Consider the following 110,978-nt stretch of genomic DNA (forward strand, 5'->3'; position numbering starts at 1 on the left):
GAAGAGGGCGGACTGCTCTCCCAGCGCAAGCAGGGGCGGCATCGCTATTTCGCGCTGGCCGACGGACATGTCGGGGCGATGATCGAGAGCCTGATGAGCTTTTCGGCTAGCCGAGGGCACCTGCGCCACCGCACCGGGCCAAAGGAGCCGGAACTGCGCAAGGCGCGGATCTGTTATGATCACCTCGCCGGAGACTATGGCGTGCGGATGCTGGACAGCCTGGTGGCGCAAGGGGCGATCCGCGCGGAAGACGAGGCACTGACACTGACGCCTGAAGGGGAGAGCCTGCTGCGGGACCGAGGGCTCGACATTGGCTCCCTTCGGGCCAAACGGCGGCCGCTCTGCCGCGCCTGCCTGGACTGGAGCGAGCGGCGCACGCATCTCGCCGGTACGCTCGGGGCGGCGCTGCTCTCGCACTTTCTAGATCGAGGTCATGCGCGGCGGGTGGAAGACAGCCGGATCATCCGGTTTTCGCCGGAAGGCGAGCGGCAGTTTCTGGCACAATTCCCACTGCCCGATTGAGAGGCAGATAGCAGACAACGAGCATCTTGAAAAGAAACCGACCATACGGTATGTTTAGTCATTCTCGTTCCTGGAGCTTCGACCATGTCCCCCGCCCTCACCGCCTATGGCGCGCTTGCCGCCGCGATCGTGCTCGAAGTCATCGGCACCACGCTGCTGCAGAAATCGGCGCAATTCACCAAGCTTTTGCCGACGGCGGGCATGGTCATGTTCTATGTCGCGTCCTTCTACCTCCTGTCCCAGGCGCTGAAGGGCATGCCGCTCGGCATCGCCTATGCGATGTGGGGCGGGCTCGGCATCGTGTTGACGGCGCTGATCAGTGTCTTTTATCTCGAGCAGAGCCTCGACCTCGCAGCCCTTGCCGGCATCGCGCTGATCGTCACAGGCGTGATCGTGATGAACACGCTGTCCAGCACGGCGTCGCACTGATGGCGGGGGCTCCCTCACCCATGGACGGCGCGCTCTCTGCCCATCACCGCAAGAAACAGCCCGAACAGGTGCGCCGGGCACTGCTGGACTGCGCCGCCCAGATTGCGGCGGAAGGCGGGGCAGCGGCCATCACCATCCAGGCGGTGGCCACACGGGCGGGCGTCACCAAGGGCGGGTTGCTGCATCACTTCGACAGCAAACAGGCGCTGCTCGCTGCCGTCTTTGCGGATTTGCTCGACAAAATGGACCAGGAGATCGACCGGACGCTGGCGGATGATCCAGTGGCGCGCGGGCGTTTTACACGAGCCTATGTGCAGGCCTGTTTCTCGGATCGCCTGCTCGGCGAGCACAGCCTCTGGGGCGCGCTTTCGGTGGCCATCGTCTCGGAGCCGGCGCTGCGCTCGCTCTGGTCGGCCTGGCTCGACGACCGCATGGCGCGACATGGCGAGACGGATGGCGATCCGGAGCTTGTCGCCGTCAGGCTCGCCGCCGATGGCGTCTGGCTCGCCGACATGATGGAAAAGGCGGACGGATTGCGGCGTTATCCGCAGGACTTCGAGACGGTGCTGCTGGCGATGGCCGGGGCTTGAGCTGGAGCCTCGGACAACCCGTCCGCCGACAGAGCTGCCATGCATGACATGCGATTGTCCTCGGCTTCCCGATCGTGTAGGGAGCGACCTTCCCTGGACCACATGACGGATGTTTCCATGAGCGGCTTCGACCTCACCCTTTTCGACTGCGACGGCGTGCTCGTCGATTCCGAGATCATCGCCGCCAAGGTCGAGTCCAAGCTCCTGACGGAAGCGGGTTATCCGATCTCGGTCGAGGAAATGGGTGAACGCTTTGCCGGCATGACCTGGAAGAACATCCTGCTGTCGATCGAAAAGGAGGTCGACATTCCCTTGTCGGCAAGCCTGATCGACAAATCGGAACAGCTGCTCGACCAGCGGCTGGCGCGTGAAGTCAAGGCGATCGAGGGCGTGCAGTATGCGCTCTCGCGGATTACCGGCCCGCGCTGCATCTGCTCGAACTCGTCGTCGCAGCGCCTCGACATGATGCTGTCGAAGGTCGGCCTCAAGGAGTTCTTCGCGCCGCATATCTATTCTGCCAAGGATCTCGGCGCCGATCGCGTCAAGCCGAAGCCGGACATCTTCCTGCATGGCGCAGCACAGTTTGGGGTGAGCCCGGGCAAGTGCATCGTGGTCGAGGATTCCGTTCACGGCGTGCATGCCGCCCGCGAAGCCGGAATGCGCGTCGTCGGCTTTACCGGCGCATCGCACACCTATCCCTCGCATGCCGACAAGCTGACCGATGCGGGTGCGGAAACGGTCATCGCGCGTATGCAGGACCTGCCGGGCGTGATCGCCGCCATGGCGGAATGGGAAGGCGTATTCTGAGCGCTGACGGCTTTGCCATCAGGTTTTGATCACGTCCTGATCGTCAGGGCGCCCGGCAGAATTTCTGCGATGAAGGCGCCGGAGATCGGCGCCTCGCCGTCCACGTCGACCGGAAACCGGGCGGGATCGCGGGGCCTCACCTCCACACGTCTTGCCTTGTGAAAACTGAGGAGCGGATGGCCGACATGGCCGGCCTTGTGCAGGCGGCCCAGTAAATTCAGAAGGCCGAGCACCTTCTCCTCGCGCATCACGGCCACCTCGAACATGCCATCGGCGACATTGGCCTCGGGGGTGATGTGCATACCGCCGCCGAACCATGCGCCATTGGCGATCGCGACCAGCGCCAGCCGCCCCTGATGCACCAGCATGCCGTCGACCAGGACTTCGAAATCATACGGTCGGTAGCGCAGGATGGCGAGTGCCGAATGGACGAGGAAGCGCAGCGGGCCGTTCAGAAACCGTCTGCGGCCTGGGGCATTGACGGCATCGACGATCTCGCCGGAAATGCCGACGCTGGTGATATTGGCGAAATGACGCCGCTGCTCGGCACCGGCCGCATCGCGCGAGATCAGCAAACCGGCGTCGATCCGGCGCAGCGGAGCGCCTGCGATGTGCTCGGCAAGGGCTGTCGGATCGGTCGGCAGGTTGAAGTTTCGGATGAAATCGCAGCCCGTGCCGATCGGCAGGAAGGCGAGCGGCATGTCAGGGCGGCTCGACCCCAGCACGCCATCGACGACGTCGCTGATCGTGCCATCACCGCCGGCGACCAGAAGAAGATCATAGGGGCCGGCGGCCAGTTCGCGGGCGAGACGCCGCGCATCTCCGCTGGAGCGGCTCTCATGGATCTCCAGGTCTGGAAAACGGGTGCGGAAGGCGGCAAGCAAAGGCGCCCATTGCTGCTGGCCGGAACGGCCACCCGCAATGGGGTTTCTCAAGACTGCAATTTTCAATCAGGCCTCCCCCCGAGAGCCATTCCTCGCGGATGCCTCCCCCTCTCCGTAGCGGCCCGCGCCCCCGCGAAAGCGGGCAAGGCCGCGCCACCGGTAACAGGCTAGCATTCCCGGATTGAAGAGAGCAAGCAAGCGGGTGGGACGGCGCCGCCGCTTCAACAAGATACGACAGGAGCGATCAGTCCCGCCGTTGACGATGTGTCGATGCGATGTGGCGATCGGTCAGTCGGGGCTGACCGAAGAGCTTTTCGCGCAGCGGTCCATCACGGTACTCCGTCTTGTAGAGGCCGCGCTCCTGCAGGCGCGGGACGACGAGCTCGATGATATCGTCGAAACATTCCGGCACGACCGTGCGGGAGAGGTTGAAGCCGTCGACGCCGGTGTCCTCGACCCAGTCCACCAGCCATTCGACCACCTGGTCGGCCGAAGCGACCAAGGGCTGCTGGCGGCTGCCGAGCACCATCTGCTCGATCAGCTTGCGCTTGGTCCATTGCGGCCCTGCGGCGCGGTCCATGGCCTTGATGTTGGAGGTGATCGCCTGGCTCTTTCCCGTCTCGACGGGTTCGTCCATGTCGAACTTGTCAAAGTCGATGCCCATGGAAGCGGCCGCATGGGTGAGCGCTGCCTCGGAGCTGACGTAACGCTTGTAATCCTCGAACTTGTCCTGTGCCTCCTTCTCGGTGCGGCCGGTGACGATGGTGGCGCCGAGGAAGACCTTGATGTCGTCGCCATGCCGGCCGATCGCTCCTGCCCGGGTCCGGATATCGGTGACGATCTCGCGCACGCCCTCCTTTTTCTGGCCGTTGACGAAGACGCATTCGGCATGGGTGGCGGCAAACTGGCGGCCGCGCGGCGAAGAGCCGGCCTGGTAGAGCACCGGCGTGCGCTGCGGCGAGGGTTCGCAGAGGTGATAGGCCTCCACCTTGTATTGCCGTCCATGATGGTGGACGGGGTGGACGCGTGATGGATCGGCATAGACCTTCGCGGCCTTGTCAGCGACGACGGCGCCATCCTCCCAGCTGCCTTCCCAGAGCTTGTAGACGACTTCCATATATTCGTCGGCGAGATCATAGCGATCATCATGGGCCATCTGACCATCGAGGCCGATGGCACGCGCCGCGCTGTCGAGATAGCCTGTGACGATGTTCCAGCCCATGCGGCCGCCGGTCAGGTGATCCAGCGTCGCCATGCGGCGGGCAAAGAGGAATGGCTGCTCATAGGTGAGGTTGGCAGTGACGCCGAAGCCGAGATGGCGGGTCACCGAAGCCATGGCGGGGACCAGCATCATCGGGTCATTGACCGGCACCTGCACGGCACCGCGCAGGGCCGGCGCCGGGCTGCCGCTCAAGACGTCATAGATGCCGACGACATCGGCCAGGAAGATGCCGTCAAAGAGGCCTGCTTCCAGGCGCTTGGCATAGTCGGTCCAATAGGAGAGGCTGTTGTATTCCATCGACCGGTCGCGCGGATGGGACCAGAGGCCCTGCTGGATATGCCCGATGCAGTTCATGTCGAATGCGTTGAAACGGATCTCGCGTGTCACGTTTTCTTCCCTCAGCCACGGCAAGACAAGCGCGATGGCTTGCCAATGCCTCGTCCCCTATCGTATTCTTTCGTCCACTATAGAAGACGCACACGCAGGTTTTGGCAAGGGTGTAGATGAGCGAGACTGCAAGACGGATCGAAAGCTATGACGAAAGCCGGCAGGCGCGCGCGATTGCCGAGCGCATTCGGGCCGAGCGTGACATCCGGTCGTGGTCGCTGGCCGAGCTTTCAGCCCGCTCTGGCGTTTCCAAGGCGATGATCAGCAAGGTGGAGCGCTGCGAGGCGAGCCCGACGGCCTCCGTGCTCGGCCGGCTGTCCGGAGCCTTTGGCCTGCCGCTTTCGGTGTTGCTTGCCATGGCGGAACGCGAGGGTGACCGCCTTGCCAGGCGGAGCGACCAGCCGGTCTGGGTCGACCCGGAGACGGGCTATTCGCGCCGCACCCTTTCGCCCCCGAACAGCGGGCAACTCGAACTGATCGAAGTGGTCTTGCCGGCGGGTGTGCGCGTCCCCTATCCGGCCTCCGCCTTCAGCTTCCAGCACCAGCAGATCCATGTCCTGGAGGGAGAGCTCGACTTCGTCGAGGGACCACGAAGCCACCAGCTTTCGGCCGGCGACTGCCTGCAGCTCGGCGCGCCTGAAGACTGCGTCTTCGTCAACGGCAGTGACAGGGCGACACGTTATCTGGTGGCATTGACGCGGCGGGGATAGGCGCCGGAAAGCGAACCCGGCGCCCTCTTCCGGAACTTACTTCTTCTTCGGCTGTTCGAAACCGATATAGACGCGGGTCATGCCGGAGACATTGCCGGGGATCGTGACAGCGCGGCTGTAGACGAACTGGACCGGCGTGTTCACGTCGGCGATCGTGACTGGATACTGCTCGAGTTCGTTGGACACTTCCTGGCCGCCATCGACTACGGTGACGCGGACCGGCAGATTGATCGTGCCGGCCTTGCCCTGGGGACCAGAAACGAGGCGCCCCTGGATCAGCGCATTGACGGTGAGCGTCGTGTCGGTCCGGGAGCATGAGCGCGTCGAGTCGGCAAAAGACGCCTGGAAGACGACCTGTTCGGCATCGCCGTCCTTGCCACGGACGTAGGAGCGGTACACGGCTGTGCTGTCAGTCAGCGAAATCTGCGGGCAGAAGCCCTGAACGAAAGCCTGCTGGTCGGTGGCGACCGCTGGCGTGGCGGCGGGCGTTGCCGCTGCCGGATCGGAAGAGGAAAGGCCGAGGCTGCTGCCAAGACCGCCGGCATTGCAACCGGAGAGAACCATCATCAGCGAAACGGCGACAACACCGCGCGACACGTTTACAGACACGAGACTTCACCTTCCGCATGCTCGGCCAAAGGCCGAAAAACAGTCAAACTTGAGGCTTTTCAGCGCCCTCGCGGATGGTCTATACCAGCGGCCACGAGAAAAATCGATTGGGTAGCCGGCAATTTGAGTCAAAATTCGATTGCTCCGCAACAGCCGGACCACAGGCGGCCGTGGCCAAGGCCACAGACGATTGCCGGGCTTGCGAAATCCTGGCCGGCGCACTGGCGCAAACGGGCAAACCTCTTTATCGGAAACGCCATAGGTTTGGCGGCGCTTCGGCTCCGACCATTTGAACTATAGGGATAAGCGACGTGGAATATGTTTCGACCCGCGGCGAGGCCCCGAGCCTCGGCTTTTGTGACGCACTTCTGGCAGGCCTTGCCCGCGACGGTGGACTTTACGTTCCGCGCGAGTGGCCACAGATGTCGAAAAAGGCGATCCGTGGCCTGCGTGGCAAGTCCTATGAGGACGTCGCCTTCGAGGTGCTGCTGCCCTTCACCAATGGCGAGATCGAGCCCCAGACCTTCCGGGCGATGATCGACGAGGCCTATGCGACCTTCAAGCATCCGGCCGTCGCACCGCTCGTGCAGACCGGGCCGAATTCCTTCGTGCTCGAACTTTTCCACGGCACGACGCTCGCCTTCAAGGACGTGGCGATGCAGCTGATCGCCCGGCTGATGGACCATGTTCTGGAACAGCGCGGCGAACGGGCGACCATCGTCGGCGCCACCTCGGGCGACACTGGAGGTGCTGCGATCGATGCCTTTGCCGGCCGCGCGCGGACCGACATCTTCATCCTCTTCCCGCATGGCAAGGTCTCGCCGGTGCAGCAGCGCCAGATGACCTCGTCGACGGACGAAAACGTGCATGCCATCGCGCTCGAAGGCAATTTCGACGACTGCCAGAACCTGGTGAAGGCGATGTTCAACGACGGCGCCTTCCGTGACCGGGTCAGGCTTTCGGGCGTGAATTCGATCAACTGGGCCCGCATCATGGCGCAAGTGGTCTACTACTTCACATCCGCCGTTGCTCTCGGCGCTCCCGATCGCAAGGTGTCCTTCACGGTGCCAACCGGCAATTTCGGCGACATCTTTGCCGGTTACGTCGCCAAGAAGATGGGCCTGCCGATCGACAAGCTGGTCATCGCCACAAACGACAACGACATTCTGGCGCGCACGATGAAGACCGGGCGCTACGAAATGAAGGGCGTTTCGGCAACCACTTCGCCGTCGATGGATATCCAAATTTCCTCCAACTTCGAACGCTTGCTGTTCGAAGCCTATGGCCGCGACGCATCCGCCATCCGCTCGTCGATGGAGGGGCTCAAGCAGTCCGGTGCCTTCGAGATCAAGCCCGAGGCCCTGAAGTTCATCCGCAAGGATTTTCGCGCCGGACGCGCGACGCAGAAGGAAGTGGCAAAGACGATCCGCGCCGTTCTCGACGAGACTGGCTATCTTCTCGACCCGCATACGGCCGTCGGCGTGCATGTCGCCAAGAAATTCGAGAAGCCGCAAAGCCCCATGGTGGTGCTTGCCACCGCGCATCCCGCCAAGTTCCCCGCGGCAGTAAAATCGGCCTCCGGTATTGACCCCGCGCTTCCGGCGTGGCTTGCTGATCTGATGGACAGGGAGGAGCGCTTCGAAGTCCTGCCCGCGGAACTGAAAGCCATCGAAAGCTTTGTCAGTGAACATGCGAGGGCAGTCAGATAGGAAGCGCGGAAAGACGAACCATGAATGTTGAGTGCACCCGGCTTCCTTCGGGTTTGACTGTAGTAACCGAGAATATGCCGCATCTTGAAAGCGTGGCACTCGGCACCTGGATCAAGTCCGGCTCGCGTAACGAGACCGAAGCAGAGCATGGCATTGCGCATCTGCTCGAGCATATGGCGTTCAAGGGCACGAACAAACGTAGCGCCCGCCAGATTGCCGAGGAAATCGAGAATGTCGGCGGCGAAGTGAACGCCGCGACGTCGACCGAGACCACCTCCTATTACGCCCGCGTGTTAAAGGACAATGTCCCGCTCGCGGTCGATATTCTCGCCGACATCCTGACCGACAGCGTCTTCGACGAAGAGGAACTGGAGCGCGAGAAACACGTGATCCTGCAGGAAATCGGGGCTGCCGACGACACGCCGGACGATGTGGTCTTCGACCGCTTTTCCGAACAGGCCTATCGCGGCCAGACCATCGGGCGCAGCATTCTCGGCACTCCGGAGACGGTCAAGTCGTTCTCGAGCGACCAGATCCGCGCCTATCTCTCGCGCAATTACACGACCGACCGCATGTTCGTCGTGGCTGCCGGCCGGGTCGATCACGATGCCTTCGTCAAGCAGGTGGAGCAGCGCTTCGCCTCCCTGCCGACAAAGCCGTCTGCGACCCCGGTCATGGATGTCGCTCACTATACAGGCGGCGAAGCGCGCGAGGAGCGCGACCTGATGGACACACAGGTCCTGCTCGGCTTCGAGGGCAAGGCCTATCACATGCGGGACTTCTACTGCTCGCAGATCCTTGCCAATATCCTGGGCGGCGGCATGTCGTCGCGGCTCTTCCAGGAAGTGCGCGAGATCCGCGGTCTCTGCTACTCGGTCTATGCCTTCCACTGGGGCTTTTCCGACACCGGCATCTTCGGCATCCATGCCGCGACAGGCGGCGAAAACCTGCCGGAACTGGTGCCCGTCATCATCGACGAATTGCGCAAGGTCTCCGACCATATCGACCAGCAGGAGATCGAGCGGTCACGGGCGCAGATCCGCGCGCAGTTGCTGATGGGCCAGGAAAGCCCTGCTGCACGCGCCGGCCAGATCGCCCGCCAGATGATGCTCTATGGTCGGACTATTCCGAACCAGGAAATGATGGAACGGCTTGCCGGCATCACCACCGAACGCCTGACCGATCTCGCCGGACGCCTGTTCTTCGACACCACGCCGACGCTTTCCGCGATCGGCCCCGTCGATCACCTCGTTCCGCTCGACGACATCAGGGGCGCTCTCAACACGCAGCCAGCAGGCGTCCGCAAGGCCGTAGGCTGACTGTCGCGGACGCTGAACTCGACCGGCGGAGACCTCCGCCGGATTTCGCTCGGGGATTGACGATGACGCGCTCGGTCTTTCGGTTTCTGTCCCGGCAGTCGGACATGCCGGAGCTCCACGGCGAACGGCATATGCTTCGTCTGCCGCGGTTCCGCGATTTCGAGCCATGGCACCAGTTGCGGCGGGAAAGCCGCGCCTTCCTGCAGCCCTGGGAACCCACCTGGCGCGCCGATGAACTGACCGAGCGGGCCTTCCGACAGCGCGTGCTGCGTAATGAACAGGAATTTCACTCAGGCCTGGCCGTGCCCTTCTTCCTGTTCGACCGGGAGGAAAACACCTTGCTGGGCGGGCTCACCGTCGGTCTCATCCGCCGGGGTGCCGCACAAAGCTGCATGATCGGCTACTGGATGGGCGAGCGCCATTCGCGGCAAGGCCACATGTTTGCCGCACTTCAGCTGGCTATTCCCTACATCTTCGGGCCGCTCGAGTTGCACCGTATCGAGGCAGCCTGTATTCCGGACAACGTCAACAGCCTGAGGCTACTCGAAAAAACGGGATTTGAGCGGGAAGGTCTTTTGCGCGACTATCTGAAAATCAACGGGGAATGGCGCGATCATCTGCTGTTCTCCCGGATCGGCGCCCCCAAGGCGCGGAACGGCAAGACGTCCTCATGAGCAAAACCGAACCCCTTTCGCGCGCCTCGCTTCGCCTGGCTGCCCTGTGCCTGGCTGCGCTTGCCGCACTGTTCGTCACACTTGGCGCCACCGCGGCGCTTGCGGTTGAACCGGTCAAGATCGCACGGGACGACAATGCGCTGGATCTGACCGCCACCACCGAGATCTATACGAACCAGGGGGAGGCCTTCCAGGTTTCGACCGCCGCTGGTGGCGACGGCATTCGCCGGCGTATCGAAGTGCGGTCGAGCGCACCTGAACACCAGGGCGACTGGGCAGTCTTCGCGCTCGCCAATGTTTCCGAGGAACAGCTGGAGCGCGTGATCGTTGCGCCGCATTTCCGTCTTTCCGGCTCCAGGATGTTCTGGCCGGACCTCGGCTCGCAGCGGATCATGGCGATCACACCATCGGAAGGCTTTGCGCTCGACCGCGTGCCGGGGCCGGATGCCGACGTCTTCCGCATCACGCTCAATCCCGGCACCGTGATCACCTTCGTCGCCGAACTCGCGACGCCCGAACTGCCGCAGATCTATCTGTGGGAGCCCGACGCCTACAAGGACACGGTCAACGCATTCACCCTTTATCGCGGCATCGTGCTCGGCATTGCGGGCCTGCTTGCGGTCTTCCTCACCATTCTCTTCGTCGTCAAGGGCACGTCGATGCTGCCGGCGGCCGCGGCGCTCGCCTGGGCGGTGCTCGCCTATATCTGCGTCGACTTCGGCTTCCTGGAAAAACTGATCACCCTCACCTCCTCCGATATCAGAATATGGCGAGCGGGCGCCGAGGTGGCTCTCGCCTCCTCGCTGGTCATTTTTCTCTTTACCTATCTCAACCTCAATCGCTGGCACGTGCATCTGGGCTACGCCACATTCGCCTGGATGCTGGGTCTCACCGTGCTCTTCGGCGTGGCGATCTTCGACCCCTCGATCGCGGCCGGCATTGCCCGGGTTTCCTTTGCGCTGACAGGCGTTGTCGGCATCGGCCTGATAATCTATCTCGGCTTCAATCGCTATGACCGCGCGGTGCTCCTGGTGCCGACCTGGGTGCTGATCCTCGTCTGGCTGTTCGCCGGCTGGATGACCGTGACCGGCCAGCTCGACAACGACATCATCCAGCCCGCACTCGGTGGCGGCCTCGTGCTGATCGTGCTTCTGATCGGCTTTACGGTCATGCAGCATGCCTTTGCCGGCGGCGCTTATCAGCAGGGCCTGTTCTCCGACCTGGAGCGCCAGTCGCTGGCGCTGACCGGTTCCGGCGACACCGTCTGGGACTGGGACGTGGCGCGCGACCGCGTGGTGACGAGCCCTGATGTCTCGATACGTCTCGGCCTGTCGCCGGGCACCATGCACGGCCCTGCCCGCAACTGGCTGCCGCGCCTGCATCCCGACGATCGCGACCGTTTCCGCGCCACGCTCGACGTGCTCTTAGAACATCGCAAGGGACGGCTCAGCCACGAATTCCGCATCCGCGCAGAAGATGGCCACTTCCACTGGCTGAAGATCCGCGCCCGTCCCGTGCTGGGTTCCAACGGCGAGGTCATCCGCTGTGTCGGCACGATCATCGACGTGACCGAGCAGAAGAACTCGATCGACCGGCTGCTCGTCGATGCCATGCATGACAATCTGACGGGACTTCCGAACCGCGAGGTCTTCCTCGACCGGCTGCAGGCAATCCTGTCGCTCGCCTCGACAACCGACAATGTACGGCCGACCGTGCTTGCCATCGATATAGACCGCTACAAGCAGGTCAACGACGCGCTCGGCATTGCCGCCGGCGACAACATCCTGATCGCGATCACGCGGCGCCTGCGCCGTCTCTTGAAGCCGCAGGATACGCTGGCACGGCTTTCGGGCGACGAATTCGGTCTGATCCTGGTGTCCGAACGCGACCCCGGCAAGATCGCCGACTTCGCGGACGCGGTTTCCAAGGCGATCATGGTGCCGCTCAATTTCGCCAACCGGGAAATCAACCTGACGGCCTCGATCGGCCTCGTCTCCTGGGTAGACCAGCAGGAAAGCTCGGCGAGCTTGCTCGCCGATGCCGAGCTTGCCATGTTCCGGGCGAAACGCGCCGGCGGCAATCGCGTGGAGCCCTTCCGCCCGGCCTTCCGCACTGTGAGCACCGACCGCCTCCAGCTGGAAACGGATCTGCGCCGCGCCATCGAGCGCAAGGAGCTGTCGATGGCCTACCAGCCGATCGTCAAGCTCGCCAATGGGGAAATCGCCGGCTTCGAGGCGCTGATGCGCTGGGACCACCCCAAGCGCGGCACGATTTCGCCGACCGAATTCATTCCGATCGCGGAAATGTCCGACCTCATCGAGCCACTCGGCATGTTCTCGCTGGAACGGGCAGCCACCGACCTGATGGACTGGGAGCGCCACACTGGCGAACTGCCGATCTTCGTCTCGGTCAACCTCTCTTCCGCCCAGCTGATCTCCAGCGAAATCTATAACGACGTGCGCGCTCTTCTCGTGAAAACCCAGTGCGACCCGAAGCGGATCAAGCTGGAGCTGACCGAATCCGTCGTCATGGAGAACCCGGAACAGGCGCGCCTGATGCTGGAGAAGCTGAAGGATACGGGCATCAGCCTGGCGCTCGACGATTTCGGCACCGGCTATTCGTCGCTCGCCTATCTCACCCGCTTCCCCTTCGACACGATCAAGCTCGACAAGGCGCTCGTCTGCGACCAGTCCGACAAGAAGTCGGTCCTCTTGCGCTCCGTCGTCTCGATGGCGCGCGGGCTCGACATGCAGGTGGTGGCCGAGGGCATCCAGACCGACCAGGATGCCGCCGACCTCGCAATGATGGGCTGCGACTTTGGCCAGAGCTATCTCTTCGGCCCGCCGCTTGGATCGGAATCGGTGCTGCGGTTGCTCAAGGAGCGGTTTCCGCTGATGAAGCGGGCGTGAGGCTGCAAAGGCTTACGTGCGCTGGAGAGCGACGTGAAGGCCAAGCCCGACGAGGATTGCGCCCCCTGCCCTTTGCAGATTGCGTTGCAGGGATGAGACCCGCGCCAAACGTTTGGTGACCATGCTCGCCGCCATCACGCAGGCGATGTCGGCGACCGTGAACATCGCGTTGACCGTCGTGCCCAGGATGACGAATTGCAGCCAGACGGGAAAGGCTGCGGCCTGATCGATGAACTGCGGCAGGAAGGCGAGGAAGAAGATCGCCGTCTTCGGATTGAGCACTTCGACCAGCATGCTCTCCACGAAGGCCCGCCGTCCGGTTTTCGGTGCAAGCGTCATCTCTTCACCGCCCCCCTGCGATCGAGCGGCACGGAACATGCGTATACCGAGATAGATGAGATAGGCAGCGCCGGCGAGCTTGACCGCCAGATAGAGCGTGGGCACCAGATGGAAGAGAACCGACAGACCCACTGCCGCGGCCGCCACATGCACATAGCAGCCAAGGTGGATGCCAAGCGTCGCCATCATCCCTGCCCGCCGATCCGCGGCCAGGGTGCGGGCTGCGACGTAGAGCATGGCGGGACCGGGAATGAAGGCAAAGACGGCCGTGGTGACGAAGAAGGCGAAGAGGATCTCGACGGCAGGCATGGGATGGGCCTCACTTTGATCTGAGCATGATGGCCAGACGCATGCGACATTGACCTCTCAGGTGGAAAGATGCAAGCCTTGCAACCGGTGCCAACGACAGCGCATGGGCCAGTTCCGCAGGATTTGCCGGTCCAGATCGTGCAAGACTTCCGACGAATTCAAGCACGACAGAGGGTTCTCATGCATCACCAGAAAGCCTATCACGACCGTCTCGATCGGGTCCTCGACTACATTTACGCCCATCTGGGCGAGGATCTCTCCTTCGACAGTCTAGCGGAAGTCGCCTGCCTATCGTCCTATCATTGGAGCCGGATCTATTCGGCCATGCGCGGAGAGACAGTTGTCGCAACGATCCGGCGGCTGAGGCTCCAGCGTGCGGCGGATCAACTCGCGAATTCCGATGCGGATATCCAGGCCATCACCCGGCGTGCCAGTTACAGTTCCAGTGACAGTTTCGGTCGGGCATTCAAGGAGACCTTCGGGACGAGCCCGGCTGCTTACCGCGAGATGCGGCTCGCATGCCGCGTTCAAGGCCGCAAGCATGGCCAGCGACGGCAGTCGCTTTCCCGTGACGGTGGAAACCTTGCCGGAGCGGCGTTGCGCCGGGATCGATCACACAGGGTCTTACATGAAGATCGACCATGCCATGGGCAAGCTGTTTGCTGAACTTGTCCAGCGCCGCCTCCTACCGGCGGAACCTGCCATGATCGGCGTGTTTTTCGACGATCCCGATCTCGGACCCGAACATGCCTTGCGTTCGCGGGCCTGTTTGCCGATACACGTTTCGGTTGCCATCGATACGCCGCTGGTGGAAACGGTTCTGCGCGGCGGGTGCTAGGCGAAGCTCAGCTACAAGGGCCCCTATGCCGACATGCGGAGTGCCTATCGTTGGCTGCTCGGCGTTTGGTTGCCCGCCTCGGGTTACGAGCCCGATGATGCGCCTATATTCGAAGCTTATCTCAACGACCCGCGTCACGTGCCACAAGCGGAACTGCGCACCGATATTCATCTGCCTCTGAAAGCCGTAGCATGACTGTGCCGCCTGTGCCGGACGAAATTTGCCGCGCACTCTCTCGTCACCCGGAAATTGTGCGGGAGCGTCTCCTCGAGATCCGCCAATTGATCTTCACGGTCGCGGCAGAGATCGGAGATGTCGGCCCTCTGACGGAAACGCTCAAATGGGGCGAGCCCGCTTACCTGACCGAGGTCAGCCGAAGCGGAACCACCATTCGGCTGGGCGCCACCAGAGAGGCGCCCCATGACAGCGCGCTGCTGTTCAGCTGCAAGACAAGCCTCATCGCCATGTTCCGCACCGCATTTCCGGACGAGTTCACGTTCGATGGAAACCGTGCGCTCATAATCCCTGCCAACCGCGCGATGCCTTACACGCCGTTGCTCTTCTGCCTGAATACAGCTCTGACCTATCATCGGCGGAAGGGAACGGGCTCTCGCAGCCAACGGTCGAACAAAATCGAGGAAGCCTAGTTCTCAAGCGTGCCCAGCATCCATCGACAGCATCGCGGGATTGATGCCCATCAGGGCCAACGCGCGATCATATTTGTTGTCAAGGCAGCGGTCGAAGATCAGGCTTTCGGTGGGGGCGCAATGCAGCCAGCCATTCTGGGCGATTTCTTCTTCCAGCTGGCCAGGCCCCCAGCCGGCATAACCGAGCAGCATGGTGGCGTGGCGGGGGCCGCGGCCGTCGGAGATGGCGCGGACGATGTCGAGGGTCGCGGTGAGCGAGATGTCGTCACTGACGGGGATGGAACTGTCGGAGAGGTAATCGTCGGAATGCAGCACGAAGCCGCGGTTCTGCTCCACCGGGCCGCCGCACTGGATGGGGAAATGGCGGGCGTGGTCGGGCAGCATGATGGCGTCGTTGCGGTCGATCAGTTCCAGATGCAGCAAAAGGTCGGCAAAGGTCACCGACTGCGAGCGGTTGATGATGAAGCCCATGGCGCCGGCATCGGAATGGGCGCAGATATAGACGACCGCGCGGGCAAAATTGCCGTCTGCCATGCCGGGCATGGCGATCAGCAGGTTACCATCCAGGAAACCGCGTTCTCTCAGACTGGTTTTCGACGACAATGCCATGCCCGCCTCCTTGGTTTGCCACTTGGGCAATCGGCTTCATGCGTGGTTCAGATGTGGTCTCTCATTCAAGATGGGGCAGAAGCGGATTGCGATCAACCCAAAATGATGACCATGAAGCAAGCGTGACTGGCCAAGGCTGCTGCGATCTTCTAGAGCCGGATGCATGATCTCCAGGACAGATACAGACATGTCTTTTTCCCGCCTGTTCCAAGCGCTCTGCCCTACTCGTCTGACGCCGTTCGCGGCAATCCTCGGCATGCTTTTTATGCTGCCCGCCTTACCGCTGATGGCTGCGAGTAGCGATTGGGCAGTCAACGAAGGCGGGCGGATGCGGCTGATCCTGTTGCCCGAGGGCACCGATGGTCTGCGTCAGGGAGCGCTGGTGATCGAGCCGAGCCCCGGCTGGATCACCTATTGGAAGGAGCCGGGCGATGTCGGCATTCCTCCCGCCATCAAACCCGCTCCCGGCGCTTCCTACACCGTCGACAGCATCGGCTTCCCCGTGCCGAAGGTGCTGATGAGCGGCGACATGATCGATGTCGGATACGATCATGCTGTTACCCTGCCGATCACCCTCAAGAATGCGCCAGACACGGCCGGCGTGACGCTCAACGCTTTCGTCGGCGTTTGCCAGAATATCTGCATTCCGTTCCAGGCCGATCTCACCGTACCGCCGGATACAGGCGGCGTCAGCGATCCGGCGGCGGCAGCGCTCGTTGCTGCAGCGCTTGCACAGATCCCGCCCGGGCCCTCAGAGGAATTTCACATCGTTGACCACAAGCTGAGACACGATGCCAAGGAGCTCGTCGTTCGGGCAGTCCTGCCGGAGGGGTCGACGGCAACCAAGGTCTTCGTCAGCGGTCCGAGCGGCCATGTCTTCGTCAATGCCGAAGTCACTGCCGGGACCAGCGGCGAGACGATCCTGACCATGCCGATCGGCAAGCTGCCGAAGAAATACAAACTGGCCGGCAAGCGCTGGGGCATTCTGATCGTGAGCGCCGATCGCGCGATGGAAACCACGCTTGCCTTCGACTGACCCGATCCTATATTCGCGTCATCGCCGCACGGAGGGGTTCCGCGGGGCGCAACGCGAGCGAGGACGACATTCATGACCATTGCCATCGGCGACAAGCTGCCTCAGGCCACCTTCAAGGAAAAGACCGTGGACGGACCGGTGGAGATCACCACCGAAAACCTGTTCGCCGGCAAGAAGGTCGTCGTCTTCGCCGTCCCCGGCGCCTTCACGCCGACCTGCACACTGAACCACCTGCCCGGCTATCTGGAAAACCGTGACGCTCTGATGGCGCGTGGCGTCGACGACATCGCCGTGATCGCCGTCAACGACTGGCACGTCATGGGCGCCTGGGCGCAGCACTCCGGCGGGATGGGCAAGATCCACTTCCTCGCCGACTGGGATGCCGGTTTCACCAAGGCACTCGGCCTCGATGCGGATCTTTCCGCCGGGGCGCTCGGCGTGCGCTCCAAGCGCTATTCCATGCTGGTCGAAGACGGCGTGGTGAAGAGCCTCAACATCGAAGAAAATCCCGGCCAGGCGACCGTGTCGTCGGCCGCCACGATGATCGAGCAGCTCGGCGCCTGACGGAACTGCCCTTCATTCAGAACAGGAGGCCCGGGAAACCGGGCCTTTGTCGTTTTCAGTGGGCGAGATCGAAGACGAGAATCCCGGCCAGGCCGCCATCCGTGGCGCCGACGATCCTCTCGCCGACCTCCACATGCTTGGGATGTTTGAGATAATAGTCGCGGACCATCTCGTCCTCGAAGGTCACGATGAAGCCGTCATTGTAGCCGCCGCTCAGGCCTTCCGGCGAGACGTTGGGCCCCGACTTCACCTCCAGCATGCCTGGCACCACATCCTTCAAATCGGCAATCGCCGCATAGATTGCCTGCTTCTCGGCCTCCTGAACGGCGGCCTTGAAGCGCAAGAATACGCAGTGCTGGATCATGGATGTCTCCCCGTCGGTTTGGTTTTGACGCGAGCATAGGGGCAACGGGGGAAAGGGCAAGTGGGGGCGGCCCCGCGCCATCCGCCTCCGAGCGGTCATTTCACCAGAAGCGACCGCCCAAAACCCGACGTCTTGAAGGGCTCCATGCCACGGCGGGCGAGCTCGTCGGCGCGTTCGTTTTCCGGATGGCCGGCATGGCCCTTGACCCAGTGCCACTTGACCTTGTGGCGCTGGTTGGCGACATCAAGCGCCTGCCAGAGTTCACCGTTTTTCACAGGCTTGCGGTCGGCGGTCTTCCAGCCGTTCTTCTTCCAGCCGAAGATCCATTTGGAAATGCCGTCCATGACATATTTGCTGTCGGTATAGAGATCGACCTCGCAAGCGTCTTTCAGGGCATTCAACGCCGTGATGGTGGCGAGCAGTTCCATGCGGTTGTTGGTGGTGTCTGCCTCGCCGCCGAAGAGTTCCTTCTCGGTCTCGCCGTAACGCATGACCGCACCCCAGCCGCCGGGACCGGGATTGCCCGAGCAGGCGCCGTCTGTGTAGATTTCGACATGTTTCATGCGATCAGTCCGTATTCGGAGGCATTGGTGACGGCGCGGTGGAAGCGCAGCTTCTTCAGATATTCGAGCGGGTCCTTCTTGACCACCAAGGCGCCTGCCGGCGTCGTCAGCCAGTCATAGAGGCGGGTGAGGAAGAAGCGGAGTGCAGAGCCGCGGCAGAGGATCGGCAGTGCTTCGATCTCGGCGGCCGAGAGCGGGCGCACCGACTGGTAGCCCTCGATCATCGCCTTGCCTTTGGTGATGTTGTAGGCGCCGTCCTTTTCGAAACACCAGGAGTTCAGGCAGATCGAGAGATCGTAGACCAGGAGATCGTTGCAGGCGAAGTAGAAGTCGATCAGGCCGGAGAGCTGATCACCGAGGAAGAAGACGTTGTCCGGGAAGAGGTCGGCATGGATGACGCCTGCGGGCAGATCCTTCGGCCAGTGGATAGCGAGGACATCGAGTTCCGCGCCGATCTCGGCCTCAAGCCCCTCCTCCACTTCGTCGGCCCGGCCCTCGGACTTGGCCCAGAGGATTTGCCAGCCTTCGAGGGAAAGCGCGTTCGGCCGCGTGAGCTCGAAACCCTCGCCGGCGATGTGCATCTTTGCCAGCGCCGCGCCCACTTCGCGGCAATGCTGGGCCTCGGGCTTTCTCAGCCACATGCCTTCGAGGAAGGAAATCAGCGCCGCCGGACGGCCGGAAAGTTCGCCGAGCAGTTCTCCATCCTGGCGCGGCAGGGGCAGCGGACAATTGAGCCCGCGCTCCGACAGGTGATGCATCAGGCCGAGGAAGAAAGGCAGGTCGGATTTCTCGACGCGCTTTTCATAGAGCGTCAGGATCAGCGGGGACTTGGACGTATGGAGCAGGAAGTTGGAATTCTCGACGCCTTCGGCGATGCCCTTGTAGGAGAGCAGTTCTCCAGCGTCATACTGCGCGAGAAAGGCCTTGAGGTCGATTTCGTTGATGTCGGTATAGACTGCCACAGGTTCAGGTTCCGTGCCGCTTCGGGAATGAGAGCAGTCCTATAACGGGTGCGGCGCGCATGCCAGCCCCGCAGCGACACGGGGCACAGGAAATGGGGCGGATGGTGCACGCGCAATGCGCATCATTCAACAACCTACCCCACCGCCTCAGGAATTTTACGCTTCCCTAATTCTATCCCGTTAGCCTTTCCTGTAACGATGATCGGGATGCGCCAGTATGGATCTGCCGGACACTGCCAAGATGGCGCATGATTTTGCCGCGGCGATGAGCCATGCGCTCATAGTCGTCGATGGCAATGGTGCAATCCGCTTTGCCAATCCAGCCTTTTGCGACATGTTCGACTATCGGGAGGACGAGGTTCTCGGCCAGCCGATTACGCTGATCATTCCCGAGCGCATGCGCGGTGCCCATACCGCCGGCATGGCCAATGTGGCGGCCGGGGCCAAGCCCGGTCTGGCCGGAAAGGCCGTCGAAGTATGCGCGCTGAAGCGGGATGGCAGCGAATTTCCGATCGAGATCACGCTCGCGACCTGGACCGACGGTGGCGGCTTCTGGGCCGGCGCCACGATCCGCGACATATCGGAGCGGCGCGAGCGGGACGCCCGGTTGATGCGCCTTGCGTCACACGACACCCTGACAGGCCTGCAGAACCGCCACGAATTCATGACGGTTCTTGGCGACAAGCTCTCCGTGGGCAGACCGTGCACCCTACTGCTCCTCGACCTCGACGGCTTCAAGGACGTCAACGATATGCATGGACATGCCGTCGGCGACAGCCTGCTGCAGGCCGTGGGCGTGCGGCTTCCCTATCTCCTCGGCGAGAAGGCTGCCATCGGCCGCCTCGGTGGTGACGAATTCGGTGTGCTGCTGCCCGACTGCGGCGATCCACGCCTCGCCCAGAAACAGGCAGCACAGATCCTCGATGCCTTCCGCAAGCCCTTCAGCCTTGGTGGCCTGGAACTCGAACTCGGTGCCAGCATCGGGATCGCCATCGCGCCGCTTCATGGCGGCGAGGCGGAGGAGCTGTTAGCCTCTGCCGACTTCGCGCTCTATCGGGCAAAGGCGGCCGGCGGGCGCGCCTATCGCTTCTTCGAGATTTCCATGCGCAACGAGAGCCAGGCGAAGCGCGACATGCGCGACCGCTTGCGCCGCGCCCTGCACCTCGGCGAACTCGAACTCTATTATCAGCCGCAAGTCGAGCTTGCGACCCGCAGCGTGGTGGGCTTCGAGGCTCTCATTCGCTGGAACCATCCGGAGCGCGGCCTCCTGCTGCCCGGCGTGTTCCTGCCTTCGCTGGAGCAGAGTGCGCTCGCATCCGAGATCGGATGGTGGACGATCGACGAGGCATGCCGGATGGCGGCCGAAATCAATGGCAAGGACGGGAGCTATCGCATCGCCGTCAATCTCTTTGCCCAGCAGTTCCGCGCACCGCAACTGTGCGACAGGGTAGCGGAGGCGCTGGAGCGCCATGGCGTGGCCCCGGAATGCCTCGAGCTCGAGGTGACCGAAGAAGTCGCACTGAATGACGAAGAAGCGAGCCTGCAGAGATTGAAGGCCATCCGCGACATCGGCGTCGGCGTCGCCTTCGACGATTTCGGAACCGGATTCGCCTCACTGAGTTCACTGCAGCGCTATCCCCTGACGACGCTGAAGATCGATCGCGGCTTTATCCGCGACATCCGCAAGTGCCCGTCGGACGCAGCCATTACCCGCGCGCTGGTCGCGATGAGCCGTGAAATGGGGTTGCGCACCGTGGCAGAGGGCATCGAGACACCCGAGCAGGAGACCCTGTTGCGGGAGATCGGCTGCCAGGAGGGTCAGGGCTATCTCTTTGGACGACCTATGCGCGAACAGGACGCGATCGCCTCTCTGGCAGCGGCCGAGACGGCGCCCGCGACGAGCAAGGCAAAACGCATCTGACACGGGACGGCACGCTTACGCTCAGCCGTTGACCCAGGCCATGTCCTCGCGTGTCAGTTCGACATCGCGCAGTTCCCGATTAACGAGGAAATGTTCGTTTTCCTCCGCCGTGATCGCCAGTTCCACCTTGGCGTCGAAGCGCTCGCGAAAAGCGTCGATGATCTCGTCGACGATGACCTCGGGCGCGGAAGCGCCGGCGGAAATGCCGAGCGTGCCAATCTCGCCGACACCGTCCCAGTCGATCTCGGAGGCCCGCTGCACCAGCAGAGAGCGGGTGGCCCCTGCCCTCAAGGCCACTTCGACAAGGCGCTTGGAATTGGACGAATTCGGCGCACCGACGACGATGAAGAGATCGCAGCCGGGAGCTGCGTGCTTGACGGCTTCCTGGCGGTTGGTGGTCGCGTAGCAGATGCTGTCGGCCGAGGGCGCCGTCAGGTTCGGGAAGCGCTCCCTGAGCCGGGCAATGACGCCGGCAGTATCATCAACCGAGAGCGTGGTCTGGGTGACGTAGCCGAGATTGTCAGCGTCGAGCGGCTGATAGGCGTCCGCGTCCTCGACCGTCTCGACGAGGGACACGGAGCCTTCGGGAAGCTGCCCCATGGTGCCAATCACTTCCGGATGGCCGGCATGGCCGATCAGGATCACGTGGCGACCGAGGCGCTGGTGGCGCATGGCCTGCTTGTGCACCTTCGAGACCAGCGGGCACGTGGCGTCGAGATAGAAGAGGTTGCGGCTCGCGGCATCCTCCGGCACCGACTTCGGCACGCCATGGGCGGAGAAGACCACAGGCTGCTGGCGATGCTCCGCCGGGATCTCGTCGAGTTCCTCGACGAAGATTGCGCCCTTGGCCTCCAGGCCTTCGACGACATAGCGGTTGTGGACGATCTCGTGGCGCACATAAACCGGGGCCCCGTAGCGCTTGAGCGCCAGAACGACGATCTGGATGGCACGATCGACTCCCGCACAGAAGCCGCGCGGGCCGCAGAGCCTAATCGTCAAAGGAGGGCGGTTCATATGCATGTTCATCGGGTCAGCCAGCAATCAGGACAGCGATAATGGCGAGCGCCGCGGGCAGAGCCTGGATGACGAAGATCTTCCGCGAGGCCGTCGCTCCCCCATATAGGCCCGCGACCAGCACACAGCCAAGGAAAAACAACTGAATTTGTGTGCCGAAGGCGACATCCGGATGCAGCAGGCCCCAGATCAGGCCGGCCGCGAGGAAGCCGTTGTAGAGACCCTGGTTGGCGGCCATGACCTTGGTTGCTGCCGCCTGCTCGGGCTTCATGCCGAAGGCGCGGCGGCCGATGGGCGTGGTCCAGAGAAACATCTCGAGGATCAGAATATAGACGTGTTCGAGGGCGACGAGTGCCACGAGCGTGGAGGCGAGATAGGACATGCAGTTTCCTCGGCACGGCGGTCTCTTCGCCGTCTTCATTTGGCCGTTCTAGCGGAAAATCTTCCGTCGCTCTATCGGGATTTCCGACGGATCAGGCCCGCAAGCACGACCGCCACCAGGGCAAAAGCAAGGCCGTACCAGGTGATGACATATTGCAGATGGTTGTTGGGCAGGTCGATCTGGGTCACGCCGCCTTTGGGCAGGCCGCCTGCGACCGGGGTCGCATCGGCATCGAGGAAGAAGGGCAGGACGCGATCAGCCGGCAGGTCGACGGACGCTGCCATGCGGGCGCGGTCTTTCCAGTAAAAGATGTTCGCCGTCTCATCATTGTCCGGAACCAGCGAGGACGGTTTCTCTGTGAGTTCCGCGCGAGCGAGACCGGTGACCGTCTGCTCACCCTGGACGAAGCTCTCCGGACGGGTCTCCGGCTCCTTGCGGTCATAGGGCACGAAGCCGCGGTTGACGAGGATATAGCGACCGTCAGCGAGCTCCAGCGGCGTGTAGAGGTAGAAACCCGACTGGCCCTGGAAAGTCGCGAGGAAGTGGCGTTCCTTGTCGTTCAGGTACCGGCCAGTGGCTGTGGCATGGCGGTAGTCGACCGCTTCACCTGATGTCAGCAGGCGTTCCAGTTCCGGGATATCGACAGGGGCGGCGGTGCTGCGTTGCTGGATGTCGGCAAGCAGGGCCTCCTTCCAGTGCAGGCGGTTGACCTGCCATGTGCCGAGCGAAATGAGGATGAAAAGGGCGACGGGCACGATGACCAGAGCGGCCCAGAAGCGCCACGTGCGGCGACCCGTCTCGGCCCCCTCGTCGATCCGCGTGTCAGCCACGGTCGATCACTCCCTGGGACGCATTGTGCTTGTATTGAAGCGCGATCAGCAGCGCCTTCAGGAAGCGCATGAGCCAAAGGGTAAGCGCCACGCCGAGGGGTGCGAAAACGAGGATATGGAGCCACATCGAAGGTTGATAAGTCAGTTCCACCCAGACCGCGAACCCGACGACCAGCAGGTCGGCCAAGAGGATGACGAAGATTGCCGGGCCGTCGCCAGCATCCACCCAGGAGAGATCCAGACCGCAGGAATTGCAGCGTGCCTTCGGCTTGGTGAAGCCGTCGAAGAGCTTGCCATTTCCGCAGCGCGGGCAGGATGCCGTGAGTGCCGCCTTGACCGGATCCACAGGCGGAAATTTCGCATTGTCTTCGGTCATCGGCTCTCTCCTGTTTGATGCGGCTCGTCCCCGGCAACCCATAGAGCATGCGAGAGTTCCCTCCCAGTGCTCGATCGTCGCATGGCTGAAAACACAAAGGGCGGCTTTCGCCGCCCTTTGATCAAACCCTGCCCAGATCAATGGGCGAGCGGTGCGCCCCAATCGCCCCAGATGTAGATGGCGAAGAAGAGGAACAGCCAGACGACGTCGACGAAGTGCCAGTACCAGGCGGCAGCTTCGAAGCCGAAATGCTGCTGCGGGGTGAAGTGCCCGGCGAGCGCACGGAACAGGCAGACGATCAGGAAGATCGTGCCGACCAGAACGTGGAAGCCGTGGAAGCCGGTCGCCATGAAGAAGGTCGCGCCATAGATAGAATTCGTGAAGTCGAACGGCGAGACTGCATACTCATAGGCCTGCACGAAGGAGAACAGGGCGCCGAGCAGCACGGTCAACAAGAGACCGTAGACGAGTCCCTTGCGATCATTGTGCAGCATCGCATGGTGGGCCCATGTCACGCAGGTTCCCGACAGCAGCAGGATGACAGTGTTGTAGAGCGGCAGGTGCCAGGGATCGACAACCTCGATGCCCTGCGGCGGCCAGGTGCCACCGGTGAACTCGACGCGGCTTGCCTGGATCGCTTCATTGGCGAAGAGGCTGGCGTCGAAGAAGGCCCAGAACCAGGCGACGAAGAACATCACTTCCGACGCGATGAACATGATCATGCCGTAGCGCAGGTGAAGCGATACTACGCGGGTATGATGGCCCTCGTGAGCCTCCTTGATGGTATCGGCCCACCAGGCGAACATCGTGAAGAGCACGATGGCAAGGCCGATGTAGAAGAGCCACGGGCTGGCAAAGTTCATGCCGAACAGGTTCAGCGAACCGCCATTCAGGTAGCGCATGTAGCCGACGCCACCGAAGGTGAGGACGAAGGCGCCGATCGAGGCCAGGAGCGGCCAGGGGCTCGGATCGATGATGTGGTAGTCGTGGTTCTTCTGGTGCGCTTCGGCCATTTCAGCAATCCCCGAATGTCAATTTCATTACGAGTTCCGGCGAACCGGAGCCCTCTCACAGTTTCGGCTGTCCCTTGTCTTCCCCGACCGACAATGCGGCCACCGGCTCCTGATCAGCGCGCGGGTAGAAAGTGTAGGACAGGGTAATCGTTCCGATGCCCTTTGTCTCCTCCGACTCGACGATGGCGGGGTCGACGAAAAAGACAACAGGCATTTCGAGCGTCTCGCCAGGCTGCAACGTGGTCTCTGTAAAGCAGAAACACTGGACCTTGTTGAAGTAGGCACCGGCTTCCAGGGGGGTGACGTTGAATATCGCCTCGCCTGTGACCGGATGCGGCGAATTGTTCGTCGCGGTATAGGTGATCTGCACGGTTTCACCGATCCTCGGTGTCACCTTCTTGTCGACCGCCTTGAAATCCCAGTTCAGACCGGAGGAAGCATTGGCGTCGAAGGTCACGTTGATCGTGCGGTCGAGCACCACGTCCGACACCTGATCCACCCGTTGGGTGGTGCCGCCGAAACCCGTCACCTGGCAGAAGAGCTGGTAAAGCGGCACGGCCGCATAGGCCATGCCCACCATGGTGCCGACGAAGACGACGCAAGCGCCCGCCACGCCGAGATTTCGACGGTTGGAGGGCTCAGTCCTGTCATTCGATACAGTCACGGTGCTGTGCCTCGTTACCCGATATTGCCGATCTTGATGATGGTTACCACGTAGAAGATCACCACCAAGGCTGCGAGGACCACGCCAAGCGCGATATTGCGGCCACGACGGGACTTCTTCTGCTTGTCGTTGAGTTCGATGGTATCCATCATGCGGCACCTCCGAGGGTCACAGCCAGCGGCGCGACGTAGTAGTCGATCATCAGCGCTGCGAAGATCGCGAAGAGATAGAAGATCGAATAGGCGAAAAGCTTCTTCGCCGGCACCATCTTCTCGTCGCCGTCGGCCATGCGCCAGACGGCGATGGAACAGTGGACGAAATAGGCGCCGAGCAGGCCAGCGACAATCCCGTAACCGAGCGAAGCAAGGCCGGTAAATGTCGGAAGCACACCCGTGACGGCGGTCAGCACGGCATAGACGGCGATCTGGCGCTTGGTCGATGGGATGCCGGCGACATTGGGCATCATGGGAACGCCGACTGAGCCATAGTCCTTCATCTTGAAGAGCGCGAGCGCCCAGAAATGCGCCGGCGTCCAGAGGAAGATGATCATGAACATGATGACGCTGTCGAGGGCGACGCCACCTGTGACACAGGCCCAGCCGACCATGGGCGGGAAGGCGCCGGCCGCACCGCCGATGACGATGTTCTGCGGGGTCGAGCGCTTCAGCCACATCGTGTAGACGACGGCATAGAAGAAGATGGTGAAGGCGAGCAGGCCGGCCGCGAACCAGTTGACCGCGAGACCGAGAATGCCCACCGAAAAGACCGAGAGCACGAGGCCGAAGGCGAGAGCCTCATGCGGCGTAACGCGGCCAGCCGGGACCGGGCGGGTCGCCGTGCGCGTCATGATGGCGTCGATGTCGGCATCGTACCACATGTTGAGCGCGCCCGAGGCGCCAGCGCCGACAGCTATGCAGAGAATTGCGATAAAACCGAGGACCGGGTTGATCTCGCCCGGGGCGAGCAGCAGGCCGGCCAGCGCCGTGAAGACGACAAGCGACATCACACGCGGCTTCAGAAGCGCGAAGAAATCGCGGGGACCGGCTTCGGAGAGGCGCACCTCGCCGTCCAGGCCGAAAACGCCGCTGTTGTCGATGACCGTCATACTGTCGAATTCCGTCTTGCTTGCTGTTTGGTCGGGCGCCGCGATCCCCTGGACCGCGGCGCCCGAACTTGTTCATGTCAGCCTAGGAGCGGCTTACTTGATCTTCGGCAGCTGTTCCCACTGGTGGTATGGCGGCGGCGAAGACAGCTGCCATTCCAGCGTGGTCGCACCTTCACCCCAGGGGTTGTCACCGGCGACGCGCTTCTTGGCGAAGGCTTCGAAGACGCCGTAGAGGAAGACGAGAACCGCGAAGGCCGAGATGTAGGAGCCGATCGACGAGACATAATTCCAGCCGGCATAGGCATCGGGATAGTCGATGTAGCGGCGCGGCATACCGGCAAGGCCGAGGAAATGCTGCGGGAAGAACACCAGGTTGACGCCGATGAACATTACCCAGAAGTGCGTCTGGCCGATGAACTCGCTGTACATGTAGCCCGTCATCTTCGGGAACCAGTAGTACCAGCCGGCGAAGATCGCGAAGACGGCGCCGAGCGACAAGACGTAGTGGAAGTGGGCCACGACGTAATAGGTGTCATGCAGCGAACGGTCGAGGCCGGCATTGGCGAGCTGAACGCCCGTGACGCCACCGACTGTGAACAGGAAGATGAAGCCGATCGCCCAGACCATCGGAGTCTTGAAGGTCAGCGACCCACCCCACATCGTCGCGATCCACGAGAAGATCTTGATGCCGGTCGGCACCGCGATGACCATGGTTGCGAAGAGGAAGTAACGCTGCGCCTGAAGGGACAGGCCGACCGTGTACATGTGGTGTGCCCAGACGACGAAGCCGACGGCGCCGATGCCGACCATGGCATAGGCCATGCCGAGATAGCCGAAGACAGGCTTCTTCGAGAAGGTCGAGATGATGTGGCTGACGATGCCAAAGCCGGGCAGGATCAGGATGTAGACTTCCGGGTGACCGAAGAACCAGAACAGGTGCTGGTAAAGGATCGGGTCACCACCGCCTTCGGGCGAGAAGAAGGTCGTGCCGAAGTTGCGGTCGGTCAGGAGCATGGTGATGCCGCCGGCGAGAACCGGGAGCGACAGCAGCAGAAGGAAGGCTGTGACCAGAACGGCCCAGGCGAAGAGCGGCATCTTGTGCAGCGTCATGCCCGGAGCGCGCATGTTGAGGATCGTGGTGATGAAGTTGATCGCACCGAGGATCGAGGACGCACCGGAAACGTGGAGCGCGAAGATCGCCAGGTCGACGGCAGGGCCAGGCTGACCCGAGGTCGCGAGCGGCGGATAGAGCGTCCAGCCACCACCGACGCCGTAACCACCGGCCGGGCCTTCGACGAACATCGACAGGACGAGCAGCAGGAAGGCCGGGACGATCAGCCAGAAGGAGATGTTGTTGAGGCGCGGGAAAGCCATGTCAGGAGCGCCGATCATGATCGGGATCATCCAGTTGGCAAAACCGCCGATCAGCGCCGGCATGACCATGAAGAAGATCATGATGAGGGCGTGGGCCGTCGTGAAGACGTTGTACATGTGCTTGCCGCCGTCGATGGCAGCATCACCTTCGAAGCCGTAGACCATCGAAGCCAGACCATGGAAGATCTGGATACCAGGGTCCTGGAGCTCCATACGCATGGCAACCGAGAGGGCGCCACCGACGATGCCGGCCATGATCGCGAAGATCAGGTAGAGCGTGCCGATGTCCTTGTGGTTGGTCGACAGGAACCAGCGGGCAAAGAAGCCCGGTTTATGATCGTGATGTGCGTGTTCGTCGTGGGCAACAGAGCCAGCCATTGGCCTCACTCCTCTCAGTTCGTGATGTTTTCAGCTGTCTGGACGGCGGCGGGAGCGCCATCGACAGCAGCCATGAGAGCGCGATTGGCGCCCGACAGATCGGAGGTGGCCGCCTGCAGCCAGGTCGCATACTGCGCATCGGAAACCACACGGATCGCGATCGGCATGTAGGCGTGGTCCTTGCCACAGAGCTCGGAACACTGGCCGTAGTAGAGACCTTCGCGGTCGGCCTGGAACCAGGTTTCGTTCAGGCGGCCCGGAATGGCGTCGATCTTGATGCCGAAGGCGGGCATTGCGAAAGCGTGGATAACGTCGGTCGGGGCGGCAGTGACCAGCAGGCGGACGCTCTTGCCGACGGGGACGACGACTTCGTTGTCCACGGCGAGCAGGCGCGGATAGCGGGCAACATCTTCCTTGCCGGTTGCTGCGCGGTCGGTTTCCTTCAGCATGTAGCTATCGAAAGACACGGCCTGCTCACCCTCGTACTCATAAGACCACAGCCATTGGGTGGCGGTCGCCTTGATGGTGATGTCGGGGTTTTCCGGCATCTTGAGCTGATAGGTCAGCAGGTTGAAGGACGGGATCGCAATTGCGAAGAGAATGAGGACCGGAGCAACCGTCCAGACGATCTCGATCGCCGTGTTGTGGCTCGTCTTCGACGGCACCGGATTGGCAGCGGCGCGGAACTTCACGACCACGAGGATCAGGAGAATCAGGACGAAAATGGTGATCGGAACGATGAACCACAGAGTGTATTGCTCAAACCAGCTGGTAAACTCCATGATGGAGGTTGCTGGTTCCTGCATACCCATCTGCCATGGCTTCGGCTGATCGGCGAAGCCTACAGAAGCGAAAAGCAGACAGGCCAAGGCGGCCAAGGCTGCATAGGTTCTCTTCATCACGGTTTGGTCTCCCACAAGCGCTTGATCCACATCAAACCATAGCGCAAAAATCATGCTAGTGTCGCCGTTTCAAATCACAGATTGGCCGCAATCGCAATACGCCCGCGCGAAAGCCGGTGCGGCATTTTTGCGCTTCATCAAATACATGTAGCCGAGATGCACAGGCTTTCACCAGATGGGGCAGGAACGGGCGCGTGATTGCGCTGCCACGGGAAAAATGCAGTCCCAATTATGCCGCAGTCGGCCTTAAAACAGGGTGCGGGGCTTTCCATTTGCGCACCCCGGCGACAAGAATGTCGGCAATGATTCGTTTTCCAGAGGTTTTCATGGGTCTGCCAAGACTTGCCTGGTCCAGCCTGACCGCGGGCGCCGTGCTGATGGCCGCTCTCGCGACACCGGCACAGAGCCAGCAACCCCAGCAACAGCCGGGCTCGATCCGTTCCAACCACGGCGCGTGGTCTGTCATCTGTGACAAGCCGGCCGGTGCGACCGAAGAACAGTGCGCGCTGATGCAGAACGTCATCGCCGACGACAGGCCGGAGGTCGGCCTGTCGGTCGTGGTACTCAAGACCGCCGACCGTCAGGCGCGCATCCTGCGCATCCTCGCGCCACTCGGCGTGCTCCTGAAGGACGGGATGGAGCTCTTCGTCGACGGCAACAATATCGGGCGGGCCTATTTCACCCGCTGCTTCTCGGAGGGCTGCTACGTCGAGGTCGAGATCGACGAGGAACTGATGAAGATCCTGCGCGCCGGCAAGGCCGCGGTCTTCGCACTGCGCGAGTCCGCCGACCAGGATCGCGTCGGTATTCCGATCGAGCTCGCCGGATTTGGCGAAGGATACGACAAGCTGCCGTGAGCGGCGCAGTCGCTGGATCGTGATGACCTTATAGATAAGGGGCAAGTCCGGCGGGCTTGCCCCTTTTTCGTTGCGCGCCTACATGCAAGAGCCAGCGCCCAAGGAGACATGCATGACCCAGGACCTTCTCTCCCTCTTCGATTGTGACGAAGCCACGCTAACGCGGCGCGTCGCCGATGCACTCGAGGGTGCCGACGATGGAGAGCTCTTCGTCGAGCACGCCCAGGCCGAGTCACTCACCTTCGACAATGGTCGCCTCAAGGGCGGCTCGTTCAATACGGACCAGGGCTTCGGTCTGCGCGCCGTGGCCGACGAGGCCGTGGGTTATGCCCATTCCGGCGAACTGTCGCTTTCCGCCCTCTCCCGCGCGGCGGATGCAGTGGGTGCCGTCACACACGGCTATTCCGGCTCCTATGCCACCGCCCCACAGCGTACCAATGCCAAGCTCTATGGCGACGGCAATCCGATCGGCTCGCCGACCTTCGAGGAGAAGGTCAAGCTCTTGTCCGAAATCGACGCCTATCTGCGTGACAAGGATCCCAAGGTTCGCCAGGTGACGGCGACCGTCGGCGCGAGCTGGCAGGTGGTCGAAATCCTGAGGGCCGATGGCCACCGGGTGCGCGATACCAGGCCGATGACCCGGATCAACATCTCGGTCATCACCGGTGCTGGAGACCGTCAGGAAAGCGGCTCCTTCGGGGTCGGCGGGCGCATGGGTTTCAACGATTTTCTCACTCAGGAAAGCTGGCAGCGCGGCGCCGACGAGGCGCTTCGCCAGGCACTGGTCAATCTCGAAGCTCAGGAGGCCCCGGCCGGCACGATGGACATCGTGCTTGGCAATGGCTGGCCGGGTGTGATGCTGCACGAGGCTGTCGGCCACGGGTTGGAAGGCGACTTCAACCGCAAGAGAACGTCCGCCTTTGCCGGGTTGATGGGCGAAATGGTGGCGGCTCCCGGCGTCACCGTCGTCGATGATGGCACGATCAACGACCGGCGCGGCTCGATCACCATTGACGACGAGGGCACACCTTCGGCCTATAACGTGCTGATCGAGAACGGAAAGCTGGTCGGCTACATGCAGGATCGGCAGAATGCGCGTCTAATGGGCATGAAGGCGACTGGCAATGGCCGTCGCCAGGGCTATGCGCACCAGCCCATGCCGCGCATGACAAATACCTACATGCTTTCGGGCGACAAAAGCCCCGAGGAAATCATCTCGTCGGTGAATAAGGGCATCTATGCTGTCTCCTTTGGCGGCGGACAGGTCGACATCACCTCCGGCAAGTTCGTCTTCGGTTGCACTGAGGCATATCTCATCGAAAACGGAAAGATCGGCGCTCCGGTCAAGGGCGCCATGCTGATCGGCAACGGTCCGGACGCCATGCGCCGGATCTCGATGATTGGCAACGACACCAAGCTCGACACCGGCATCGGCAATTGCGGCAAGGCTGGCCAGTGGGTGCCGGTCGGCGTCGGCCAGCCGCATCTGAGGATGGACCAGATCACGGTGGGTGGCACGAAGGCGTGAGGGAGAGCAGATTAGCTCCGCGAGATTGGCAAAACAGTCTCTAGATGGCAAACTGCAGGCTCTGCTTCCTGAACCACGGAGTATTTCCATCATGGAGCGCCGCCACCTCAACATCGTCCTCGATGATGATCTCGCCACGCATGTCGATCGCAGGGTGCAAGGCGACGGTGCGTTCAGGTCGGCCGATGACTATGTCGGTGAGTTGATCCGTCGCGACATGGAAGACGATGCAGACGCAGCGCAGTTTCTCGACGAGCTGCTCTCGGAAACCCTGATGGATGGCGATCAAGCCTTCCTCGCGGTGAGTGCCGCAGAGGTTCTTCGCCGCAACGCGAAGTGATGACATGAGCGCCGTCCTGTTTCACCCGATAGCTGACGGGGACCAGGACGAAATCTATCGATGGACGGTCGCAAACTGGGGTGAAGGCAAGGCCGCAGCCTACTTAACAGGCCTGCACGTTCATCTGCAGCTGCTTGCTCAATCGCCGGGCCTGTGACGACCTCTTTCGAGCAGGCTCACCGTTCTGATCAAGACGGATGAGCCTATATATGTTTCACGCTATAGAATGCACTACGTGTTCTTCCGCAGGCTCCACGAGGGCCGGTTGGGTGTCTAAAGACTGATCGACGTGCGTCGAGACTTCCCGAGGAAGCTCAGAAGAGAACTAATCCAGATGGCAAGGGATCCCCTGCAGTAAAATGGGTTTGGGCAGAGTGTGACTTGATCAACGGCACGCACTTCGCGGACCGCTAGTAGCCGTATCCGAACACTCACCCCCGAGCCGGCATCAGCACGCAGTCGTAGCGCTGGCGCACCAGCTTGTCGCAGGCGATGCGGGCTTCTTCCTTGGTCTCGAAACCGGTGAAGCGGGCGCGATAGAAGGTCATGCCGTTGCGGGTGACCATCTCCGTGTACGTGTCGAGGCCCTGCAGCGGTGTGCCGACCTTCTGGCGGGCCTGGGACAGGAGGTCCATGGCGGCCTGGGCCGAGGTGGCGGCGGCGATCTGGATCTGCCAATGGTTTTCGGCGGCAACCTGTGGCGTGCTTCCCGTATGCTGCGCATCAACAGGAGCGAAACGGGTGGCCGGGTTGGCGACCAGTTCTGCGGCGGCGGAGTTCGACGGGGCATAGGCCGAGGCGGTGCCCAGGGCCGAGGCACCCGTTGCGCCGGCCATGCCCTGGACGGCTGCCAGTGCCGACTGGCGGGACGCCGGAACAGGAACCTCGTCGCCGAGACGGGCGAGGTCCATCTGCACGCCGGTCGAGCGCGAGACCAGCAATTGCTGGCCGGATGAGGCCTTCTTGATGTTGGCGTCGATCAGCCGCTCCATGATCTTGTCGCGGCTCGCGGCCGTGCGGCCTCCGAGCACGACGCCGACGACGCGGCGGCCATTCAGTTCGACGGCGCTAACGAGGTTGAAGCCCGAAGCATTGGTATAGCCGGTCTTGATGCCGTCCATGCCCTTGTAGCGATACATCAAGTTGTTGTGACCGGTGATCGTCTTGCCGCGGAACTTGAAGCTCTTCGTGGCGAAGAGCTCATAGTCCTTCGGAAAGTCGCGCATCAGGGCGACACCCAGGGTCGACATGTCACGGGCGGTGGTGAACTGCTGCGCATGTGGCAGGCCCGAGGCGTTGAAGAATGTGGTGTTCGTCATGCCGAGCGAGCGGGCCTTGCGTGTCATCAGGGCCGCAAAGCCTTCTTCGCTGCCGCCGATCTTTTCGCCCACCGCGGCTGCCGCGTCATTGGCCGACTTGACGATCATGGCGAGCACGGCTTCGCGCACCGTGATCGTATCTCCTGCCTTGACGAAGAGCTTCGTCGGCGGGCGGGAGGCTGCATGTTTCGAAAAGGGAACCGGGCTGTCCCAGCTGAGCTTGCCGGCCTTGATCGCGTCCAGGACCATGTAGACCGACATCATCTTGGTCAGCGAGGCCGGATGATTGAGCTCATCGGAGTTTTCCGATGCGAGAACTTCACCGGTACGGGCATCGAGGAGAAGCTGAGCGCTGCCGGCATGGGCTGCAGTCGAGAGTGAGAAGATCGCCACGCAAAACGACAACGCGATCAGCAACTTGCTCATGAAAACTCCAATGCGGCCCGGATTTCGATGATGACAGCTGGTTCGATTCGATCGCCCCGACGTCTTGAGCCTGAGCCCCTATGGCAAGAATGGGGCGACAATCAGCCGATCGGAATCAAATGCAACTGTCATTCCACATAACGTCGCTCAATCATGGTGAATGGAGGGTTAATCCACAGGGCGAAAGCTTGCAGTGGCACCGTCAGCGGGAGAGCGAGACCCCACCCGTGCCCTCTTTGGCGAGAGTGTCGGAAGGGTTGACCAATTGGCAGCGCTGCATCGACAGACAGCCGCAGCCGATGCAGCCGTCGAGATCGCTGCGCAGCCTCTCAAGAACGCGGATGCGGGCATCAAGTTTTTCGGCCCATCCGGTCGCGATCCGGCGCCAGTCTTCCGGTGTCGGCGTTCGCCCTGCCGGAAGAGCTGACAAGGCGCCTGCGACCTCCGACAACGGCAACCCCACCTCCTGCGCCGCCCGGATCAAGGCCAGACGCCGCAGCACATCGCGGCCATAGCGGCGCTGGTTTCCGCCAGTCCTGTCGGCAAAGATCAGGCCCTTGCGCTCATAGAAATGGATGGCCGAAACCGCCAATCCGCTGCGGCGGGCGACGTCTCCGACGGTCAGATGCATTTTTTGTTGCGCCATGGCTTTACCTCAACTTCGGTTGAGGTTGTAGCATGGCCGCAAATCGCATTCTATCGCATCCCGCAGAGAGAGTTCTTCCATGACAGATACCGCGACCGACAGCCTTGCCGGCACGCCCACGCCAGCCGCCGCAGACAGTATTCGGGAGGCCGAGCCGGCGGCGGCCGATGCTGGCGGTTGGCTCGATCTGCTTCAGCCCGCCCATCTCGCCACGACCCTGATGCTGAGCATGGGGGTGGCGCTCTTCGCGTTCAACGGCTTCTTCGTCTCGACCGTGTTGCCGAGCGCAATCGCGGAGATCGGCGGCGGCCACCTCATCGCCTGGTCAGTGTCGCTCTATCTGATCGGCTCGATCGTCGCCGGCGTGACGGCTGCCCAGCTGAAGCAGCGTTTCGGCGCGCGCCGGGTGCTGGTCGTGGCGACGGTCCTATTCATCGTCGGTACGGTCGTCGCGGCCCTGGCGACGTCGATGGAACAGGTCTTGCTGGGGCGGGTCGCGCAGGGGCTGGGCGAAGGGGTCGTGGCGGCGATCTGTTATGCACTGATCCCGGCGCTTTTTCCTGCCCGACTGGTGCCCAAGGTCTTCGGGGTAGAAGCGCTGGTCTGGACCTGTGCCTCCTTCGGCGGCCCGTTTGCGGCGGGCTGGCTCGCCGAGAGCTTCTCCTGGCGCATAGCCTTTCTGATCAATGTTCCCTTCGGTCTGCTGTTCATCCTGCTAGCTTTGTTTACCGCAACGACGCGCGAAAAGGTTCTAGAGGGATCGAGGATGCCGGTTTCCCCGCTCTTATTCCTGTCGCTGGGCATGCTTATGGTGCTTTCCTCTGGCATCGTTGGGAATGCCCTGTTGTCGGCAGCGCTGGTATTTGCGGGCCTCGCCCTGCTCGGTTTCAGCGTCATCAGGGACCGCCTGTCCCCATCAAGTCTGATGCCGCACAGCGCCTTCGGGCTATCCTCCACAGTCGGCACGGGCCTCTGGCTGGTGCTGTTGATGCCGGTCGCCCAAGCGACGAGCAGCGTCTATTTCGTCTTCGGCCTGCAGCGCGGCTTCGGCTTCGGACCAATGGCGGCGGGCGGCCTGGGGGCCGTCATGGCGATGAGCTGGAGCCTGGTCGCTGTTCTCGTCGCTCATATCGGGGCAGGATCGGCGCGTCGGCGTTCGATCGAGGCAGGCCCTATCCTGCAATGCGGCGGGATGCTGCTGGTCGCGCTCGGGTTTCATCAGGGTTCGCTCACGCTTCTCATCGTCGGGCAGATCGTCGTGGGTGCTGCCTTCGGTGCGAGCTGGGCCTTTCTCAGCCAGATGCTGATGGAGGCGAGCGAAGCAAAGGAGCGCGACAAGACCTCAGGCCTCATCCCGACCCTGCAATCGGCCGGATTTGCGATCGGAGCCGCGCTTGCCGGACTTGCCGGTAACAGCCTCGGCCTCGCCGAGGCATCGAGCGACGGCAAGACAGGCGTCGCATTCGCCGCCACCTTCTTGATCCCGGTGCTGTGGACGATCCCTGCCATGCTGCTCGCCAGGCGCTCAACCCGGCTTGCCCGCGGGGTTTTGCCGCAATCCCCATAAATTGAGGCGAAGTGTTGAACCTCGCTTAAGGACTGAAAGGTAACCTTCCGGCCATTGTGAAGAATGGTATTTCAGGCAGGGCTATGGCGGGGCGGTTCAGACAGCAGTTGAAAAGGGCGGTGATAAGCGCCGGGCTGGAGGCATCCTTCCTCCTGTCGCGGCTCGGGCTGGCCAGAGGCCTCAAGGGACGCGGCGTGATCTTCACGCTGCATCATGTTCGGCCGGACAAAACCGACGCTTTCCAGCCGAACCGGCATCTGGCCATCACACCCGAATATCTGGATGCGGCGATCCGGACGCTCGCCGCGCGCGGCTATCGTTTCCTGCGGCTGGAAGACGTGCCAGCCGCCCTGGCCGAGCCGGAGGGTGCGACCCCCTTCGCGGTCTTCACCCTCGATGACGGGTTCCGCAACAATCGCGACCATGCCTTGCCGGTCTTCGAACGCCACGGGGTCCCCTTCACCATCTTCGTCTGCAAGGGACTTTCGGAACGCAGCCACAGCATGTGGTGGGAGACGCTGGCGACGCTCATTGCGGCCCGGAGCCGCGTGGCGCTCTGCCTGCCGGCCGGCAGGATCGACATGGATTGCGGCACGACACGCGCCAAGACAGAAGCGTTCGAGGCCGTGGCGCGCTGCCTGATGGCGGGGGACGAGGCCAAGGGCGTGGCACAGCTCGACGCGGCGGCGAATGCAGCCGGCATCAACCCGCATGCGCTGGTCTCCGAAGCCGTGATGGATCGCGACGAACTGACGGCGCTCGCTCGCCATCCGCTAGTCTCCTACGGCGCCCATACGGTGAGCCATCGGGGCCTTGCCGACCTGAACAATGAGGAACTGCTGCACGAATACAACGACAGCGCCGATTACGTGGCCCAGATCACCGGCAACCGGCCGGTGACCTTTGCCTATCCCTACGGCGATGCCCGCAGCGCCACGGTGCGCACGGCGGGTTATGCCGACTGGGCCGGCTTCAAGCTTTCGGTGACGACCCGACCGGGTACGTTGACACCGGCCTCAATGGAAACGCCGCAACTCCTGCCGCGGATCTCCCTCAACGGGCTCTACCAGAAGCGTCGCTATGTGGAGGCGCTCGCCTCCGGCCTGCCGTCACGGCTCGCCGGCGGCTGAGCGCCCTCCCCTATCAGGGATACATCCGGACTTTCGACCAGCCGTCCCCGTCGCGACGAAACTCGATGCGATCATGCAGGCGGAACTTGCGGTCGTGCCAGAATTCGATTGAACTCGGGATGATGCGGAAGCCGGACCAATGCGGCGGGCGCGGGACGTTGCCCAACGCGTATTTTGCCGTGTATTCGGCAACGGCCTTCTCCAACGCGAAACGGCCTTCCAGCGGGCGGGATTGTTTCGAAGCCCAGGCGCCGATCCGGCTGCCGAGCGGGCGTGACTGGTAGTATTCGTCGGCTTCCGCGTCGGAAACCACCTCGACTTCCCCCCTCAGACGGAGCTGACGGCGCAGCGATTTCCAATGAAAACACATTGCCGCCTTTTTCTGGCCGAGAATTTCCTGTCCCTTCTGGCTCTCGAAATTCGTGTAGAACACAAAGCCTCTGACATCGAACCCCTTGAGAAGCACCATACGCACATTCGGTAGACCATCCGCATCCACGGTGGCGAGAGCCACCGCATTGGGATCGTTGATCTCCGAGTCTTCTGCGTCCTTCAGCCATGTCGCGAAGAGGGCGAAGGGCTCGCTCTCTTCCGTGAAGTCACCAGTTGTTAACCCGATATCTGACATATTGTGTAAAATGCTCCCGATATGCATATTGGCCGCCGATGACGAAGCACTGGATCGTAGGCCCCTTGGAAGACATAGCAAAGTCGGTCGAGCGTACAAAGGGTTGGTGCATGCGTAGAAGCTCGATCTTGCTGGTCATCACTGCGACACTTCCGCTCAGCGGCTGCTTCGGCGGCAGCATGGACTTGTTCGGCTCCGACAGCGTCGACAGTTCGATCTCCACGGCGACCGTGACCAAGACCGGTAATCCGACCAGCCACTCCGACGAACTGACGGTGCAGAGTGCAGTGTCGTCCGCCGATCTTTCCAAGACGGAAGGCAAGCCGCTTCCCTGGGCCAATGCGACGACCGGCAGCGCCGGCGTGGTGACGGCGATCCAGGAAGAGAAGGGCAATGGTGTGATCTGCCGAAACTTCTCGACCACCCGCCATTCCTACGAAGGCATCGCCTATTTCTCGGGCAAGACCTGCACGGCGGGAACCGGGAACTGGCAGTTGATGAATTTCGACCGCCAATCGTAAACGCCGGGTCTATTTCGGTCGCATTCGAAATAATTGCTTAAGCTAACCGGAAGAAATAGGCCGCCGCCGCCATGCGCTGTGTAACGTTCAATTAGCAGTTCCCGTGCAACGCTTTCCGAGATTGTAGATCCCGCACCCGCATGAACGCGGCGGGACGGCATAAGAGTTTCGCGGACGGGGCGCCATGAGCGGGTCCTGCTGCATGAGGTGTGTTGGTGTCCTCGATGCGTGATTTCTATTCGATACTCGGCGTAAAGCGCGATGCTGGCGCAGACGAAATCAAGTCGGCCTGGCGCACGAAGGCGAAATCCGTGCATCCGGACCAGAACCGAGACGACCCGCACGCGCACAACCGCTTTGCGGAAATCGGCCGTGCCTATGAAGTGCTGAAGGACCCGGCCAAGCGAAGCCGGTATGACCAACAACGCATGAAGGTCGAAGCCTTGGAACGCGAACAGACAATCATGCAGCAGCGCAATGCGGCCCGGGAGGCCGCTGAAAAGGCCAAGCAGGCAAAGGCCAATGCCGAGCGCGTGCTGGAAGAATTGGCGCGCGCCGAGGCGGAGAAGGCCAAGGCGGATGCGGCCCAGGCGGCCAAGATGAAGGCGGCCCAGCAACAGGCCGCGGACGCAAAAGCCAAGGCTCAGCCACAGGCCAATGCCGGTGTGAAGGACGAGGCGTCAGAGGCAGCTGCGGCTGGCGCGGCGGCGAACGGTACAGACAGAGCGTCAGCCCCGGGTTCGGCCGGCGGCGCAACAGGGCGCTCGACTGCGGGCACGGCCGCAGGTCCAACGGCATCCGTGGGTGGCACGGCATCCGGCCCGGAGGAAGCTGCATCGCGAATCTTCGGCGACAGCCCGGAAGCTGCGGCGGCGGCAGAGAACCTTCGACGCGAGCAGGAAGCAGCGGAGCTTGCAGAAGGCATGCCGCTGAAGCCGGCCGCTTCTCCCCTGCTCGCCCCGATCGAACTGCTGAGCTCACTGGTACGCCGGCTGCGCGGCGCGCCACCTGCCCTGCCGGAGAAGGCACCCGATATATATGCCGAAGTCGTGGTCACGATCGCGGACCTCCTCGAACAGAAATCCGTGTCGCTCATGCTGAACGACGGGCGCGAGGTTCGCGTACCGCTCGAAGGCGTGACGGAAGGCCACGTCGTGCGCCTGAAGAACCAGGGGCTGAAGTTCCAGGGGCTGCAGCGCGGCGATGTTGCGGTGACCATTAAGGTCCTCCGCGCCGAACGGTTCATCGTCGACCAGTTCGACATCCGAACCGTTCTGCCGATCACGCTGGAAAATGCCGTCCTCGGCTGCGAGACGCAGGTCGAAGGACCTGATGGCACGATGGTACCCGTCACCGTTCCCGCCTGGTCCAACTCCGATCAGATGATCCGGATCGAAGATCTGGGTCTGCCCAACGGCGATGGCACCCGCGGCGCCCTCGTCGTGGAATTGCGGGTCATGCTGTGGGAAAAGCCGGACGAGAAGGTGACCGACCTCATGCGCCTGATGCGCGAGGGGCTCTACATCTGAGGCCTCGCGCCGTAGAGACCCGACCCGAGCGCGTCGTCGGCCGGTGTCTCGGCACCTGCAGACAAGGACAGTACGCGCGGCACTGACGAGCAAGGATCGCGGGGCCTGCGGCGGCACTTTAACCTGACATATGAAGGATTTCAGGCACCGGCATGATTTGTCGGGGCACGGATGCATCGATGTCGGACTGCAATCTTGAACGGTGGAACAGCCTATGCCATAGGCTCCACCAACGAAAGTCTCAAAGGGTCCCGATATGGTTCAAGGTTCCGGCCTCATGGCAGGCAAGCGCGGCGTCATCATGGGTGTCGCCAACAATCGCTCCATCGCCTGGGGCATCGCGAAAGCCTGTCGCGACCAGGGTGCCGAGATCGCACTGACCTGGCAGGGGGATGCGCTGAAGAAGCGCGTCGAGCCGCTCGCCAAGGAACTCGACGCTTTCCTCGCCGGCGATTGCGACGTGACCAATCTGGACAGCATCGACGCCGTCTTCAACAATCTCGAAGCCCATTGGGGAAAGATAGATTTCGTCGTTCATGCCATCGCCTTCTCCGACAAGGATGAGTTGACGGGCCGCTACATCGAGACCAGCCGCGACAACTTCGCCCGGACGATGGACATCTCCGTCTATTCGTTCACGGCCGTCGCCGCCCGCGCCGAAAAGATCATGAACGATGGCGGCTCGCTTCTGACGCTCACCTATTACGGCGCCGAAAAGGTCATGCCGCATTACAACGTCATGGGTGTGGCCAAGGCCGCACTCGAGGCTTCGGTTCGCTACCTCGCCGTCGACATGGGCGGGCGTGGCATTCGCGTCAACGCGATTTCGGCCGGCCCGATCAAGACGCTCGCCGCCTCCGGCATCGGCGATTTCCGCTATATCCTGAAGTGGAATGAGTATCACTCGCCGCTGAAGCGTAACGTCACCACGGACGAGGTGGGCCAGTCGGGCATGTATCTCCTGTCGGACCTCTCCACCGGCGTGTCGGGCGAAGTGCACCACGTCGATTGCGGCTATCACACGGTCGGAATGAAGTCGGTGGATGCGCCCGACATCGTACTCGGCAAGGACTGACATCGGAGACTGCGCCGTGCTCATCTACATGATCCGTCACGGCCAGACCGACTGGAACGCCGAAGGCCGGATGCAGGGGCAGAAGGATATCGGCCTCAACGACATCGGCCGCCAACAGGCCACCGAAAACGGGCGCAAGCTCGCCAAGATCCTCGGCGCCCGCGCCGGGGATTTCGATTTTGTGAGCTCGCCGCTCGGGCGCACGCGTGACACGATGGAGCGCGTGCGAGCCGCCATGGGCCTGCAGCCGCAAGCCTATCGCCTCGATGACAGGCTGAAGGAAGTCTCGTTCGGGGATTGGGAGGGCTCGACATTACCAGAACTCGCCCAGATTTCCCCGGAGCGGGTCGCGGAACGTGCTCGGCAGAAATGGGGCTTCATCCCCCCGGGCGAAGACGCAGAAAGCTATGAAATCCTGTCCTGGCGGATCGGCGCCTGGCTGCAATCGGTCGAGGGTCCGACCGTCTGCGTCAGCCATGGCGGGGTTATCAGAACATGCTTCCGCATCATCGGCGACGTGAATGAAGACGAGGCCTGCGAGATGAACATACCGCAGGACCGTATCCTGAAAATCGACAGGGATCAGAAGCAGATCAGCTGGCTCTGAACCCGCCCCGCCAGCGGTGCTTCGCGTTACGGCAGGACTTCCAGATCGTCGACAACGCGCTTGCCGTCCACTTCCGTATAGAAGACGATGACCTTCTGGCCAGGCTCGAGACCCTCGAAGTTGAATTCGGCTGGCACCGCATAAGTCTTGCCGTCATCGAGCACCAGGCTCATGCCATCGATGTTCACATCCTGAATGGTCGCCTCGACATCGGCGCTGCCGGCGAGGACCGTGACCGGCGACAGGAAGCTTGCCGTTGCAAGAAGCAGGGATATCACGACACGCATCTGAACCACCTTCGACCAAATCACTGCTGAAAACCTTTTCAAACTAGCCTCCCGAATGTGGCGGAATTCGCCCGTCATGATGACAATTCAATGGGAATGTGGACCCGAACGGCGGCCGGGATCAAGCCGCCTGAAGAGGTTATCCTTGACCCATTTCGGTTGCATCTACTGGCCGAGGCTCACCTGGCTCAAAGCACAGGCGAGACGAAATACGTGCTTTACCCGAAATCCTAAATTAACCGGCAGCGCATAGACTTAGCCGAGTTGGTGATCAGGGGATACTTACACTTGCGCGACTTGACGAGGAACCCGCGTGCCGAGAGCAGATGGGGCAACGGCATGCTCTGGCTTATCGGAGGCGCCTTGCTCAGTGTCGTGATCGTTTCCACGGGGCTGATGATCGACAGGCAGACGGCGCTTGCCGAGCGCGGTCGCATCGAACACGCGGTGCTCGACCGCCTGCGGCACGTCAAGTCCGAGATCGAGACGCAGATCCTGCGTGATACAAATCTGGCACTGTCCATTGCCGACGATATCGCCGACGACAGCATGATTTCGCCGCCCGAAGTCAACCGGATGATCGCGCGCACGCTGACGGACAATTCACATATCCAGTCCATCCGCTTCGAACCACTGAGCGACCCCGGTCGCATGGCCTTCACGCCGGCGATCAGACAGACCGAGCGGACGTTCGTGATCGATATTCCCGTCCCGCCTCTGCCTTGGCAGGCCCAACAGGGCTGGATTTCCCTGATCGTCGCGATCGACGGCAACCGCTTCTTCGACGATCATAACCTTCTGTCGGACGACGAACTGCCGGAGCATGAAGAACACGACCATACGAAGATCGCGGTGACGCTGCCTTCGGTCACCGGTGGAGACCTCGTCTTCGGCGATTCCTCGATCTTCAACGAAATGCCGGTCGCGATCGCAGTCACCGAAGGAGGCCTCGACTTCCAGATCTTCGGTGTTCCCGCCGACGGCTGGGATGCGGCGATGAACCGGATGCTGCCGAGCCGCCTGCTGGTGCTGGCGGGTGTCGTCGCGATGATGATCTCGGTGCTGCTTGCCGTCTTTCTGCTCAGCGAACGCAATCTGAACATCGCCCGCCTCCGGGCCCGTGAACAGCGCCTGCTCGAACTTTCGGAACGCTTCCAACTGGCGCTCGAAACCTCCAATACCGGCATCTGGGAAATCGACCCCGTCACCCACGCGCTGATCTGGGACAACCGCAGTGCCGGCCTGCACGGCCTGCCCGAAAGCCTTGCCGACGACGAGGACAGGCTCGCAGACTGGTTCGCCTCGCTCCATGCCGAGGATATCGGCAAGGGCGAGCAGCTTTACTTCGACTGCGTCGTCGCCGCCACGGCCGATCGATGGGACATCAGCTACCGGGTCCCACTCTCCGATCAGAGCTTCCGCTACCTGCGTTCCGTCGGCGCCCGCACGATCGACGGCAGCATCACCGGGATCGTCTGCGACGTTACCACCGATACGCTGGTCACACAGTCGCTCAGCCGGGCAAAGGAAAACAGCGACATCAAAAATGCGGAGCTCGAACTCGCACTCGAGGAACTGTCTAGCCGCGAGCACCAGCTGGCCGAGGCCTCGCAGCGGCTGGATCTCGCGCTCGGTTCCTATAATTGCGGCACCTGGGAAGGCGATCCCGTGACCAAGACCGCCATCTGGGATGAGCGCATGCACCAGCTCTATGGCGTGCCCTTCACCGACAATGCAGTCACCGAACATGTCTGGCTTTCCCGGCTTCATCCCGACGAGCGCGGCGAGATCCAGCTGGCCACAAAGCGGGCCGCGACGCTCGACCAGATCATCAACACGACCCAGCGGGTGGTGCTGCAGAACGGCGAGATGCGCTACATTCGCTCCGTCGGACAGCCGCATGTCGGTCGCGACGGCAAGAAGAAGCTCATCGGCATCGCCTTCGACGTGACCGCCGACGCTCTGCTCGCGGAGCAGCTGCGCAGCGCCAAGGCGGAAGCCGACATGCGCAATATCGAGCTGGAGCTTGCCAAGAACCGGATCGAATTCAACGCCCTGCACGATCCCCTCACCTCGCTCGCCAACCGGCGCAAGCTCGATCTCGAGCTCGACATGCTGGGGCGCAGCGGCGATCGGCAGGCCACCAGGTTCGCGATCCTTCATCTCGATCTCGACCGATTCAAGGAAATCAACGACACGCTCGGCCACGCGGCCGGTGACGCGATGCTGGTGCACGCTTCGCGCATCCTGATGAAACATGTGCCGCGGGGCGATCTCGTCGCCCGTATCGGCGGTGACGAATTCGTCGTTCTGGCCCGCCGCCAGACCACCATGGAAGAATTGGCAACCCTTGCCAGCAAGATCATCGAGGAGATGCGCCAGCCTCTCGACTTCGAAGGCTTCGACTGTCGCTGCGGCGTGTCGATCGGCATCGCGCAGGCGCAAGGGCCAGCACCCGATGCGCGCAAGATCCTGATCAATGCCGATATCGCGCTTTACCAGGCCAAGGAGAAGGGTCGGAACTGCTATGAGTTCTTCACGCCCGACCTGCAGGCCAATATCGTCGCCAAGAAGCGCATGGCCGATGACATTCTCGCCGGCTTCGACAGGGACGAGTTCGTCGTGTTCTATCAGCCGCAATTCGAGGCATCCAGCATGCAGCTCTGCGGCGCCGAAGCGCTGATCCGCTGGCGCCATCCGGATCGCGGCATCCTTGCCTCCGGTAACTTCCTCAAGGTTGCCGAAGACCTGAACGTCATGGCCCGCATCGACGAGCTGGTGCTGCAGACTGCGTTGAAGGACCAGATGCGCTGGACGGCGCTCGGCATGCAGGTGCCGCGCATCTCCGTGAACGTCTCGTCGAAGCGACTGCATGACGGCAACCTCATCGACCAGTTGAAGGGCTTGGCGATCAGCCCCGGCTCGATCTGTTTCGAACTGGTGGAATCGATCTTCCTCGACGAGAGCGACACGCTCGCCTCGGACAATATCGAGAAAATCAAATCGCTCGGTATCGACATCGAAATCGACGATTTCGGCACCGGGCATACATCCATCGTCAGCCTGTTGAAGCTGAAACCGAAACGGCTCAAGATCGACCGCCAGCTGGTGTTGCCTGTCACGGTGCAGCCGCAGGAACGCAGCCTGGTGCGCAATATCGTCGAGATCGCCCGCTCTCTTGGAATCGAGACGGTGGCGGAAGGCGTGGAAACGCACGAACATGCCGGTATTCTGCGTCAGCTCGGCTGCGACTATCTGCAAGGCTATGCCTTCGCCAAGCCGCTTTCCTTCGACGATTTCACCCGCTTCGTCGATCACCTACCCCAGCGCAAGGCCTCGTGAGCGGCAGGTCAACGGATCATCGCAGGTCCGGAGACACTGTGTTGTCGCAAAACAGCGGCACGGGACGCAAAAGCGCTTCACAGAAATTGCGGATTTGCTCTATGAGTGACCCCATCCAAGGCAGGGCCAGACGGGAGACGTTCCGGATGGCGAGAATGGAATGGTAACTCAGGAATGTCGCACAACACCTTCGGTCATCTCTTCCGCGTCACCACCTGGGGCGAAAGCCACGGACCGGCGCTCGGCGCGGTCGTCGACGGCTGCCCTCCGGGCGTCCGTTTCGCTCAAGAGGACCTGCAGGCCTTCATGGACAAGCGCAAGCCCGGCCAGTCGCGCTTCGTGACGCAGCGGCGCGAGGACGACATCGTGAAGGTGCTCTCCGGCGTCATGCCGCAGGAAGACGGCACGATGATCACGACGGGCACGCCTGTGTCCCTCCTCATCGAGAACACCGACCAGCGCTCGAAGGATTACGGCGACATCGCCAAGCGTTATCGCCCCGGCCATGCCGATTACACCTATGATCTGAAATACGGGATCCGCGATTATCGCGGCGGCGGCCGCTCGTCCGCCCGCGAAACGGCGGCCCGCGTGGCGGCAGGTGCGCTCGCCCGTCTCGCCATGCCCGGCGTCACCATTCGCGGCGCCCTGGTGCAGATCGGCACGCACAAGATCAACCGCGACAACTGGGATTGGGCACAAGTCGACCAGAACCCGTTCTTCTGCCCGGACGCCGCCATGGTGCCGGTGTTCGAGGACTATCTCGACGGTATTCGCAAGGCCGGCTCCTCCGTAGGTGCCGTGATCGAAGTCGTGGCTGAAGGCGTGCCGGCCGGGATCGGCGCACCCGTCTATGGCAAGCTCGATCAGGAGATCGCCTCGGGCCTAATGTCGATCAATGCCGTCAAGGGCGTCGAGGTCGGCAATGGCTTCCAGGCTGCCGAGATCACCGGCGAGGAGAATGCCGACGAAATGCGGATCGGAGCGGATGGCAAGCCGGTTTTCCTGTCGAACCATGCTGGCGGCGTGCTCGGCGGCATCTCGACCGGCGAGCCGATCGTCGCGCGTTTCGCCATCAAGCCGACCTCGTCAATCCTGACCGAAAAGCGCTCGATCGATGCCGACGGCAACGAGGTGGACGTGCGAACCAAGGGACGTCACGACCCGTGTGTCGGTATTCGCGCAGTGCCCGTCGGCGAGGCGATGCTTGCCTGCATCCTTCTCGATCATATTTTGAGAGACCGTGGCCAGAACGGCCGGACAAGGTGAGGACTAACCCATGAGCTATGACCAGAAGCGTGTCGCGGAAGCAATCCGGGCCTTCGAAGCCGGCGAAATCGTCGTGGTCATGGACGACGACGACCGCGAAAATGAAGGCGACCTGATCGTCGCTGCCGTTCATTGCACGTCTGAGAAGATGGCCTTCATCGTGCGCCACACGTCGGGCATCGTCTGCGCGCCGATGCCGAAGGAAGAGGCCAAGCGCCTCAACCTCTCGGCCATGGTCGCCGAGAACGACAGTGCGCACACGACCGCCTTCACCGTGTCGGTCGATTTCAAGCATGGCACGACGACCGGCATTTCGGCTGACGACCGGACGTTGACGGTGCGCAATCTCGCCAATCCGAATGTCGGCGCCGTCGATTTCGTGCGCCCGGGCCACATCTTCCCGCTGGTCTCGCGTGAAGGCGGCGTGTTGATGCGGTCCGGCCACACGGAAGCGGCTGTCGATCTCTGCAACATGGCGGGCCTGCCGCCGATCGGCGTGATCTCCGAACTGGTCAATGACGACGGCACCGTGATGCGCGGCCCGCAGGTCTCTGCCTTTGCCGAGCAGCACGGCCTGAAACAGGTGTCGGTCGCCGATCTCATCGCCTACCGCCAGCGCAAGGAAACGCTGATCCAGCTCGTTTCCAAATTCGATGTGCAGACGCCTTACGGTCCGGCCAAGGCGCATGCCTATTCGCTGCCTTGGGATCCGATGCAGCATGTGGCACTCGTCTTCGGCGACATCCGGGACGGCGAGGACATTCCCGTGCGCTTGCATCTCGAAGATGTCGGTCGCGACGTCTTCGGCGTGGATCGCCAGATCGACGGCATCATGAAGCGGATTGCGGAAAAGGGCCGTGGCGTCATCGTCTATCTGCGCGAGGGCTCGGTCGGCGTCGGCGTATCGACCACCGCGCGCACCGGCAAACACGACCGGGAAGCGCATCAGGAAGCCCAGGTGCGCGACAGCGAATGGCTGGAAATCGGATTGGGCGCGCAGATTCTGAAGGATCTGGGCGTCACCTCGATCCGCCTCTACTCCTCGCGTGAGCGTCATTATGTCGGGCTCGAAGGATTTGGTATCCAGATCTCGGCGACAGAGATCGTCTGACTAGCTGGACTTTCTTACCGTCGCCTGATCACCCCACCCCGGACCTTCGGTCCGACCCTCCCCCTCAAGGGGAGGGTGGCGTGTAAGGCTGGCTCGAATCTGCACATCGGCGGACCGCGGCCAACCACCTACCCCTTGAGGGTGTGAGGTCGACGCGCTGCGTCGGGTGGGGGTGACCCGGATGCTGCCAAAACCTCAAGACCCGATCGGCCCCTCCACCACGGGCTCCGGCCTGCCCTTCCAGGTGAGCCGCCAGACATCGCCCTGGCGAACGGACTGGACGGCGGCGGGGCGCAGGATGGCGAAGCAGGTTCCACCGACATGGCGGACCGAGGGGTAGATGACGCCGTTCAGCCCTGCGCGTCGGGCTTTTAGGGCAAGCATGTTGCCTTCCGCATATCCGACCGTTTTGTCCGGCGAGAGGGCCGGATGGGCGGGCTTCGACCTCAGGTCGAGAAACTCTCCCGAAACGCTGCAGAACATTTCCGCATAATCCGCCACCGCCTCGTAAACGCCCGTGCGGGCGAGGAAATCGGTCATGTGGAAAGTAATCTCCGCAAGGCAGGTCTCGACCGAGAGTGCCGCATACCAGGCGCCGCGCGTCTCGCCATTGAAGCGGTTGGGCTCGCGGGGCTTGGAATAGGCGAAGCTGGCATTGATGAAATGCGCATGCGGCACGTCGTAGACGAGTTCCCTGGCGGACAGGCCGGATATGCCGGTCGCCTGGGCCTGCATGCGGCTCGACGTGGCCGCCTCGATCTCGGCGAGTTCGGCCAGTTCTCCGGGATCGTCGGCCAGGGAGGCCAGTACCGGCGCGCGCAACCGCGCGGTCGAGACGAGGCGCACCGTCCTAGAATGAGCGACGGTGGAGACCGGAAGATCGGCGATCTCCACTCAAAGGCCTCCGCGCACCGCATCGAGATAGCGGCGCACTTCCAGCATGTGCGGGATGCCGCCTACGATCATGGCGGCGACTGGCGTGCGGCGATCGAAGAGTGGACCCGTATTTTCCAGCATTGGCCAGCGGTCGGCCATGGCGTCGACGAAGAGCAGATGCAGCGCCTTGTAGATGCCTGTCAGCGCCGAAATCCGGGTCATCTGGTCCTGGCTCAGCGTTTTCGTCACGCTCTCCGGCTTCAGCCGCTCCCAGGTGCTGACGGAGACCCCGAGCAGGGCCGCCGCCTGCTGGCTGGTCAGATCCCAGTGGGCAACGATGCGGCGGAAAGCCTTGAGTGCCGTGGCTGACAGCCGCTTGCGGTCGGTTTCATCGGCGAACCCCGGCGAAGGCATGGCCGGAGCCAGGGATCTTTCGGCCGAACTGAGCATAGCACTCTCCATCAAATGACATAGAAAATATATGTCATTTGATGGGCATTACAAGTCTGAAATCAGATCACCCTGCGCGCCATGCCCACCGAGCGGGGGGCAGTTTCGTCGAAGCCGAACTGGGCGTAGAGGCGGTTAGCCGGCACATCCGCGATCAGGCTGACATAGGCTGATTTCGGCAGGGTGGCGATGAAATCGGAGAGCGCCGCCATGATCAGCTTGGCCAATCCCCTGCCCTGATGAGCCGGGAGTATGGCAATGTCGGTGACCTGGAAGAAGCAGCCACCATCGCCGATAATGCGGCCCATGCCGATGGTTTCGTCACCCAGCATCAGGCAAACGCCGAAGATCGAGTTCGGTAGTCCCTTTTCGGCAGCTTCTCGGGAAAAGGGCGTCAGCCCGGACTCGAGACGCAGGCGCATATAGTCGTCGATGGCGGGCACGCGAGGTTCGATGCGGTAGGCGCAGTTGTCGGTCACGTCTCTGGTCTTTCTGTCTATTGTGTTTGTCTTCGGTCAGCCGAGCCAGCCGGACTGGAGGCGGAAGGTCTCCATGCCAGCGAAGCGGGCGACACGCTGGAGTTCGGCCTCCAGTTTTTCCAGCCGACCGGCACTCGGCTTCACGCCTGGCTCCAGCCAGAGGCGGCGCACGTCGAGCACGCCCTCCTTGCGCTCTGCCTTCATGTCGATCCGGCCGATCAGCCGGTCGCCCTCCAGCAGCGGGAAGACATAGTAGCCATATTGCCGCTTGGGCTCGGGCACGAAGACCTCGATGCGGTAGAAGAAGCCGAAGAGGCGTTCGGTGCGGTTGCGGTCGCGGATCAGTGGATCGAAGGGTGAGAGCACGCGGATGCGGGCGGGCGGTTCCGGAGCGTCCAGGAGCGCCGCGACCCTGTCGGCAAAGGCGAAGGAGGCGCGTGGCTTGCCGTCCTCGGTTTCGATCAATACGTCCTGCAACTCGTCGCGATGCGCGATGACCCAGGCCTTGGCCTCGTCCGGTGTGACAATGTCGAAGAAGGCGGCAATCTCGCCCGAAGTGGCGAAGCCGAGCCGGGTGAGCGCCGAGCGGCAGGCCCAGTCGACGAAGGCGTCGTGTTCGACCTCCGGGGCATGATGCTCGGCAGGGATGACCCGCTCGGCGAGGTCATAGACCTTCTGAAAGCCCTCGCGGCGCGCAATCGCCAGCTTGCCGGTGTGCCAGAGGAATTCGAGCGCGGTCTTCGACGGATGCCAGTTCCACCAGCCGCCGGACTTGTGGTCCTCGGCCTTCACATCGCGGGCCATGACCGGGCCATGATCGCGGATGCGGGCATAGGTTTCCTCGAAGGCCTGATCGAACCCTTCCCCCTGCCATCTGGCCCAGTTTTGCCGGATCCGTTCCTCGCGGCGGACGAAGCGGTGTTTCCAATAAGGGAAGAAGGCCGACGGGATGATCGAGGCGTCATGCGTCCAGTGCTCGAAAAGCGAGCGGTCCTTCTCGGCCAGATGGGCGAGATCCCCAGGTCGATACGTCTGATTGCGGGAGAAGAGGATCTGATGGTGAGCACGCTCGACCCACTGGATGCTGTCGACCTGTACGAAACCGAGATCGTGAATCATATCGTACAGCCCCTGCCGCCCCAGCGCCTTCGACGGCGAGCGGGAAAGTCCCTGCCGTTCGAGGAAGATTTTTCGCGCCAGCGTGTTGGGAATGGGAATCGCCATGGAGGGAGGCTAGGACATGTTCGTGGTTTGTTCAATGGCCTAGGATTGGCTGTTTTGGATCGCTCGGACCGCTCCCGGTTCCTGGACCTCACCGTTCTCGTGAAATACACGGCCGTGAAGACATCTGGCACCTCCCCCCTCGTCGGTCTATAGCATCACCAACTGCCCCCCGGAGACCGCCGCCTTGCACATCCGTTTCGACCAGGCCGAATTGCGCTACGGCGACCGTATGGCGCTGCACCCGCTCTCGCTGTCGCTCGCCGAGGCGCGCATCGGCGTGATCGGGCTCAATGGTTCCGGCAAGACGAGTTTCGCGCGGCTGATCGCGGGGCTCGCGAAGCCCTCCTCCGGCACTGTCACGCTGGATGGCCTCGACACCGTGGCGGACGAGAAAGCGGCGCGGGCGAAGACGGGCTTCATCTTCCAGAATCCCGGGCATCAGATCATCCTGCCTGTCATCCGCGAGGATATCGCACTGGGACCGAAGTCTCGGGGGCTGCCCGCGGCAGATGTCGACCGGCTGGTGGAAGACGCCCTTGCCCGCTTCGGTATAAGCGACCTCGCCAGGCGGCGTCCGCATGAGCTGTCCGGCGGCGAATTGCAGCTCGCAGCACTTGCCGCAGTCTCAGTCAACCGGCCCGAGGTGGTGATCTTCGACGAGCCGACGAACCAGCTGGATCTGAAAAATCGCGCCACGGTAAAGGCGGCGATCGGGGGACTAGTCGAACAGGCCATCGTCATCAGCCATGACCTGGAGCTCGTTTCCGACTTTTCCCGGGTCCTGGTCTTCCATGACGGCGCGCTCGTTTTTGATGGTATGGGAGAGCAAGCGATCGCGCGCTACCGGGAGATTGCCGGATGCTGACGAGCCTGCATGTGGAGGGCCGGAGCCTGCTGCATCGCATCCCGGTCAAGCCGAAGCTGCTGGGGCTGATGGTCTTCGGGCTCGCGCTTTATCTGATCGCCCAGCCGCTGGTGCTCACTGCCGCGCTCGTCCTGACAGGCTTCCTCTATCTCTCGACCGGCGTTGGCTTGTGGGAAGGATTGCGGCGCCTGAAGCCCGTGCTCTTCACCATTGCCTTTCTCGCCGCCGTCAACCTTATCCTTCTTTCGCCGGAAGAGACGCTCGTCACAACGCTTCGGCTCGTCGCCATCCTCTTCCTCGCCGCGGCCGTGACGGCCTCCACGACCATTGCGGATTTCATGGCCGCCGTCACCGATTTCGCCTGGCCGCTGGAGCGTCTGGGCCTCATGAAGGCGGCCGATCTCGGGCTGGCGCTCGGACTCGTGCTGCGTTTCGTGCCCGAGATCGCCCAGCGTTACGAAGCGCTGAAGGAGGCGCATGCGGCACGTGGTATTCCGGTCAAGCTTTCTCGCATGCTCGGGCCGCTGATCATTTCGACGCTGAAGGATGCGGATCGGATCGCCGAGGCGATTGACGCGCGGGGAATTCGGGATCAGTAAAAAGCCTTTCAGATTTTGGGGGACCCCTTGATGACGACCAGAGACCTCGTGCTCGCCGCCCTTTTCACCGCCATCATCATCGTGCTCGGCTTCCTGCCGCCCGTTCCGATCCCGCTTCTGCCGGTTCCGATCACCGCGCAGTCGATGGGCGTCATGCTGGCCGGTTGCATCATCGGCGCCAAGCGCGGGGCGCTCGCCTATGCATTGCTCGTCGTTCTCGTCGCCGTCGGCCTGCCGGTGCTGTCGGGTGGTCGCGGCGGCCTCAACGTGCTGATGGGTCCGACCGGCGGTTACATCTTCGGCTGGATCATTGGGACGTTCGTCACCGGCTTGCTCGCCGAGAAGCTGGTCCGCGAAGGTCAGACGGCGACCAAGCAGATGGCCGGCTTCTTCATCGCAAGCGTCGTCGGCGGCATCGGCGTGGTCTATCTCTGCGGCATGCCGTGGCTCTCGGTCGTCGCCGGCACGCCCTTCCCCGCAGTGCTCACAGGCTCGCTCGCCTTCATTCCGGGCGATCTGGTCAAGGCCGCGATCGCAACGCTTGCCGCGCGCGCTGTGCTCGTCGGTTATCCGCTGCTGCCAGCCCGGGCGTAAAGTCTCTGTACATTTTCAGAATCAAGAAAGCCCGCAGCTTGCGCTACGGGCTTTCTCTTTTGCCTGAACTCAAAAATGATCAGGCTTACCGGTCGTCCTCGACATCGTCGACGACGTCCGTCATGGGGCGGTCCGCACCGTCCGCATGTTCGTGATGCCACTCGCCTTCGGCGTCCTGCCAGCTGATTTCAGCGTCGCCATCGGCAAGCTGCTGGGCGCCTGCTGCCTTACGGGCGGCCGCCACCGCTTCGTCGTGCGTCGCATAGGGCTCCGAATATACGTTGCCCAGACGGTACGCATAACCTTCGTCATGCTCCACGACGTGATAGGTCACCTTGACCATGGCTGGCCTCAGTTCCAGCGCCAGCGGCTGTCGCGGGCCGGCGGAGTGGAATTTGCAAGCAGATAACCGACGACACCGCCGACGATGCCGAGCGTGATCAGGCCGGCGGAGGTGGCGGCAGCCGGATGACGGCGAACGACGCCAGCAACCGTGTCTGCGCCTTCGCGGGCATAGTCAGCCACGACATGGGCCGTGCGGGAGGCACCGTTGACGACGTCAGACGCGCGGTTGCGGATGTCATCGCGGTCGTAGCCGGTCACGGAAGAAGCCGCGCGGCCTGCTTCGTCCAGCGCTTCGGAGGCGCGGTTGCGCATGTTGCGGCTGCTGCGGCCTGCTTCGCGGCTGATCATGTCCTTGAGATCATTCATCTGTTCACGAAGTTCACGCAGTTCTGCCTGGAGATTCGAAGACGCCATTGGACGGTTCCTTTCATGTTGTGTCGGTCTTGCGGAACAAACGTGCCCGACCCCGGAAGGTTCCATCGCCGCTGTCGTACGAGATGTCACAGCCGAAACGAAAAACGCCCGGCACCTGAGCGGTACCGGGCGTCACGAACAGGACAGGCCGAAACGGAATTACTTCGTTGCGGCTTCGTACATTTCGAGAACGTAGTCCCAGTTGACCAGGCTGTCGACGAAGGCTTCGAGATACTTCGGACGGGCGTTGCGGTAGTCAATGTAGTAGGAGTGTTCCCAGACGTCGACGCCGAGGATCGGGGACGCACCGTGGATCAGCGGGCTTTCGCCGTTCGGGGTCTTGGAGATTTCGAGCTTGCCGTCCTTGACGGAGAGCCAGGCCCAGCCGGAGCCGAACTGGGTGGTGCCGGCTGCGACGAAATCGGCCTTGAACTTGTCATAGCCGCCAAGGTCGCTGTCGACTGCAGCCTGCAGCTTGCCAGGAAGCTTGTTGCCGCCGCCATCCTTCTTCATCCAGTTCCAGAAGTGGATGTGGTTGTAATGCTGGCCGGCATTGTTGAAGAGGCCGGCATTCTTGCCGTGGGACTGCTTGACGATCTCTTCGAGCGACAGGCCTTCCAGGCCAGAATCCTTCAGGAGATTGTTGCCGTTGGTCACATAGGCCTGGTGGTGCTTGTCGTGGTGAAACTCGAGCGTTTCAGCCGACATGAACGGTGCCAGCGAGTCGTAAGCATACGGGAGGGCGGGCAATTCGAAGGCCATGGTGAGATCTCCTTTTGGCAAATGGATTGCGTTTTGGCAGGTGACGGGAACATAGGTGCGGAACATCACTCAGGCAACCTTCGCTCTTCCAAAATCCGACCTTCAAGAGAAAGAAATGTCTTCCGTTTTTGGACTTGCGCGACTTGGCGTTCCGACCGACGCTCTGCGCCACAGTGCACCCAACCGAGGTTCCCCATGTTCCGTTCCCGACAGTTTCTTACTGCTACCGCGCTCGCCTTGCTCACAGTCTCGTCGTCGGCAATCGCCTCGTCCGGCGATGCCTGGGACGCGTTCGCCAAGGATGTCGCGGCCAAATGTACTGTCCTGGCGGAGGGGCGGATCGAACAGCCGAAGGTGGTGGTCGATCCGTTCGGGACGGAGAGCTATGGCGTCGCCATCCTCACCGGCAAGGCTGTCGGGGCCGATGCGACGGTCAGCTCGATCTGCGTCTATGACAAGAAGAGCCAGGCGGCGGAGATCGGCGGCGAGCTGCCGGCGGACCAAGTGGTCATCAGCATCCCCTAAGGGGGTCAGGCCTCATAGATATCGGGCTCCGGCAGGCCGTCGATCGGGAAACCGAACTCTGCGCGGGCGATCTTGCATTCCTCGTCGCCCGGCATGCAGGTGCGGCAAACATGCGGGCGCACGAGGTAGACGGCGCAACCGACATGTTTGCCAACCTCGCCGGTCAGGGCCGCACAGCGTCCATTCTCGAACTTCATGCCGCTCTCGTCCTTGGCGATCATCGCTTCGGGGATGGCGGCGATCTCCTCGTCGCTTTCCAGCGAAAAGCGGGGCCAGTCGGCGGAATAGGCGCAGCAGGCGCCGCAGGACTGGCAGTCGAAGATCTCGGGTGGTGAGGTTTCCAGCATGGTTTCAGCGCCTCGCGGCGCGGACGCGCATCAGGTTCATGGCGAAGAAAGCGGTGAAGACCAGCATCAAGAGGCCGACGAAGACAGGGCCGGCATCGACCGAGACGAGGTCCATGGTGAGGCCCGTGGTGCCGGAACCGGCCGCACTGCCGATCGCGTAGGCGAGCGCGAAGACCGCGCTGCCCGAGACCAGAAGGCCGCCACGGAAGCGTTCGCCGAGCAGGGTAAGCGCTGCCGTGTAGAGCGAGAAACTCGCGGCCCCGAGGATCGAAATGGTGATCAGAAGGGCCACCTGGGACGTCATGAAGGGGAGCACCAGGAAAGCGATGGCGGCGATCAGCGAACCCGAGACAGCAATGACCGGCCGCGACAATCGGTCGAGCAGCCAGCCGACGAAGGGCTGGGCGAGCGCCGTCGGCAGCGCCACCATGGTCACGACGAAGGCCGCAAAATTCTGGCTGTAGCCTCGCTCGACGAAATAGAGCGGAATCATCGAAATGGCCGCGATGTCTGAGAAGCCGAAGGCAACGACCATCAGGGTGAGAACCGGCGCGAGCTTGACGAAGGTGATGAGACCGCCGGCCTCGGAGGCCTCGGGCTTGGTCTTGGCATAACGGCCGAGCATGACCGAGGCGAAGGCGACGAGCGCGACATAGGCAGCCGTCAGGGCAAAGGCGAAGCCATCCTCGATGCCAAGAAGCGGAATGGCGAGCGGGCCGGCGGCAAAGCCTGCACACATGCCGGCGCTATAGGCCCCCGACACGCGGCCACGCAGGCGGTCCGGACATGCGGTGTTCAGCCAGGCTTCGGAGACCGTGTAGATGATGCTGGTGCAGAACCCTAGCATAAAGCGGGCGACGAACCAGACCCAGAGCTGATCGAAGGCCGAGAAGGTCGCAAGACAGACGGAGACGCCGAGCAACGAGGCGACGATCAGCCTGTCGCCGCGCATCCTTTGCGTCAACATCCCGATCATCAGCGTCGAGGAGGCAAGTCCGAGCGCGAAGACAGACGCGTTCAATCCGGCCATGCTGGAGGAAACGCCGCGGCCTTCGAGGATCAGCGCAATCAGCGGATAGGTGAGCCCCTGCCCCACCGCAAAGGCCGTGACGCCAAGGATGACGACCGCGATCGCTGCCCAATCAGGCGCGATGTCAGCTGCGATATCCGTGGTGTGTGCCATGTGCATGGAGCCTCCAGAACCCGTTTCAGGGTCTGCTGATGAGGCCCCGGTCTAGCGGGGCGTTTGGGGGAAGTCCAGAGACGGGCAGGCGAGAGTGTTCAACCTCAACCCGCCGCAATCACACCGGGCACGTCCTGACCAAGCGCTGCAAACACCGTCTTCAAGATGCCGGCGGCGTCGAGGCCGGCCTTGGCATACATGGTCTCTGGCTTGGCCTGGTCCATCCAGTAATCGGGCAGCACGAGGGAGCGGACCTTGAGGCCGTTGTCGAGCAGGCCCTCGTTGACGAGGAAATGCATGACATGGCTGCCGAAGCCGCCGACGGCGCCCTCCTCGACCGTGACGACCACCGCATGGTGGCGGGCGAGCTGGCGGATCAGGTCGTGGTCGAGCGGCTTGGCGAAACGGGCATCGGCGACGGTGGTCGAGAGGCCGGCGGCGTCAAGGTCTTCGGCGGCGAGCAGACAGTCAGCCAGGCGCGTACCGAAGGACAAGAGCGCCACCTTGGAGCCCTGCTTGACGATGCGGCCCTTGCCGATTTCTAGGATCTCGCCGCGTTCGGGCATGGGCACGCCGACGCCCTCGCCGCGCGGAAAGCGGAAGGAGATCGGACCTTCGTCGTAAGCAGCTGCCGTGCGGACCATGTGCTTCAGCTCCGCCTCGTCGGCCGCGGCCATGACCACAAAGCCAGGCAGTGCCGCGAGGAAACCGGTATCGAAGGAGCCAGCATGGGTCGGGCCGTCGGCGCCGACGAAGCCGGCGCGGTCGATGGGAAAACGGACCGGCAGACCCTGGATGCCGACATCGTGCACGACCTGGTCGTAGCCGCGCTGCAGGAAGGTGGAATAGAGCGCGCAGAAGGGCTTGAAGCCTTCGGCAGCCAAGCCGGCTGCGAAGGTCACGGCATGCTGTTCGGCGATGCCGACATCGAAGGTGCGCTCGGGGAAGAGCGACTGCAGCTTGTCGAGGCCGGTGCCGTTCGGCATGGCGGCGGTGATGCCGACGATCTTCTCGTCGTGGCGGGCTTCCTCCACCAGCGCATCGGCGAAGACGGCGGTATAGGCCGGCGCATTCGGCTTTGCCTTGGCCTGGGTGCCGGTGATGACGTCGAACTTGTTGACGCCGTGATACTTGTCGGCGGCGGCTTCGGCGGGTGCGTAGCCCTTGCCCTTCTGGGTGACGACATGGATCAGCACCGGGCCCTTGGCATTGTCGCGGACATTACGCAGGACGGGCAGCAGGTGATCGAAGGAATGACCGTCGATCGGGCCGATGTGGTAAAAGCCCAGTTCCTCGAACATGGTCCCGCCGGTGACGTAACCACGGGCATGTTCGACGGCGCGGGTGATCGCGCGGTCGACGGTCTTGCCGAGATAGGCGGTCAGTTTCTTGCCGAACTCGCGGAAGCCCATGTAGCTGCGGCCGGAGGCGAGACGCGCGAGATAGGCGCTCATCGCGCCCGTCGGCGGGGCAATCGACATGTCGTTGTCGTTGAGGATCACGATCAGTCGGGCGTCGAGGGCGCCTGCATTGTTCAGCGCCTCATAGGCCATGCCGGCCGACATCGCGCCGTCACCGATCACGGCGATCACCTTGCGGTCGGTCTTCGACAGCTCGGCAGCGACTGCCATGCCGAGGCCAGCGGATATCGAGGTCGAGGAATGGGCAGCACCGAAGGGATCGTATTCGCTCTCGGCACGCTTGGTGAAGCCGGAGAGGCCATCTTCCTGGCGCAGTGTGCGGATCCGCTCGCGGCGGCCGGTGAGGATCTTGTGCGGATAGCACTGGTGGCCGACGTCGAAAATCAACCGATCGCTGGGCGTCTCGAAGACCTTGTGGATCGCGATCGTCAACTCGACGACGCCGAGGCCGGCCCCCAGATGACCACCCGTCTTCGACACGGCATCGATCATCTCGTCTCGCACTTCACGCGCCAGCTGCGGCAGATCGCGGTCCTCAATGGCCTTCAGGTCCTTCGGGAACTCGACCTTGTCCAGCAGCGGCGTATCGGGCATGGATGTCACGGGGCTCTTGCCTCTTCAACTCGTTTGGGTGCGCGATAGCATCCCAAGACGAACTGGGCAAATATCCGACACCACGCGCTTATATAGACGTCAACGGCCCTCCGGCAAAGGCACGAACTCCTCTTCGTCGCCGGGAACGATGTCGAATCGGCCAGTTCTCCACTCCTCCTTGGCCTGTTCGATGCGCTCCTTGGACGACGAAGCAAAGTTCCACCAGATATGTTTCTTGGTTTCCATGGCCGCGCCGCCGAAGAGCATGACGTGGCAGCCGGTCGCGCCGCCGATCAGAGTGATCTCGTCGCCGGGGCGGAAGACCAGCAACTGATCCTGCGCAAAGCGGTCGCCGGCGATCTCGATTTCGCCGGAGAGGACATAGAGCGCGCGCTCCTCCTGGCTGGCATCGAAGGGGAAGCGAACACCCCGTTCCAAGGTGAGATCGACATAAAGCGTTTCGGAAAAGGTCTTCACCGGCGAGTGCAGGCCGCCCATCGCGCCGATCACCACGCGTCCGGAGGCACCACGGTCGTTGAAGGTCGGCAATTCGGTCTTTGCAGTATGGGCGAAGGCCGGATCGATCTCTTCCATCTGATCCGGCAGGGCAATCCAGGTCTGGAGCCCCGACATGGAGAGCGGATGACCGCGCAGGTTTTCCGGTGTGCGCTCGGAATGCACGATGCCGCGCCCCGCCGTCATCAGGTTGATGTCGCCGGGAGCGATGACCAGTTCGGTGCCGAGGCTGTCGCGATGCTTGATCTCGCCGTCGAAGAGATAGGTAACGGTGGAGAGGCCGATATGCGGATGCGGGCGGACATCCATTGCCTCATCCGCCTTCAGGATGGCCGGACCCATGCGGTCGAAGAAGATGAAGGGACCGACAAGGCGGCGCTTCACAGAGGGCAGCGCGCGGCGAACAGAAAAACCGCCGATGTCGCTGGAGCGGGGGATGATGAGGTGTTCGATGGCGTCGCAGGCAAACGCGTCACCGGGGACTGGGTCATTGCCGGGAAAGAAGGACATGGGAAACCTCTTCGTTCGAATGTCCAAAGACTAGCAGGTCTCCACGCCGAGACTAGGACGGATCAACAGGGCTGCCGGTGACGCAGTGTCTTCACCGGGATGGCTCGACGGCACCGCCATCCTGCCGGCATGCGAAGAGAACAGCCTCCCTGCCCGGCGCATCGCCAAGTGTCTGGCAGCCGCCGGCGTGACACAATGTCCAGCCGCTGGGTGTCGCGCCGGATGAAGCGAGCCGCAATTCGGAAACGGGCGCGAGCGCTGGTTTCCAACGCCACCAGCCATCGTCGAGCACCGCCCCCTCGCCCGGCTCCATGCCGGCACCGGATCCCTTGACGCTCGCTTGACGCAGTTCCAGCCCCTCTGACGTCACCGCCCATTCCTCGCGCCACTCGACCTTCTCGACCGAATGAACCCATGACAGGGAGAATGTTGTCGCCGGAATCGTCAGCACCGTCGCGGCGATGGCGATGCAGAGGCTCATGGCGTCTCTGTCTTGGGTGGTGTCGTCGCGATCGGCTCGGTAGCCTTACCGGGAAATTTCCAGACCAGCAGGGCAAAGAGCAGCACGAGTGCTCCGCCGATCTCGTCGGTGATCGGCAATGCGGCCACCAGGAAGAAGGCGGCAGCGGCGGCCACCAGGCGATGCAGCAGCGGCAGCGGTCGGTTGAGGTAACCGATCACGGCGACACCCCAGAGACCGATCGAAAGGCTGGCCTTGATCACGATATAGACGACAGCCAGCGGATAGCCGATCGCTGCCGCAAGGGGCCCTCCGTCCTGCAGCATCAGGGCCGGCGCATAGACGGCCATGAAGGGAATGACGAAGCCAGCGGCCGCCACCTTCACCGCCTCGAATGAGATGCGCAGTCCGGATTCCTTCGCGATCGGGGCGGCCGCGAAGCAGGCGAGCGCCACCGGCGGCGTCAGGTCGGCCAGAATGCCGAAATAGAAGACGAACATGTGGCTGACGATCAGGGGCACGCCGAGTTCGAGCAGTGCGGGGCCGGCGATCGAGGAGGTGATGATGTAATTCGGGATGGTCGGAATGCCCATGCCGAGCAGGATGCAGGTGAGCATGGTCAGGATCAGCGACAGGAAGAGACTGTGCTGGCCAACGGCGACGACGAACTGGCCGAAGGTGTTGGCGGCACCCGTCAGTGTCATGGTGCCGACGATGATGCCGACCACGGCACAGGCGATGCCCACCGGCAGTGCCGTCTTTGCGCCATCCGCCAGGCTGTCGACGCTGAGTTTCAAGGCTGCGCGGCCGCCCTTGACCATGAAATTCCAAGCGATCAGCACGAGGATCGCGATCAGCACGGCGCGGAAGCCATATTGGAAGAAGGACGCACCGGCGAGGCCGATGCCGATCCAGAAGATGGTGCGCACGGCGGTGTTGGACATGCCGATGGCGATCGAACTTCCGAGAATGAGCAGCATGGTGAGGGCGAGGCCGGCGGTGCCAGCGAATAGCGGCGTGTAGCCGGAGAAAAGGAGCCAGACGAGCGCGGCAAGCGGCAGCAGCAGATACCATTGCTGGCGGATGGCGGCGAGCGGTGACGGCAAATCCTTGGGATCCAGCCCGCTCAGGCCACGCTTTCCGGCCTCCAGATGCACCATCCAGAACACGGAGGCGAAATAGAGAATGGCCGGGATCAGCGCTGCCTTGACGATCTCGGCATATTCGACACCCAGCGTCTCGGCCATGATGAAGGCAACGGCGCCCATGACGGGCGGCATGATCTGGCCGCCCATCGAGGCGGTCGCCTCGACGCCGCCGGCGAAGGCGGGGCGATAGCCGAAGCGCTTCATCAGGGGGATGGTGAACTGGCCTGTTGTCACGACATTGGCAACGCCGGATCCGGAGATCGTGCCCATCAGGCCCGACGAGATGACCGAGACCTTAGCTGGGCCGCCGCGCTTGTGGCCGACCAGGCCGAGGGAGACGTCGGTGAAGAGCTTGATCATGCCTGCCCGCTCCAGGAAGGAGCCGAACAGGATGAAGAGGAAGATGTAGGAAGACGATACATAGGTCGGGACGCCGTAGATGCCTTCCGTGCCATAGGCCATGTGGTCGATGACCTGGGAATAGTCGTAGCCGCGGTGATTGAGCGGCGACGGCAGGTATTCGCCAAAGAAACAATAGGCGAGAAACAGGCCCGAAATGATCGGGAGGGCCGGCCCCATGATGACCCAGGCGCCGATGAAGACAGTGGCGATCGCGACGACGCCGAAATAGAGGTCCAGTGGGACCAGATCGCCGGCGCGCAGGATCAGCGGTTCGTATTCAACGAATTGATAGACCGCCACCGCCACGCCAGCTGTCGCAAGTGCCCAGGCGCCGGCCGTGTAAAGGGCACCCTTGCGGAGATTGGCGGCAACCAGCGGAAAACCAAGCAACAGCAGGAAAGCGACATGGGTGGAGCGGACGAGCTGGCTCGGCAGGTCGATCAGATGCGCCGCGGTCGCGATCTGGAACAGCGAGAAAGCGACGGCGATGCCATAGAGCAGCTTTCCCTCGGCGGTTGCCGGAAAGTGCTGCTCATGGGTGTTCGGTTCATGCGACAGGGTCTGGTCCGCGGTGGTGGCGCTCATGGGTGTCCGTCCGAAGGATAAGCCTAGGGGCAAAAGACCGGGCAGCATGGCGGCCACCCGGTCCTTTCATGCAGCTTCAGAAGCTCTCAAGCCTCACAGCATGCCCTTTTCCTTGTAGTAGCGTTCTGCGCCCGGATGCAGGGGGATCGGCATGCCCTTGGTGGCATCTTCCAGCTTGATGTCCTTGGCGGCATTGTGAGCCGCCTGCATGTCGGCCAAGTTCTCGAACAGCTGCTTGGTCATCTCGTAGGCGAGATCGTCGGAGACGTCCGAATGGGTCACCAGGAAGTTGACGACGGCCACCGTCGGCACATCCTCCGTCTGGCCCTCATAGGTACCGGCTGGGATGGTCGCGGCGATGTAGGGCGCGCCGAGTGCCGTGGCGACTTCGGCCGGAACGGCGACCAGTGAGACCGGCAGCGAGGTGGACAGGTCCTTCAGCGACGCCACGCCGAGGCCGGCGGACTGGAGGGTCGCGTCGAGCTGGCGGTTCTTGATCAGTTCGACAGACTCCGCAAAGGGCAGATACTCGGTCTTGCCGAGATCTTCATAGCTCATGCTCGCGGCTTCGAGGATGGCGCGGGCATTGAGTTCCGTGCCCGACTTCGGTGCACCGACCGAAAGGCTCTTGCCCTTGAGGTCGGCAAGCGATGTCACGCCGGAATCCTTTGTGGCGACGATCTGGATGAAGTTCGGATAGATGGCGGCGATGCCGCGCAGTTTGTCGAGCGGTGCCTTGAAGCCGGCATCGGCATCACCTTCCGCCGCGAGCTTGACGCTGTCGCCGAGCGAGAAGCCGATTTCGCCCTTGCCCTGCTGCAACAGATTGAGGTTTTCGACCGAGGCCTTGGTCGCCTGCACCTGGGTGCGGACATCCGGGATCTTGTCGCCGTAGATCTTCGACAGGGCGACGCCCAGCGGATAGTAGACGCCGGAGGTTCCTCCGGTCAGCACGTTGACGAACTGCTCGGCTCTGACCGATGCTGCGCCAAATGCGACAGATGCAGCCACGGCGCCAGCGAGCAAGGTGCTAAGTCTCGAAAAATGCATGATTGTCCTCCCAAACAATATTCGCAATTGCGACATCATGGGGAGACGAAAGAGGGGCGTCAACCTCGTATTTGACGAAGTTCAGGGATATCCCGGCGCATCCCGAACTCTGCTGCTCATTCCCGGACCGGAATATGCAGCCCCACCTTCACGTCGCGCAGCACCACATTGGTATGCATGCGCCGAATCTGCGGGTTCTCGGCCATCAGTTGCGCAGTGATGTCGTCGTAGTGCTCGACGTCACGGGCGGTGATGATGGCGACCAGATCGACCTGGCCGGTGACGTAATAGACCTGCTGCACATGCTCCTGCCTGTCAGCCCAGGCGCGGAAACGAGCAAGTGCATCGTAATTGTCGCGCTCGATCTCCATGCCGGTGATGAAGGTCATCGGGAAGCTCGTCGCCTTGCGGTTCACCACGGCGATCTCGGCGGTAATGATGCCCTCGTCGCGCAGGCGGCGCAGCCGGCGCTGCACGGCAGAGGGCGAGAGCCCCACCTTGTCGGCGATCGCCTCGGCCTTCAGCTGGCAGTCGCGCTGCACCACTTCCAGAATGCTGCGGTCGAATTGATCGAGCTTGTCCGGCATGCGTTTTTCCTCCTCGCGCACCGCGTTTTGTCGCTGCATAGACGATCGGAAAACCGTTTGCCATCTTTCCGCAGCAATCAAGCGTTCTGCGCGGGATTTCCCCGCAAGAAACAGCAAATGCGACCAAAATCCGCAGCTTTGCGCCCATATGGTCGCGCAATTGCCAAATGACCTGGAATCAAGATGACAGGAACCGCCCCGGCCGCGCTCGACGTGCACGACATCGCCAAGAGTTTCGCCGGCGTCGAGGTTCTCAAGGGCATCTCCGCCACTGCCCGTCGTGGCGACGTGATCTCGATCATCGGCTCGTCCGGTTCCGGCAAGAGCACCTTCCTCCGCTGCATCAACCTTTTGGAAGCGCCCGATCGCGGCCGTATAATTATCGGTGGTGAAGAGCTGAAGCTGCGCGCCTCCCGCAAGGGCAGCCTTGAGGCCGCCGACCGCAAGCAACTCGAGCGGTTGCGCACCGGGCTTGGGATGGTGTTCCAGAGCTTCAATCTCTGGGCCCATCGCACTGTGCTGGAAAACGTCATCGAAGCACCGGTGCATGTTCTGAAGATGCCGCGTCGGGAGGCGATCGAGAAAGCGGAAGCGCTGCTCGCCAAGGTCGGGCTCTACGACAAGCGCGATGCCTATCCGGCCTTTCTCTCCGGCGGCCAGCAGCAACGGGCGGCGATTGCTCGCGCACTCTGTGTCGATCCGGCCGTCATGCTGTTCGACGAGCCGACGTCGGCGCTCGATCCGGAGCTTGTCGGCGAAGTGCTGAAGGTCATCCGGGATCTGGCCGATGAGGGCCGCACCATGCTTCTCGTCACGCATGAGATGAGCTTTGCCCGCGAGGTCTCCAGCCATGTGATGTTCCTAGACAAGGGGCGCGTCGAGGAAGAGGGACCGCCGGACCAGGTCTTCGGCGACCCGAAAAGCGCCCGTTGCCGTGAATTCACCCGCAGCCTCGGGGGGCGCGGGGCCACGGCCTGAACACCCATTTCAACCTTCAATCCAATTGGGGAAAACGACGATGAAACTGATCTCCCTTCTTCTCGCCGGCGCCGCCTTTGCCGCGACCGCCGTCACCGCCCAGGCCGAAGTCCGCTTCGGCATCATGAACGAGGCCTATCCGCCCTTCTTCGCCAAGGATGCGTCGGGCACCTGGAACGGTTGGGAAATCGACCTGATGAACGCCGTCTGCGCAGAGATGAAGGAGATCTGCTCGGTCGTCGACGTCTCCTGGGACGGCCTGATCCCGGCGCTGCAGACGAAGAAGTTCGACGTCATCTGGTCGTCGATGTCGATCACCGAGGAGCGGTTGAAGACCATCGATTTCACCGACAAATACTACAACACGCCGAGCAAGCTGATCGGACCGAAGGATGCGACGCCGGGTGCGACGCCTGAGGCCGTCGACGGCAAGACGATCGGCATCCAGGTCTCGACCGTGCAGTCGGCCTATTATGCGAAGCACTTCGCCGAGAAGGCCGAGGAGCAGACCTACGCCACCCTGGACGAAGCCTTCCAGGATCTTTCCGCTGGCCGCATCGACTATGTCTTCGGCGATGCCATCCCACTTGCCGATTTCCTCAAGACCGATTTCGGCAAGGATTGCTGCGCCGACATGGGCGACGTGGCGGCTGATCCGTCCGTTCTCGGCACCGGCATTGGCGGTGGCCTGCGCAAGGAAGACACCGAACTCAAGGCCAAGCTGAATGCGGCGATCGCCGCCGTCCGCGCCTCTGGCAAGTATGACGAGATCACGAAGGCTTACTTCACCTTCGACGTCTACGGCCAGTAATCGGCAGGGATTGCGGACGAGATGGCGACCGCTTCGATGACGGCATGGCAATTGCTGGCGCTTCAGCCTCCGGGCTGGGGCGGCGCGCTGTTGACCGGTGCTGCCACCACCGTCGCCATCTCGGCCTGCGCCTATTCGATCGGCCTCGTCATCGGGCTGTTCGGGGCGCTCGGCAAGCTTTCCAACAACCGGACCGTCGGACTGATCCTCAAGGGCTATACCTCTGTCATCCGGGCGGTGCCGGAACTCATCCTGATCGTCGGGCTCTATTATGCCGGGACCGATGGCCTCAACCGGCTGCTGATGGCCTTCGGTCTCCCGCCGGTCGAGGTCAATGGTTTCGTTGCTGCCGTCGCCGTGCTCGGCTTCGTGCAGGGCGCCTACATGACCGAGGTGCTGCGCGGCGCGATCCTGGCGATCCCGGCGGGGCAGATCGAGGCGGCGCGGGCCTTCGGCATGTCGCCGCTGCTGCGGTTTCGTCGAGTTACGCTGCCGGCATTTCTGCCGAACGCCCTTCCCGGCATGGCCAATCTCTGGATGTCGGTCACCAAGGACAGCGCGCTGGTCGCTGTCGTCGGCTATCAGGAACTGGCGCTGACGACGCGTCTCGCGGGTGCCAATACCAAGGAATATTTCCTCTTCTTCCTGGCGGCAGCTGTCCTCTATCTCGTCATCACGCTTCTCTCCAACCTCGTCTTCCATGGCATCGAGCGCCGCGTGCGCCGGGGCCAGAAGCCGGCGCATTGAGGGGGACGTGAGATGAATTTCGAATGGATCGCGAAATACTGGCCACTTCTGATCGAAGGCGCCTTCCAGACCGTTTCGCTGCTGGTGATCTCGGTCGGCTTCGGCTTCGTGCTGGCGGTGGGGCTCGCCTTTGCACGGGTGAGCGGCGGGCCTGTCATCCGCAATCTCGCGCTTGGCTATTCTACCGTGTTTCGCGGCACGCCGCTGCTGATCCAGCTCTGGCTCCTCTACTATGGCGTGGGCTCGCTGCTACCGATGGTACCAGGACTCCGCCAGAGCTTCCTATGGCCGATCCTGCGCGAAGGCTTCTTCTTTGCCGCCCTCTCCTTCACGCTCAACTTCGCCGCCTATCAGTCGGAAGTGCTTCGGGGGGCGCTGCTCTCCGTGCCGAAAGGTGAGCTGGAAGCGGGGCGCTCGCTCGGCATGAGCCCGTTGATGCTGATCAGACGCATCTGGCTGCCAAGGGCGATCCGCACGGCGCTGCCGACGATTGCCGGCGAGATCGTGCTGCAGCTGAAAGCCACGCCGCTCGCCTTCACCGTCACCGTGATGGATCTCTATGCCGTCGCCTTCAAGGTCCGCCAGGACACGCTTCTCGTCTACGAGCCACTGCTCGTCGTCACCCTCTTTTATGTCGCGCTCACGGCCCTCATCACCCGCGCCTTCGGGGTAGTCGAGGCGCAAGTGCCGATCCGCCGCTGAGGCGGCTTGAAAGTGAAATGCCATGACGAAAGCCTTCGTGACCCATCCCCTGCCCGCATCTTCCGGTCCTGAAACCCGGGCGCTCGATGCCGGCCTGGTGATCGATCCGGCGACCGGGGCGATTGCGCCCAATGTCTCGATGTCGGTCAACAATGTGCTGATGCCGGGCGATGGTGCCTTCTCCGCCGATGGCGTCGCTGATCTCGCCGATCTTCCCTATCTCTATGCGCGGTGGACGAACCCCACCGTGCGGCAGCTGGAACAGCGGCTGGCGGGCCTCGAAGGCGCCGAGGACGCGCTGGCGACGGCCACCGGCATGGCGGCGATTGCCGGTACGCTGTTCACCTTTCTCAAGGCCGGCGACCATCTCGTCGTCTCGGATGTCTGTTATGCGGGCGCCGTCGAACTCACCCAGCGGGTGCTGCCCGATTTCGGCATCGAGGTGACACCGGTCAACATGGCGCGTCTCGATCTGGTTGAAGCCGCCATGCGGCAGAATACCCGGCTCGTGCATTGCGAGAGCCCGGTCAATCCGATCCTGCGCATGGTTGATCTCGAAGCGCTTGCGAGGATCGCCCATAGGCATGGGGCGCTGATCTCGGTCGATTCCACCTTTGCCACCCCGGTTGCTACGCGCCCGCTGTCGCTCGGCGTCGATCTCGTCATCCATTCGCTGACCAAATTCATCAATGGTCATGGCGACGTGCTGGGCGGGGCCGTGATCGGGCGAAAGGAGCTGATCGCCCGTATCAGGGGTCGCGCCGGCGTCTATCTCGGGGCGTCGCTTTCGGCCCAGTCGGCCTGGCTGATCATGCGCGGCATCGACACGCTTTATCCGCGCCTGCGCATGGCTTCAGACAGCGCCCTTGCCGTCGCGACCTTCCTGGAAGGTCATCCGGAGGTGGAGCGTGTGATCTATCCGGGTCTCGCCTCCCACCCGCAGCATGATCTCGCGAAACGCCAGATGGATGTCTTCGGGGGCATGATCGCGTTTCGCACGCGCAACCCGAAAGCCGCCGCAGAGCGGCTAGCGACAAGGCTGCGCGTTGCCCACTATGCCTTTTCGCTCGGTCACCAGCGCAGCCTCGTGGTGCTGCTCGATACCGAGGAGATGATGACCTCGACCTTCCGCCTCACGGGCGAGGCCCTCACCGATTACCGCGCCTATGCCAGCGACGGGCTCTTCCGCCTGTCGATCGGCCTCGAGACCACAGGCGACATCATCGCCGATCTCGACCAGGCGCTTACCCCATGACCACATCCGACGGAGACATATCCATGGCAGACACAATGATCCTCGACGGCGGCATGAGCCGCGAACTCTTGCGGCTCGGTGCAGAGCTGAAGCAGCCGCAATGGTCGGCGCTGGCGCTGATGAACAGCCCCGAGATCGTGCGCCAGGTGCATGCCGAGTTCATCGCGGCCGGTGCCGATGTCGTCACCACCAACTCCTATGCGCTGGTGCCCTTCCATATCGGCGAGGAGCGGTTCCAAACGGACGGTCCTGATCTCATTGAGCTCTCCGGCAAGCTGGCGCGGGAAGCTGCGGATGCGGCCGGCCGCAAGGTGGTGGTCGCGGGATCGTTGCCGCCAATCTTCGGCTCCTATGAGCCCCAGAATTTCGATCCGTCGACCGTACAGGACTATCTCAAGGTTCTGGTCGAGAACCTCGCGCCCCATGTGGACGTCTGGCTCGGCGAAACGCTCAGCCTGATTGCCGAAGGCGAAGCCGTGCGCAAGGCGATCCAGGCGCAGCCGAAGCCTTTCTGGATCTCGTTCACGTTGGCCGACGACGCAGGCCAGCTGGCCGGCGGCGAACCGAAGCTGCGCTCCGGTGAGACGGTCAAAGCCGCCGCCGAATGGGCCGCGGGCTCGGGTGCTTCTGCGCTGCTGTTCAATTGCGCCAAGCCGGAGGTGATGAAAAAGGCGGTGGAGACGGCAGCATCCGTGTTCGCGGAAAAAGGCTCATCGCTCAAGATTGGCGTCTACGCCAATGCCTTCGAGACCGACACCGAAGACAAGGCGGCCAACGAGGGCCTGCACGATACCCGCGAGGACCTGACGGGCGACGTCTATTCCCGCTTCGCCTGCCAATGGGCCGAGGCCGGTGCCACGATGATCGGCGGCTGTTGCGGCATCGGGGCGGAACATATCCACCGAGTGGCTGGCGCGCTGAGAGCGCGGGGCTGACCCTGTTCAGCGGCGCCCAGGCCCACCTGGCGCCGCTGCGATTGTGTCATTCCTGTGATTTTTTCTTGCCGCCTGCCTTGAACTCCGGATGACAGGCCCCATCTGAGCGTTTGCGGACCGGGCCCCTCTGGCGATGGATATTATCCTCGTGATGTCGGACCGCATCGAGCACGCTCGATGTCATGCCCGGACCGGATCTCTCTTCTGCGAGACCGTGCGCGCGTTGCATCGAGCCAGATCATGCAACAGAGGTCAGACACTTGGAACTCCTGCTCATACTCTTTCTCGGCAAGCCACTCTGGATGTGGCTGCTATTCATCCTGTTGGTCGTTGCGCTTCTGGCCTTCGACCTCGGCGTTCTCAACAAGGACGACCATGAAATCGGCATCGCCGAAAGTCTCAAGCTTTCGGCGATGTATATCACCCTCGGGGTGCTCTTCTCCGGCTTCATCTACTGGCAGATGGACACCACGGCGACCGCCCAGTATCTCACGGCCTTCGTGGTCGAGAAAACGCTGGCGATGGACAATATCTTCGTCATTGCGCTGATCTTCAGCTTCTTCGCCATCCCGCGCGAATACCAGCATCGGGTTCTCTTCTGGGGCATTCTCGGCGTAATCCTGCTGCGCGGCATCATGATCGGCCTCGGCGCCACGATCGTCGATCAGTATCATTGGGTGCTCTATCTCTTCGCCGGCTTCCTGATCCTGACGGGCATCAAGATGCTGTTCGTCGCCGACAAGGAGCACAAGATCGAGGATAATGCCTTGATCCGCTTCCTGAAGCGTCGGTTGAACGTGACGGAAGAAACGCATGGTCACGACTTCTTTGTGAAGAAGCCGGATCCGGTAACGGGCAAGATCAGGCGCTTCGCAACGCCGCTCTTGCTGGCGCTGATCATGATCGAGATCGCCGACCTCGTCTTTGCGGTCGACTCGGTGCCGGCGGTGTTCACCATCACCACCGACCCCTATATCGTCTACACCTCGAACATCTTCGCGATCCTCGGCCTGCGCGCACTCTACTTCGCGCTGGATGCCATCCTGCACCGCTTCGCCTACCTGAAGTATGCGCTGTCGGTCCTCTTGATCTTCATCGGCTCGAAGATCTTCATCGCCTATGGCATGGGCTGGGAGAAGTTCCCGCCGGAATGGTCGCTGGGGATCACCTTCCTCATCCTCGGCGTTGGCGTTGCCTATTCGCTATGGAAGACGGGCGGTGGCTCCGATGGCACCGCGACCAAGGTCGTGGAAGCCAGGAACCCGGCCGAATAAGGCCGACATTCAGGATACCGGAAACGACGAATGGCCCCGCAAGGGGCCATTCTGTTGTGGGGGCGTCTCTTCAAATCGGCAGCCTCTTCGGCCAGCCGTCGATCACGCGCCGTCGAGCGGTTCGACGCCTGCAGGCTTGCCGGCGCGGTCGAGGCGGATCTTTTCAATGCGGTTTTCGGCGGCCGAGAGCAGCTGCTCGCAATGCTTCTTCAGAAGCTCGCCGCGCTCGTAGATGGCGATGGATTCGTCCAGCGCCACGTCGCCCCGTTCGAGGCGTGCCACGATGCTTTCGAGCTCGGCCACGGCCTTTTCGAAGGAATAGCCGGTGAGATCGGCGGGAGCGGTGGCGTCGGACATACTCAACCCTTCATCAGTCTCAGAATGTGCAGGCCCGCCGATTCGGCGAGGCCTTCCAGATCATAGCCGCCTTCGAGCAGGCTGACGACCCGGTTATGGGCGAAACGGTCTGCGACCTCCAGGAGCCTGCCCGTCGCCCAGTCGAAATCCTCGCCGACCAGATTGATCTGTGCCAGCGGATCGCGGTGATGCGCGTCGAAGCCGGCCGAGATCAGGATGAAGTCGGGCGAGAAATCGTTGAGCGCCGGCAGGACACGGCTCTTGAAGGCTTCGCGGAAATGATCAGAGCCGACATTGGGCGAGAGCGGCGCATTGACGATGTTGCGGTGCTTGCCGGTCTCGTCCTTGGCGCCTGTGCCCGGGTAAAGCGGCATCTGGTGGGTCGAGCAGAAAAGAACCGAGGGGTCGTCCCAGAAGATGTCCTGGGTGCCGTTGCCGTGGTGAACATCCCAATCGACGATCGCGACGCGCTCGACACCATAAGTCTTCTGGACATGGCGGGCGGCGATCGCCACCGTATTGAACAGGCAGAAACCCATGGCCTTCGACTTTTCGGCATGGTGGCCCGGCGGACGGCCCGCGACGAAGGCGTTGTCGGCCTTGCCGGTCATGACGTCGTCGACGGCGGCGATCGCCCCGCCGATGGCGGTCAGCGCGACCTGCAGGCTCTTCTGCGACGCATAGGTATCGGATTCGATCTGGTTGATGCGATCCTCTTCCTCGGGGATCTGCCGCATCACGGCGAAGAGATGCTCCTCGGGATGGGCGAGCGTGACGACGTCTTCGTTCGCCTGCTTCGCCTCGATCCGTTCCAGCCGAGCAAAGTTCGGATGCTCCAGCGCGATGTTGAGCGAGCGCAGCCGGTCGGCCCTTTCGGGGTGGCCTTCGGGCGTGTTGTGTTCGAGGAAGATCGGGTTCTCGTAAAGACGGGTGGCCATGGGGCATCCTTGCTGGGTCCGGTCGAACATAATGCGCTCGACGAGCATCTTCCACCTCGCATCCCGGTTTTACCCAGTCCACTTGTGCAGCGAGCCGATGACGGACACGGTTCGAGACCTTGTGAAGCCGCCTGCGATGCCGTTAGATGCCGCTAACACATGGAAAAACTCGGGGAAGAGCATGGATGAGATGGAACGTGTGGAGGTGAGCACGCTTGTTGTTGCCTATCGCGACATCGGTCCGACGGGCGAAATGCGCGCTTCAGCCTATGTGATCCATGCCGAGGAGGCCGTACGGCACTTCTGGCGCTATCGTCCGCCGCTCGAAGACGAGCCAGTTTACAGCCCGACCAAGCTCGAGGTCCGCCTGCACCAGCCGCTCCGCTTCGAGGACGAGGTCCGTATGGTCGTCCAGGTCGACAAGATCGGCGGCAAATCGGTGGGCTTCGAGGTCGCGATGGAGAAGGACGGCCAGACGGTGGCCGAGATCGATCTCACCTGGACGGCCCGCAGCGCCGAGAGCAACGAACCTGTCGCCCTGCCGGAAGACATAAGAGACTGGCTCTACAGATATGTGCGCTAGCACTTCGACCGGCTGACGACTGGCGGAACGCCAAAACGAACGAAGCCCCCCGGGCCCGAAACCGGGGGGCTTCCATTCTCTACAGACCTTGAGGAGGAGGACGGCCTGCAGTCTCGTGTCGGAGCGCGCTGCTTGGGAGGGAGGATCGCTTCGCGCCGGCCAGTGAACATTAGAATAGATTGCTTAATGCCTCACTAATGAAACTCTGAGGGGAGAAGGCACGAAGCTCTGCCGACCGGGCAATGGGCCATGCCACTGCTTCATGCCCTGCCCTGCGCCCGCCAAACGCGAAAAACACTTGCAGGCCGCGGCCACAAGCATCATTGACGGGGCATGAAAAAGCTTCCTGAACCCCAGCGCCTCGACCAGCTCCTGGTCGCCCTTGGCCTCTTCGCCAGCCGCTCCCGCTCCCGTGACGCCATCCAGCGTGGCACGGTGAAGATTGACGGCAAGGTGGTGTCGAAACCCAGCCTCGTTTTTGCCGCCACGCATCAGTTCGAAATCGACGATCCGGCCCAGGATTACGTCTCGCGCGCGGCGCTGAAACTCGACGCCGCGCTCGACCATTTCGGTCTTTCGCCGGAAGGGTGCCACTGCCTTGATGTCGGCGCATCCACTGGTGGCTTCACCGAGGTGCTGCTGAAGCGCGGCGCTGCCCATGTGACCGCGATCGATGTCGGCCACGATCAGATGCATCCGCGGCTTCTCAGCGATCCACGCGTCACCAATATCGAAGGGCTGAACGCGCGTTATCTGGAGCCCGACGATTACGACGATCAGCCCTTCGACTTCCTCGTTTCCGACGTTTCCTTCATCTCGTTGAAGCTGGCGCTGGCGCCGGCCCTCGACCAGGCCGAGCCAGGCGCGCATTGCCTGCTGCTCGTCAAGCCGCAATTCGAGGCAGGCCGCGAGGCGATCAGCAAGGCGGGCCTGCTGAAAGAGCCGGAGACGGCACCGCTGGTCGCAGCCGAACTGGAACGCTGGCTGACGGAAGACATGGGCTGGACAAGCCTCGGCCTCATCCCCTCCCCGATCGCAGGTGGCGACGGCAATGAGGAATTCATGCTCGCCGGCGTGAAGCCGCTCGATGTAGACGGCGGCGAGGATGAGGGACCTGGGGACGATCTGGATGACGAGCTTGGGGATGAAGGGGGCGAGGCATGAGCGCGGAAACCGTTACGATCGCGAGCCTCGGCGCCAAGGGCGACGGAGTGGCGCATGGTGCTGATGGTCCCGTCTTCGTGCCCTTCGCCCTGCCCGGCGAAACCGTCTCGATCGCAAAGGTGAAGAACGAGGGCACGATCATGTCCTTTGCCACCACCTCGCCCGATCGCGTTCAGCCCCCGTGCAAGCATTTCGGTCCTGACGGCGTCGGCGGTGTCTGCGGCGGCTGCTCGCTGCAACATGTGGCAAAACCCGCCTACAACGCCTTCAAGCGGCAGGTGCTGATCGATGCCCTGAAGTCGAAGGGGATCGAGGCGCCCGTCGGCGACATCTTCGAAGCTCATCCACACCAGCGCCGACGCCTTGTCTTCACGGTCCGGCGGCGGGAACAGGGTCTCGTCATGGGCTTCATGCAGGCAGAGACCCATCATGTCGTGCCGGTCGAGGAATGTCCGATCGCGTCGGACGGGCTGATCTCCCGCCTCGACGCAATCAAGATCATTGCCAATGCCGCCGGTGCGGAGCATTTCCGTGTCACGGTGACAGAGACCACGACTGGTCTCGATATCTCGCTCGACGGCCTGCGCGGCGGGCTTGGCGACCAGGAGCGGCGCGCGGTCACCAATGCTGTCGTCAAGCTCAAGGGCATCGCACGCGTTTCGGCCAATGGCGAGATCGTCATCGAGCCGCACAAGCCGCTACTCGACTTTGCCGGCGCCCGTGTGGTGCTGCCGCCGGGCGGCTTCACCCAGGCGACGCATGAGGCGGAAGAACACATGGCGGCACTCGCCCGCGCCCATATCGGCAAGGCGAAGAAGGTCGTGGATCTCTTTGCCGGCGTCGGCACTTTTGCGCTGAGGCTCGCCCGCGCCTCCTCCGTGCTCGCGGTCGAATCCGACGAGAAGGCGGTGAAGTCGCTCGATTTTGCCGCGCGCAACACGCAAGGACTGAAGCCAGTCACCGTGGAGAAGCGCGATCTTTTCCGTCGCCCGTTGATGACCTCCGAATTCAAGGGTTTCGATGCCGTGCTCTTCGATCCGCCGCGGGCGGGTGCCGAGGTGCAATGTGCGGAACTGGCGAAAAGCCAAGTGAAGAAGATCGTGGCGATCAGCTGCAATCCGCTGACGCTCGCCCGCGACCTCTCGATCCTGATCGCCGGCGGCTACCGCGTCGACCATGTGACGCCGATCGACCAGTTCCTCTGGTCGCCGCATGTCGAGGCTGTCGCGACACTCAGCAAGGGATGAACGAGGCCATACATCCTCCACGCTGATATCGTGGAGGATGGTTGATCGCGGGTTTACCCCCTCGCTAACACTTAGTTAAAATGCAACCAAAGATATTTCTTATAAAGCTATTGCTCGTTTAACGATATTGTGCGATCTTTTGATCTCCAGTGCAGTTTTTGCCAACCCATGCGGTTGATTGGAGGAATCCCATGTCAGAAGTTGCGATGCACGGACACGGCGTCCGTGGGATGAACCGTGCCGCATTGCAGGCGCTTGCCGGCAATGCTGACCCTGGAAAATTCGGACGCATGTTTCCAACGCTCACCGCGATGGAAGCCGATGAAGACGATCTCTTCGACCTTGCCGAAGCGATGAAAGACAAGGTCGATGCGCAGGGGAACACCGATCCTGCGGGCGACAATCCCAACATTCCCGCCGGCTTCACCTATCTCGGGCAGTTCGTCGATCACGACATCACGCTCGACACGACACCGCTCGAGCAGCAGCAGGCAGACCCGCTGGCGACCAGCAATTTCAGGACGCCGGCGCTGGATCTGGATTCCCTTTATGGGGACGGACCCGGCATCCATCCCTATCTCTACGATCGAGACCCGGCGACCCATCGCGTCATCGAACGGTTCTTGATCGGCAAGACGTCGGAATCACCCGACAAGGCCGGAAACACCATTCCGGGTTTCAAGAACGACCTGCCGCGCAATCAAGTCGGGCATGCGCTGATTTTCGACGAGCGGAACGACGAGAATCTGCTGGTGGCGCAATTCCACCTGCTGATGCTGAAGTTTCACAACAAGGTGGTCGAGAGCCTAGAGGCCTCGCAGCCAGGCCTCAGAGGGTCGGCGCTCTTTCGCGAAGCACGGCGCATCGTGACCTGGCATTATCAATGGATCGTGCTGTTCGATTTCGTCGAGCGCCTCACGGAGCCGGGGCTCGTCCGCAAGATCAAGCAGAACGGGCGCCGCTTCTACCGTTTCCGCAGCCGACCCTACATGCCGGCGGAATTCGCGGCGGCCGCCTATCGGCTCGGACATTCCATGGTCCGGCAGACCTACAATCACAACCGGGTGTTCAATCCCGGCCCCGACGCTATCGTGGATGGGACGCTAAAGCTCTTGTTCAACTTCACCGGCAAGTCCGGCCAGATCGTCGGCGAACTCGTCGACCAAGGCGCCGCCAATACCGGTGGCGGTCCCGGCCCACTCAAGGATCTGCCATCGAACTGGATCATCGACTGGCGGCGGTTCTTCGATCTCGACACGCCGCCCGAACCCAATTTCGTGCTCAATGCGTCGAGAAGGCTCGATCCCTTCATCGTGCCGGAACTGCACACGCTACCGGGTCTGCGACCTGAGACGGACAAGACGGCCGCCCGCGACTTCGTGCTGCCCTTCCGCAACTTGAAGCGCGGGGTGCAGATCGGACTGCCATCTGCACAGGACGTCTGTCGGGCCATGGGGATCGTGCCGCTGAAACCGTCCGAGATCGCCACGGGACCGGACGGCGCTGTCGCCGCCAGGCATGGCTTCCACAAGAAGACGCCGCTCTGGTACTACGTGCTGAAGGAGGCCGAGCACCACCACAAGGGGCTTCGCCTCGGACCGATGGGATCGACGATCGTGGCGGAGACCTTTCTCGGCCTCGTGCATGGCGATCACGATTCCTTCCTGTGGCGGCAGTCGAACTGGGTGCCCCATCTACCGAGTGCTGCGCCCGGCCATTTCACCGTGGCCGATCTCCTGCGCTTCGTTGACGAGATCAATCCGATCGGGTGAGCAGCCCTCGGGTCAGTATGTGTAGAGCGTGCCGGAGCCGGTGACATTTGCGCAGCGGCAGCGGCCACCGACCCGACCGGGCTTGGCGGGGCAGGAAACCTGCCCGCCACCGCCGACGCTGCCGGACTGGTCGACGACGCAGACATAGCGCTGCGGGCGTACCGGCCGACTTTGTCTGGGCGTGTTCTGGGTTTCGCTGATCACGTCGTTGGAATCATTGACCTGAACAACGGATGCACCGCCGGTCGAGATGGTATCGGCAACCGATACGGTGACGCTGAGGAAAAGGCTGAGTGCGACAAAAAACAAACGCAACATGATGACCTCTGAGGGGTTCTCGAATTTCTGCCGGCCGCGTCCACACCGGTCGTGTGGTCTGAATACCGAACGCCGGAAACAGGACATGGTTGCAGACAGTAGTGGCAAAGACTGAACACAGGCTGAACCAATCCTAAACTCGGAAACGGGAAACGGCGCCACGAGGGCGCCGTTTCGATTGTGTCGCGATATGCGTTCCGGTCAGGCGGCGCGGCGATGGCCTGACGACTGACCGGAGGCGCGGTCGTCGATGCGGAACTGGTTGAGCAGTGCCGTGAGCGCTGCCGCTTCCTGGGCGAGACCGTGGCTGGCCGCCGTCTGTTCCTCGACCATGGCGGCGTTCTGCTGGGTGCCCTGGTCCATGGTGTTGACGGCGGTGTTGATCTCCTGCAGGCCGGTCGACTGTTCGCGCGAAGCGGTGACGATGGCGTTGACGTGGCCATTGATCTCCTGGACCTCGCGGACGATCACATCGAGCGCCTTGCCGGTCTCGTTGACGAGCTCGACACCGTGTTTGACCTGGTTGCCCGAGGCGCTGATCAGGGTCTTGATCTCCTTCGCAGCGTTTGCCGAGCGCTGTGCGAGTTCACGGACTTCCTGCGCAACCACGGCAAAACCCTTGCCGGCTTCCCCGGCACGCGCGGCTTCGACACCGGCGTTCAAGGCGAGCAGGTTGGTCTGGAAGGCGATCTCGTCGATCACACCGATGATGTTGGAGATCTCGCCGGAGGACTTCTCGATACCCTGCATGGCATCGACGGCCTTTTCGACGATCTCGCCGGACTTTTCGGCGCCGGCACGGGCGCGGGTCACCAATTGGCCGACTTCCTCGGCGCGGCGGGCGCTGTCCTTCACCGTGGTCGTGATCTCTTCCAGGGCGGCAGCCGTCTCTTCGACCGAGGCTGCCTGCTGCTCGGTGCGGCGGGCGAGATTGTCGGCAGAGGAGCGGATCTCGGTGGCACCATTGTCGATCGCGCGGGCGTTGCGGCCGACGGTGGCGAGCGCATCATGCAGTTTTTCGACGGAAGCATTGAAGTCGACACGCAGGCGGTCCAGGTCACCGGCGAACGGCGTCTCGATGCGCGAGACGAGGTCGCCGTCTGCCAGACGACCGAGGCCGTCGGCGAGCGAATGCACGGCGAAGGAAACCTGCTCGGCTTCCCGCGTCCTGGCGGCTTCGCGCTCGCGGCGCTCCTGTTCGGTCATGGTGCGGGTTTCATCCGCCTCCCGGGCCAGACGGCCACGCTCGATGATATTGTCACGGAAGACGGCGACAGCTGCTGCCATCTGGCCGATCTCATCCTTGCGGGCCGTGCCGGGGATCTCGGCCGAGACATCACCACCGGCGAGCTTGCCCATGACGCCGGTCATGTCGACGACCGGACGGACGACGAGGCGCGACAGCAGCATGGCGAGCACGCCGATCATGGCGACGACGCCGACGAGGGTCGCGACAGCGGCCGCGGTGCGGAACTCGCCGATCGCGGCGAAGGCGAGGTCGCGGTCGATCTGAACGCCGAGATACCAGTCGTCCCGCGGCAAGCCCTTGATCGGCAGGAAGGAGACGAGGACATTGGCATCGGCGAAGGTGGTTTCGGCGATGCCGGCGCCGATGGCCGGAGTGTTGGTCGGGAAGGCGTCGTTCAGCGTCTTGGTGACGAGGTTGCCGTCACGATGGACGAGGATGGTGCCGTCCTGCTTGACGAGGAAGGCAGAGCCCTTGCCGCCCATGTCGACGGAATTGATCATGGCGACCAGCGAGGTCAGCGCAAAATCAGAAGCCGCGACACCGTAGAGCTTGCCGTCCTTCTTGACCGGGATGGCGGCACTGATGATCAGGTTGCCGGTCGAGGCGTCGGCATAGGGGTCGGTCAACACCATCTTGTCGGCCTTGACGGCGTCCTGGTACCACGGGCGCTTGCGCGGGTCATAGCCTTCCGGCAGCGGCTGGTTGGGAACGCTGGTGAAGACGCCCTGCTCGTCACCGACATAGGTCGACATGAATTCGCGGATAAGGACCGGGTTGTCGAAGGCGGCGATGATGGCAGCTGCATCGGGCGCCTTGGCGGCGGCATTGCCGGCAAGCTCGGTCAGCATGACGCGGGCGCCCAGCCAGTTGGCGATGCTCTGCGAGGCCTGGAGACCGGAGCTGTCGATTTCGCTCTTGACGGCGGCGCTCGTTGCGTCGCGCTGCAGGCTATCGATGTAGAAGGAGAAACCGGAGAGGGCGGCGACCACCACGAGGGAGGCGACGACCAGGATCTTGGTCATCAGGTTGGAACTGGTCTTCACGGATAAGGTCCTGCAAAATCTCTCGCTGCCACGGGGCGCGGGACGTCATGGGGCATTGGGGGATCACAACACCATCATGGTGTGGAAGCGGCGGATTTGCCGCTTCATCACAAATATCCAGCAGAATTTAATGGGTACTTAAGCGAAACCCGAAAAATAAGTAGGCCTCACATACGGGCGACGGTTTTATCCGCGGCCCTTCATGAAGGCCTCGAAGGCCGCGCGGGCTTCTGCGCTTTTCAGCTGGGCGACGAAATGCACGAGCTCTTCCTGCATGCGGGCGCGCACCTCGTCCGGGCTGCCCTTGACCAGCGCGCGAGCGATCTTCATTGCGGCCGGGGGCTTGGAGGCCAGCGACGAGGCGATCTTCAAAGTTTCGGCCTCAACCTGATCGGGAGAAACGACCTTCCAGATGAGACCTGCCTCGCGGGCCTGTTCGGCGGAGAAGCCTTCGCTGGCGGCGAGCATGGCAAAGGCGCGCTGGTGGCCCATGATGCGGGGCGCAATCAGGCTGGAGGCGGCTTCGGGAACGAGCGCCAGATCGACGAAGGGTGTCTTGAACAGGCTGCGGTCGGAGGCAACCGTCAGGTCGCAATGCATGTGCAGCGTCGTGCCGATGCCGATGGCGAGACCATCGACGCCCGAAACCAGCGGCTTGGTGACTTCGGTCAGTGTCTTCAGAAGACCGAAGGCGGCGGGTTCGCCCACCGCGCCGGCCATGGCGAAGCCGAGGAAATCGGCCATGTCATTGCCGGCGGAGAAGCAACCTTCGGTGCCGAGGAAGACGATGGCGCGGATCGCGTCGTCCTGCTCGCCCTCCAGCAGACCTGCGGTCAGCTTCTGGTACATGGCTTGCGTGATCGCGTTCTTCTTGTCCGGGCGGTTGAAGCGCAGGACGAGGACGCCGGGATGGGCTTCCGGGCGGGTGATTTCAATGTGGTCGGTCATCTCGGCTTCCTCGGGTGGTCCCCACCCTCCCCTTGAGGGGGAGGGTCGGAGCGCAGCTCCGGGGTGGGGTGAACAACGACATATGCTGGTTTTGGCAGGGTCACCCCCACCCGCCGCTTTGCGGCGACCTCCCCCCTCAAGGGGGAGGTGGGGCGTCAAGCAAACAGAGCGCGTGCCGCTTCCAGGCTCGCCGCACCATTAACGACACGATCCTTGAGAGCCGCCGTCTCGGCGATCAGGTTCTCGGCGGCGAAGCGGCACAGCGCCAGGCGGTTATCGCGGCCGTGATCCTCGTCGGCGAGCGCGCCCTTGGCGAGGTACACGCCGGTCAAAGCGAGGCCGAAGAGACGCTGGTAGGGTGTGGCACCTGCGAGCGCTGCAGAGGCATTGCCGGCGGCCAGTTGCGAGAGCAGCCATTCGGTGGCGTCTTCGAGATCCGACAGGCTCGCATCGAGGCGCTTGGCGGTTTCGCCGAAGCCTTCGAGATTGGAGGCGCGCACGGCGTTGACCACCTGCTTCAGCTCGGTGATGTACCCACGGACATGGTTGCCATTGGAGAGCGGCAGCTTGCGGGTGACGAGGTCGGCGGCCTGGATGCCGTTGGTGCCCTCATAGATCGGGGCGATGCGGCTGTCGCGCCAGTAGCGGGCAGCCCCCGTTTCCTCGATGAAGCCCATACCGCCATGGGTCTGGATGCCGAGCGAGGCGACATCGACGCCGGCGTCGGTGGCGAAGCTTTTCGCGATCGGGGTGAGCAGGGCTGCACGCTCGGCCCAATGGCGGACTTCATCGCCGTCTGCATGGTGGCTCATGTCGGTCGCGTGGGCGCAGACATAGCAGATGGCGCGGGAGCCTTGCGTCAGCGCCTTCATCGTCACCAGCATGCGGGCAACATCCGGATGCTCGATGATCGGCGACATGCCGGAGCCAGTCCAGCCCGGGGCTTTGCCTTGCGTGCGGTCCTTGGCATATTGCACGGCCTTCTGGGTGGCAGCCTCGCAGATGGCGACGCCCTGCATGCCGACCGCGAGGCGGGCATTGTTCATCATGGTGAACATGCAGGCGAGGCCCTTGTTCTCCTCGCCGATCAACCAGCCGATGGCACCGGCTTCATCACCATACTTGCCGTCGCCATAGATCATGGTGCAGGTCGGCGAGCCGTGGATGCCGAGCTTGTGCTCGAGCGAATGGCAGTGGAGATCGTTGCGGGCGCCGATCGAGCCGTCGTCGTTCACAAGGTACTTGGGCACGAGGAAGAGCGAGATACCGCGGGTGCCGGCCGGCGCATCGGGCAGCCGCGCGAGAACGAGATGGATGATGTTCTCGGTGATCTCGTGTTCGCCCCAGGTGATGTAGATCTTCTGGCCGAAAATGCGGTAGGTGCCATCGTCACGGCGCTCGGCACGCGACTTCATCACGCCGAGATCGGAGCCTGCATGCGGCTCCGTCAGGTTCATGGTGCCGGTCCATTCGCCGGACACCATCTTCGGCAGGTACTTCGCCTTCAAATCCTCGGAGCCGTGGGCGGTGACGGCGTCGACGGCACCCATGGTGAGCGTCGGTCCCAGCGCAAAGCCCACGGAGCCGGAATTCCACATTTCGAGGGCGGCGACGTTGAGCATATGGGGAAGCCCCTGCCCGCCGAAGTCTTCCGACGCGGTCAGAGAGTTCCAGCCGCCTTCGGCCCAGGCGCGATAGAGATTGTCCCAGCCGTCAGGCACGATCACCTTGCCGTCGACCATGCGGGCGCCCTGCCTGTCACCGATCTCGGCGAGCGGGGCGACCTCGTCGCTTGCAAAACGGCCGGCTTCGGAGAGGATGGCGTCGACGAGGTCGTCGCTCAGTTCGCCCAGCTTGCCGTCTTCAATGGCCTTGGAAAGGCCGGCGACGTGTTTCAGGGTGAACGCGATTTCTTCTACAGGCGCCTGGTACATGACGTTCTCCTCCAACTGGCGTATGCTCTTGGCCACGCCCAGTCTCCACCCAGGAAGCGCGGCACATTCTTCATTCTGGCTAATTGATTTTTACGTAAACGTCAAATCTTTTGCATGTGGCAGGAGGTCTCGCCCACGGGTCGGGATTGGCGCCCGGGACGCGAGAGGACGTGACACCTGAACAAACTTTCGGGAGCGCGGACGGGGACCGCCGGGCGCCGACGGTATCCCAGGTCGGGCAAGGCGATTGCGAACAAGGACTTGAACCGGCGAGGCTCGTTTCGCTTGGGCATCCGCGAACATGACAGCTTGCTGAACCACTTGCATGGCCCTGATTTCGTCACATCACTGTTACCCATGCTGGCTAGTCCGAAGGTCGACTTCAACCGCAAGGAGGCTTCGCGATGACCGAAACCAACACCAATCACCTGTCCTGGGACGAATGGGACGAACTGCACAATCCGCCGCCGGCTGTGACGGATTTCGACCGCGTGGTCGAACGCGCCGTTTCCCGCCGCGGTTTCCTCGGGATTCTGGCCATGGGCTCCGCTGCTGCCGCCATGGGCAGCGTCGGCAATCTGATGTCCTCCACATCTGCCGTCGCACAGGAAGCTGCTTCGCGCTTCCCGTTCAAGCCGATCGCGGCCCAGATGGACGCGACCGTGCATGTACCGGAAGGCTATAGCTGGAAGCCGCTTGCCAAGTGGGGCCAGCCGCTGTTTTCGACCGCCTCCGACATCGATCCGATGAAGGGTGTTTCGCTCGAGAATTCGGACAAGGTCTTCGGTGAAAACACCGACGGCATGGAAGCCTTTGCGATCGGCAATCATCAGGTGATCGCGGTCAACCACGAATACGTCAACAACGAAACCAACCTGCCGCACGCGCCGGAAGGCATGCCGCAGTCGATGGACGACGTGAAGATCCTGCAAAACATGCAGGGCGTCACCGTCATGGAAGTGACCGAAGGCGCAGACGGTTGGCAGATCGTCGTCGACAGCCCGTTCAACCGCCGCATCCATCACAACACGCCGATGAAACTCTCTGGCCCCGCTGCCGGCTCTGAGCTGGTCAAGACCGCTGCTGATCCTGCCGGTGTCGACTGTCTCGGGACCTTCAACAACTGCGGCGCCGGCAAGACGCCGTGGGGCACCTATCTGACCTGCGAAGAAAACTTCAACGGCTATTTCGGCTCGACCGATGCCGCATTCGCCATGCCCGAGGATTACAAGCGTTACGGTATCGTCGCCGAGACCCGCTATGGCTACGAGAAGTTCGACGAGCGCTTCGACGTTTCGAAGAACCCGAACGAGCCGCGTCGCGCCGGTTACGTCGTCGAGATCGATCCGTCGGATGCCTCCTCGACCCCGATCAAGCGCACCGCACTCGGCCGCATCAAGCATGAGAACGCCGCTGTGGTCGTGGCTCGTGATGGCCGCGTTGTCGTCTATATGGGCGACGACGAGCGTGGCGAGTTCCTCTACAAGTTCGTCTCCAACGGGATCTATGTCCCGGGTGGCGACACCTCCAAGCTGCTCGACGAAGGCACGCTCTACGTCGCCAAGTTCTCCGACGAAGGCACCGGCGAATGGCTGGCGCTGACGGAAGAAACGACGGCCATGAAGATGGACGAGATCTGCGTCTTCACCCGACAGGCTGCTTCCAAGGTCGGTGCGACCACCATGGACCGTCCGGAATGGGTCGCGGTCAACCCGGTTGCCATCGAAGCCTATTGCGCGCTGACCAACAATTCGAACCGCGCCGTGCTCAAGGACGGCAAGATGCGGACGAATGCCGGTGGCGACGTGATGGATCTCAATGCCGTCAACCCGCGTGAAGGCAACGAGTTCGGCCAGATCGTGCGCTGGTATCCTGAGAATGACGACCATGCCGACGGCAAGTTCAAGTGGGACCTGTTCGTCATGGCCGGCAATCCCGATGTGCACAAGGACGGTCCCTATGCCGGCTCGTCCAACATCAATTCCGGCAACATGTTCAACTCGCCCGATGGCATGATGTTCGATTCGACCGGTCTGCTCTGGATCCAGACGGACGGTGAAGATTCGAACGAAGGCGATTTCGTCGGCCAGGGCAACAACCAGATGCTCGCAGGCGATCCGGCAACGGGCCGCATCGAGCGCTTCCTCACCGGCCCGAAGGGCGGCGAAGTGACCGGCATGACCTGGTCTTCCGACAAGCGCACCATGTTCGTCGGCATCCAGCATCCCTCCGCTCCGTTCCCGGATGGCGAAGGAAAGCTGCCGCGTTCGACGATCGTCGCCGTCAAGCATGACGACAATGCGCTGATCGGCTGACCTTGGAGATCGGCAGGGCGGGACGACCGCCCTGCCCTTCCAGCAAACGGAAAGGCCGCCGACCGGGGATACCGGCGGCGGCCTTTCTCATTTCAGATGATGGTCGGATCAGGCGGCGAGGCGCTGGGCGTTGAGCGGGATCTCGACGTCGATCTCCAGGATCGAGACGTCGCCGTCGCGGTCCATCTTGATCTCGACCTTGTCGCGGTCGAATTCGACATGCTTGGCGATCACGGCGAGGATCTCCTCGCGCAGGATGGCAACCAGGTCGCTTTCCAGCGAGGCCCGTTCATGGGCGAGCAAGACCTGCAGTCGCTCGCGCGCCATAGGGGCGGAACGCTGCTTGCGGAACAGGGAGAAAATGCTCATGCGGCCCTCCGCGCGAAAATCTTGTCGAAGAGGCCACGCTTCTCGCCAGGAATGGTGATCGGAACGGTTTCGCCGGCGAGACGACGGGCGGCGTCGAAATAGGCGAGTGCAGGCGCACTGCGGGCATCGGCCAGAGTGACCGGGGCGCCGATGTTGGAGGCGCGCAGCACGTCCATGCTTTCCGGGATGATGCCGAGAAGCGGGATCGACAGGATCTCCAGCACGTCGTCCACCTTCAGCATGTCGCCGCGCTGGGCGCGGGCGGCATCATAGCGGGTGAGCAGGAGGAACTTCTCCATGCGCTCGCCGCGTTCGGCTTTCAGCGTCTTGGAGTCGAGCAGACCGATGATGCGGTCCGAGTCACGCACCGAGGAGACTTCCGGATTGGTGACGACGACGGCCATATCGGCGTGGCGCATGGCGAGTGTTGCCCCACGTTCGATGCCGGCCGGGCTGTCGCAGATGATCCAGTCGAAATACTTCTTCAACTCGTTGATGACCTGCTCGACGCCTTCGGCGGTCAGGTTGTCCTTGTCGCGGGTCTGCGAGGCGGGCAGCAGGAACAAGGTTTCCAGCCGCTTGTCGCGGATCAGCGCCTGGGGCAGCTTGGCGTCGCCCTGGATGACATTGACCAAATCGTAGACGACGCGGCGCTCGGCGCCCATCACCAGATCGAGATTGCGGAGACCGACGTCGAAATCGACGACGACGACCTTTTCGTTGCGCTGCGCGAGCGCGGCACCCAGAGCGGCCGTCGACGTCGTCTTGCCGACGCCGCCCTTGCCCGATGTCACAACAATCACCTTGCCCATGTTGTTCTCCTGTCTATCCCCGCTCAAGTTCATGTCATTCTTTCTGTCATGATCGCATCCCCCTCCAGCCAAAGCTGGACGGGATGCCCCTTCAGTTCTGGATCCATGTCGTCGGTCATCGCGTAGACACCGTCGATTGCCACCAGCTCGGATTCGAACTTACGACAGAAGATCCTTGCGTCGGCATTGCCAACGCATCCGGCGAGCGCCCTGCCGCGCAGCGCGCCGTAGATATGGACGGAGCCGCCGGCAATCACTTCGGCGCCCGACTGGACCGAACCGATGACGGTGACATCACCCTGTGTGTAGATGACCGACTGACCAGAGCGGATCGTTTCGCGCACGATCATGGACGGGGCCGAGACCGGGCTCTGCTGCACTGTTACCTGCGGCGCTGCCTGCTCGACGGGCTTCTTCTCCGTCTTGCCCTTGGCCTTCGCAGCCGTCGTATCCGGCAGCTCGTCGCGTGGCACCTCGTAGTCGGCCGCCGGTTTGCCGCCCTTGAGTTGCGGCGGCATGCCCGGCTCGACCAACGACGGGCGGCCGCCCTCGATGCCCATAATCGAAACATTGCGCGCCGCGAGTTCGGCAATCAATGCCTTCAGCTGCGGACGGTCGATCTCGATGTCAGAGACGTCGAGGACCACGGGTCGACCGAGGAAGAAACCGGCAGACCGGGCCGCCAGATCGTCGAGCCGGAGAATCCAGTCGTCGAACGGCGGGTCCGGCGTCAGGACGACGGCCAGGAAGGATCTTCCCTTGATGCGGATGGAGCGAGGTTCGGTTAGCACTTTGGTCATCTACGTAAACAAATCGTTGATGAAAGAAGTACGGCCGATTTGGTTAACAAATGGTTAACGCGGCGAATTTGCCGTTAGGAAACAGGCGGATCGCGGACACAAAAAAGCCGCCCGCAGCAAAGGCCGGGGCGGCTTGATGTTAACCCTTTCCAGTTCCCCAAGGGAAGCCGGGCCGGCTAAAACCGATCAATAGTAAGGTGACAGGCACTGCTGGCGAGGGCCGTTATACGGCTGGAAGGTGTTCGAACGGCCGTCATAGGACCGATAACGGGCCTGGCACCAGTCGTAGTGGCGCGGGTTCAAGCCGGCTGCGCGCGGCGCTACCGGACGCGGCTGGGCAATCGCACCGCCGATGATAGCGCCGGCTGCAAAGGCTGCGAGCGGATACCAATAGCCATTGTGGTAGCGGTGGCCCGCGCGACGATCACGATAGCCGCGATGGCCGTTCCAGTAGCGGGCGCGCTCGTAACGATCGATCCGGCGATCGATACGGCGTTCGACGCGACGGTCGAATCGACGCTCGTAGCGGTCTCGATACTGCACGGTGGTGGCATCTGTCGTGGCCGCGATCGGCGCGACCGGGCGGATGACCTGAGCCTGGGCCGGGATCGTACCGGTAATGGCCATGATCGACGCGAGTGCGGCGACGGCGGTCGTCTTCAATGCAGTCATCATGATGTTTCTCCCTGCATGTTTCTTCGGGTCGACAGAAGCGGGCGAAACCCGGTCCTTGACCTTGGAGCTTAAGTTAGTGAAACCAGCCTGAACTCAAAATTAACATGCCGTTCATGCCCGGACTCTGCACGTAACGGTTTCGTGACCACTCCCGTGCGCAAGTGCCCGTCAACGACGAAAGCCGGGAATTGTTCCCAGGGATGTCAAAACGCAGAAAGGGCGACGCCGGTGGCGACCGCCCTTCCTTAATGGCTACAAGGCAATGCCTTTGGCTCAGGCCTCGATCTCGATGTCGGTCTTCGGACGCGAACAGCAGGCGAGGATGTAGCCCTCGTCGATCTCGTCGTCGAGGATGCCACCATTGTGGTCCATCTCGACCTCACCGGACAGCTTCATGACCTTGCAGGTGCCACACAGGCCGGATTCGCAGGCAGCCCCGATGCGAACGCCGGATGCGCGTGCCGCCTGCAGAACGGTGTGGCCGGGAGCGCAGGGGCCATCCTTGCCCGACATGGCGAAGGTGACCTTGGTCGCCTGTTCACCATCGGCATGATCGGCGACCACCACCATCGGCTCGGCCTTGACCGGCTGGAAGGCCTCCTCGTGATACTGCGCCATGTCGAACCCGGCGCCTTCGAGCGCCTCGCGGACCGTGGCCATGAACGGCGCCGGCCCGCAGCAGAAGACCGTGCGGTCGAGGAAATCAGGCGCCAGAAGCGCGATCTTCGCCTTGTCGATGCGGCCTTTCAGGCCGGACCAGAGCTGGCCGCGGCCGAGCTGCTCGATGATGAAGCCGAGCTGGAAGTTCGGCATGTCGCGCGCCTTGGCCTCCAGCTCCCAGCGGAAGATGATGTCATCGGGCGAGCGGGCACAGTTCAGGAAGGTGATGTCGCTGTCGGGCGCGCGGTCGCTCAGGTCGCGGGTCATCGACATCATGGGGGTGACGCCGGAGCCGGCTGAGACGAAGAGATATTTCTTGCCGGGATGCTTGGCATAGGAGAAGTCGCCGAGCGGGCCGAAGGCCTTCAGCGTGATGCCGGGCTTCATGTTGTCGAACATCCAGCGCGTGCCGATGCTCTCTTTCTGCGCTTTCACCGTCACGGCAACCGTATAGGGGCGCGAGGGGCTGGAAGAGAGCGTGTAGGTGCGCATGACCGGCTCGGGGCCGACGGGGATCTCGAGCGTGACGAACTGGCCGGGCAAGTAGCGGAACCACAGGCCCGGTTTGTTCGGCTTGAAGGTGAAGGTCATCACGTCGGCGGCTTCCGGCGTGACAGCGACGCATTCGAGCAGATGCTCCCGGTCGGACCAAGGGCGCATTTCGTCGACGTGGCGGTACTGGGTGACAGCGATGTTCATCTCACGCCACCGCAGACAGGCGAGCCTTGTCGCCCTGCAACCGGTTGATCATGAAGGTGGTGTACCAATCGACGAATTGCATGACTCCACCCTCGTGCTCGACGGAATAGGGACCCGGCTCATAGGCGGGCGAGCGAATGCCAAAGGCATTCTCCTCGACGATCGACCGGTCCTGATCGTTCGTCATTTCCCAGACATGCGTGAGTTCCTTGAGGTCGTAGTCGACACCTTCCACGGCATCCTTGTGCACCAGCCAGGTGGTGGTGACGGCAGTTTCCTCGGCCGATAGGGGCGTAACCCGGAAGGAGATCGCGTGGTCGACGAGGATGTGGTTCCAGGTCGAGGGATAGTGGAACAGCAACATGGTGCCGATATGCGAGGTGGAGACGTCATCGGACAGCGGACAACGGACAGCGCGCTTGCCTGACAGGGTGTAGCTCTCGGCGTCCTGGATCAGAGGCATGCGGGCCGTGCGGAACTGACCCGACGGATCGATCTTGAAGGTGCTAGGGAGCCCGGCTGCTTCACAGCGGGCCCAGTGCTCGGCGATAACAGGATCGTCACCTGCCCCCTGCACGCCGGTCGCCGTCGGGGCTTCCGGATAGGTGCGGCAGAGCTCCGGATGGTTTCCGGCGCAGTGGTAGCACTCGCGGTTGTTTTCCCAGACGAGCTTCCAGTTGCCCTTCTCGATGATCGTACTGCGATGGGCAACCTTGGCCTCGGAAAGCCGGTGCGGCTTCATGTAGGGTTCGATCGAGGCCCGGACCGGTGCGAAATCGGCCGGCTCGTTGGCAAGGCAGATGAAGATGTAGCCGGCGACGCTCTCGCAATGCACCGGCTTCAGGCCGAATTCGTTCTTGTCGAAGGTTTCGCCCATCTGACGGGCAAAGACGAGCGAGCCGTCGAGATCGTAGGTCCAGTTGTGATAGGGACAGACAAGCTTGGCAGAGGCGCCGCGATCCGAGGTGCAGACGCGGTGGCCGCGGTGGCGGCAGGTGTTGTGGAATGCGCGGATCACCTGATCCTTGCCGCGGACCATGACGATGGGATAGTCACCGACCTGTGCGGTGAAATAGTTGCCGGCGCGCGGGATCTCGCAGTCGTGGCCGATAAACAGCCAGTCGCGATACCAGATCTGTTCCATGTCGAGCTTGAAGTAGTCCTGATCGATGTAGAAAGGCTGCTCGAGCGAGAAGCCCTCGCGCCGGCTCTTCAGCTGGCGCAGTACGTTGGCCTGCAGGTCCATGTCGTCCTCGTTTGCAAAACCCGGGGGAGAAGAGAGCACAGCCTGCCATCGCCCTGGGAAGGCGGCGTGCATGGCTATCTCCGGTCGCCCTCCGCAACCTCAAATGTCCATCCGCCGAGGCTGGTTTCCGGGCTCAGGAGTGGTCCATTTGCGGACCGCGTCGGCGCCTTCCCAGGGTTGCCCCCAGTGGCCTTTTGCCAAAACGCATTCTCCACCACCGTTGCGGGGGCAGCGCCGGATTTCGACCGGCTTCCCGATTTCCCACCCTCCCTAGCAGGGTGGCACCTCGAGCTTCATCTGCATCTAACCACACGGCGCAGACGGGCGCTGCACTGCGGAACGACACGGCCGAAATCGTTTGCGACATCGGATGAAGTCGTCTCTGCTACCAACATCTTGGGAATTCTTCATTGTTTTCCGATGTCTGCAGTAACGGACAAGATTTCGCGCCTGAAAACATGGCGCAAATGAGCGACTGAAATGAATTCTGGAGATTTGCGCCGGGGCAAGCCTCGCGAAACCTCGATCACGCAGAATACCATCAAATCATGATTAACCATGCTGCGTTAAGCTCAAGCAATCAGTCCGGGTACAGTCAGAGCGTCAAGATGCAGAAACTGAGATACTACGCGGCTCCGAAAGCGGAAACGAAACCGCCGCCATCCTCAAAGGCAGTCCATACCGAGTTCCTGAGAACCGGCCGGATCTCGCGCAACCGCGAGGATTGGCTGCCGGACGAGCGGCGTTATCTTTCCTATGAGGAAGTCGCAGCCCGCACCGGACGCCGGCTGGAACGGGCCGCCGAGACGACCCATGAGCGGATCAACGCCTTTCACCACTCGGTCCGTTTCCCGAAGATCATCTTTCATCGCACGCTGAACGACAGTCCGCATCTGGGCTACTGTCACGTGACGGCGGCGCGCACGAACTTTGCGCACTATGCCGATGTCAAATGGGCCTTCTACATCGCCAATTTCTTTGCAGAACTCGGCGGCGACGAAGTCTTCTTCGAGCATATCAAACAGAACTACGGACGGATGTATTTTGCCGTGGCGATCAAGCCGGAGGCGGAGAACAAGTCGATGACCATCGACCGGTCGATCCGCGACAATGGCCTGCTATTCCAGACCGTGGATCCGAAAGAGGCGCTGCGCAACGTGCTGATGCTCGGCGCGCGCAATACCGAACTCCGGAAGATCATCACCAAGCTCTGAGAGACGAGGCGTCGATCCTTAAGCGCCGAAGCCGCCGACCGGCTTCTTCTTGTAGATCAGCCAATCCTTCGAGACATAATCGCTCGCACCATAGATCGTCACCGTGTCGCCGCCGGCCGTCTTGGAGGTGGCGAGCGCCTTTTCGGCAAAATTGGTAAAGTCGAAGGCATTCGGGGCCTGCTCGGAATAGCAGATGCCGAACGACATGCTGAGCTGGCCGACGCGGGCGCCGCTCGACGATCCGACGAAATTGGTGGCCTTCAGCTTGGCACGGACGAGATCGACCACGCGGCTGATCTCTTCCTGATCAGAGGTGTAGAGCAAAAGGCCGAAGCGGCCGGCATCGAAGCGGCAGGCGAGATCGCCGCCACCGGACACGGCTTCGAGCACCTTGGCGACCTGCATCAGGAAACGTTCGGCAACGGCCGGCCCCATCTGTTCCTGGATGCGGACGTAGTCGTCGATCTCGCCGATGGCGACACCGCACAGGACAGGCATTTCCGGGTTCGCATAAATCTTGGCGACAGCCTTGTTGAAGGCACGGCGGCTTGCAAGGCGGGTGACCGAATCGACGAATTTCGCAGCTTCGGCTTCCTCCGCCTCGCGCTGAAGGTCGGCCAGGGCTGCGGTCTTGTCGACCACGGCGCGCACGACATTGCTGTTCTGGTGGGCGCGCTTTTCGGTCGCCGCCTTCAGCATCTTGATCGACTGGCCAAGCGGTGTGCCTTCGAGATCGGCTTCCGTGAGAATGGTCTTGGAGGCATTGCCGATGACACGGCCGTAATCTGAGAGCGAGATCTTTTCTTCGTTGAGCAGGCTGATGAAGTTGCTCATCTCGGCACGAACTTGGCCGTTCTGGCGGCTCAGCAGTCCATCCTCGTGGTGGTGCGGCAGATATTTGCGACCGAGTTCATCAAGGGCTTCCTGGGTCTTCACCTTGCCGAGCGCGATGAACTCACGGACCAGCTCCGGATTGCTGCCCGAATAGGCCTCGTAAACCAGCTCGTAATTGCGCGGCAGACCGTCGATGCCCATCTGGTGCATGGCGGTCGCAACGCGAAGCGCAATGCTGGCGGCAGGATTCTTGACTTGCTGCATCTGTCCAATTCCCCTGATGAGGCATTCCCGTCTCTTATCCGAACCATAGGAGAACAATTCTTTCTTTCGGTTACGTCGGTAGTTAAAAATTGAACGGATTGCCCACCCCATTAAAAAATAGGGTGGAATCGGGTGCAGGCGGTGTGGAAAAAGAGGTTTGCCGCTCCGGCCCGCTCGGGATATGCACGGGCAAAGGCAGACTGGAAGGCTCGGATACATGGCGCGGATCATCCCGATCGCAACGGACACGGACAAGGCGGAAGCCATTACGGCGGCCACCGAGACGCTTCTGCGCCACCGGCCCGTCGCGATCCCGACGGAGACCGTCTATGGGCTGGCCGCCGACGCGACGCATCCCGCCGCGATCACCTCGATCTACGAGACCAAGGGACGCCCGCGCTTCAACCCGCTGATCTGCCACATGGCGGATCTTGATATGGCGGAGCGCTATGCCTTGTTCGACCCGGTCTCGCGGCGACTGGCTGAGGCCTTCTGGCCGGGTCCGCTGACGTTGGTCCTTCCGCTGAAAGAGAACTCCGGCATCCACCCACTGGCAACGGCGGGGCTCGACACGGTTGGCATTCGCGTGCCCGTCGGGTTTACGGCCGAACTGATCCGCAGCCTCGGTCATCCGCTCGCGGCCCCGAGCGCCAATTCCTCCGGGCGGATCAGCCCGACGACGGCTCAACATGTCGAAGCCGATCTCGGCGGGAAGATCGAGGTCATCGTCGACGGCGGCCCCTGCCCCGTGGGCGTGGAATCGACCATCGTGAAGGTTGAGAATGGCGAAATCCGCTTACTGCGTCCCGGCGGGATCGAAGCCGAGGCGATCGAGGCCGTCACCGGCAAGACCGTCATCCGGCCAAAAGCATCCGGTACGGCGGCGATCGAGGCGCCGGGCATGCTCGCCTCGCATTATGCGCCAAATGCTTCCGTGCGGCTGAATGCGACCAGTGTCTCGAGCGGAGAAGCCTTGATCGCCTTCGGACCGCGCGACATATCCGGGTCGTCCGCTGCGATGGCCGTGTTCAACCTCAGCCCAGACGGGGACCTGGCTGAGGCCGCCAGCAATCTCTTCGATTATCTAAAGCGCGCGGATGCGAGCGGGGCGACGGGCATTGCCGTGGCCCCCATGCCGGACGAGGGGCTGGGCGAAGCGATCAACGACCGGCTGATGCGGGCGGCTGCACCCCGCGGGACCGAGGGATGACTGAGATGACCGTGACCATGAGCCTTGCCGAGCGTCTGCGCGCCTTTGTCGACATCGTCGGTGAGGCCAATGCACTGACGTCACCTGACGATATCAAACCCTATCTGACGGAGAACCGCGGCCTCTATCACGGCGCCTCCCCACTGGTGCTGAAGCCCGGCTCGACGCAGGAAGTTTCGGAAATCCTCGCGCTTGCCTCAAAGACGGGAACGGCGATCGTGCCGGTCAGCGGGCGAACGGGGCTCGTCGGCGGGCAGGTCCCGCGTGAGGAGGGTCAGGACGTTCTGCTCTCGCTCGAGCGCATGAACCGGATCCGCGAGATCGACCCGGTCGCCGATGTTATCGTCGCCGATGGCGGCGCAATCCTGGCAGACGTTCAGAAGGCGGCCGAGGCGCATGGCAGGCTTTTTCCGCTGTCGCTGGGGTCTGAGGGCTCCTGCCGGATCGGCGGCAATCTCGCGACCAATGCCGGTGGCACCGCCGTGCTCGCCTATGGCAATATGCGTCAGCTTTGCCTCGGGCTGGAAGTGGTGCTTCCGACCGGCGAGATCTGGGACGGACTCAGACGCCTCAAGAAGGACAATAGCGGCTACGACCTGCGCGATCTTTTCATCGGCGCGGAAGGCACGCTTGGCGTGATCACCGGCGCCGTCTTGAAAATGGTGCCGCGGCCGCGTGGGCGGCAAGTGGCCTATGTCGGGCTCCCATCGCCGGACGCGGCGCTCGCCCTCTTCGAAAAGGCATCGCAGCGCTGCGGCGCGGCGCTGACCGGTTTCGAACTGATGCCGCGCATCGGCGTCGAATTTACCACAAAACACATCCCCGGCGTGCGTGACCCGCTCGCCTCCGTGCACCCCTGGTATGCGCTGGTCGACATCTCGACCTCGGATTCGGCAGAAACCGCCGAGACCATGATGCATGAACTGCTCGCAGAGGCGCATGAGGCAGGCCTGGTCTCGGATGCGGCAATCGCCAGTTCACTCGCCCAGCAGAATGCCTTCTGGCATTTGCGCGAAAGCATGTCGGAGGCGCAGCGCCCCGAGGGCGGATCGATCAAGCATGACGTCTCCGTGCCGGTCTCGCGCATCCCGGCCTTCCTGGCAGAGGCAGACGCAGCCGTGCATGCACTGATGCCAGATGCCCGCATCTGCGCCTTCGGCCATCTGGGCGACGGCAATATTCATTACAATATCAGCCAGCCGGTCGGGGCCGACAAGGCTGCCTTCATCGCGCGGTGGCGCGAGGTGAATGCCGTGGTGCATGCGGTCGTGCATCGCCATAGCGGCTCGATTTCAGCCGAACACGGTGTCGGTCAGCTGAAGCGCGATGAGCTTACGGCGAGCCGGCCGGCGATCGAGACGGAGTTGATGCGGCGGATCAAGCAGGCCTTCGATCCCGCCGGCATCATGAACCCCGGCAAGGTGATCGACTGAACCATGACCGGCGCCCCTCGCCTTTCGCTCAGGATCGATTTCGCCAACGGCGCGCGGCTCGGGCCGGGCAAGGCCCAGCTTCTGGGAATGATCGAGGAACACGGATCGATCCGGGCGGCGGGGGCTGCCATGGGCATGTCCTATCGGCGCGCCTGGCTGCTGGCTGACGAGATCAACCGGATGTTTCGGGAGCCATCGATCTTCACCCGGCACGGGGGCAAGAGTGGTGGCGGGGCAGGCCTGACGCCGTTCGGCGAGATGCTGCTCGCGACTTGCAGACGCATGGACGCGGAAAGCCTAAAGGCGCTGGCGGGCGATCTGAATTGGCTTGCAAGCGTCGAGGCGGCGGATTTCGCCGCCGCGGGTCGCAAGGGCGACAACGACGGCTGAGGCACGGCTCAGCCTTTCGTTTTCCGGTACAGGCTCTCGGAGGCGATGGAGACCGTCTTGAACAGAAGATGGACCGGTTTGCCAGGCTCCAACTCCAGTTGACGCAAGGAGCGCCGCGTGACCTCCGCCACCATGAGCTGCCCATGACAATCGACGGTGAGCGTGACACCGGTGCCGTGTCCATCCTCGACTGCGACCAGATGGCCAGACAAGCGGTTGAGCGCCGAAAGCCCTGCGGTCTGTTCCGTCGCGACGACAATATCCGAGACCGGGACGAAGACACGGACCCGTGTGCCGATGGCGACGCTTGTACGGCGCAAGAGCAGTGGCCCGGCGGCGGATCTCGCCTCGGTCAGGCCATCCTCCGGATAATGGGCGGCAATTTCCGCATCAATAAAGTTACCGGCAGGCAGGTCGCCGGACGCATGCATGACGGTTGCCAGCGCCTCGTCCGGCCGACCGACGGCGCTCGCCCTTCCCTTGTCGAAGGTGATGAGTGAGGTCGCGAGCCTCGCGACTTCCTCCACGGAATGGCTGACATAGAGGATGGGCACGCCGAACTCGTCGCGGATGCGCTCGATATAGGGCAGGATCTGCGCCTTCAAGCCGCTGTCCAGCGCGGACAGCGGCTCATCCATCAGCAGCAGCTTCGGGCTTGCCATCAGGGCGCGGCCGAGGGCCACACGCTGTTTTTCGCCCCCGGAGAGATGAGACGGGCGGCGGGCGAGCAGATCGGCGATGCCGAGCAGGGAGGCGATGCGATCGAGGTCTTCGCGACGCTCGGTGCGCGGCAAGAGCCGTTCGCCGTAGCGCAGGTTCTGCACCACGGTCAGATGGGGAAAGAGGCGCCCTTCCTGGAAGACATAACCTATGCGGCGGCGATGCGGTGGCAGGAAGACGGAACCGTCGCTCCATGTTTCGCCATTGAAGCGTACATGGCCGGCCTCAGGACGGATCAGGCCGGCGACGATGTTGATCAGCGTCGTTTTGCCGGAGCCGGAAGCACCGAACAGCGCCGTCAGGCCCTCGCCCAGCGCGAAATCGGCCTCAAGCGTGAAATCGCCCTGACGATGATGGATCGCAAGCTCCAGCATCAGGCGGCTCCCACGCGGGCGGCGATGCGGCGCGACAGGAATTCGGAGGCGATGAGAGCGCCGAGGGAAAGGACGATCGAGATCACCGTCAGGCGCATGGCGGCAAGATCTCCGCCGGGGACTTGGGTGTAGGTGTAGATCGCCGAGGCGAGAGTCTGGGTTTCGCCGGGGATGTTGGAAACGAAGGTGATGGTGGCGCCGAACTCACCCATCGACTTAGCGAAGGCGAGGATCGCGCCGGCGGCGATGCCCGGCAGGATGAGCGGCAGAGTGACGGTGAAGAACACGTAAGCTGGCGGTGCGCCAAGGGTCGCCGCGGCCGGTTCCAGCCTGCGGTCGACGGCATCGAGCGAGAGGCGGATCGAGCGCACCAAGAGCGGGAAGCCCATGACCGCAGCGGCGAGTGCTGCCCCCGTCCAGCGGAAGGAGAAGACCAGGCCGAAGGCCTGTTCGAGGAAGGCACCGACCGTGCCTCGCCTGCCAAATGTGATCAGCAGCAGGTAACCGGTGACAACGGGCGGCAGAATGAGCGGCAGATGCACGAGGCCATTGAGCAGCGACTTGCCCCAGAAGTCCTTGCGCGAGAGCAGCCAGGCGACCAGCAAGCCGAGTGGCAGCGAGAAGGTGACGGCAACAGCCGCGACCTTCAGGCTGAGCAGCATCGCGGTCCATTCTTCAGCCGTCAGTGTCAAAAAGAGCATCCGGATGCTTGGGTAGAGGCGAGCTCAGTTGGTCTTAGCGAGCACGGTGAAACCGGCTGCGGTGAAAATGGCATGGGCGTCTTTCCCTTGCAAATAAGCGAGAAACTCGGCTGCGCGCGGATTTTGTCCATCAGTCGTCAGGGCTGCCGGGTAAACGATCGCGGGGTGGCTCGTTTCGGGGAAGCGGTCAAGGATCCTCACCGACGGGTCGGCCTGCGCATCCGTCTCGTAGACGATGCCGAGCGGCGCTTCTGCGCGGGAAACCAGGAGCAAAGCTGCCCGGACATTCTCCGACTGGGCCAGCTTGTCCCTGACACTCTCCCAGACGCCGAGGCTTTCGAGAGCGGTCTTGCCGTATGTCCCGGCGGGAACGGCATCGACATTGGCCATGGCGAGACGTTCATCCCCTAGGAGCGTGGCGAGCGGGAAATTCTCAAAGATGCTGACGGTCGCAGCGGAATCCTTCGGTGCGACGAGCACAATCCGATTGCCGAGAAGGTTGACACGGGTGTCGGACTTGATGCGGCCAGCCTTGTCGAGATGGTCCATCCATCTGAGATCCGCCGAGATGAAGACTTCAGCCGGGGCGCCCTCCTCTATCTGCTTCGCGAGCGATGAACTGCCGGCAAAGGAGAGCCTCACGTCGGAGCCGCCGGCAGCCTTCCAGGCCGCTGCGATCTTCTCAACACTCTCCTTGAGGCTGGCGGCGGCGAAGACCGTTACCGGTTCTTCGGCCCGCGCGGCACTCATGAACGCGCCCAAGATTGCGACTGCCGACACCAGCAACGCGAGGAACGAGGTCTTGAGGGGGTGGGCCATGCCGAACTCCGAAACGATATATCCAATTGGATATATCGATAGCGAAAAAGAAACCCGCCGACAAGCAGCGGGTTCCCGGAAGACTGAAATATCAGGCCTTCAGCTGTGCCAGGCTGAAGAGCAGATCGGCCGAGATGCCGGCGCTTCCGCCGCTCAGAATGGATAGTGCCGGGCTGTTGTAGCTGGCGTTTTCGGAGTCATACATGGCCGAATACCGCTGGAGGAAGCGTTCGAGCTTGGCCGGATCCTGCAGGTCGGCCAGTTCCATGTTCTCCCCGATGATGCGCGCCTGCTGGTCGACATCCATGTTGGAGAACTCGTCCGTATAACCGAAGGTGGTACGGAAGACGGCCATGAGCGCGTCGTCGGCGATGAGACCATAGGCATCGGTGATGGTCGGTGCGGTGCGCTGGAAATAGAGGGCGAGGCGCACGGCTTCGTTGCTCTCGCCTTCCGTTTCTTCCAGGGTCTGACGCAGATACTTGTTGACCGTTTCCATGGTCTCGCCGCGCTGCTGGACCGTGCCGATCGTCTCGCGGGTGAGATTGCCGCTCGCATCGAAGTTGAAGGAGGCGACGAGTTCGGCCCAACGGCTGTCGGGCTGCTGATTGACCAAACTCTTGGGATCGGACAGGTCGGAGCCGAAGGCCTGCTTGAGGAAATCGTCGGTCACATCTGCCGGATCGAGGCCGAAGGCGCCGATCACGACATCCAGCACCTCGCGATCCGCCAGCAGCTTGCCGACAGTGTCGATCGACTGGATCTTCTCCTGGTAGTTTTCCGCCTTCTCGGTCGCCGTTTTACGGACCTCGGTCTTTTCCGGATCCTCCAGGAAGCGGACCTCGTTGATCACATATTGCTTGGCGATCGTCGTCGCGGTCAGTGAATTGTGTGCCTGTAGCGGGACTGCGGCATTGCCCGCGCTGTCGAAGTTGAAAAGCTTCGACATGTCGATCAGACGGCTGTCCTTCGACTTGTTGGCAAAGCTGTTCGGATCAGTGAAATCGCTGGTGAGGGCCTGCCTCAGCTCACGCACTGAAAATTCGTTGGCCTCGAAGCCGAAGGTGCGCTGCAGGACGAGACGCATGGTCGTGTCGGACAGCAGGTCATCGACGTTTTCGGCCTCGGAGATATTGGTCTTGAAAAGATCGGTCAGAGCCTCTTTGCGCTCTTCGTCCGCATCGTCGTAGAGGGCTGCAAAGCTGGAATTGGTGGAGGTGAGCTGGGTCGTCCCTTGCGCGGTCATGCCGCTCTCGACTGTTCCGTCACTGGCAAAATTGAACTTGCCGGCAATCGCCACCCAAGCATCTCCGCCATTGGTGGCGGCATAGCTGTCCGGATCGGACGTGTCGCTCGTCACGATCTGCTTGAAGGTCGAGGCGCTCATCGAGCCAAGCTCGAACGCCGTGCTGACATAATTGAACAGGCGCGTATCGGCGGTGAGCTCGTCGACCGAGGTGATTGTCGCGATCTGCTGTTCGTAATAGGCGCGCTCGCGCTGGCGGTAATAGTCGGTGACGTAGATCTGCTCTTCGTCGACATAGAGCGAGACGATCGCTTCTTTCTGGACCGCCGTCTGGGCGGTCGCTCCCGACAGCGTACCATCGGTGTTGAACTCGAAGGCCTCGGCGAGCTTGAGGAATTTCGACGCATTGGCCGCACCATTGGCGACCATCTGATTGACGTAGCTGTCCGGATCGGACGTATCGCTGGTCAGGATCTGGGCGAGATGGTCCTTGGTGTAATAGGTGCCATCGATGCCATGGGCGTCGAGGGCGAAGGTCATCAGACGGCTGTTGTTGACCAGCCCGCTGACATTGGTGACCTTGTCGATCATGGTCTCGTAATAAAAGGCTTCCGCCTCCAGCGTGTCGCTCTGAGCCGTCAGTGAGGCCTCGTATTTCTCGAGGAGAATGGTCTGCTGGGAGTCGGTCTGCAGATCGGTCTTTTCCGCCGAGAACTGGAAGGAGGCGGCGAAATTGCGGTAACGCTCGTCCGTCAGCTGGTTGGCAAAGCTTGCGTCATCCGAAAGGTCGCTTTCCAGCACCTTTTCCATGAAAGCCTTGGCATAGGTCATCTCTTCAAGACCATGGGCCTTCATTGCATAGGAATAGAGCTGATAGTCGTCGAGAAACTCCTCGACCGTCGAGACCTTGCCGATGTTCTCCTTGAAGTACTCGGTCTGGCGCGCCACGAGCGGATCGGAGACGGTGCGGTTGAGGCTCGCCTTGATGTCGCGATTGACGAGATTGTAGCTCAGATAGGTCGAGACCATCGGGATTCCCATACAAGACAGAATGCGCGCGAATCACAGTATGGCGCAAATTCCTTGCCTCAAGCTTTATGAAATCGTGAAGAAGCGAAGGTTCGAGAACGGGTCTCCATCGAGACTCCCCTTGGATGTCTGGCTAACCGTTTCGTCCTGGAACACGCAGTGGGCGCAGTTCACCATTTTGAAACCCTAGCCGGTACGACAAAACTAACCATTTGACGCCGCAAGGTTTTTTTTACCGCGATTTTTAAGCTGTCTCGAACAGCGGCTGGCTATGTTGCCCCCACAGAGGACGAAAAGTCCCGAACAGACGAGCACATGACGCGCTCTCGGGTAAAACAAGGGTAGCATGAAGATGACGAACACGGTTTTGAAGCCAGCATGGGCCGGCGCCACTCTGCGACTGGATCCTTCGCGGTTCCCACAGCAGGTGACCTATGCTCTGCGTGGTGTCCTGGGTGACGTCACGATCACCATCGACGAACGCGGCGCAGTCTTGCGCAAGATCCTCCCCGGCAGCGGTCTCCCGCTTTCCTTCGCCCTTCCGGCCCGCGCTTTCAAGGGCGTCGCCGCTCGGGCAATCGATCACGGCAATGGCGAGGTCACCGTGACGTTGGAACTGCATCACGACGATCCGGAGCTCTGCATCCCGCTGCTCGTCGCCCATGATCTCTGCGATATCGCGGCCGACTGGCGCGGCTGGGCAGATGCCTTCCGCATTCCCATGCTGATGGTGGAAGCCGACGGCGTTGCCCGTCCGCTCGAGGACCATCTCGGCGATGTGCGCACCAAGGAGACGCAGCCGCGTCGCCGCCATTCCTATTTCGCCGAGCGTCGTCCGCGATTCCTCGTGCGCCGCACCACCGGCAAGCTGGGTGTAAGCATGAAGATTTCCGGCAAGGAAATCATCGCCCGCAACTGATCTTGTCCCAGGACCGAACAGACAAGAGGCCCGGAAGGCGACTTCCGGGCCTCTTCGTTTGCGGGTTTCAGCGGCGCAACCGTTTCGAAACGGCGCAAGATTTCAGACCGCAATATCGCGGGTTGAATTGGGTTCAGGCGAAGGGAATGGCAGCCACCAGCCCAAGGAAAACGATTGCACCGACGCGGTTGTTCGACTTGAACAATGCCAGGCACTGGGCGCCGTCATCGATATCGAGCACCTTGATCTGCCAGGCGAAGAGCCCCCCGGCGACGAGCAGGCCAATGATTGCGGGGAATGCGGCGCCGGCCACCAGGCAGGCTGAGAGAAGCAGGACGAGCGTCAAACCGTAGAGACCGGTCAGCCAGATCTTGGTATCGCGGTCGAAAAGCCGTGCGGTGGAGCGCACTCCGACCAATGCATCGTCTTCGCGGTCCTGATGGGCGTAGATCGTGTCGTACCCGATCGTCCAGGCGACAGCGCCGACATAAACAAGGATCGCGGCCAGCGAGAGATTGCCGTGAAGTCCCGCCCAGCCCATGAGACCGCCCCAGGAAAAGGCGAGGCCGAGGAAGAATTGCGGCCAGTCGGTGAAGCGCTTGGCGAAGGGGTAGATCGCAACGACGGCGAGCGAGAGGATGCCGAGCAGGATCGAGAAGCTGTTGAAGCAGAGCAGCACGGCAAGCCCGACCAGCGACTGCACCACCATGAAGATCTTGGCATTGCGGCGCGAGATGCGGCCTGACGGCAGCGGTCGGGACCGCGTGCGGGCGACCAGGTTGTCGATATCGTGGTCGACGAGGTCGTTATAGGTGCAGCCGGCGCCGCGCATGGCGACGGAGCCCACGAAGAAAAGGAAGAGATGGAAGGCAAAGAGCGCGAGGTTCAACCGGCCTTCCGCAGCGAGCGCATTCGCCGCCAGCGCCGAGGACCAGAAGCAGGGCCACATCAGGAGCTGCCAGCCGATCGGCCGATCCCAGCGGGCGAGCTGGGCATGCGGCCAGAGCCATCGCGGCAGGATGCGATAGACGAAATTGTCGGAGGGCGCGTCGATGACGCGGTCGATGTTGGGTTCGGCTGTGCTCATGCTCCTGTTGATAGAGCATGGGCGGGTTCAAGAAAACCGCCCGTGCTCATCGGGTCAGGAAATTTGGCTGCGCCCTTTCGTCAGTCGAAGCTGACGCCGAACTTGTAGCTGGCGGAAACGCCGAACATCAGCTGGTTCTTGCTGCCCCGCTCCTGCACGAGGCTCGAATCGGCGACGGGGCCTGCGAGACGCTTGTATTCTGTGAAGGCGCTCATCGAGATCTTGTCGGTGGCATCCCAGGTGATCGCACCGCCTGCACCATAAGAGGTGATGCCGCCGTCGGGATCATACTGGCTGAGGCCCGAGGCCGCGGATTCCGCGGCGTTCACGCCGTAATAGGCCTGCGTATAGCCGCTGGTGGCGAAGGTCATGCGCGGGCCGGCGGAGACGCGCAGATTGGGTGCGATATCGGTAAAGGCATCGACCGCGATGTCGGCGACGAGGCCGTCATGGGCGCGGATGCCCTGGCGGAGTTCGGCGCGGGCACGTATCCAGTCGGTGACATAGACATCGGCGAAACCACCGAGCTCGCCGCCCCAGTCGACTTCCGACAGGCCGCGCAGGGCATCGTCGTCGCCCGCATCGCGGCCGGGCAAGAATTTGCCGACGATACCTGCGCGCAGCACGTCCGTGTCATAGATCGCAAAGCTCGGATTGTCGTTGCGCGAGGAGAAGCGAGGCGCGCCACCTCGCCCGACCGAGATGATCGGCGAGAAGAAGAACTTGTTGTCCCTGGCGCCTTCGAAGGTAGGCGCCGAGATGCCGGCGCCACCGAGCGTCACATACCAGTTGCCGGAAAAGAAGCCCTCAGCGCCAGCCGGCGAAGCTATGACCGCAACAGACGCGGCAAGAAGGGCAACTATACGCACCTTGTTCATGATGACCCCCAAGAAAACGCAGAACACTTGACCCGCAGATCGGATCTCAACTTCCTTCAATATTTCAAGAATCCGTTACGGGATCTTTAACCACGGCGACAATGACCGGCGCGGCGGCGGAATGCTCATCAACCCAGTTGATCGGTCCATAACTCAAGCTTCTGAATCCACGGGGAAAACCGCTCGTTTTCGCCGCCGCCACCATGTTCATTGCGGATTTGCGTCTCGATGACGTGTTTCGCCTTGACCTCGCCGCCGGCTGCGCATTTGCTGCAGAGCAACGAGAACAGGAGACCCGCCATGGCCGTCGATACATCCGCCCGCACCCCCACCTTCACCCATGTCGACGGAGAGTGGTTTACCGGCAACCCGCCGCTGATCGGGCCTGTCTCGCACGCTATGTGGCTGGGCTCGACGGTGTTCGATGGCGCCCGCTGGTTCGACGGGATCGCGCCCGACCTCGACCTGCATTGCCAGCGCGTCAACCGCTCGGCCGAGAACATGGGCATGAAGGCGGTGATGCCGGCAGAAGAGATCGAGCGCCTCGCCTGGGAGGGGATCCAGAAGTTCGACGGCCGGACGGCAATCTACATCAAGCCGATGTATTGGGCCGAGCATGGCCAGATGGGTTCGGTGGTTGCCGCCGACCCGGAATCCACCCGGTTTGCGCTCTGCCTGTTTGAAGCGCCGATGCACACCGCCAAGCCCTCCTCGCTGACGGTTTCTCCCTTCCGGCGCCCGACGCCGGAATGCGCGATGACCGATGCCAAGACCGGCAGCCTTTACCCCAATTCCGGCCGCATGATCATCGACGCCCGCAAACGCGGCTTCGACAATGCGCTGGTGCGCGACATGAACGGCAATGTGGTGGAGACCGCGTCTTCCAACGTCTTCATGGTGAAGGACGGCGTGGTCTATACGCCAGCTGCCAACCGCACCTTCCTCGCCGGCATCACCCGCGCCCGGATCATGGGCTTGCTTCGCAAGGCCGGCTTCGACGTCCGCGAGACGACGCTGTCGGTCGAAGATTTCATGGATGCGGACGAGATCTTCCAGACTGGCAATTATTCCAAGGTGGTACCGGTCACACGGCTGGACGACGTGCAGCTTCAGGAAGGGCCCGTGACGCGCAAGGCGCTAGAACTCTACATGGACTGGGCGAAATCCACGGCGGGCACGGACGGCTGACGGCACGCGCCGACCTTCCCGCCTTCCGGGCCGCTTGATCGCGGCCCCTCGCCTCTCTATCTCTCGCTGAGCTGAATGTTCCCATTCCCGGAAGGATCTCCCTTGTCCGTCTTCAAGAACCTGCCCTCTCCGCCTGCCGTCGCCAAGAAGCCCGTTTCCGATACCCGTCACGGCATCACCAGAACGGACGATTATGCCTGGCTGCGCGCCGACAACTGGCAGCAGATGTTCAAGGATACCTCGATCCTCGACCCGGAGATCCGCTCATACCTGGAAGCCGAGAACACCTATATGGAAGCGGCCATGGCGGATACGAAAGCGCTGCAGAAGGCGCTCTTTGCCGAGATGAAGGGACGTATCAAGGAGGATGACTCTTCCATTCCGATGAAGGATGGACCGTTCGCCTATGGCTCGGCCTTCGTCACCGGGGGCGAGCAGCCGCGCTATTTCCGCATTCCGCGCGACGGCAGCCCGAAGGACGAGACGATCCGCGACCTGCTGCTCGATGGCGACAAGGAGGCTGCTGGCAAGGATTACTTCCGCCTGTCCGGCATCGACCACACGACAGACCACAGCTTCGGCATATGGGGTTATGACGACAAGGGCTCGGAATACTACACGCTGCGCATCCGCGATCTCGCCACCAAGCAGGATCTCGACGACGTGCTCGAAAACACCGCCGGCGGCGGGGTCTGGGCGCCTGATGGCAAGAGCTTCTTCTACACGCTGCAGGACGAGAACCACCGGCCGTCCAAGGTCTTCCATCACATCGTGGGTGAGCCACAATCGTCCGACCGTCTCGTCTATGAGGAGAAGGATCCCGGCTTCTTTATGGGCGTCGGCGGCTCGTTGCTTGATGATTTCATCTATATCGACATCCACGATCACGAGACCTCGGAATACCGCCTGCTCTCGACCAAGGACCTGACGGCAGAGCCCCAACTGGTCGCCGAGCGCGAGGAAGGCGTCGAGTATTCGATGACCGAAGGCGGCGACGTCTTCTACATCCTGACCAATGCCGACGACGCCAAGGACTTCAAGATCGTCGAGGCGCCGGTGACCACTCCTGGCAGGGAGAACTGGCAAGAGGTCGTGCCGCACGAGCCGGGCCGGCTGATCCTCAACCACATGGCCTTTGCCCGCCATCTCGTCTGGCTGGAACGCCGCGAGGGCCTGCCGGTCATCATGATCCGCGACCGTAAGTCGGGCGAAGAGCATTCAATCGCCTTTGCCGAGGAAGCCTATTCGCTGGGCTTGCAGGGCGCTGCGGAATACGAGACCGACGTCATCCGCTTCTCCTATTCCTCGATGACGACGCCTTCCCAGCTCTTCGACTACAACATGACGACGCGCGAGCGCACGCTTCTGAAGACACAGGAAGTGCCTTCCGGTCACAAGTCGGAAGACTACGTGACCCGCCGGGTCTTTGCCGAAGCGCATGACGGCGAGAAAGTGCCGGTCACACTGCTCTATCGGAAGGACACCAAGCTTGACGGCTCCGCTCCCTGCTTGCTCTACGGCTATGGCGCCTATGGCATCACCATTCCCGCCGGCTTCAACACCAATTGTCTTTCGCTGGTGGACCGCGGCTTCGTCTATGCCATCGCCCATATCCGTGGCGGCAAGGACAAGGGCTTTTCCTGGTACGAAGACGGCAAGATGGAAAAGAAGGTCAACACCTTCAAGGACTTCATCTCGGCCGCCGACCATCTGGTGAAGGAGAAGTTCACCTCGTTCGAACGGATCATCGCCGAAGGTGGCTCTGCCGGGGGCATGCTGATGGGAGCCGTTGCCAATATGGCTCCAGAAAAATTCGCCGGCATCATCGCCGCCGTACCCTTTGTCGACGTGCTCAACACCATGCTCGACGACACCCTGCCGCTCACCCCGCCGGAATGGCCGGAATGGGGTAATCCGATCGAGTCTGAAGAGGAATATCGCTGGATCGCGGCCTACAGCCCTTACGACAATGTCGAGAAGAAGCCCTACCCGCCGATCATCGCTCTTTCTGGCCTCACCGACCCGCGCGTCACCTACTGGGAGCCGACCAAGTGGATCGCGAAGTTGCGCGCCACCGCTCCGGATGCCGGTCCGTTTCTCTTGAAGACCAACATGGCAGCAGGCCATGGTGGGAAATCGGGGCGCTTCCAGCGGCTGGAAGAGATCGCGTTTGAATATGCCTATGCGATCAAGGTGGCGGGCAAGATGTGAGGCGGTGACGCCGGTCACATTCTCCAAGCAATAACGGGTATGTTTTGGGCATTGCTTCGGCAATGCCTGAAACAGCGCTGCCTGAAGATCATGATTCGGCGCGCGTACTTTCACTCGCGCCGTTTCGCAAGGGCCAATCGTCATGACGCAATGCGGGACGCAAGCCTCGCGCAAGGTTGAAAGGTTAACAAAAGGTTAATTCTTCAACTGAGGTGTCCGCCATGAGGATCGACAGCGGCCTGAGCGGCTACTCCTACCAAAGCCGATACGTGCCGAACACGGCCGGCGCGGAGGATGTCGCCCCCGAAACGTCCAATACAAGCGCGCCCCGCGCGAGCGGCGCCAGCACTTTCTCCAGCACCCTCCTGTCGAACCAGCTCGCCTCTGCACTGTGGACCGTGGAAGGATCGCGCAAGGCGGCGGTCGAGATCGGCGCGAACCAGAACCGCAGCCGGCTCGAGGAAACTTCGCGCATCCAGGCGGTCGAGGCGGCTTACCGGGAATACGAAATACCCCCTTCGGCCTATCAGGAATTCTGATTAGACGATGCGGTCAAGAAGGCCGGCCGGCATGATGCCAGGCCGGCCTTCTTGCGTTCAGCCTTCAGTTTTCAGGCCATGCCTGTGCTCTGAAGCCGCTTCGTGAGCGTGGGCGTGGCCCTCGTGATCATGTCCATGGTTCGCCTCGCCGGCACCGCAGCAGGACGAGGACAGAGTGACGGGCTGGCCGGCGCGCCATTCGGCAAGGCTCTGGGAGAGGATCTGGACGGAGGAACTGAGAAACAGACCCGCCATGATGCCGGCGACGATCAGGTCGGGCCAGGCAGTGGCTGTGCCCCAGACACCGACAGCGGCAATCATGACGATGACATTGCCGATCGCATCATTGCGCGAGCAGAGCCAGACGGATCGCACGTTCGCATCGCCGTCCTTGTAGGACATCAGCAAGAGCACGCTTGCAACATTCGCGGCGAGTGCCAGGAAGCCGATGACACCCATGACCGGCGCTTCGGGCACGCCGCCCTGAAAGACCTGCCAGATGGTGGAGCCGTAGACCCAGAGGCCCATCAGGAAGAGGCTGACGCCCTTGGCGGCGGCCGCCATGCTGCGGGTCTTCAGCGATGCGCCGATAACGGCGAGCGAGATTCCATAGGTCACGGCATCGGCGAAGAAATCCAGCGCATCGGCCTGCAGCGCCTGGGAACGGGCGAGCTGTCCCGCCGTCATCTCGACGGCAAACATGGCGGCGTTGATGCCGATCACCAGCCAGAGCCGGCGCTTATAGGTCTCGGACATGCCGTCGAAAGGGGCGTGGTCATGGCCGCAGGCAGCACTCATATCATTCATCCTTCAGGTCTTGATGTGGTCACGCATCGACCTTAGGATCTCTAGTGACTAGAGGTTCAAGAGGTTTTTTCATGTATTCGATCGGCGATCTCTCCAAGCGAGCAGGCGTGAAGGTGCCGACCATCCGCTACTACGAGCAGATGGGTCTGATCTCGGCGCCTGACCGCACCGAGGGCAATCAGCGGCGCTACGAGAAGAGTGACCTGGAGCGCCTGACCTTCATCCGCCATGCGCGCGATCTCGGCTTTCCGATCGAGGCGATCCGGGAGCTACTGACGCTCAGCCGGCATCCGGAAGAGCCCTGCGAGCGGGCGGATCACATCGCGCGCGAGCAGCTCGACGATGTCAGGGAGAAGATCGCGCGGCTGAAGAAGCTGGAAGCGGAGCTCGCCCGGATCGTCTCGCATGGCGAATGCCATACGGTAGGGGATTGTTATGTCATCCGGGCGTTGTCCGATCACGGGTTATGCGAGCAGGAGCATTGAGGGAGAACGCCGGAGGCGCTGCCTATCGCGCCCTGATCGGTGGGTTCACGCGGCGGACTGGATTTCGAAGTCGAAGTGGATCCGGTCATAGGGGAACACAACGCCACTGTCTGCCTTGTCGATCACGCCGCTTTTTACGAGGGTGTCAATATCGGCATGGACGGCTTTGAAGTCTCGACCGACACGGCGGGCGACTTCGCGCATGGACAACGGACCCTGCCCTGTCATGACCCTGACGATCTCCAGCCGTTTGGGGGTCAGCACTCGGTGCATGGTTTCCCAGGACGGAAAGCTCAGACTGAACTCCCCGTTAAGTGGTATTTGCCCGGTCGCGGCCTTCATGGCGTCAGCGACTGTCGCCATCGTCTGATCCAGGCTTTCGATCTTCACCTTCAAGGTTGCCATTCAACCATCCTTCCACATCCGCAAGAAAGTCTGCAATCAGCGTATCGATCCCGGAAAACACATAGGGCGCTTCGGTCGCTCCTAAGTGCCGATGATCACCCTTGCCGGCCTCATTGTCATATCTGAGAACACACTCGCCGTTCGAGACAAGCGCCAGGCTGTATTTGAATGCATGCAGGCTTCCACGGACAGCAACCGGCACATGCCAGATCAGGACCTCGACGAAGACGTCGTCTCGCACGAAACTGCGCATCCTGCGGATCAACGTCGCTTTGGCCATCTTCGTCTCGCGCGATCTGATGGAGCATACTCCATCAATCGATCGACGGAAAGATCTCCGTTGACAACGGATTTAAACTGGCGCATCTAACCCGCCATGATCGACATTCGCGCAACCATCTGCTGCACGTATTTTTGGGCCTACCGGTAACCGGCGGCCTGACAAGATCACATTGTCAACAGGCCGCCGTCAGGCGGCCTTGTTGTTTTCCGGACGACTTTCCCCCTGACGGCACGAAATGAGACCAAGGGAAAGTGACATGACCGAAGATACCGACCTCACCCTGCCCCGCCCGCCGATCGTGGCCATTCGCCATGCCAAGCCGCGCGACCTGCCCGAACTCAACGCCATGATCCTGGCGCTCGCCCAGCATCACGGCGATGCATCGGCGATGACGCCTGAGGTGCTGGAGCGCGATTTGTTCGGCCCGATGCCCTGGATCCAGGCGCTGGTTGCCGACAGCGGCGAAGAAGGCCTGATCGGCTACGCCATCCTCGTGCCGCTCTACAAGGCGCAGGAAGGCAAGCGTGGCATGGAGCTGCATCATCTCTTCGTGCGTGACGGCCAGCGCGGCAACGGCATCGGCCAGCATCTCGTCGACCGCGCCAAGCAGATCGCGCGCGCCTCGGGCTGCGACTTCCTCTCAGTCTCCGCTGCCACCGGCAATTTCGCCGCACATCGCTTCTACGAAAACATGGATTTCATTCCACGCCCAGTCACCGGCATGCGCTACCTGCAGGCACTGAGCTGAACCGTTCAGGAGAGACACAAGGAGACTTGTCATGCTCCGTATCGCGATTGCGCTTCAGAATGACTATGCCGACTGGGAACCTGCGCTGCTGATGGCAGCGACGCGCTATTGGCTCGACTGTGAGGTCGTCACGGCGAGCCCGGATGGCAAGCCGGTGGTCTCAATGGGTGGATTGAAGGTGACGCCCGACAGCGGCTTTGATGCGATCGATGCCGAACAGTTCGACGCACTGATCATTCCCGGCGGTTACGCTTGGGAAAAAGGTGTCGCGTTTGACCTCACGGCGCTTGCGACTGAATTCCGCGACAAGGGTAAGGTGCTGGGCGGGATCTGCGCTGCGGCAAGCGCGCTTGCTGCGACCGGCGTGCTGGATGGCGTCGCGCATACCGGCAATTCACTCGCCTCGCATCAGAAGTATCCCGGCTATCGCGGCGAGGCCCATTACATCGACAAGCCGCAGGCAGTGAGCGATCGGAAGATCGTCACGGCAGCTGGCTCGTCGCCGGACACATTCACTATCGAGGTGCTGAAGGCGCTGGATCTCTATGGGCCGGAGGCCGAGGCGGAGCTGGCAGCCTTTGGCGCCGAGCATCGTCGCTAAGCCCGGACTTCACCGCGTCAGTGCCTGACGGGCGGGTTTTCCGACCACTTCTGCAGCGTCGTCTTGATCAGGATGAGGGCCGCCTGCTGCGCATGGTCGCGCTCGCGTGGATCGACGATGGCAGAGAGGCGTTTTTCAAAAGCGCGGACCGTTTCGTCCACCCAGAGATGCAATGCGGGATCGGGATAATTGTCGAGCAGGGACCGGAGCGCATTCTCCATCCGCCGGCGTTCAATGCTCATATCCCCTCCGAAGTCTTCTCGACGACGGAAAGATGACAGCCAAGGCTTGCGCGATGCTGAACTGGGCCGAGGCGATCATTCGACCGAGGGGACGGCCTTCAGATAGGCGGCAATCGCCTCGCGATCGCCGGAGGTCAGCTCCGCCATATTCTTCTGAACCTCGACCATGGAGCCGCCGACGCTGTCGTAGTCAGGCGTGAAACCACTCTCCAGATAGGTGACGATGTCGCCTTCGCTCCAGGAGCCCATGCTCTTCGAGCCCGGGGTGATGTTGGGGATCGTGCCCTCGCCTTCCGGATTGGGGCCACCGGCCAGCCAGCGGCCGGTCTCGAATCCACCCAGCGCGTTGCGCGGCGTGTGACATTCCCCGCAATGGCCGGGACCTTCGACGAGATACTGGCCGCGCTTCACCATGTCGGAGGCATCGGCCAGTTCGACCCGGGGCGCATCGGTGAAATAGAGGAGCTTCCAGCCGCCCAGAACGAGGCGCTGATTGAAAGGGAACTCCAGTTCATGCGGCGGCGCAACCACGTCGCTCGCAGGAAGCGTCTTCATGAAGCCGTAGAGGTCGTTGATATCCTTGGGCGTCATGCGCGCATAGGAACCATAGGGGAAGGACGGGTAGAGATGCTCGCCCGAGCGCCCGACACCCCGTGTCATGGCATCGCCGAATTCGGCGAGCGTCCAAGCGCCGATGCCGGCTTCCGGGTGGCTGGAGATGTTGGGGGCGTGGAAGGTCCCGAAATCGCTCTTCAGGGGCGCACCACCTGCCAGTACCAGCCGCGCATCGCCCGTGGCGCTGGCCTGGGCATGGCAACTCGTACAGCCGCCGGCGAAGAAGACCTCGCGACCATGGGCGAGATCCGGTTCACCGAGATCCGCCCAGACCGTCGGGTCCTGCCGGTCAGGCGCCGTAACGAAAAGGATAGCGCCAAAGCCAGCCGCTCCGAGCACGGCGAGCGTGCCCAATCCCTTGATCCATGTCGATGCCATTTCGGCCTCCATCGTCTCACTGCTGCGCCCGGCAGGATGCAAATCGGCGGGCGATCCGGATCGGCCGGAGATCGCCCGCCGTGAAGGTCTTACTTCTTCAGCCGATAGGTCTGATGGCAATCGCCACAGGTGCCGCCGATGGCCTGCATCGCGGCGCCAACGCCTGCCTGGTCGGCTGGCATGGATGCGAGCTGCGCTTCGGCAGCGGCGGTGAGCTTGGCGGACTTGGCCTTGAAGTCGTCCATGTTCTGCCAGATGGCCGGCGCGGCCTCGGAGTCCATGCCTGTCTCGCTGCCGGCAGGGAAGTGATCCGGGAAGGTCTTGCTGACCTCGACCAATGTGGTGAGAGCGGCCGTCACGGCAGCCGCATCATAGGGCTTTTCACCCTTGGCGATGGCGCCGAGTGCGCCCATGGCGCCGCCGACCTTCTTCATCTCTTCCTGACGGA

The 110,978-nt window shown here is 62.3% G+C and carries 117 protein-coding genes, 1 pseudogene and 1 riboswitch (2 of these 119 running past the window's edge); of the genes and pseudogenes, 55 read left to right on the forward strand and 63 right to left on the reverse strand.

Annotation, left to right across the window (positions count from 1 at the left end; all coding sequences use genetic code 11):
- From E9677_RS00280 to E9677_RS00295, 4 genes are all read left to right on the forward strand, one after another.
- On the forward strand, positions 1–522 hold the 3' portion of the coding sequence (locus tag E9677_RS00280) for an ArsR/SmtB family transcription factor (protein WP_136556108.1). 165 nt of this gene lie to the left of the window's left edge; the window shows 522 of its 687 coding nt (coding positions 166–687); its start codon lies beyond the left edge, outside the window; its stop codon occupies positions 520–522.
- 84 nt (positions 523–606) lie between these two features.
- Complete coding sequence (locus E9677_RS00285; RefSeq protein WP_136556109.1) at positions 607–951, forward strand: DMT family transporter; 345 nt, start codon at positions 607–609, stop codon at positions 949–951.
- The gene (locus E9677_RS00290) at positions 951–1,541 is read left to right on the forward strand and encodes a TetR/AcrR family transcriptional regulator (RefSeq protein WP_136556110.1); all 591 of its coding nucleotides are present in this window, start codon (positions 951–953) and stop codon (positions 1,539–1,541) included. The genes E9677_RS00285 and E9677_RS00290 overlap by 1 nt, the downstream gene beginning before the upstream one ends.
- A 117-nt stretch (positions 1,542–1,658) precedes the next feature.
- The gene (locus E9677_RS00295; RefSeq protein ID WP_136556111.1) at positions 1,659–2,348 is read left to right on the forward strand and encodes an HAD family hydrolase; all 690 of its coding nucleotides are present in this window, start codon (positions 1,659–1,661) and stop codon (positions 2,346–2,348) included.
- A 29-nt stretch (positions 2,349–2,377) separates the two neighbouring features.
- Here E9677_RS00295 and E9677_RS00300 read toward each other — a convergent pair whose 3' ends face one another.
- A complete protein-coding gene (locus E9677_RS00300) occupies positions 2,378–3,298 on the reverse strand; it encodes a diacylglycerol/lipid kinase family protein (protein ID WP_136556112.1) in 921 nt (306 codons plus the stop codon).
- A 178-nt stretch (positions 3,299–3,476) separates the two neighbouring features.
- Positions 3,477–4,841: an LLM class flavin-dependent oxidoreductase gene (locus E9677_RS00305; protein ID WP_136556113.1), complete on the reverse strand. Its 1,365-nt coding sequence runs from the start codon at positions 4,839–4,841 to the stop codon at positions 3,477–3,479.
- Between the two features lie 116 nt (positions 4,842–4,957).
- Between E9677_RS00305 and E9677_RS00310 the strand changes: the two genes are divergently transcribed.
- Positions 4,958–5,551, forward strand: a complete 594-nt coding sequence (locus tag E9677_RS00310) for a helix-turn-helix domain-containing protein (RefSeq protein ID WP_136556114.1) — start codon at positions 4,958–4,960, stop codon at positions 5,549–5,551.
- 36 nt (positions 5,552–5,587) lie between these two features.
- Here E9677_RS00310 and E9677_RS00315 read toward each other — a convergent pair whose 3' ends face one another.
- Positions 5,588–6,160: a hypothetical protein gene (locus tag E9677_RS00315; protein WP_136556115.1), complete on the reverse strand. Its 573-nt coding sequence runs from the start codon at positions 6,158–6,160 to the stop codon at positions 5,588–5,590.
- Positions 6,161–6,462: 302 nt separating this feature from the next.
- Between E9677_RS00315 and thrC the strand changes: the two genes are divergently transcribed.
- From thrC to E9677_RS00335, 4 genes are all read left to right on the forward strand, one after another.
- Positions 6,463–7,869: a threonine synthase gene (gene thrC / locus E9677_RS00320; protein ID WP_205910105.1), complete on the forward strand. Its 1,407-nt coding sequence runs from the start codon at positions 6,463–6,465 to the stop codon at positions 7,867–7,869.
- A 20-nt stretch (positions 7,870–7,889) separates the two neighbouring features.
- Positions 7,890–9,188 (forward strand): M16 family metallopeptidase, encoded by a 1,299-nt coding sequence (locus tag E9677_RS00325; RefSeq protein WP_136556117.1) that lies wholly within the window; start codon positions 7,890–7,892, stop codon positions 9,186–9,188.
- 62 nt (positions 9,189–9,250) lie between these two features.
- Positions 9,251–9,862 (forward strand): GNAT family N-acetyltransferase, encoded by a 612-nt coding sequence (locus E9677_RS00330; RefSeq protein WP_136556118.1) that lies wholly within the window; start codon positions 9,251–9,253, stop codon positions 9,860–9,862.
- Positions 9,859–12,771 (forward strand): EAL domain-containing protein, encoded by a 2,913-nt coding sequence (locus E9677_RS00335; protein ID WP_136556119.1) that lies wholly within the window; start codon positions 9,859–9,861, stop codon positions 12,769–12,771. Before E9677_RS00330 ends, E9677_RS00335 begins: the two co-directional genes overlap by 4 nt.
- Positions 12,772–12,783: 12 nt before the next feature.
- Here E9677_RS00335 and E9677_RS00340 read toward each other — a convergent pair whose 3' ends face one another.
- The gene (locus tag E9677_RS00340) at positions 12,784–13,419 is read right to left on the reverse strand and encodes a LysE family translocator (RefSeq protein WP_136556120.1); all 636 of its coding nucleotides are present in this window, start codon (positions 13,417–13,419) and stop codon (positions 12,784–12,786) included.
- A gap of 324 nt (positions 13,420–13,743) precedes the next feature.
- On the opposite strand from E9677_RS00340, the gene E9677_RS25460 reads away from it, so the two are divergent.
- The 3 genes and pseudogenes from E9677_RS25460 to E9677_RS00350 all read left to right on the forward strand — a co-directional run bounded on the left by E9677_RS25460 (position 13,744) and on the right by E9677_RS00350 (position 14,904).
- Positions 13,744–14,085, forward strand: coding sequence for a helix-turn-helix domain-containing protein (locus tag E9677_RS25460; protein WP_235882857.1), 342 nt, complete (start codon positions 13,744–13,746; stop codon positions 14,083–14,085).
- Positions 13,994–14,452, forward strand: a pseudogene (locus E9677_RS25465) (AraC family transcriptional regulator). Before E9677_RS25460 ends, E9677_RS25465 begins: the two are co-directional and overlap by 92 nt.
- Positions 14,449–14,904: a DUF1801 domain-containing protein gene (locus tag E9677_RS00350; protein WP_168801083.1), complete on the forward strand. Its 456-nt coding sequence runs from the start codon at positions 14,449–14,451 to the stop codon at positions 14,902–14,904. The pseudogene E9677_RS25465 and the gene E9677_RS00350 overlap by 4 nt, the downstream one beginning before the upstream one ends.
- Before the next feature lie 3 nt (positions 14,905–14,907).
- On the opposite strand, the gene E9677_RS00355 is transcribed toward E9677_RS00350, so the two are convergent.
- Entirely contained in the window at positions 14,908–15,513 is a 606-nt protein-coding gene (locus E9677_RS00355) for a YqgE/AlgH family protein (protein ID WP_136556121.1), read from the reverse strand.
- Between the two features lie 187 nt (positions 15,514–15,700).
- Between E9677_RS00355 and E9677_RS00360 the strand changes: the two genes are divergently transcribed.
- Together E9677_RS00360 and E9677_RS00365 are read left to right on the forward strand one after the other, a co-directional pair.
- Positions 15,701–16,549 carry a protein-disulfide reductase DsbD domain-containing protein gene (locus E9677_RS00360; RefSeq protein ID WP_136556122.1) on the forward strand — a complete coding sequence of 283 codons (849 nt, stop codon included), beginning with the start codon at positions 15,701–15,703 and terminating at the stop codon, positions 16,547–16,549.
- Between the two features lie 72 nt (positions 16,550–16,621).
- Entirely contained in the window at positions 16,622–17,113 is a 492-nt protein-coding gene (locus tag E9677_RS00365) for a peroxiredoxin (RefSeq protein WP_136556123.1), read from the forward strand.
- A gap of 55 nt (positions 17,114–17,168) precedes the next feature.
- Here E9677_RS00365 and E9677_RS00370 read toward each other — a convergent pair whose 3' ends face one another.
- The 3 genes from E9677_RS00370 to E9677_RS00380 all read right to left on the reverse strand — a co-directional run bounded on the left by E9677_RS00370 (position 17,169) and on the right by E9677_RS00380 (position 19,002).
- On the reverse strand, positions 17,169–17,477 hold the full coding sequence (locus tag E9677_RS00370; RefSeq protein ID WP_136556124.1) for a Dabb family protein: 309 nt from the start codon (positions 17,475–17,477) through the stop codon (positions 17,169–17,171).
- A gap of 95 nt (positions 17,478–17,572) precedes the next feature.
- Entirely contained in the window at positions 17,573–18,040 is a 468-nt protein-coding gene (gene rnhA, locus E9677_RS00375; protein ID WP_136556125.1) for a ribonuclease HI, read from the reverse strand.
- On the reverse strand, positions 18,037–19,002 hold the full coding sequence (locus E9677_RS00380) for a homoserine kinase (protein WP_136556126.1): 966 nt from the start codon (positions 19,000–19,002) through the stop codon (positions 18,037–18,039). The genes rnhA and E9677_RS00380 overlap by 4 nt, the downstream gene beginning before the upstream one ends.
- A gap of 217 nt (positions 19,003–19,219) precedes the next feature.
- Here E9677_RS00380 and E9677_RS00385 point away from each other — a divergent pair, with 217 nt between their 5' ends.
- A complete protein-coding gene (locus E9677_RS00385; protein WP_235882818.1) occupies positions 19,220–20,923 on the forward strand; it encodes a putative bifunctional diguanylate cyclase/phosphodiesterase in 1,704 nt (567 codons plus the stop codon).
- A 21-nt stretch (positions 20,924–20,944) separates the two neighbouring features.
- On the opposite strand, the gene ispH is transcribed toward E9677_RS00385, so the two are convergent.
- The 10 genes from ispH to coxB form a co-directional block, all read right to left on the reverse strand.
- Entirely contained in the window at positions 20,945–21,943 is a 999-nt protein-coding gene (gene ispH, locus E9677_RS00390) for a 4-hydroxy-3-methylbut-2-enyl diphosphate reductase (protein ID WP_408014681.1), read from the reverse strand.
- Positions 21,944–21,953: 10 nt separating this feature from the next.
- On the reverse strand, positions 21,954–22,319 hold the full coding sequence (locus tag E9677_RS00395) for a DUF1304 domain-containing protein (protein ID WP_136556128.1): 366 nt from the start codon (positions 22,317–22,319) through the stop codon (positions 21,954–21,956).
- A gap of 71 nt (positions 22,320–22,390) precedes the next feature.
- The gene (locus E9677_RS00400) at positions 22,391–23,134 is read right to left on the reverse strand and encodes an SURF1 family protein (protein WP_168801127.1); all 744 of its coding nucleotides are present in this window, start codon (positions 23,132–23,134) and stop codon (positions 22,391–22,393) included.
- A 7-nt stretch (positions 23,135–23,141) separates the two neighbouring features.
- A complete protein-coding gene (locus E9677_RS00405) occupies positions 23,142–23,525 on the reverse strand; it encodes a DUF983 domain-containing protein (RefSeq protein ID WP_136556130.1) in 384 nt (127 codons plus the stop codon).
- A gap of 137 nt (positions 23,526–23,662) precedes the next feature.
- A complete protein-coding gene (locus E9677_RS00410) occupies positions 23,663–24,538 on the reverse strand; it encodes a cytochrome c oxidase subunit 3 (RefSeq protein WP_136556131.1) in 876 nt (291 codons plus the stop codon).
- Between the two features lie 55 nt (positions 24,539–24,593).
- Positions 24,594–25,202, reverse strand: coding sequence for a cytochrome c oxidase assembly protein (locus tag E9677_RS00415; RefSeq protein ID WP_136556132.1), 609 nt, complete (start codon positions 25,200–25,202; stop codon positions 24,594–24,596).
- Positions 25,203–25,216: 14 nt separating this feature from the next.
- Positions 25,217–25,354 (reverse strand): hypothetical protein, encoded by a 138-nt coding sequence (locus E9677_RS00420; RefSeq protein WP_168801076.1) that lies wholly within the window; start codon positions 25,352–25,354, stop codon positions 25,217–25,219.
- On the reverse strand, positions 25,351–26,307 hold the full coding sequence (locus E9677_RS00425; RefSeq protein ID WP_136556133.1) for a heme o synthase: 957 nt from the start codon (positions 26,305–26,307) through the stop codon (positions 25,351–25,353). The genes E9677_RS00420 and E9677_RS00425 overlap by 4 nt, the downstream gene beginning before the upstream one ends.
- Before the next feature lie 93 nt (positions 26,308–26,400).
- On the reverse strand, positions 26,401–28,059 hold the full coding sequence (gene ctaD / locus E9677_RS00430) for a cytochrome c oxidase subunit I (RefSeq protein WP_136556134.1): 1,659 nt from the start codon (positions 28,057–28,059) through the stop codon (positions 26,401–26,403).
- Positions 28,060–28,073: 14 nt separating this feature from the next.
- Positions 28,074–28,961, reverse strand: a complete 888-nt coding sequence (gene coxB, locus E9677_RS00435; RefSeq protein ID WP_136556135.1) for a cytochrome c oxidase subunit II — start codon at positions 28,959–28,961, stop codon at positions 28,074–28,076.
- Between the two features lie 326 nt (positions 28,962–29,287).
- On the opposite strand from coxB, the gene E9677_RS00440 reads away from it, so the two are divergent.
- The 4 genes from E9677_RS00440 to E9677_RS00455 all read left to right on the forward strand — a co-directional run bounded on the left by E9677_RS00440 (position 29,288) and on the right by E9677_RS00455 (position 31,843).
- Positions 29,288–29,818, forward strand: a complete 531-nt coding sequence (locus E9677_RS00440) for an invasion associated locus B family protein (protein WP_136556136.1) — start codon at positions 29,288–29,290, stop codon at positions 29,816–29,818.
- 112 nt (positions 29,819–29,930) lie between these two features.
- Positions 29,931–31,346, forward strand: a complete 1,416-nt coding sequence (gene tldD / locus E9677_RS00445) for a metalloprotease TldD (protein ID WP_136556137.1) — start codon at positions 29,931–29,933, stop codon at positions 31,344–31,346.
- Positions 31,347–31,437: 91 nt separating this feature from the next.
- On the forward strand, positions 31,438–31,686 hold the full coding sequence (locus tag E9677_RS00450; protein ID WP_136556138.1) for a hypothetical protein: 249 nt from the start codon (positions 31,438–31,440) through the stop codon (positions 31,684–31,686).
- A 4-nt stretch (positions 31,687–31,690) separates the two neighbouring features.
- Complete coding sequence (locus tag E9677_RS00455) at positions 31,691–31,843, forward strand: type II toxin-antitoxin system RelE/ParE family toxin (RefSeq protein WP_136556139.1); 153 nt, start codon at positions 31,691–31,693, stop codon at positions 31,841–31,843.
- Between the two features lie 274 nt (positions 31,844–32,117).
- Here the strand turns inward: E9677_RS00455 and E9677_RS00460 are convergent, their stop codons facing one another.
- Both E9677_RS00460 and soxR read right to left on the reverse strand, forming a co-directional pair.
- Positions 32,118–33,431 carry a D-alanyl-D-alanine carboxypeptidase gene (locus E9677_RS00460; RefSeq protein WP_136556140.1) on the reverse strand — a complete coding sequence of 438 codons (1,314 nt, stop codon included), beginning with the start codon at positions 33,429–33,431 and terminating at the stop codon, positions 32,118–32,120.
- Between the two features lie 202 nt (positions 33,432–33,633).
- Complete coding sequence (soxR, locus tag E9677_RS00465) at positions 33,634–34,077, reverse strand: redox-sensitive transcriptional activator SoxR (RefSeq protein ID WP_205910080.1); 444 nt, start codon at positions 34,075–34,077, stop codon at positions 33,634–33,636.
- Positions 34,078–34,156: 79 nt separating this feature from the next.
- Between soxR and E9677_RS00470 the strand changes: the two genes are divergently transcribed.
- Complete coding sequence (locus E9677_RS00470) at positions 34,157–35,644, forward strand: MFS transporter (protein WP_136556141.1); 1,488 nt, start codon at positions 34,157–34,159, stop codon at positions 35,642–35,644.
- Between the two features lie 83 nt (positions 35,645–35,727).
- On the forward strand, positions 35,728–36,774 hold the full coding sequence (locus tag E9677_RS00475) for a polysaccharide deacetylase family protein (RefSeq protein WP_136556142.1): 1,047 nt from the start codon (positions 35,728–35,730) through the stop codon (positions 36,772–36,774).
- Between the two features lie 13 nt (positions 36,775–36,787).
- Here E9677_RS00475 and pdxH read toward each other — a convergent pair whose 3' ends face one another.
- Entirely contained in the window at positions 36,788–37,402 is a 615-nt protein-coding gene (gene pdxH / locus E9677_RS00480) for a pyridoxamine 5'-phosphate oxidase (protein ID WP_136556143.1), read from the reverse strand.
- Between the two features lie 65 nt (positions 37,403–37,467).
- On the opposite strand from pdxH, the gene E9677_RS00485 reads away from it, so the two are divergent.
- From E9677_RS00485 to E9677_RS00500, 4 genes are all read left to right on the forward strand, one after another.
- Positions 37,468–37,923, forward strand: coding sequence for an RT0821/Lpp0805 family surface protein (locus E9677_RS00485; protein WP_168801084.1), 456 nt, complete (start codon positions 37,468–37,470; stop codon positions 37,921–37,923).
- A 224-nt stretch (positions 37,924–38,147) separates the two neighbouring features.
- Positions 38,148–39,452 (forward strand): DnaJ domain-containing protein, encoded by a 1,305-nt coding sequence (locus E9677_RS00490; protein WP_136556145.1) that lies wholly within the window; start codon positions 38,148–38,150, stop codon positions 39,450–39,452.
- A 256-nt stretch (positions 39,453–39,708) separates the two neighbouring features.
- On the forward strand, positions 39,709–40,527 hold the full coding sequence (gene fabI / locus E9677_RS00495) for an enoyl-ACP reductase FabI (protein WP_136556146.1): 819 nt from the start codon (positions 39,709–39,711) through the stop codon (positions 40,525–40,527).
- 16 nt (positions 40,528–40,543) lie between these two features.
- Positions 40,544–41,134: a histidine phosphatase family protein gene (locus tag E9677_RS00500; protein WP_136556147.1), complete on the forward strand. Its 591-nt coding sequence runs from the start codon at positions 40,544–40,546 to the stop codon at positions 41,132–41,134.
- 26 nt (positions 41,135–41,160) lie between these two features.
- Here E9677_RS00500 and E9677_RS00505 read toward each other — a convergent pair whose 3' ends face one another.
- On the reverse strand, positions 41,161–41,421 hold the full coding sequence (locus tag E9677_RS00505) for a DUF1344 domain-containing protein (protein ID WP_136556148.1): 261 nt from the start codon (positions 41,419–41,421) through the stop codon (positions 41,161–41,163).
- Positions 41,422–41,760: 339 nt separating this feature from the next.
- Here E9677_RS00505 and E9677_RS00510 point away from each other — a divergent pair, with 339 nt between their 5' ends.
- From E9677_RS00510 to ribB, 3 genes are all read left to right on the forward strand, one after another.
- Positions 41,761–44,763, forward strand: a complete 3,003-nt coding sequence (locus tag E9677_RS00510) for a bifunctional diguanylate cyclase/phosphodiesterase (protein WP_235882819.1) — start codon at positions 41,761–41,763, stop codon at positions 44,761–44,763.
- A gap of 174 nt (positions 44,764–44,937) precedes the next feature.
- Positions 44,938–46,032, forward strand: a complete 1,095-nt coding sequence (gene aroC / locus E9677_RS00515) for a chorismate synthase (RefSeq protein WP_136556150.1) — start codon at positions 44,938–44,940, stop codon at positions 46,030–46,032.
- A 10-nt stretch (positions 46,033–46,042) separates the two neighbouring features.
- Positions 46,043–47,143 (forward strand): 3,4-dihydroxy-2-butanone-4-phosphate synthase, encoded by a 1,101-nt coding sequence (ribB, locus tag E9677_RS00520; RefSeq protein ID WP_136556151.1) that lies wholly within the window; start codon positions 46,043–46,045, stop codon positions 47,141–47,143.
- Between the two features lie 195 nt (positions 47,144–47,338).
- On the opposite strand, the gene E9677_RS00525 is transcribed toward ribB, so the two are convergent.
- The 4 genes from E9677_RS00525 to E9677_RS00540 form a co-directional block, all read right to left on the reverse strand.
- Positions 47,339–48,037 carry an RES family NAD+ phosphorylase gene (locus E9677_RS00525; protein ID WP_136556152.1) on the reverse strand — a complete coding sequence of 233 codons (699 nt, stop codon included), beginning with the start codon at positions 48,035–48,037 and terminating at the stop codon, positions 47,339–47,341.
- Entirely contained in the window at positions 48,038–48,469 is a 432-nt protein-coding gene (locus E9677_RS00530) for an antitoxin Xre-like helix-turn-helix domain-containing protein (protein ID WP_136556153.1), read from the reverse strand.
- 62 nt (positions 48,470–48,531) lie between these two features.
- Positions 48,532–48,891 (reverse strand): GNAT family N-acetyltransferase, encoded by a 360-nt coding sequence (locus tag E9677_RS00535; protein ID WP_408014682.1) that lies wholly within the window; start codon positions 48,889–48,891, stop codon positions 48,532–48,534.
- Positions 48,892–48,984: 93 nt separating this feature from the next.
- Entirely contained in the window at positions 48,985–50,172 is a 1,188-nt protein-coding gene (locus E9677_RS00540; protein WP_136556155.1) for a winged helix-turn-helix domain-containing protein, read from the reverse strand.
- A gap of 184 nt (positions 50,173–50,356) precedes the next feature.
- Between E9677_RS00540 and E9677_RS00545 the strand changes: the two genes are divergently transcribed.
- From E9677_RS00545 to E9677_RS00555, 3 genes are read left to right on the forward strand one after another with little or no spacing between them, the layout of a single operon-like run.
- On the forward strand, positions 50,357–51,037 hold the full coding sequence (locus E9677_RS00545) for an energy-coupling factor ABC transporter ATP-binding protein (RefSeq protein ID WP_136556156.1): 681 nt from the start codon (positions 50,357–50,359) through the stop codon (positions 51,035–51,037).
- Positions 51,031–51,636, forward strand: a complete 606-nt coding sequence (locus E9677_RS00550; protein ID WP_136556157.1) for an energy-coupling factor transporter transmembrane component T family protein — start codon at positions 51,031–51,033, stop codon at positions 51,634–51,636. The genes E9677_RS00545 and E9677_RS00550 overlap by 7 nt, the downstream gene beginning before the upstream one ends.
- A gap of 30 nt (positions 51,637–51,666) precedes the next feature.
- The gene (locus E9677_RS00555; RefSeq protein WP_136556158.1) at positions 51,667–52,230 is read left to right on the forward strand and encodes a biotin transporter BioY; all 564 of its coding nucleotides are present in this window, start codon (positions 51,667–51,669) and stop codon (positions 52,228–52,230) included.
- Positions 52,231–52,315: 85 nt separating this feature from the next.
- On the opposite strand, the gene E9677_RS00560 is transcribed toward E9677_RS00555, so the two are convergent.
- The 3 genes from E9677_RS00560 to E9677_RS00570 all read right to left on the reverse strand — a co-directional run bounded on the left by E9677_RS00560 (position 52,316) and on the right by E9677_RS00570 (position 53,751).
- Entirely contained in the window at positions 52,316–52,573 is a 258-nt protein-coding gene (locus E9677_RS00560; protein ID WP_136556159.1) for a DUF2188 domain-containing protein, read from the reverse strand.
- A gap of 8 nt (positions 52,574–52,581) precedes the next feature.
- Positions 52,582–52,989: a hypothetical protein gene (locus E9677_RS00565; protein ID WP_136556160.1), complete on the reverse strand. Its 408-nt coding sequence runs from the start codon at positions 52,987–52,989 to the stop codon at positions 52,582–52,584.
- A gap of 159 nt (positions 52,990–53,148) precedes the next feature.
- On the reverse strand, positions 53,149–53,751 hold the full coding sequence (locus E9677_RS00570; protein ID WP_136556161.1) for a superoxide dismutase: 603 nt from the start codon (positions 53,749–53,751) through the stop codon (positions 53,149–53,151).
- 195 nt (positions 53,752–53,946) lie between these two features.
- On the opposite strand from E9677_RS00570, the gene E9677_RS00575 reads away from it, so the two are divergent.
- The gene (locus E9677_RS00575; protein WP_136556162.1) at positions 53,947–54,276 is read left to right on the forward strand and encodes a hypothetical protein; all 330 of its coding nucleotides are present in this window, start codon (positions 53,947–53,949) and stop codon (positions 54,274–54,276) included.
- 5 nt (positions 54,277–54,281) lie between these two features.
- On the opposite strand, the gene E9677_RS00580 is transcribed toward E9677_RS00575, so the two are convergent.
- The 8 genes from E9677_RS00580 to E9677_RS00615 all read right to left on the reverse strand — a co-directional run bounded on the left by E9677_RS00580 (position 54,282) and on the right by E9677_RS00615 (position 63,079).
- On the reverse strand, positions 54,282–54,623 hold the full coding sequence (locus E9677_RS00580; protein WP_136556163.1) for a YkgJ family cysteine cluster protein: 342 nt from the start codon (positions 54,621–54,623) through the stop codon (positions 54,282–54,284).
- Between the two features lie 4 nt (positions 54,624–54,627).
- Complete coding sequence (locus E9677_RS00585; protein ID WP_328591113.1) at positions 54,628–55,806, reverse strand: MFS transporter; 1,179 nt, start codon at positions 55,804–55,806, stop codon at positions 54,628–54,630.
- A gap of 104 nt (positions 55,807–55,910) precedes the next feature.
- The gene (gene dxs / locus E9677_RS00590; protein WP_136556165.1) at positions 55,911–57,830 is read right to left on the reverse strand and encodes a 1-deoxy-D-xylulose-5-phosphate synthase; all 1,920 of its coding nucleotides are present in this window, start codon (positions 57,828–57,830) and stop codon (positions 55,911–55,913) included.
- A 90-nt stretch (positions 57,831–57,920) separates the two neighbouring features.
- Complete coding sequence (locus tag E9677_RS00595) at positions 57,921–58,847, reverse strand: pirin family protein (RefSeq protein ID WP_136556166.1); 927 nt, start codon at positions 58,845–58,847, stop codon at positions 57,921–57,923.
- Between the two features lie 91 nt (positions 58,848–58,938).
- Positions 58,939–59,328, reverse strand: a complete 390-nt coding sequence (locus E9677_RS00600) for a DUF1850 domain-containing protein (protein ID WP_136556167.1) — start codon at positions 59,326–59,328, stop codon at positions 58,939–58,941.
- Complete coding sequence (locus E9677_RS00605) at positions 59,325–61,442, reverse strand: TRAP transporter permease (RefSeq protein WP_136556168.1); 2,118 nt, start codon at positions 61,440–61,442, stop codon at positions 59,325–59,327. Before E9677_RS00605 ends, E9677_RS00600 begins: the two co-directional genes overlap by 4 nt.
- 93 nt (positions 61,443–61,535) lie before the next feature.
- A complete protein-coding gene (locus tag E9677_RS00610; RefSeq protein ID WP_136556169.1) occupies positions 61,536–62,492 on the reverse strand; it encodes a TAXI family TRAP transporter solute-binding subunit in 957 nt (318 codons plus the stop codon).
- Positions 62,493–62,608: 116 nt separating this feature from the next.
- Entirely contained in the window at positions 62,609–63,079 is a 471-nt protein-coding gene (locus E9677_RS00615; protein ID WP_136556170.1) for an Lrp/AsnC family transcriptional regulator, read from the reverse strand.
- Positions 63,080–63,262: 183 nt separating this feature from the next.
- Here E9677_RS00615 and E9677_RS00620 point away from each other — a divergent pair, with 183 nt between their 5' ends.
- From E9677_RS00620 to E9677_RS00650, 7 genes are all read left to right on the forward strand, one after another.
- Entirely contained in the window at positions 63,263–64,057 is a 795-nt protein-coding gene (locus E9677_RS00620; protein ID WP_136556171.1) for an ABC transporter ATP-binding protein, read from the forward strand.
- A 40-nt stretch (positions 64,058–64,097) separates the two neighbouring features.
- Positions 64,098–64,868 carry a transporter substrate-binding domain-containing protein gene (locus E9677_RS00625; RefSeq protein WP_136556172.1) on the forward strand — a complete coding sequence of 257 codons (771 nt, stop codon included), beginning with the start codon at positions 64,098–64,100 and terminating at the stop codon, positions 64,866–64,868.
- A 21-nt stretch (positions 64,869–64,889) separates the two neighbouring features.
- Positions 64,890–65,615, forward strand: coding sequence for an ABC transporter permease (locus E9677_RS00630; protein ID WP_136556173.1), 726 nt, complete (start codon positions 64,890–64,892; stop codon positions 65,613–65,615).
- 12 nt (positions 65,616–65,627) lie between these two features.
- Complete coding sequence (locus tag E9677_RS00635) at positions 65,628–66,317, forward strand: ABC transporter permease (RefSeq protein ID WP_136556174.1); 690 nt, start codon at positions 65,628–65,630, stop codon at positions 66,315–66,317.
- A gap of 22 nt (positions 66,318–66,339) precedes the next feature.
- Entirely contained in the window at positions 66,340–67,572 is a 1,233-nt protein-coding gene (locus tag E9677_RS00640; protein ID WP_136556175.1) for a trans-sulfuration enzyme family protein, read from the forward strand.
- Positions 67,573–67,595: 23 nt separating this feature from the next.
- Positions 67,596–68,507: a homocysteine S-methyltransferase family protein gene (locus E9677_RS00645; protein WP_136556176.1), complete on the forward strand. Its 912-nt coding sequence runs from the start codon at positions 67,596–67,598 to the stop codon at positions 68,505–68,507.
- Between the two features lie 302 nt (positions 68,508–68,809).
- The gene (locus E9677_RS00650) at positions 68,810–69,781 is read left to right on the forward strand and encodes a TerC family protein (RefSeq protein ID WP_205910106.1); all 972 of its coding nucleotides are present in this window, start codon (positions 68,810–68,812) and stop codon (positions 69,779–69,781) included.
- A gap of 102 nt (positions 69,782–69,883) precedes the next feature.
- Here E9677_RS00650 and E9677_RS00655 read toward each other — a convergent pair whose 3' ends face one another.
- Together E9677_RS00655 and E9677_RS00660 are read right to left on the reverse strand one after the other, a co-directional pair.
- A complete protein-coding gene (locus E9677_RS00655; RefSeq protein WP_136556178.1) occupies positions 69,884–70,138 on the reverse strand; it encodes an exodeoxyribonuclease VII small subunit in 255 nt (84 codons plus the stop codon).
- A 2-nt stretch (positions 70,139–70,140) separates the two neighbouring features.
- Positions 70,141–71,076 (reverse strand): histone deacetylase family protein, encoded by a 936-nt coding sequence (locus E9677_RS00660; protein ID WP_136556179.1) that lies wholly within the window; start codon positions 71,074–71,076, stop codon positions 70,141–70,143.
- A gap of 181 nt (positions 71,077–71,257) precedes the next feature.
- On the opposite strand from E9677_RS00660, the gene E9677_RS00665 reads away from it, so the two are divergent.
- From E9677_RS00665 to E9677_RS00680, 4 genes are all read left to right on the forward strand, one after another.
- Positions 71,258–71,659 carry an acyl-CoA thioesterase gene (locus E9677_RS00665; RefSeq protein WP_136556180.1) on the forward strand — a complete coding sequence of 134 codons (402 nt, stop codon included), beginning with the start codon at positions 71,258–71,260 and terminating at the stop codon, positions 71,657–71,659.
- Between the two features lie 333 nt (positions 71,660–71,992).
- A complete protein-coding gene (locus E9677_RS00670; RefSeq protein ID WP_136556181.1) occupies positions 71,993–72,823 on the forward strand; it encodes a TlyA family RNA methyltransferase in 831 nt (276 codons plus the stop codon).
- The gene (locus E9677_RS00675; RefSeq protein ID WP_136556182.1) at positions 72,820–74,070 is read left to right on the forward strand and encodes a class I SAM-dependent RNA methyltransferase; all 1,251 of its coding nucleotides are present in this window, start codon (positions 72,820–72,822) and stop codon (positions 74,068–74,070) included. Before E9677_RS00670 ends, E9677_RS00675 begins: the two co-directional genes overlap by 4 nt.
- A gap of 191 nt (positions 74,071–74,261) precedes the next feature.
- Entirely contained in the window at positions 74,262–75,842 is a 1,581-nt protein-coding gene (locus E9677_RS00680; RefSeq protein WP_136556183.1) for a peroxidase family protein, read from the forward strand.
- Between the two features lie 12 nt (positions 75,843–75,854).
- Here the strand turns inward: E9677_RS00680 and E9677_RS00685 are convergent, their stop codons facing one another.
- The 4 genes from E9677_RS00685 to E9677_RS00700 form a co-directional block, all read right to left on the reverse strand.
- Positions 75,855–76,160 carry a hypothetical protein gene (locus tag E9677_RS00685; RefSeq protein WP_136556184.1) on the reverse strand — a complete coding sequence of 102 codons (306 nt, stop codon included), beginning with the start codon at positions 76,158–76,160 and terminating at the stop codon, positions 75,855–75,857.
- A 201-nt stretch (positions 76,161–76,361) separates the two neighbouring features.
- Positions 76,362–78,452 carry a methyl-accepting chemotaxis protein McpU gene (gene mcpU / locus E9677_RS00690; RefSeq protein ID WP_136556185.1) on the reverse strand — a complete coding sequence of 697 codons (2,091 nt, stop codon included), beginning with the start codon at positions 78,450–78,452 and terminating at the stop codon, positions 76,362–76,364.
- Positions 78,453–78,638: 186 nt separating this feature from the next.
- Positions 78,639–79,400: a crotonase/enoyl-CoA hydratase family protein gene (locus tag E9677_RS00695; RefSeq protein ID WP_136556186.1), complete on the reverse strand. Its 762-nt coding sequence runs from the start codon at positions 79,398–79,400 to the stop codon at positions 78,639–78,641.
- Positions 79,401–79,555: 155 nt separating this feature from the next.
- Positions 79,556–81,334: an acyl-CoA dehydrogenase gene (locus E9677_RS00700; protein ID WP_136557142.1), complete on the reverse strand. Its 1,779-nt coding sequence runs from the start codon at positions 81,332–81,334 to the stop codon at positions 79,556–79,558.
- Between the two features lie 404 nt (positions 81,335–81,738).
- Here E9677_RS00700 and E9677_RS00705 point away from each other — a divergent pair, with 404 nt between their 5' ends.
- The gene (locus E9677_RS00705; protein WP_136556187.1) at positions 81,739–83,649 is read left to right on the forward strand and encodes a PhoX family protein; all 1,911 of its coding nucleotides are present in this window, start codon (positions 81,739–81,741) and stop codon (positions 83,647–83,649) included.
- A gap of 108 nt (positions 83,650–83,757) precedes the next feature.
- Here the strand turns inward: E9677_RS00705 and minE are convergent, their stop codons facing one another.
- From minE to E9677_RS00735, 6 genes are all read right to left on the reverse strand, one after another.
- A complete protein-coding gene (minE, locus tag E9677_RS00710) occupies positions 83,758–84,018 on the reverse strand; it encodes a cell division topological specificity factor MinE (protein ID WP_136556188.1) in 261 nt (86 codons plus the stop codon).
- On the reverse strand, positions 84,015–84,830 hold the full coding sequence (gene minD / locus E9677_RS00715) for a septum site-determining protein MinD (RefSeq protein WP_112241683.1): 816 nt from the start codon (positions 84,828–84,830) through the stop codon (positions 84,015–84,017). The genes minE and minD overlap by 4 nt, the downstream gene beginning before the upstream one ends.
- A gap of 29 nt (positions 84,831–84,859) precedes the next feature.
- The gene (gene minC, locus E9677_RS00720) at positions 84,860–85,630 is read right to left on the reverse strand and encodes a septum site-determining protein MinC (RefSeq protein WP_136556189.1); all 771 of its coding nucleotides are present in this window, start codon (positions 85,628–85,630) and stop codon (positions 84,860–84,862) included.
- 186 nt (positions 85,631–85,816) lie between these two features.
- The gene (locus E9677_RS00725; protein ID WP_136556190.1) at positions 85,817–86,305 is read right to left on the reverse strand and encodes a BA14K family protein; all 489 of its coding nucleotides are present in this window, start codon (positions 86,303–86,305) and stop codon (positions 85,817–85,819) included.
- Between the two features lie 273 nt (positions 86,306–86,578).
- Positions 86,579–87,664 (reverse strand): hybrid-cluster NAD(P)-dependent oxidoreductase, encoded by a 1,086-nt coding sequence (locus E9677_RS00730; RefSeq protein ID WP_136556191.1) that lies wholly within the window; start codon positions 87,662–87,664, stop codon positions 86,579–86,581.
- 1 nt (position 87,665) lies between these two features.
- Positions 87,666–88,910, reverse strand: coding sequence for an aromatic ring-hydroxylating oxygenase subunit alpha (locus E9677_RS00735; protein WP_136556192.1), 1,245 nt, complete (start codon positions 88,908–88,910; stop codon positions 87,666–87,668).
- Between the two features lie 101 nt (positions 88,911–89,011).
- Positions 89,012–89,214: riboswitch (cobalamin riboswitch) on the reverse strand.
- A 304-nt stretch (positions 89,215–89,518) separates the two neighbouring features.
- On the opposite strand from E9677_RS00735, the gene E9677_RS00740 reads away from it, so the two are divergent.
- Entirely contained in the window at positions 89,519–90,124 is a 606-nt protein-coding gene (locus E9677_RS00740; protein ID WP_136556193.1) for a DUF6656 family protein, read from the forward strand.
- An 18-nt stretch (positions 90,125–90,142) separates the two neighbouring features.
- Here the strand turns inward: E9677_RS00740 and E9677_RS00745 are convergent, their stop codons facing one another.
- Positions 90,143–91,222 (reverse strand): diguanylate cyclase domain-containing protein, encoded by a 1,080-nt coding sequence (locus E9677_RS00745; protein ID WP_136556194.1) that lies wholly within the window; start codon positions 91,220–91,222, stop codon positions 90,143–90,145.
- Between the two features lie 217 nt (positions 91,223–91,439).
- Between E9677_RS00745 and E9677_RS00750 the strand changes: the two genes are divergently transcribed.
- The 3 genes from E9677_RS00750 to E9677_RS00760 are packed head-to-tail and all read left to right on the forward strand — an operon-like array spanning position 91,440 to position 94,255.
- Entirely contained in the window at positions 91,440–92,432 is a 993-nt protein-coding gene (locus E9677_RS00750) for an L-threonylcarbamoyladenylate synthase (RefSeq protein ID WP_136556195.1), read from the forward strand.
- 5 nt (positions 92,433–92,437) lie between these two features.
- On the forward strand, positions 92,438–93,865 hold the full coding sequence (locus E9677_RS00755; RefSeq protein WP_205910107.1) for an FAD-binding oxidoreductase: 1,428 nt from the start codon (positions 92,438–92,440) through the stop codon (positions 93,863–93,865).
- Positions 93,866–93,868: 3 nt separating this feature from the next.
- Positions 93,869–94,255 carry a winged helix-turn-helix domain-containing protein gene (locus E9677_RS00760; protein ID WP_136556197.1) on the forward strand — a complete coding sequence of 129 codons (387 nt, stop codon included), beginning with the start codon at positions 93,869–93,871 and terminating at the stop codon, positions 94,253–94,255.
- Between the two features lie 8 nt (positions 94,256–94,263).
- Here E9677_RS00760 and modC read toward each other — a convergent pair whose 3' ends face one another.
- The 4 genes from modC to E9677_RS00780 form a co-directional block, all read right to left on the reverse strand.
- Positions 94,264–95,352: a molybdenum ABC transporter ATP-binding protein gene (gene modC / locus E9677_RS00765; protein WP_205910108.1), complete on the reverse strand. Its 1,089-nt coding sequence runs from the start codon at positions 95,350–95,352 to the stop codon at positions 94,264–94,266.
- Entirely contained in the window at positions 95,349–96,050 is a 702-nt protein-coding gene (gene modB / locus E9677_RS00770) for a molybdate ABC transporter permease subunit (protein WP_136556199.1), read from the reverse strand. The genes modC and modB overlap by 4 nt, the downstream gene beginning before the upstream one ends.
- Before the next feature lie 24 nt (positions 96,051–96,074).
- Positions 96,075–96,869, reverse strand: coding sequence for a molybdate ABC transporter substrate-binding protein (gene modA, locus E9677_RS00775; protein WP_136556200.1), 795 nt, complete (start codon positions 96,867–96,869; stop codon positions 96,075–96,077).
- A 91-nt stretch (positions 96,870–96,960) separates the two neighbouring features.
- Positions 96,961–99,144 (reverse strand): DUF1217 domain-containing protein, encoded by a 2,184-nt coding sequence (locus E9677_RS00780; RefSeq protein WP_168801085.1) that lies wholly within the window; start codon positions 99,142–99,144, stop codon positions 96,961–96,963.
- A gap of 352 nt (positions 99,145–99,496) precedes the next feature.
- On the opposite strand from E9677_RS00780, the gene E9677_RS00785 reads away from it, so the two are divergent.
- The gene (locus E9677_RS00785) at positions 99,497–100,063 is read left to right on the forward strand and encodes a DUF6101 family protein (protein WP_136556202.1); all 567 of its coding nucleotides are present in this window, start codon (positions 99,497–99,499) and stop codon (positions 100,061–100,063) included.
- 133 nt (positions 100,064–100,196) lie between these two features.
- Here the strand turns inward: E9677_RS00785 and ubiA are convergent, their stop codons facing one another.
- From ubiA to E9677_RS25095, 3 genes are all read right to left on the reverse strand, one after another.
- Positions 100,197–101,150, reverse strand: a complete 954-nt coding sequence (gene ubiA / locus E9677_RS00790; protein ID WP_136556203.1) for a 4-hydroxybenzoate octaprenyltransferase — start codon at positions 101,148–101,150, stop codon at positions 100,197–100,199.
- A gap of 80 nt (positions 101,151–101,230) precedes the next feature.
- On the reverse strand, positions 101,231–102,028 hold the full coding sequence (locus E9677_RS00795) for a MipA/OmpV family protein (protein ID WP_136556204.1): 798 nt from the start codon (positions 102,026–102,028) through the stop codon (positions 101,231–101,233).
- A gap of 128 nt (positions 102,029–102,156) precedes the next feature.
- Positions 102,157–102,330 carry a hypothetical protein gene (locus tag E9677_RS25095; RefSeq protein WP_168801086.1) on the reverse strand — a complete coding sequence of 58 codons (174 nt, stop codon included), beginning with the start codon at positions 102,328–102,330 and terminating at the stop codon, positions 102,157–102,159.
- Here E9677_RS25095 and E9677_RS00800 point away from each other — a divergent pair.
- From E9677_RS00800 to E9677_RS00810, 3 genes are all read left to right on the forward strand, one after another.
- A complete protein-coding gene (locus E9677_RS00800) occupies positions 102,329–103,216 on the forward strand; it encodes a branched-chain amino acid aminotransferase (protein WP_136556205.1) in 888 nt (295 codons plus the stop codon). The genes E9677_RS25095 and E9677_RS00800 overlap by 2 nt on opposite strands.
- Before the next feature lie 102 nt (positions 103,217–103,318).
- Entirely contained in the window at positions 103,319–105,427 is a 2,109-nt protein-coding gene (locus E9677_RS00805; RefSeq protein WP_136556206.1) for a S9 family peptidase, read from the forward strand.
- A 221-nt stretch (positions 105,428–105,648) separates the two neighbouring features.
- Positions 105,649–105,966 (forward strand): hypothetical protein, encoded by a 318-nt coding sequence (locus tag E9677_RS00810; RefSeq protein WP_136556207.1) that lies wholly within the window; start codon positions 105,649–105,651, stop codon positions 105,964–105,966.
- Between the two features lie 57 nt (positions 105,967–106,023).
- Here the strand turns inward: E9677_RS00810 and E9677_RS00815 are convergent, their stop codons facing one another.
- Complete coding sequence (locus tag E9677_RS00815) at positions 106,024–106,764, reverse strand: cation transporter (protein WP_136556208.1); 741 nt, start codon at positions 106,762–106,764, stop codon at positions 106,024–106,026.
- An 80-nt stretch (positions 106,765–106,844) separates the two neighbouring features.
- On the opposite strand from E9677_RS00815, the gene E9677_RS00820 reads away from it, so the two are divergent.
- Entirely contained in the window at positions 106,845–107,258 is a 414-nt protein-coding gene (locus E9677_RS00820) for a MerR family transcriptional regulator (RefSeq protein WP_136556209.1), read from the forward strand.
- Between the two features lie 45 nt (positions 107,259–107,303).
- On the opposite strand, the gene E9677_RS00825 is transcribed toward E9677_RS00820, so the two are convergent.
- Both E9677_RS00825 and E9677_RS00830 read right to left on the reverse strand, forming a co-directional pair.
- On the reverse strand, positions 107,304–107,663 hold the full coding sequence (locus tag E9677_RS00825) for an HVO_A0114 family putative DNA-binding protein (protein WP_136556210.1): 360 nt from the start codon (positions 107,661–107,663) through the stop codon (positions 107,304–107,306).
- Positions 107,605–107,943: a toxin-antitoxin system TumE family protein gene (locus E9677_RS00830; RefSeq protein ID WP_136556211.1), complete on the reverse strand. Its 339-nt coding sequence runs from the start codon at positions 107,941–107,943 to the stop codon at positions 107,605–107,607. Before E9677_RS00830 ends, E9677_RS00825 begins: the two co-directional genes overlap by 59 nt.
- A 259-nt stretch (positions 107,944–108,202) precedes the next feature.
- Here E9677_RS00830 and E9677_RS00835 point away from each other — a divergent pair, with 259 nt between their 5' ends.
- Together E9677_RS00835 and E9677_RS00840 are read left to right on the forward strand one after the other, a co-directional pair.
- The gene (locus E9677_RS00835; RefSeq protein WP_102019433.1) at positions 108,203–108,694 is read left to right on the forward strand and encodes a GNAT family N-acetyltransferase; all 492 of its coding nucleotides are present in this window, start codon (positions 108,203–108,205) and stop codon (positions 108,692–108,694) included.
- 31 nt (positions 108,695–108,725) lie between these two features.
- Positions 108,726–109,295 (forward strand): DJ-1/PfpI family protein, encoded by a 570-nt coding sequence (locus E9677_RS00840; protein WP_136556212.1) that lies wholly within the window; start codon positions 108,726–108,728, stop codon positions 109,293–109,295.
- Positions 109,296–109,312: 17 nt separating this feature from the next.
- Here E9677_RS00840 and E9677_RS00845 read toward each other — a convergent pair whose 3' ends face one another.
- From E9677_RS00845 to E9677_RS00855, 3 genes are all read right to left on the reverse strand, one after another.
- On the reverse strand, positions 109,313–109,537 hold the full coding sequence (locus tag E9677_RS00845) for a hypothetical protein (protein ID WP_136556213.1): 225 nt from the start codon (positions 109,535–109,537) through the stop codon (positions 109,313–109,315).
- 75 nt (positions 109,538–109,612) lie between these two features.
- Positions 109,613–110,530, reverse strand: coding sequence for a cytochrome c (locus E9677_RS00850; protein WP_136556214.1), 918 nt, complete (start codon positions 110,528–110,530; stop codon positions 109,613–109,615).
- 89 nt (positions 110,531–110,619) lie between these two features.
- Positions 110,620–110,978, reverse strand: the 3' portion of a protein-coding gene (locus E9677_RS00855; protein ID WP_136556215.1) for a c-type cytochrome. The gene runs 85 nt beyond the window's last position; 359 of the gene's 444 nt are visible here — the last part of the coding sequence; the start codon falls outside the window, past its right edge; its stop codon occupies positions 110,620–110,622.

The organism is Peteryoungia rhizophila (genome assembly GCF_004912145.1).
Classification (GTDB): Bacteria; Pseudomonadota; Alphaproteobacteria; order Rhizobiales; family Rhizobiaceae; genus Allorhizobium; species Allorhizobium rhizophilum.

Bases quoted from the DNA above. Each gene is read 5' to 3' on its own strand.
- E9677_RS00285 (WP_136556109.1), top strand. From the start codon at position 607: ATGTCCCCCGCCCTCACCGCCTATGGCGCGCTTGCCGCCGCGATCGTG.
- E9677_RS00290 (WP_136556110.1), top strand. From the start codon at position 951: ATGGCGGGGGCTCCCTCACCCATGGACGGCGCGCTCTCTGCCCATCAC.
- E9677_RS00295 (WP_136556111.1), top strand. From the start codon at position 1,659: ATGAGCGGCTTCGACCTCACCCTTTTCGACTGCGACGGCGTGCTCGTC.
- E9677_RS00310 (WP_136556114.1), top strand. From the start codon at position 4,958: ATGAGCGAGACTGCAAGACGGATCGAAAGCTATGACGAAAGCCGGCAG.
- E9677_RS00325 (WP_136556117.1), top strand. From the start codon at position 7,890: ATGAATGTTGAGTGCACCCGGCTTCCTTCGGGTTTGACTGTAGTAACC.
- E9677_RS00330 (WP_136556118.1), top strand. From the start codon at position 9,251: ATGACGCGCTCGGTCTTTCGGTTTCTGTCCCGGCAGTCGGACATGCCG.
- E9677_RS00335 (WP_136556119.1), top strand. From the start codon at position 9,859: ATGAGCAAAACCGAACCCCTTTCGCGCGCCTCGCTTCGCCTGGCTGCC.
- E9677_RS00340 (WP_136556120.1), bottom strand. From the start codon at position 13,419: ATGCCTGCCGTCGAGATCCTCTTCGCCTTCTTCGTCACCACGGCCGTC.
- E9677_RS25460 (WP_235882857.1), top strand. From the start codon at position 13,744: ATGCGCGGAGAGACAGTTGTCGCAACGATCCGGCGGCTGAGGCTCCAG.
- E9677_RS00350 (WP_168801083.1), top strand. From the start codon at position 14,449: ATGACTGTGCCGCCTGTGCCGGACGAAATTTGCCGCGCACTCTCTCGT.
- E9677_RS00355 (WP_136556121.1), bottom strand. From the start codon at position 15,513: ATGGCATTGTCGTCGAAAACCAGTCTGAGAGAACGCGGTTTCCTGGAT.
- E9677_RS00360 (WP_136556122.1), top strand. From the start codon at position 15,701: ATGTCTTTTTCCCGCCTGTTCCAAGCGCTCTGCCCTACTCGTCTGACG.
- E9677_RS00365 (WP_136556123.1), top strand. From the start codon at position 16,622: ATGACCATTGCCATCGGCGACAAGCTGCCTCAGGCCACCTTCAAGGAA.
- E9677_RS00370 (WP_136556124.1), bottom strand. From the start codon at position 17,477: ATGATCCAGCACTGCGTATTCTTGCGCTTCAAGGCCGCCGTTCAGGAG.
- rnhA (WP_136556125.1), bottom strand. From the start codon at position 18,040: ATGAAACATGTCGAAATCTACACAGACGGCGCCTGCTCGGGCAATCCC.
- E9677_RS00385 (WP_235882818.1), top strand. From the start codon at position 19,220: ATGGATCTGCCGGACACTGCCAAGATGGCGCATGATTTTGCCGCGGCG.
- ispH (WP_408014681.1), bottom strand. From the start codon at position 21,943: ATGCATATGAACCGCCCTCCTTTGACGATTAGGCTCTGCGGCCCGCGC.
- E9677_RS00395 (WP_136556128.1), bottom strand. From the start codon at position 22,319: ATGTCCTATCTCGCCTCCACGCTCGTGGCACTCGTCGCCCTCGAACAC.
- E9677_RS00405 (WP_136556130.1), bottom strand. From the start codon at position 23,525: ATGACCGAAGACAATGCGAAATTTCCGCCTGTGGATCCGGTCAAGGCG.
- E9677_RS00410 (WP_136556131.1), bottom strand. From the start codon at position 24,538: ATGGCCGAAGCGCACCAGAAGAACCACGACTACCACATCATCGATCCG.
- E9677_RS00420 (WP_168801076.1), bottom strand. From the start codon at position 25,354: ATGATGGATACCATCGAACTCAACGACAAGCAGAAGAAGTCCCGTCGT.
- E9677_RS00425 (WP_136556133.1), bottom strand. From the start codon at position 26,307: ATGACGGTCATCGACAACAGCGGCGTTTTCGGCCTGGACGGCGAGGTG.
- ctaD (WP_136556134.1), bottom strand. From the start codon at position 28,059: ATGGCTGGCTCTGTTGCCCACGACGAACACGCACATCACGATCATAAA.
- E9677_RS00440 (WP_136556136.1), top strand. From the start codon at position 29,288: ATGGGTCTGCCAAGACTTGCCTGGTCCAGCCTGACCGCGGGCGCCGTG.
- tldD (WP_136556137.1), top strand. From the start codon at position 29,931: ATGACCCAGGACCTTCTCTCCCTCTTCGATTGTGACGAAGCCACGCTA.
- E9677_RS00450 (WP_136556138.1), top strand. From the start codon at position 31,438: ATGGAGCGCCGCCACCTCAACATCGTCCTCGATGATGATCTCGCCACG.
- E9677_RS00455 (WP_136556139.1), top strand. From the start codon at position 31,691: ATGAGCGCCGTCCTGTTTCACCCGATAGCTGACGGGGACCAGGACGAA.
- E9677_RS00460 (WP_136556140.1), bottom strand. From the start codon at position 33,431: ATGAGCAAGTTGCTGATCGCGTTGTCGTTTTGCGTGGCGATCTTCTCA.
- soxR (WP_205910080.1), bottom strand. From the start codon at position 34,077: ATGGCGCAACAAAAAATGCATCTGACCGTCGGAGACGTCGCCCGCCGC.
- E9677_RS00470 (WP_136556141.1), top strand. From the start codon at position 34,157: ATGACAGATACCGCGACCGACAGCCTTGCCGGCACGCCCACGCCAGCC.
- E9677_RS00475 (WP_136556142.1), top strand. From the start codon at position 35,728: ATGGCGGGGCGGTTCAGACAGCAGTTGAAAAGGGCGGTGATAAGCGCC.
- pdxH (WP_136556143.1), bottom strand. From the start codon at position 37,402: ATGTCAGATATCGGGTTAACAACTGGTGACTTCACGGAAGAGAGCGAG.
- E9677_RS00490 (WP_136556145.1), top strand. From the start codon at position 38,148: ATGCGTGATTTCTATTCGATACTCGGCGTAAAGCGCGATGCTGGCGCA.
- fabI (WP_136556146.1), top strand. From the start codon at position 39,709: ATGGTTCAAGGTTCCGGCCTCATGGCAGGCAAGCGCGGCGTCATCATG.
- E9677_RS00505 (WP_136556148.1), bottom strand. From the start codon at position 41,421: ATGCGTGTCGTGATATCCCTGCTTCTTGCAACGGCAAGCTTCCTGTCG.
- E9677_RS00510 (WP_235882819.1), top strand. From the start codon at position 41,761: ATGCTCTGGCTTATCGGAGGCGCCTTGCTCAGTGTCGTGATCGTTTCC.
- aroC (WP_136556150.1), top strand. From the start codon at position 44,938: ATGTCGCACAACACCTTCGGTCATCTCTTCCGCGTCACCACCTGGGGC.
- ribB (WP_136556151.1), top strand. From the start codon at position 46,043: ATGAGCTATGACCAGAAGCGTGTCGCGGAAGCAATCCGGGCCTTCGAA.
- E9677_RS00530 (WP_136556153.1), bottom strand. From the start codon at position 48,469: ATGCTCAGTTCGGCCGAAAGATCCCTGGCTCCGGCCATGCCTTCGCCG.
- E9677_RS00535 (WP_408014682.1), bottom strand. From the start codon at position 48,891: ATGCGCCTGCGTCTCGAGTCCGGGCTGACGCCCTTTTCCCGAGAAGCT.
- E9677_RS00540 (WP_136556155.1), bottom strand. From the start codon at position 50,172: ATGGCGATTCCCATTCCCAACACGCTGGCGCGAAAAATCTTCCTCGAA.
- E9677_RS00550 (WP_136556157.1), top strand. From the start codon at position 51,031: ATGCTGACGAGCCTGCATGTGGAGGGCCGGAGCCTGCTGCATCGCATC.
- E9677_RS00555 (WP_136556158.1), top strand. From the start codon at position 51,667: ATGACGACCAGAGACCTCGTGCTCGCCGCCCTTTTCACCGCCATCATC.
- E9677_RS00560 (WP_136556159.1), bottom strand. From the start codon at position 52,573: ATGGTCAAGGTGACCTATCACGTCGTGGAGCATGACGAAGGTTATGCG.
- E9677_RS00565 (WP_136556160.1), bottom strand. From the start codon at position 52,989: ATGGCGTCTTCGAATCTCCAGGCAGAACTGCGTGAACTTCGTGAACAG.
- E9677_RS00570 (WP_136556161.1), bottom strand. From the start codon at position 53,751: ATGGCCTTCGAATTGCCCGCCCTCCCGTATGCTTACGACTCGCTGGCA.
- E9677_RS00575 (WP_136556162.1), top strand. From the start codon at position 53,947: ATGTTCCGTTCCCGACAGTTTCTTACTGCTACCGCGCTCGCCTTGCTC.
- E9677_RS00580 (WP_136556163.1), bottom strand. From the start codon at position 54,623: ATGCTGGAAACCTCACCACCCGAGATCTTCGACTGCCAGTCCTGCGGC.
- E9677_RS00585 (WP_328591113.1), bottom strand. From the start codon at position 55,806: ATGGCACACACCACGGATATCGCAGCTGACATCGCGCCTGATTGGGCA.
- E9677_RS00595 (WP_136556166.1), bottom strand. From the start codon at position 58,847: ATGTCCTTCTTTCCCGGCAATGACCCAGTCCCCGGTGACGCGTTTGCC.
- E9677_RS00600 (WP_136556167.1), bottom strand. From the start codon at position 59,328: ATGAGCCTCTGCATCGCCATCGCCGCGACGGTGCTGACGATTCCGGCG.
- E9677_RS00605 (WP_136556168.1), bottom strand. From the start codon at position 61,442: ATGAGCGCCACCACCGCGGACCAGACCCTGTCGCATGAACCGAACACC.
- E9677_RS00610 (WP_136556169.1), bottom strand. From the start codon at position 62,492: ATGCATTTTTCGAGACTTAGCACCTTGCTCGCTGGCGCCGTGGCTGCA.
- E9677_RS00615 (WP_136556170.1), bottom strand. From the start codon at position 63,079: ATGCCGGACAAGCTCGATCAATTCGACCGCAGCATTCTGGAAGTGGTG.
- E9677_RS00620 (WP_136556171.1), top strand. From the start codon at position 63,263: ATGACAGGAACCGCCCCGGCCGCGCTCGACGTGCACGACATCGCCAAG.
- E9677_RS00625 (WP_136556172.1), top strand. From the start codon at position 64,098: ATGAAACTGATCTCCCTTCTTCTCGCCGGCGCCGCCTTTGCCGCGACC.
- E9677_RS00630 (WP_136556173.1), top strand. From the start codon at position 64,890: ATGGCGACCGCTTCGATGACGGCATGGCAATTGCTGGCGCTTCAGCCT.
- E9677_RS00635 (WP_136556174.1), top strand. From the start codon at position 65,628: ATGAATTTCGAATGGATCGCGAAATACTGGCCACTTCTGATCGAAGGC.
- E9677_RS00640 (WP_136556175.1), top strand. From the start codon at position 66,340: ATGACGAAAGCCTTCGTGACCCATCCCCTGCCCGCATCTTCCGGTCCT.
- E9677_RS00645 (WP_136556176.1), top strand. From the start codon at position 67,596: ATGGCAGACACAATGATCCTCGACGGCGGCATGAGCCGCGAACTCTTG.
- E9677_RS00650 (WP_205910106.1), top strand. From the start codon at position 68,810: ATGTGGCTGCTATTCATCCTGTTGGTCGTTGCGCTTCTGGCCTTCGAC.
- E9677_RS00655 (WP_136556178.1), bottom strand. From the start codon at position 70,138: ATGTCCGACGCCACCGCTCCCGCCGATCTCACCGGCTATTCCTTCGAA.
- E9677_RS00660 (WP_136556179.1), bottom strand. From the start codon at position 71,076: ATGGCCACCCGTCTTTACGAGAACCCGATCTTCCTCGAACACAACACG.
- E9677_RS00665 (WP_136556180.1), top strand. From the start codon at position 71,258: ATGGATGAGATGGAACGTGTGGAGGTGAGCACGCTTGTTGTTGCCTAT.
- E9677_RS00670 (WP_136556181.1), top strand. From the start codon at position 71,993: ATGAAAAAGCTTCCTGAACCCCAGCGCCTCGACCAGCTCCTGGTCGCC.
- E9677_RS00675 (WP_136556182.1), top strand. From the start codon at position 72,820: ATGAGCGCGGAAACCGTTACGATCGCGAGCCTCGGCGCCAAGGGCGAC.
- E9677_RS00680 (WP_136556183.1), top strand. From the start codon at position 74,262: ATGTCAGAAGTTGCGATGCACGGACACGGCGTCCGTGGGATGAACCGT.
- E9677_RS00685 (WP_136556184.1), bottom strand. From the start codon at position 76,160: ATGTTGCGTTTGTTTTTTGTCGCACTCAGCCTTTTCCTCAGCGTCACC.
- E9677_RS00695 (WP_136556186.1), bottom strand. From the start codon at position 79,400: ATGACCGACCACATTGAAATCACCCGCCCGGAAGCCCATCCCGGCGTC.
- E9677_RS00700 (WP_136557142.1), bottom strand. From the start codon at position 81,334: ATGTACCAGGCGCCTGTAGAAGAAATCGCGTTCACCCTGAAACACGTC.
- E9677_RS00705 (WP_136556187.1), top strand. From the start codon at position 81,739: ATGACCGAAACCAACACCAATCACCTGTCCTGGGACGAATGGGACGAA.
- minE (WP_136556188.1), bottom strand. From the start codon at position 84,018: ATGAGCATTTTCTCCCTGTTCCGCAAGCAGCGTTCCGCCCCTATGGCG.
- minD (WP_112241683.1), bottom strand. From the start codon at position 84,830: ATGGGCAAGGTGATTGTTGTGACATCGGGCAAGGGCGGCGTCGGCAAG.
- minC (WP_136556189.1), bottom strand. From the start codon at position 85,630: ATGACCAAAGTGCTAACCGAACCTCGCTCCATCCGCATCAAGGGAAGA.
- E9677_RS00725 (WP_136556190.1), bottom strand. From the start codon at position 86,305: ATGATGACTGCATTGAAGACGACCGCCGTCGCCGCACTCGCGTCGATC.
- E9677_RS00730 (WP_136556191.1), bottom strand. From the start codon at position 87,664: ATGAACATCGCTGTCACCCAGTACCGCCACGTCGACGAAATGCGCCCT.
- E9677_RS00735 (WP_136556192.1), bottom strand. From the start codon at position 88,910: ATGGACCTGCAGGCCAACGTACTGCGCCAGCTGAAGAGCCGGCGCGAG.
- E9677_RS00740 (WP_136556193.1), top strand. From the start codon at position 89,519: ATGCAGAAACTGAGATACTACGCGGCTCCGAAAGCGGAAACGAAACCG.
- E9677_RS00745 (WP_136556194.1), bottom strand. From the start codon at position 91,222: ATGCAGCAAGTCAAGAATCCTGCCGCCAGCATTGCGCTTCGCGTTGCG.
- E9677_RS00750 (WP_136556195.1), top strand. From the start codon at position 91,440: ATGGCGCGGATCATCCCGATCGCAACGGACACGGACAAGGCGGAAGCC.
- E9677_RS00755 (WP_205910107.1), top strand. From the start codon at position 92,438: ATGACCGTGACCATGAGCCTTGCCGAGCGTCTGCGCGCCTTTGTCGAC.
- E9677_RS00760 (WP_136556197.1), top strand. From the start codon at position 93,869: ATGACCGGCGCCCCTCGCCTTTCGCTCAGGATCGATTTCGCCAACGGC.
- modB (WP_136556199.1), bottom strand. From the start codon at position 96,050: ATGCTCTTTTTGACACTGACGGCTGAAGAATGGACCGCGATGCTGCTC.
- modA (WP_136556200.1), bottom strand. From the start codon at position 96,869: ATGGCCCACCCCCTCAAGACCTCGTTCCTCGCGTTGCTGGTGTCGGCA.
- E9677_RS00780 (WP_168801085.1), bottom strand. From the start codon at position 99,144: ATGGTCTCGACCTATCTGAGCTACAATCTCGTCAATCGCGACATCAAG.
- E9677_RS00785 (WP_136556202.1), top strand. From the start codon at position 99,497: ATGACGAACACGGTTTTGAAGCCAGCATGGGCCGGCGCCACTCTGCGA.
- ubiA (WP_136556203.1), bottom strand. From the start codon at position 101,150: ATGAGCACAGCCGAACCCAACATCGACCGCGTCATCGACGCGCCCTCC.
- E9677_RS00795 (WP_136556204.1), bottom strand. From the start codon at position 102,028: ATGAACAAGGTGCGTATAGTTGCCCTTCTTGCCGCGTCTGTTGCGGTC.
- E9677_RS00800 (WP_136556205.1), top strand. From the start codon at position 102,329: ATGGCCGTCGATACATCCGCCCGCACCCCCACCTTCACCCATGTCGAC.
- E9677_RS25095 (WP_168801086.1), bottom strand. From the start codon at position 102,330: ATGGCGGGTCTCCTGTTCTCGTTGCTCTGCAGCAAATGCGCAGCCGGC.
- E9677_RS00810 (WP_136556207.1), top strand. From the start codon at position 105,649: ATGAGGATCGACAGCGGCCTGAGCGGCTACTCCTACCAAAGCCGATAC.
- E9677_RS00815 (WP_136556208.1), bottom strand. From the start codon at position 106,764: ATGAGTGCTGCCTGCGGCCATGACCACGCCCCTTTCGACGGCATGTCC.
- E9677_RS00820 (WP_136556209.1), top strand. From the start codon at position 106,845: ATGTATTCGATCGGCGATCTCTCCAAGCGAGCAGGCGTGAAGGTGCCG.
- E9677_RS00825 (WP_136556210.1), bottom strand. From the start codon at position 107,663: ATGGCAACCTTGAAGGTGAAGATCGAAAGCCTGGATCAGACGATGGCG.
- E9677_RS00830 (WP_136556211.1), bottom strand. From the start codon at position 107,943: ATGGCCAAAGCGACGTTGATCCGCAGGATGCGCAGTTTCGTGCGAGAC.
- E9677_RS00835 (WP_102019433.1), top strand. From the start codon at position 108,203: ATGACCGAAGATACCGACCTCACCCTGCCCCGCCCGCCGATCGTGGCC.
- E9677_RS00840 (WP_136556212.1), top strand. From the start codon at position 108,726: ATGCTCCGTATCGCGATTGCGCTTCAGAATGACTATGCCGACTGGGAA.
- E9677_RS00845 (WP_136556213.1), bottom strand. From the start codon at position 109,537: ATGAGCATTGAACGCCGGCGGATGGAGAATGCGCTCCGGTCCCTGCTC.
- E9677_RS00850 (WP_136556214.1), bottom strand. From the start codon at position 110,530: ATGGCATCGACATGGATCAAGGGATTGGGCACGCTCGCCGTGCTCGGA.